Origin of the sequence: Vibrio sp. B172a (genome assembly GCF_030248355.1) — a bacterium.
Lineage (GTDB): Bacteria > Pseudomonadota > Gammaproteobacteria > Enterobacterales > Vibrionaceae > Vibrio > Vibrio owensii.
In genome coordinates, this window is the sequence record NZ_JAHGAC010000035.1 from 115344 (window position 1) to 230686 (window position 115343).

A 115343-nucleotide genomic window follows, 5' to 3' on the forward strand; every position below is an offset into this window, starting at 1 on the left:
ACCAAGCTCCATTGGTCATAAATGGGCAATTGGCCCTATCAACTCACCAACGGTGTTTAACTCGGATTTGAACTTTGTTCAGTTCTGGAATGGACGAGCCAAAGATTTGCAAGAACAAGCAGCTGGTCCTATTGAAAACCCACTCGAAATGGCTTTTAGCCACCAGCTTGCGATCGACACGCTCAAGTCCATTCCTCAATATCGCGAGTGGTTTAAACAAGCCTACGGCAGTGAGACGATCACCATTGATAACGTGACTGATGCAATTGCGACCTTTGAACAAACCTTACGCACACCAAACGCACCGTTCGATCTTTGGTTGAAGGGCGACGATAACGCCTTAACAACAGCGCAGGTCGAAGGCTACAACTTGTTTAAAGCGAAAGGTTGTACAGCGTGTCACAGCGGCCCTCTCGCCGGTGGTCAAATGTACCAAAAGATGGGCTTAGTGAAGCCGTTTGCAACGGATAACCCAGATGTTGGGCGTAAGGCGATCACGGGTAATGATTTCGATAAGTTTGTCTTCAAAGTACCGACACTGCGTAACATCGAACTGACCTACCCGTACTTCCACGACGGTTCGGTTTGGGATCTAGAAGAAGCAGTCGCCATGATGGCAGATCTTCAGCTTGGTCAGAAACTGACGAAAGAAGAATCGGTCAAGATTACTGAGTTCTTACGCTCACTAACGGGTGACCAACCAGAGGTGACGCTACCTCATCTACCGCCATCAACCAACGAGACGGCACGTCCAAATATCTAAGTTGGTAAATGAAATACTTTAAAGGAGCCTTGCTTGGCTCCTTTTGTTCTTCATTTCAAATAACTGAATTCGCGCTATTCAAAACCTTCATCATTCATATGACGTTTTAAGAAATCGATAAATGAACGTACTCGAGCAGAAGCCACGGCATTGGCGTAGTAAACAGCATGGATAGGCTGTCGAATATCTAAGCGAGACTCTGGTAAGACTTCAACCAACCGACCATTACTTCGGTCATCTTGAGTCATAAAGTCAGACAGGCAGACAATGCCGTCTCCTTGTAGTGCCATCACTCGAAGCGTTTCTCCACTTTCCGCCTTTACCACTGGCTTGATACGAAGCAGTTCGCCCGCTTCGGTTTGCAGCGGCCAATCATTTAAGAATTCGAAACGACTAAAGCCTAACAACCGATGCTGTTCTAGTTCTTTGACTGACTTTGGATTGCCATGTTGCGCCAGGTATTCGGGACTTGCTAAAACACGAATGCTACTGGTCACTAGACGCGCGGCACGCATGGTGGAATCTTTAAGTTGTCCAATGCGAATTGCAATGTCGGTTCGCTTACCAAGCAAGTCAATGTTCTCTTCATTACTGGTCAGTTCAAGCTCAATCTCTGGGTATTCTTGTTGATACTGCGCCACCAGTGGAGCCACAACATGAAGCATAAATGGTGAAGCAGCATTAACTCTCAAAAGTCCCGATGGCTTACCTTTGTCGCCGACGAGCATATCTTCTGCCTCGTCCACCGACGCCAGAATTTTACGAACGCGATCAAGGTACAACTGCCCTTCTTCGGTCAATTCAATTCGCCTTGTGGTTCGGTTAAGTAAGGTGGTATTGAGCTTAGATTCTAACCTTGCCAACGCGCGGCTAGTCGCAGAGGTTGTCAAAGAGAGCAACTCGGCCGCAGCACTGACCGAGCCCGTATCAACCACCGACACGAACACATTCATTTCATCTAACGTTGCTTTCATTATTGCGTTTGATTCAAAAGTATTTTCATTTTATGTGACTTTATATCAATTTTAGAATCATGCAAACTGAGTTCATCGAAGCGAATTCAACGACTAAAATAAATCTAAAAACTAGGAGATATGTATGACAGTTCCTGCATTTGGCGTGGGTACCTTCCGCCTTAAGGGTCAGGTTGTAATCGATTCAGTAAAGAACGCACTAGACCTTGGTTACCGCGTGATCGACACGGCTCAAATCTATGACAACGAAACTGAAATCGGTCAAGCGATTGAGGAAAGTGGCGTAGCGAGAAATGAGCTTTATATTACCACCAAGATCTGGGTTGATAAGCTTAACAAACAAGACCTTATCCCGAGCTTGAAAGCAAGCCTAGAGAAACTTAAAACTGACCATGTTGACCTAACACTTGTCCATTGGCCAGGCGAAGGCACTGACGTGAATGAATACATGCCAGAGCTATTAAAAGCAAAAGAACTAGGCCTTACCAAAGCGATTGGGGTTTCTAACTTCAATATCGAGCTACTAGAACAAGCCGAAGATGTGGTTGGCTTCGATAATATCGCTACTAACCAAGTGGAACTAAGCCCATACTTGCAAAACCGCAAGTTAGTCGAGTTCATGAACGATAAAGGCATTACTGTGACATCCTACATGACACTGGCTTATGGCAAAGTTCTTAAAGATGAAGTAATTAATGACATCGCATCAGTGAAAGGGGCAACCGCGGCTCAAGTGGCTCTGGCATGGGCAATGCAGAAAGGTATCGCAGTGATCCCGTCATCAACAAAGCGCGAAAACCTAGCGAGTAACTTGAAAGCGTTAGAGCTTACGCTAACTGATGAAGAAATGGCTCGTATCGATGCGCTCGAATGCAATGGCCGTGAGGTTGACCCAGAAGGTCTAGCACCTAAGTGGGATGCATAACTCTCCTCGAGGTTAATTCATTTTAAAATAGAAAAAGGAGCCCGCTTTGGCTCCTTTGCTTTGTTTGCCTGTATACATAGACACGATGTGAATTAGCTCATTGCTACCATTTCGCTCATCACTTTCACAAATCGTTCTGGTTGCTCTAGCATTGGTGTGTGAGCCGATTCTGCAATGATTTCGAGCTTCATATCTGCCTCTCCAAAATCAATCTGATCCCATGATGAAACTGGCGCAATGCTGAAATCTTTCTCTCCGCTGATCACTAATACCTGTACAGCGGGAAGTTGCTGATAAATCGCCGTATCAAATTCAGCAAACACTTCTCCCCAAAGCTTATCTAACAAAGCAGTATGGGTTGGAAACCCTTCCCACAACGGCAGTTCATTAAACTCCGGATCATACCAACGCATCGCGCCTAACCGATGACACAAGTGAACGAATTTTCGCTCCGGATTTTGCTCAATGTCGCGAGCAAGCAATGGGAAATTACGTTCGAAAACTTGCTTTCTCTCCTCGTCCGCTTCTTGTTCCCAACGTTGAAATTGGAGCGCCTGCATTTGTGGTGACAAATTTGGTGAGATGTTCGCAAGCACTAAACCTTCAACATATTGAGGAAACATCACGGCAAAATGGGTTGCCATTAGTGCATGCCCAGAATGACCAAACATCCACGCTTTTTCGATGCCGAGCTTATCCATGACCACTTTAATGTCTGCACTGATGGCCTCTAACGTTGCGTCAGTTGCATTTGGAATAACGTCGCACTCAGCAAAGCCTCGATGATCGACAAAAACACATTGGAAATGGTCGAACAATGCAGTTGGCGTGACACGCAAATAGTAATCTGCGCTGCCGATAATAATTAAAGGGATACCGCTGCCACGAACGATAGTTTTAAGGTGGTAATGACCTGATTGAATGGTTTGATTCTTATTCATGATGTTTACCTAATTTAATTCGAGTTTGTTCCCTCCGAATATCAGAGTAGAACGTGAAGTTTGAAAAATCAGGCTAGTGTCGTCAGCGAATAAGTTTCATGTGTTAGTTGAGGTAAATACTGAGGAAAGAAAATTCTATCTAGCTAACCCTATATGTTCAAGTGTCTTGATCTTTGTTGACGGACACAAAAAAGGGACGATAAACACGCCCCTTCTTTTCTATTACCAGCTAACCGTTGCCTAATAGTTAACTGCCGTCAATCAACTTCAAGCGACATTCGCCGACTTGTTTGTATCGCTGTCTTGTTCAAAGAACTCTTCATGTAACGCACAAATCGCTTCTTTATACTCGTCGTCACTCACAACAAACTGCACGTTAACGTTTCTCATTGAGGAGTGGAGAGCAATGGGTGTCACGTCGCGATTCATCAGTGCAAAAACGCCTTTAGCTAACGTTTTATTGGTATCGATTTGAGAACCGATTGCAGAGATGAGCGCTACCATGCGTCCATTAATCGAGGCTTGTGGGTAGCGTTTCTCTACTTTGTAGCGCACCTTGTTTAAGCTCTCCGCACTGCCGCCTAGATAATAGGTGATAGAGTTTGCGTTCATCTCCTTCCCTATGAGATTGACGCGAGCATCAGCGATTATCTCCATCAACTCGTAGCTGACGTTGTCTACCTTTCCAACCATGGTTTGATCAAATAGATGAAGCGCAAATACTTTCTGCTTACCGGCAATGATTTCAATGCGGTCGCTTTCTGGGCGGTAATCAGCAGAGATCAGTGTCCCATTATGCTCTGGTTCAAACGTATTTTTGATCTGTAATTCAGTCCCACTTTCGCGCAGTCCTGCCGCTGCATTTGGGTGAATCGCTTCCATACCCAGATTCGCTAACTGATCGGCCACATCATAATTAGTGGTTCCAATTGGATTGACATGCTCAACACCAACAACCCTTGGGTCGGCAGAGCTTAAATGGTACTCCTTATGAATTATTGCCAAGTCAGCTTTGGTTGTTGCAGCAATTCGGCTAAAGGTCATTTCGCTATAGCCTCGATCATAAGTGTGCATTAGCCCTTCTTTGCAATACGCATAACCCGTCACGATTGGCAGCTCTTGAGTCACATCTATTTCTTCAAACGCTTCACGTATCGTCTCATCTAAACTGCGAGGTTGTTGGTTATCCCAACCGGATAGGTCAACAAAGGTCGAGTTAATACCCATGTTCTTTAGCTTTAAGGCGGTGTTATAAGCACTGTGTGCTTCACCAATTGATGAGAGAAACTCACGAATTTGCGGTAAGTACTGGCGTAGAGAAAACTGCCCGTATTGGCAAGTTTCTAGGATATTGGTTACGCATATTTTTGCTTCTGAAATGCGAGAACGAATGAACTTGTCCGCACGCATACGATTCATCGGATCGGCAAAAATATGTTCGTTTGTCAGCAGCATACGGCTTTCAACATACGCTATTGCGTCTTGCCACGTTTCATCTCGTTTAGCGATAAGCTGATAGACACCTGGCTTACTGGTTTTTTTGCATTCCAATAGCGCGTCTGTCATTCCGCCATAAGCAGAAACTACAAAAATACGGTTATATGGGTTTTGTGGACGAAGAAGAATGTTGTCGAGTACAGCATCGAATGCTGTCATAGATGTACCGCCGATTTTTTCTACGGTAAATGTCATGAGGGGGCCTTAATGATTGGTAATTTAAAAGAATGGATAAGAAAAAGGGGTGAAACATCACCCCTCTAAAACATCAGTGGGCTAGTCCACCAGAGGATAAACGCCATTTTCGTCGTGAACTTCCGCACCCGTGATTGGGGGATTGAACACACACGCCATGACCATTTCTTTGTTTTTATAGGCGCGTAAGTAATGTTCGTCATGCTTATCTAGGATGTACAACGTACCCGGTTTGATTGGGTAAGTTTCACCGCCAACGACTTCAATTTCCCCTTCTCCACTCATGCAAAATACAGATTCCAAATGGTTCTGATAATGAATGTGTGTTTCGGTTCCTTCGTATATCGTCGTGATATGGAATGAAAAGCCCATGTTGTCGTCTTTCAATAACATACGGACACTTTCCCAGTTATCAGACACAACTCGTCTTTCGCTATTGCGACACTCATCGAGTGTTCTAACGATCATAATTCTTTCCTTGCTATGATGCTTGTTTGAAAAGTTTGCTTGCGATGGCTTCTACCGAGCCCTCGAAGATATTAAGCCCTTGGGTAAGTTCGGCTTCAGAAATGGTCAATGGGCAAAAGAACTTCACCACCTCATCATTTGGTCCTGCGGTTTCAATCACCATTCCGTTCTCAAAACACGCTTTTGCAATATCACCAGAGATTTCACCGTTCTTACATTCAATACCAATCATCATCCCGCGACCTTTGCGCTGTATAAACATTTCTGGGAATCGTTTTACCGATCGCTGAATGACTTCATCAACCATGTTCGCACAACGTTTGATGTGCGCTTCAAAACGGTCATTGGACCAATATGTTTCGATTGCTTTCGCCGCTGTCACAAACGCATGATTGTTGCCTCGGAATGTTCCGTTATGTTCGCCCGGTTTCCATTTATCCAACTCAGGTTTTAATAGAACGATGGCCATTGGCAGACCATAACCGCCAATCGATTTTGACAGCGTTACCATGTCTGGCTTAATACCCGATGGCTCGAAGCTAAAGAAAGTGCCAGTTCGACCGCAGCCTGCTTGAATATCGTCAACAATCAATAAGATATCGTGTGCTTTGCAAAGCTTGCTAAGACGCTGCAACCATTGGTTAGACGCAACGTTAAGGCCACCTTCGCCTTGTACCGTTTCTAATAAAACTGCGGCCGGTTTATCCATGCCTGCCGAGTTATCTGACAACATGGTTTCAAACAATTTGAGGCCATCAATATCTGCATAACCTTCGAAAGGAATACGAGTAACATTGTTTAAGCTAGAACCCGCTCCTTGGCGATGGTGTTGATTACCGGTTGCTGCAAGTGCGCCTGCCGTACAACCATGGAAACCGTTTGTGAAGGCAACGATACTGTTGCGTCCCTTCACTTTTTTTGCCAACTTGATTGCAGCTTCTACGGCATTGGTTCCGGTTGGGCCTGTGAACTGGACTTTGTAATCCAGCCCTCTTGGTTCAAGAATGTATTGATTCAGTGCTTCAAGAAAAGCGGCTTTGGCTTCTGAATGCATGTCCAAGCCGTGTGTAATGCCATCCATTTCAATGTACTCAAGGAGCGCTTGCTTAAGTACTGGATTGTTATGACCGTAATTTAGAGATCCCGCTCCAGCAAGGAAATCGAGGTAGCGTTCGCCTTGTTCTGTTTCTAACCAGGTACCTTTTGCTTTACGAAAGACGACTGGAAAACTGTTCGAGTATGAACGTACGTTGGATTCCTGCTTTTTGAAAATATCCATGATAAGACCGTTATTTGATTCCTATTTTGTGGGGATTACTTGAGGGGAATACGATACAGATATTCGGTATCGTGCTTGCCTTTGAAATGATCCTTTTCATCCAAGAAAGTCGTCACTTCGCCAGCGTTTCCATGTTGTGCATCGAGCTTTTTAAATAACGCCCAAGATGCATCATTGGATTTAGTGATTGTGGTTTCGATAGTGTTGATGTCTTCAAGCCCTTCTCGCTGTAGTAAGCGTTCAAGCATTTGAGACGCCAAACCGTTTCCTCTGAAACGAGGGGCAACCGCAACTTGCCAAATGAACAGCACGTTGGGCTCATCCGGCTTCTGATAGCCAGAAACAAACCCTGCAATCTCGCCTTTGTGCTCGACCAAAATACAAGTTTTGCTGAAATGGCTAGATTGAAGAAAATTACAATATGAAGAGTTCATATCGAGCGGAGGACAATCTGCGATCAAACCATAAATATCGTCGCCATCAGACACGACAGGTTCACGAAAAATCCATTTTTTGCTTGGGTCTTCTCCAATCTCTGGATACATAACCCAAGGGGCTGAGGTAATCATGTGTAGATACATATCCTTCGTACACTAATTAAATTTCCTTTTTATTATGCACACTGATTGTGCATAGAAATCAAACAAAGCCGCTTAAAAACCCTACTTATTTGATCTATGTCGCACTAAGACCAAATGAGCATGACTTTAAAAATAGTTTGAGCTCTAATGTATTTATAGGGTAAAAAATAAATTGAAGCCAAATGAGCAAAACATAGTCAATTTCGCACTGGGGAATTGTTTCGAGCAGGAAGAAAATGGCAGCCGATTGATGGCTAAAGATGAAGAATTCAGATAAGAAAACGGCACGCCGAAGCATGCCGTTTTTTTGTTGTTATGAAGGAAGCTTAAATTACGCTTTCGCTTTCTTCATTGATTTTGATGTTGGGCGAGGCTCATCCATCAAACCTTTCACTAGAGATACCGTTGCAACCAACAATACGATAGTGAATGGCAGACCGGTTGTTACCGCCATCGCTTGTGCAGCCGCTAGACCACCACCAAGCATTAGTGCGATTGCAACTAAGCCTTCGAACGTACACCAGAACACACGTTGAGGTGTTGGTGCATCTACTTTACCGCCCGCTGCAATCGTATCGATTACAAGAGAGCCAGAGTCCGCTGACGTGATAAAGAACACCACAACCAGAATAATACCTACGATAGACGTGATTTGAGAAAGAGGCATCACATCTAGCATCGCGAACAGTTTAAGTGGAAGCTCTGCGTCAAATACCGCTTGGTAACCATCGTTCACGTATTGGCTGATCGCCGTACCACCGAATGCCGTCATCCATAATACACACACGGTTGATGGGATCAGGATTACACACACGATGAACTCACGAACTGAACGACCACGAGATACACGCGCGATAAACATACCTACGAATGGTGACCATGAAATCCACCAAGCCCAGTAGAACGCAGTCCAGCCTTGAGAGTAGTTCACGTCTTCGCGGCCGAATGGCATTGATAGCGCTGGAACGTTCGCTAGGTAAGACATGATGTTCTCGAAGAAACCAGTCATGATTGCGAGTGTTGGACCTACGACGATCACGAACAAAAGCAATAGCGCCGCTAAACCCATGTTGATTTCAGACAGGCGTTTTACACCGCTATCCAGACCAGCAACTACCGAGATCAAAGCAAGTGCTGTGATGATCACGATAATCACAACTTGCGTCATATCTGTCATTGGTACACCGAACAGGAAGTTTAGACCTGTTGCTGCTTGTGATGCACCGTAGCCAAGAGACGTCGCAAGACCGAATACCGTAGCAACAACCGCCAAGATATCAATGATGTGACCAGTCCAACCCCAAACGCGCTCGCCAAAAAGAGGGTAGAAAATAGAACGCATCGTTAGAGGTAAGCCCTTGTTGAACGAGAAGATCGCCAAACCAAGTGCCAACAGTGCGTAGATTGACCAAGGGTGAAGTGCCCAGTGGTAAATCGTTGCTGCCATACCAAGTGCAGACGCTGCTGATGTATCACCTTCTGCTGCGCCTAGTGGAGCCCAGTCAGTACGAACACCATTCTCAACGTTCACACCGCCAAGAGCAGCACTGAAGTGAGACATAGGCTCAGATACACCGAAGAATACCAGACCGATACCCATACCAGCCGCGAACAGCATCGCTAGCCAACCTGCGTACGTATAGTCCGGAGTTGCTTCTGTACCACCGATACGAACGCGACCAAGTGGCGTTACGATCAGGATCAAACACACTACGACAAACACGTTGCCCGCAGATAGGAAGAACCAATCAAGGTTAGAAACAAGCCAACCACGTAGACCCGCGAAAAACGGCTCAACTTGTTGTCTGAATGTCAGTGTTAACACTACGAACAGGATGATCGACATACCTGAAATAGCGAACACACGGTTGTGAATATCAAGTCCAAAAGGACCTACTTTTAGCGCGACGTTATCCTGACCGATCTGGTAATCAGTATCGATCGGGTTCACTTTACCGTCGGGGCGTTGGATACCGCCATTGTTGTCGGTGCTCACGATTTATCTCCTTAAAATACGTGACCAAATTAAAATCTGTGTAGGACTTTGAGTGATGGCTTTCTTGCGTCACTTACTGCAAAGCTTATTTGCGATCGTTGCGTCGCTTTTAGAAGGGTTGCTCTACTTTGTAATTTTAGCGTTAATCGCCCTGATATCGCATTGCATTTTGTTATCAGGACGACTAATAAAATTTATCGCCAATTCATAAATGATGTGGATGAGTTATTGCCATATCACGGACAGTGGCATGTCACCATCAAAGTGATACTGCAGCTGGGCTTGAAGCAACTCAGCGGTAGCAAGAGCGTCGGTCAGCGCATGGTGTGGCTGATAAGCTGGCAAATGGTAGCGCTCACGCGCGTGGCCGAGTCGTACAGAACCCGGCTTTTTGCCTTTGAGCTTGTTTAACCAACCTTCACACTCACGACGTTGAATCGCGTATTCGATGTCTAACGTATCAACGACTGGAAATTGAATCCCCTCACCCACGCTGTTTAACAACGCATTATTGAAGAATTGACGCTCGATATTTTTGTAGTGCACCACTACAATCTTTCCGGCTAACTCATCAAGAATGGCATCCAGAATTTGTTCAAGTTGCGGCGCATTCTTCACTTCAGAGTCGGTAATGCCGTGAATCACCACCGATTCTTCATTCAGTTCTCGATTTGGATTCACCACCCAATGACGAGAGCCGCTGCACTGCACTCGCCCTAGCGTAAATGGCACCAAACCTATGGTGAGAATGGCGTCTTCCTCGGCATTTAAACCCGTGGTCTCAAAATCGACGGAGACAAACGGTACCTCTTTTAATGGCGTATCACCATTCACAATAGGCGTAGAGTAATAACGTTTTAATCGAGTATCGTTCGCTTGCTCGGCGAGTTGCTCGAAGAAGATTGGCCAATCAGGTGTCTGGCTGGTATCAAGCAAATCGGTGATATCTTGCTTTTGTTTTGAAAACCACATCATTTGCCACTTCTCTGGTAACGGAACTTAATGTAGTTCTGCGCGTTGCTTAGGATTTGGAACGCGGCTTTTAAGTTGCGACGCTCAAACTCCGACATTTCTTCTGGCTCGATATTGTTATCCGGCTCTTCCCCGTTTTCGATATCCAATGCTTGATGTCGGATTCGCACCATGTAGATCAACTCCATCGCATCTTTTAAGTCCATGCCACGGCCTTTGGGTAAGATGCCAGCGTTGTTGATGTCATCCAGACGTTCAAACGAGTTTTGCGAACGGGAGCCAATCGCCAAGGCGTGTACACGAATCAGATCCGCCATTGGCGCAGTGCCTCGACGCTTCAGGTTGATGGAATTGCGGTGACGGCCGTCTTTCTCCATCACAAAGTCTTTGAAGAAACCAAGCGGCGGCGTGCGACGAATCGCGTTGTAAGCCATACAAGCTAAGAATCGATTGTTCTTCTTAGCACGACGCACAATGAAGCCGCTCAATTGCTCTGCCCATTTCACACGCCCATGTACGCCAAGTAGGTCGAAGAAAATACTGCTGTTCAGAAGTCGCTCTGGCGTAGGATCATCAATCCAGTTCGCAAAGCACTCTTCCCATTCGGAACGCGTTTTGCGCCATTCTGGGTTGGTCGCCATGATGTCACCAGTACAGTAGGTGTAACCACATTCGGCTAATCCATCACAAATGAATTTTGCGAGCTGAGCAAAATACTCACCATGCAATGCTGGGTCGTAGCTGTTGTCCAGAATCAGCGCGTTGTCTTGGTCTGTGACAATTAGCTGTTCATCACGCGCCATAGAGCCCATCGCCAATAAGCAATAAGGGATTGGCGCAGGACCTAATTCTTGCTCTGCTAACTCTGCCAGTCTCTGTTTGAAGCTGCTGCCGATCACCGACATTGCTCGCCCGACCATGTGGGCATTCGCGTCTTCACTTACCATTCGCACAAAGCAGTCTTTCACTTGCTTAGAAACCGCTTTGAGGTCTTCGACTGAGTTTTGTTGGAAGATAGAGCTCACAAGCAACAAACTGTTTTGCGATTCATAACGGACGATATCCGTCATGCTGATCACACCAATTGGCTTTTTGTCTTTTAAGATTGGCAGATGATGAACGTTGTAACGCAGCATTGTCAGCATGGCTTCAAACACGTAAGCGCTGTAATCGAGTGACACAACGTCGTAGCTCATCACTTCACTCACAGGAATGTCGCTGTCTCGCCCTTCAGCTAAAACGCGTACGCACAGATCTTTCTCGGTCAAGATACCCAGCAGTTGGTCATCGTCGTCTTCGGTAATGTCTTCTTGCGCGCGGACAATCAAAAGCGCAGTAACACCCTCTTCCGCCATCAAAATTGCAGCCTCACGCACCGTAGCACTGGCTTCTAGTGTCACTGGCTCACGGCTTAAGATCTTGCGCGCTTTTGCCGTGGTGAAATCATTCCCATCTGAGTGGTTTGATACCGCAGTGCGCAGTCTCGCGCTGTCTTCCAACTCCATGAAATCGGCGAAGTTCTCAAACTCGTCACATAGCTCAGTGAAGATCTTCTCTGGAATGCAGTAAACCAAGGTGTCTTCTATCGCTTTGGCTGGCATGCGGACACGGTTGTTCATCAACAACCCCATTTGTCCAAACAAGCCACCAGCGTCGATACGGTTGTACAACTCGCCTTTGCGGCGGAAGATTTCCACCACGCCACTGCGGACCATGTACAAATCGCGAATGTCATCGCCTTTCTTGAGAATGTCCGTCCCTGCGCGGTAATACGCGACTTCAGCATTCATTGCGATGTTTCTTAGATGCTCTTCCGGTAAGTCATCAAAAGGTGGGTATTGGCTAATGAAATTGAGTACTTCTAATTGCTCGGCTTCCATTCTTTATTCCATGCATTGCCTAAACTAAGGCGATAAATATCACCAAGAAAATAATCACACAATAAATAAATCGAGACGTCAGATAAAAAGATTTGTAACCATCGAAAAGCGGAATAATGACTGATTATTATTGAAACGAGTGTGTCAATAATCGCTTGTTTTCATCTAAAAATGAGCAGTAAAAAACACAATGCATTCACCAAACAAATAATACATCTAGAAGTCAAAGCAATCGTTTTCTTGTGATCTAAATTACACATTGAACCTAATAACAAAAATCCGTATATTGCGCGTGCCTACGCGGCACACCCTACAATGCACAACGCCATCCTGCTTCCACTGGTGCATTGATATTGGTGTTTAATTACATCCATGCAAAACAAACCTTCCTCTTTTTCTCGCTTTTTTAAAGAATCGGGCGCTTTGTTACACCTATCGATCCCTATCATTCTGATGCAGCTTGCCACTCAGTCGATGGGCTTTATCGATACCACAATGGCAGGCCAAGTAAGTGCTGCCGACCTAGCTGCGATCGCACTTGGCACCAGTTTATGGCTACCCGTTTCGCTATTGCTTCGCGGCATCATCATGGCATTAACGCCTGTCGTGGCTTACCACCGCGGCGCACAAAGTTTGGATAACGTGCGTATCGCGTTTATTCAGATGCTTTGGTTGTCGGCGTTCGTCAGCGCAATTTTGATTGTTTACTTGCTGCTTGGTGAAAGCATTCTGATCGACTTAGGAGTTGCGCCTGAGATCATTCCCATCGCCAGTGATTACGTGGTTGCATTGGCATTTGGTGTTCCGGGCATTGCGCTTTTCTACACCTTGAATGGATTCTGCGAAGGGATGAACAATACCCGCGCACCCATGCTGATTTCAGTGATTGGCTTGTTGGTAAACATCCCTGTTAACTACATTCTGATTTACGGTAAATTCGGCATGCCGGCATTGGGTGCCGTTGGTTGTGGCTGGGCTACGAGCTTGGTTTACTGGCTGATGTCTGCCCTACTATTTAGCTACATCAAACGCCATCATCACTACAAAAACATTCTGCACTTCGCTGAGCTAAAACCGATATGGCAAGAGATCAAACAACTGTTCAAACTCGGTATGCCGATTGGTTTAAACATCGCGGTTTGTGGCAGCATCTTCGCGGTGATTGCTCTATTGATTGGCCGTATTGGTGCAGAGAACGTAGCCGCGGCGCAAATTGCACTGAACATTTCTAGCATGACGTACATGATCCCAATGAGCCTTTCCTTTGGTATCACGATTCGTGTCGGTCATGCCTTGGGCGAACAAAAGCTTGAGACAGCTTCGCACCGTAGCTTGGTTGGCATTATTACCGCAGCGCTACTGTCGCTGATTTCAGTGGGATTTTTCCTACTGTTCCCAGAGTGGATCATTCGTTTGTACACCACAGATCCGGTGGTTTCAGCAACCGCTGCAACACTGCTGATGTTTACTGCAATGTACCAGTTCAGCGACGCGCTACAGACGTCTGCAAACGGCTCACTGCGTGGTTACAAAGATACTAAGATCCCGATGATTCTGGCGATTCTAGCCTACTGGGGCTTGGCGCTTCCACTGGGTATGTTGCTGGGTATCACGGATGAAATCGTTCCTGCAATGGGCGAAGAAGGCTTCTGGATTGGTATCGTAACCGGCTTAACCACCGCAGCAATTGCAATGCTGATTCGCTTGACGCTGGTGATTAAGAAGTACAATAAAACCGCAGAAGTGAATACGGCTTCGCAGCCTGAGTTAGCGATTCAATAGCGACGAGAGCGTTTATCGTTTCAACTAGAAAGGCTCACTATCGCAGTGAGCCTTTTTGTTTTTCAGCTTGCTAGCCTTGTTTACTTACCGTTGAGCTATCACCAGCATCGTTGATTCTATAACCGAGTTTGGCAACTTTCTGGCGGATTTCGTCAGCTTGTTGGTATTCCTTCTGCTTTTTCATTTGCAAACGCAACTCTACCAATTCCATGATCTCGCGAGGGATTTCCTCTTCTTCTACCTTATCAAGCTCTAAACCAAACACACGGTCAAAGTAGCGTGCCGTTGCCTTTTTATCTGCATCGTTTAATGCACTTCCAAGTAACTCCCACATTAATGCGATCGCTTGCGGCATGGCTAAATCGTTGTTGATGAGTGACACAAAACGCTCAACATACATTTGGTCGACTTTGCCACCTTCTGGTAGTGCCGACACTTTCGCTTTTAGGCGCTTTAGAGCCGTTTGTGCGGCATCCAAGCTCTCCCACGTAAAGCTCAAATGACTGCGATAATGGCTGGTCAGCACCAAGTAACGGTAAGCCAGCGGGTCATAGCCTTTCTCGATTAACGCATCAAGACGAAGTGACGTACCGGACTTGGAGATCTTCTCTTTGTTCAATTGAAGGAAGAAGCCATGCAACCAGTAATTCGCTTGTACGTGGCCATTCTTTGCTTGGCATTGGGCAATTTCGTTAGTGTGGTGAACTGGGATATGGTCTTCCCCACCAACATGAATATCGAACACCTCCCCTAGGTACTTCTCTGCCATCGCAGAACATTCAATGTGCCACCCCGGAAAGCCCACTCCCCAAGGGCTTTCCCATTCCATTTGTCTTGGTGTGTCGCCGCTAAACTTCCAGAGGGCGAAATCGGTTGGACTCTTTTTCTCTGCCATTTCGACACGAATGCCCGCTTCTAACCCCTCGCGATCTAATTTGGCAAGTTTTCCGTAATCTGGAAGCTTGGCCGAATCAAAGTAAACGCCATCGGAGGTTTGATAGGTAAAGCCCTTTTGTTCAAGCTCTTGGACGAATTCAATCTGCTCTTGTATGTGTTCAGTCGCGCGACAAATGATTGAAGGCTTAGTGATGTTGAGGCTAGTAAGATCATCTAAAAACGCGTCTTCAAAATACTTTGCGATCTCCCAAGCAGACTTATTTTGTTTTCTCGCGCCCTTCTCCATTTTATCTTCACCGGTATCGGCATCAGACACCAAATGACCAACATCCGTGATGTTCATGACGTGGTTTACGTCGTAGCCGTTGAGCTCTAGCGTGCGCCTGAGCACATCCACAAAAAGATAGGTTCTTAAGTTGCCTGCATGCGCGTAGTCGTACACCGTCGGACCACAAGCGTATAAGCCGACTTTACCGGATTCGATGGTATTGAACGGCTCAAGGGTGCGCCCCAGTGTATTGAATAGTTGTAATTTTGACTGACTCATATTGTTATTCCTTTAAATGCAAAAAGGCCGCGGATGAAAACATCGGCGGCCTTTAATATGTCTGTATGATCTTTTGCTAACTAATAGCTACGCGAAAGCCGCCGCACGTCTTGGGAGGTGCAACAACAACAGTTGGTTGAGATAGAAATAGCTAAATAGTTCATACCCAACACCCTAAATAAGAAATCTATAGAAATCAACCCTACGATTTTGACGCGTTTCGTGGCGACAAACCGAATTGCGCATGCCGTATGGCATTACTCCCCCTTACAAAGCCGTACTAATCATTACAATTAAATTTATAAATAAGCCTTATATTTCACGTTTGTTTCACGTTTTCTTTGATAAAAGACACGCCATAAAAATCAGTTACATCAGTAAATTAGGGAATATTTATGAAGAAGCCCGCATTTGGGCCTTTGCAGCCTATTGCTGTATTTGCGCTATTTTCGCTTGCTTTTCTTTCCGTTTCGCGGATTTTACTCGCCATTTGGCTCTCTGACCGAATCGAATCTTTTAACGACCTTATCTATATTTTGGGTCAGGGCCTACGCGTAGACTTTGCCACTATCTGCTGGCTGTTCATTCTCCCGGGCTTACTTTCTGCCCTACTGCCTGTTCAAGGTAAGGTCGGCGAATGCTGGAAATGGGTTCTACGTTGTTGGATGGTCGCAGGTTTGTGGATCTTGGTTTACATGGAACTGGCCACGGCTCCGTTTATCCAAGAATACGACCTACGCCCAAACCGCTTGTTTGTTGAATACCTGATTTATCCAAAAGAAGTGTTCAGCATGCTTTGGACTGGTTACAAACTAGAGCTCTTTATCGGTGCTGTAGGCACGGCGATTACCCTTTTCCTTGGTTGGAAATGGAGCAAAAAGCTTACCGATAACGCCCAACAAGTAAGCTGGAAATGGCGTCCTGTTCTTGCCATTTTAGTGGTTCTGATTGGTGTTGCAGGTGCACGCTCTTCTCTGGGCCATCGCCCTTTAAACCCTGCAATGGTGGCATTTTCTAACGACCCACTGATGAATGATTTGGCACTAAACTCCTCTTACTCTCTGTTGTTTGCTGTAAACAATATGAAATCAGAAAAGAGCGCGGAAGAGTTCTACGGAAAAATGGATAACCAGAAGATGCTAGACCTCGTTCGTGCTTCTTCTGCTAAGTCGAATTTTGATCCGTCAGTTCTGCCAACCATGAACAGCAACGAAGCGAGCTATCAAGGCAAGCCAAAGAACTTGGTTATCTTGCTGCAAGAGAGTTTAGGTGCGCAATTCGTGGGTTCACTAGGCGGGCTACCACTTACTCCAAACGTCGACAAGCTAATGGCGGAAGGCTGGAGCTTTACGCAACTATACGCAACCGGTACTCGCTCTGTTCGCGGTATTGAAGCGGTGACAACGGGTTTCCCACCATCGCCATCGCGTGCGGTTGTAAAGCTAAGTAAGAGTCAAACCAACTTCTTTACGATTGCGGATCTTCTGAAAGCCAATGGCTACCACACAGAATTCATTTATGGTGGTGAAGCGAATTTCGACAACATGAAGACCTTCTTCTTTGGTAACGGTTTTGACCAAATCATCGAAGAGAAAGACTACGAAAACCCATCGTTTGTTGGCTCTTGGGGTGTGAGTGATGAAGATCTCTACACCAAGGCGGATCAAGAGTTCGAACGTCTATCAAAAACCGGCAAACCTTTCTTTAGCTTGGTGTTCAGTTCGAGCAACCACAGCCCTTACGAATACCCACAAGGTAAGATTGAGCCTTACGACTCTGAATACATGACGCGTAATAATGCGGTGAAATATTCTGATTACGCGATTGGTACGTTCTTTGATAAAGCGAAGAAATCATCTTACTGGGACGACACGGTCTTCATCATCATTGCTGACCACGATGCCCGTGTGTCTGGTGCTAACTTAGTGCCAGTAAAGCACTTCCACATCCCTGCATTGATTCTTGGTAAAGACATTAAGCCACGTAAAGACGACCGTATTGCCAATAACCTAGATATGCCACCTACGCTACTTTCTTTGATTGGTGTGGATGCGAAAACGCCGATGATTGGCCGTGATCTTACTAAGCCTCTCGCACGCAAAGACGAACGTGCCATGATGCAATACGACAAGAACTTTGGTTACTTAACCCGAGATAACCTCGTTGTGTTTTCGCCGGGCGAAAAGGTATCGACCATGCAGTACAACTTCGATAACCAAACCATGAAACCTATTGAAGTGGATCCAGCAATCGTTGAACGCGCTAAGGCCAACGCTTTGTTTGCCTCTAAGGCTTACCAAAACGACTGGTACAACTCAAAAGCAATACAATAAAAACAACAAAGGAGCGCTCAATGCGCTCCTTTTTGTTGTTCGGCTTATTGTGTTTACAGCTTGTCCCAATAACAAGGTGTGCCGAATTTTTCCGACAAGAAATCAATCACTACCCTCACCTTCGCCGCCAAGTTGTCAGTCTCTAAATACAGCGCACTGATGATCTGCTCTTCTGAAGAGGTCGAGACTTGATGCTCAGTCATGATGGCTTTCAATTTGCCTGATTTGATCTCTTCGCCAATTAACCAACTCGGAAACACAACAATCCCCGAGCCCCCAACCGCTGCCGATACTAACGTTTCAGCATTGTTGCTGTAGAGTGAGCCACTCACATCAAACGCTTCCAACTTCTCCTTCTCATTACCGATAAACCAACGTTGTAAACCTTTAGTGCCTTTGAACACCAAACAGTTGTGTTGCGCTAACTCTTGTGGAGATTGAGGCTCACCATGCACTTTGAGATAGCTCGGGCTGGCCGCCATCAAATAATGTTGATTCCCAAAGCGTTTCATTCTCATGGAAGAATCTTGAGGAACGCCAATACGAATCAGCAAGTCAATCGAATCTGCTGCTGGGTCAACAAAATGATCCGTCTGCTGCATCTCAATTTGGATCAGCGGGTAACGCTCAAGCAGTTCAGAAAGATAAGGCGCAATGTGCTGTCGTCCAAATGCGACCGGCGCGCTGATTTTTACCGTTCCGCGAGGCGTGTCTGCTCTTTGCTCAATGCGTTCAACAACCAACTCGTACTGCTGAATCACTTCCGCACAGTACTTGGCAAACGCAGTGCCTTCATCCGTTAATGAGATAGAGCGAGTGTGACGATGCAGTAGTTTGGTGCCTACCTTCTCTTCTAAATGCGCCATTTTTCGCGATACCGAAGAAGGCGTCATGTCCTGCCTGCGAGCAACCTCAGAAAAATTACCAAACTGAGTGGTCATCAAAAACAGCTTTATCTCAAGTAACGAAACGTCGTAATTCACAGAGTATCTCCATATCAATCGATCTAAGCGTAACGGCCAAAACGAGAAAAAGGCAAGCAATCAAATTACTTACCTTTTTGAATGGCCAAACTAGCTGGCTAATGCCACATGCGAAGTCATGTTTCTAAGCAGTACGTTTTTTACCGTTCACGAATGTAGATCGCGAATATTGGTCGTCACCACAAAGTGTGCGTCTTGAGTGAACTGCTGAAACTGCTCAACCACCGCCTGCATCACGTCTGTTTGGATTTCTTCTGCAAACGCGGATTCTGACTCGATATTGATCACCTCAAAATATTGCCAAGGTGATGCTTGGTTCTGACCAAACAAGGTTTCGGCTTTAAACACTTCAAACGAAGACACACTATTGAGTTGATTTACGGTTGGAAGATCAACAGTCTTTGCCCAATTCAAGTACTCGGCTTCCGATGTAGTCGGCTTAAGATTAAAAAATACGATAAGAGTTTTGTTCGCCACTCTATTGCTCCTGCTTTTTGTTCGATAAATAGATGCAAACCAATGCCCCTGCGATGCTCAGCATTGCCGCGACACGCCAGTAATTTAGCTCGATGGGCGTATTTCCTAGCCACCCTTGAGTATCAATCACTAGGCTCATGATCATTTGCCCTAAAATGGTGGCGACGGTTGCGATCGCTACTCCGATTCTCGGCACTGAAGCGACCATTACCACCATGTAGACAATGCCAAATAACGCCCCTGTTAACTGCCATTTCGGCACGGATAACAAAGTTGTACTTTGTGCTGGTTCGAAAAAGAAAATCAGCAATGCGGTGACAATCGTACCGACACCAAAGGTTAAAAATGAACTTTGAATCACGCCCACTTTTGCGCCTAATTTGCCGTTGATAGCGGCTTGAGCACTCAATGCCATGCCTGAAATAATCGCCAGTAAGATGACCAAAACCATCATTGCGCTCCCATGTACACGCAGCACAGTGCGAGTAAAATAAAGCCAAGACCAAGCATTCTCATCAGGTTTGTCGGCTTTTTCTCCATTCCAAACCAGCCAAAGTAATCGATCGCAAAGCTCTTAACTATTTGACCAAACAACACACAAATCATGGTCATTGCCACCCCCAATAGTGGTGTCGACAACGTGAGTACCACCACATAGATAGGCCCAAGAAAGCCACCGATGAGCTGCCACTTCGGAATTGTGTGCCATTCAACCTGATGGTGAGCAGGAACGAACAAGCGAATCAGCCAAAGCAGAGCAGCACCAACAGCGAAGATGCTCAAAGTTGCCCATAAGTGCCCTACTTGCTCACCCAGTGGGCCAAGAAGACCTGCCTCAAACGACAGGCCCATTCCTGACACCACGACCAAGAAAACAAACAGAATATTCATCGTGGATCAAACAAAGCCACAGAGCTGTTACGTTGGTACGCCTTCCCATTCGGGTAAGACACCAATTCCAGTTGCATCCCCCAAGGCGACATAAAGTAAACCCAGCTTTCACCGGCTGTTGGGCCATCTGTCATCACAGAAGGTTCTCCCAGCACTTTGATGCCTTGCTCTTTCAGATAAGCCACTGCTGCATCCATATCATCAACATAAAATGCAAGGTGGTGGCCACCAATATCGGCATTGTTTGGCGCTTCATAACGACGCTCGATGTTGTCTGCGTATTCGAAGATCTCCAGATTGATGCCTTTCGCACTCATTACGGCAATCTTGGTAATTTGTGCGCGAGCATCAACATTTAAATGCTCCGTCATCCAATCATCATCCGACGCAAATGGACCAAACTCGTAAGCCAGTTCAAACTCAAAATGTTCACGGAAGAACGCAATCGCTTGATTCAAATTCGGTACAGTAAAACCAATGTGGTCTGGTTTTTTTAATCCTGGAATTGCCATTAGATGTCTCCTCGATCGTGACGCACTTTGTTCAGTGCACCCATGGTGGTCGCACCTTTGTTGAAGCCTGTGTATGCCGAAGCAAAGACGATCAGCTCTTCAATTTCTTCGTAAGTTGCGCCTTGCTTCAACGCCATATCAACGTGCGCGCCAAATGGATTACCATCACCCGTTACATTCAATGCCATTTGGTCGATAGCAATCGTGATAAGTGCTTTGGTTTTTTGGTCGATAAGTGGCAGGCCCCAGACTTCACCAGCAACACGAACCGTTAAGTCACCCCACGTTTCGTTGATGGATTTCAAACCTGAGATCAATACTTGGTCATCAAGTACTGCATTTTTGAATTGGTCGCTCATATTGCTTTCCTCATATCATTCGATTCGCCTTAGCGATTGAGGAGCATTATAGGGAGCGCTCGAAACGGAAAAACCACACGCGCGGTACATCACTTATGCAGAATTTGCACAAATCAAAATACGTTCAAAGTCACTGTGCGAGGTTAGGTTGTGCTTCGGTGTTCTTGCGTGAGGAAGGCATCATCATTGCGCTCAGTGATGCAAGCCCCATCCCACCAGCAAGGATGAAATACATCAATACAAACTCTTGTGTATGAGCATAAGTCGCTGCGATAAGCCAATACGCGATAGGTCCAGTACTAAAGCTTAATGTGTACTTAACGGCATAGATTCTTGAGCGCCATTTCGCATCGGAATAACGGCCAATAAGCCAATCGTTCACTGGTATTTGCGCGTATGTACACAGCATCAAACCAACGAACACGAGAACCAATGACCATTCATGAGTAACCGTCGCTAATAGCAGGAAGAACAGTTGCCCACCAGCAATACAGGCGAGCAGCTTCTTGATATCAACGCGATCGAGCAACTCACCCACAACAAGCTGAATAAACGCAGCACAAACAAAAATCGATGTGGTTAATGTGCTTGAAAGGCTCAATGATTGGCTAAATTGTGCATCCATAATTTTAGGTAACGAGGTCGTCGTAGATTGAAAAACCAACCCGCCAAAGAAGACTATCACCGCAGCACAAGCGAACAGCGCTTTGAGTTGTCGCAAAGGCATCGTTACGTCGTCACGTCTACTTTTCGCATGTTCGATATCAGTAACACCTTTCGATGCATACCAGTACACGATGCCAGTTAATAAACACACAAGGCCTGGAACATAAAATGCAGCTTGCCAAGAGAACCATTGGCACAACAAAGCGGTTCCCATTGCAGCGAATGCCAAACCTAAGTTACCTGCTAGTCCATTTACTGCGATAGCCCTGCCGGTTTTGTTTGCAGAACTGAAGATAAGTGCGATACCGACGGGATGATAAATCGCGGCAAACAAGGCTATGACACAAAGCCCCAATCCCATTTGCCATGGCGTTTGCGCGAAAGCGGTAAGTAACGCAGAGGTGCCCATCCCAAAGTAGAACACGAGCATCATGCCTTTTCGGCTCCAACGATCCGCCAGCCAACCTGCAGGTAGGGATATCACACCATAAACCAACATGGCTGCGCTCCCCACTTGCAGCAGCTCCGCGTAACTCATGTCCCATTCTTTATGCAGCGTTAGTACGACAGTAGGAAAAATGAGCAAGAAGTAATGATTAAGCGCATGCCCCACATTGAGGACACCTGCGTGAAAGGAACGGTTCATCTCGACTCCAAACCAAATAAAGGATAGCTAATTAATGACAAGCTCAGTTTATCTGGCTAGCATTTGGCGTATAGGTTCTATCAAGACAGGTTATTGCTCAAATGAGCCAAAACATCAAAGCCATCAGTTTGGACGCCAGCATCAATCGCTTGGAGGCTGTGGTCATTCCCAAGCACTACCCCAATGGACACGTGATTGATTGGCATTCCCATGAGCACAACCAACTGGTGTACGCAAGCAGCGGTGTGATGGCGGTCGAGACAGAATCTAAGCTATGGGTCGTTCCGCCTCAAAGAGCGGTGTGGATCCCAGCGCATGAGAGCCACAAGGTCTACATGTATGGTGATGCGGCAATGAAAAACGTCTACTTATTGCCGAGCATCGACACTGAACTGCCAAACCAGAGTGATGTTCTCAACGTGTCGCCAATGCTGCGTGAGATGATCATTCATCTTTCTGAGCAACCGGCCGATCAAGCAAGCACAGAGCCGTATTGGCGTATTGTTCAAGTTTTGTTGGATCAGTTGAAAGTCGCGCCGCAAGCGTCCATTCAAATCCCTCTTCCCAACAATGCCAAGCTTGGGCAGGTTTGTAACTCACTATTGGATGAGCCTGCGGATAATCATTCATTAAAACAGTGGGCAGAAGAAATTAACGTTAGCAGCCGTACTTTGAGCCGCTTGTTTCGCAATGAAGTTGGCATGTCTTTCATCGAGTATCGTCAACAAGCAAGGTTGTTCCACTCTTTGACGTTGTTGGCGCAAAACCTCCCGGTTACCACCGTTGCACTGGAGTGTGGTTTTACCAGCGTGAGTGCTTTTAATCATCTATTCAAACAAAGCTTTGGGGTGACGCCAGGTCGCTTCTTCATGAATTAATGTTGAATATTGAGAACCGATAACGCCACATTTGATCCACTCAGAGAGCAATCGAACACTCATAGCACCTGACTGACCTATCTTCTGAAGATTCTACTAAACACGCAATTTGCGTACTTAGTCACTAGCAAAGCGTAAATAATCAGAAAAATCGTTTAATAATGTGCTTTTTAGGCATTCCCATTCAGACTTCAATAAATTAGACTCAAGCCAATGCCCAAGAAGTTTGAATTATTGATAAAAAAGGAATGCCAATGAGCTCAAGTATGATCCTTAATGAATCGCTGATTGTAAGTGGCCGAGATATCCCACTAAAAGAATTGTTGTATGCGAAGCGTGTACTTGATAACTACATGGCAGTGGCAAAAGAAAGTAGCCCGTTAGAACTGCTAACCGAAATGAAGTCTGCGGCAAAACAAGTAGAGTACTTCACCACCGATGATAACCCTTGCGAAGCGCGTAACGTTATCAGCAGCATGATTGATGAAATCGACAGTGCAGAGACGTTTGATGCATTTAAAACGCTGGCAGGGAAACCTTCTCAAGCACTTAACGAACTGATTGAGGATCGTGCTCAGCTGATCAAGCACGAGCGTGAATTGCTGTTGGCTTCTGGCTACGACGCGTCTCGCATCTGATCCCTAGCAATTGCCCCAACGACAAACAGTTCTAGCGAAACATCGCGCATAAAAAAGGAGCTCACTGAGCTCCTTTTCTGTTTCTAAATCTTTGAAGATCTTAATCGCTCTATGCTTTGATGCTACAGCCCCATGTCTTCAGTGATTTCTTTAATCTGTTTCAAGTCCATCTTGTGAACTTCGATGAGTTGGTCAACTTGGCTGAGTCGTGAATTCGCTTCATCGTGTTTGTCACAGGCGTCAGATTTCACATCCCAAGACTTACCTTCTAAGAAAACATCACACTCTTTTTTAAGCGTCTCAATTTTCGGTAACAACGCTTGGCGTTCTTTTTCTAGTGACTCAAGCTCTTGTGAAATTTGCAGTTCTTTACGGAACACTTCACGTGAACGTTCAAACATGGTCGCTTGCATGTCTGCTTGACGGTTAAGTTTGTCGTTCTCGCTCTTGGTCGTGTTCAACGTTGCTTTCTGTTCTTTCACTTGAGACTCAAGCGACAAGTTCACTTTCTCCACTTCAGTCAGTTGTTCTTGAAGTGCTTTGAGTTCCGCTTTGTGCGCTTCTTCTTTCTCTGCCAACAGTGTCGCGACTTTAGCGTCGATCTCTTTATCTAAGCCCGCTTCACGTGTTTTTACTTGAGAGACCAAGTTCGTTTTGTCTTGAGCCAGTGCTTGGTACTTTTGTTCCAGCACTTGATAAGTCGACTCCCACTTGCTTGCTGTCATTGCAGAACCAGCCAATCCACCGAACGCTAAACCTAACACGGCCGCAATCGCAATATAAATGTGAGTACGCTTATCGCGCTCCTCAATGACAACTACTTCGTCTTGGTCTTCAATATTATTTTGAGAAGTCACCGTATCTTACTCCAAGGACTCTACTGGTTTGCTAGCGAGTGAGTTCCGCAATCATGATTGACGCGGTATAAATTAAGAATGCGCCGATCAAGGTAATCACGGTCGCCTTTTGGACTTTTTCATTGGTACGATAACGAAATAGCACAAACGCTACTCCAATCAATACCGCTATGGCTAACAATCTGGTCATACCGTCTCCTTGTCCAATAATAAGAACTTATCCGATTCCATAGACAGTTGCGCAAGGAATCATTGTAACCCATTTCTACGTAGCTTACGGTCAACTTAGCGTAGATTTTGAAGCGATTGCTCCCGTTTTGATCAATTTTCTGTTCTAAACTGAACAACTTATCACCAGCCTAGACAACTCTCATCAAATCCTACCATTGGTCTCTCCCCTTCCATACATACCAAGAATGACCAACATAGAGAGTTATTTGTTCAATTAATCAGCAAATCTATGAAACTAAGACAATAAAACCCGCATAATGTGTTGAAAATAAATCTTCATTTGGGTGTTGAAATGGTAACAAAACATGATAGAGTTCACACGTTAATGGTGACCAGCATCATTAACTAACCTTTACTCATTTGATTGAGTAAATGTTCCGATGAAGACTGCAGGAGAGTGGTTATTAACCAAATTTTAACATTTGGTTAGAGTAACTCGCCGAAGAATTAACTATTTCAGGTGCTACCTTGGTAGCGGGGACTGTAGTTGGAGGAACCTCTGGAGAGAACCGTTAAATCGGTCGCCGAAGGAGCAAGTCCTGCACATGTGTGCGGGGTGAAACTCTCAGGCAAAAGGACAGAGGAGTGGAAAGTAACAACCTAACTATTTGGCGTTCCCGCCTTATTTTGAATAGCATGGCTATTCGAGATCTTTGATCTCGTCCTTTCCCTCTTCTCCTTATTAGTTGTTTTATTAAGGGGAAATCATGAACGACCTACAATCTTTACTTCAAACCATTGATAACTTTGTCTGGGGTCCACCACTGCTGCTTTTGCTTGTGGGTACCGGTGTTTACTTCACTTTTAGCCTAGGCTTGATCCAATTTAAGCACCTACCAACTGCGTTAGCGATGGTATTCAGTAAAGATAAGTCATCTGATAAACAGGGTGACGTTTCTAGTTTTGCAGCGCTATGTACTGCGCTGTCTGCAACCATTGGTACAGGTAACATCGTTGGTGTTGCTACCGCAATCAAACTTGGTGGTCCTGGTGCCCTATTCTGGATGTGGCTCGCTGCCCTATTCGGTATGGCAACTAAATACGCTGAGTGTCTTCTTGCGGTGAAATACCGTCGTGTTGACGACAAAGGCCAAATGATTGGTGGTCCTATGTACTATCTGCAATATGGTGTTGGCTCGAAAGCGCTGGCTATCATGTTCGCGGTATTTGCATTGGGCGTTGCCTGTTTTGGTATCGGTACCTTCCCACAAGTGAATGCGATTCTTGATGCAAGCGAGATTTCTCTTGGTGTAAACCGTGAACTATCTGCTTTCATCCTGACACTGCTAGTGGCATTCGTTACATTGGGTGGTATCAAGTCGATTGCGAGCGTAGCAGGTAAAGTGGTTCCAGCAATGGCGCTATTTTATGTGCTAGCGTGTTTGAGTGTGATCATCATGAACGCGGACCAATTACTAAACGCAGTTGAGTTGGTGTTGGTGTCTGCATTCACTTCAACCGCAGCAACTGGTGGTTTCTTGGGTGCAAGCATTATGCTAGCAATCCAATCTGGTATCGCACGTGGTGTATTCTCAAACGAATCAGGTTTGGGTAGTGCACCAATGGCAGCCGCAGCTGCGAAAACGGATTCTTGTGTTAAACAAGGTCTGATTTCAATGACGGGTACCTTCTTCGATACCATCATCATTTGTACCATGACAGGCCTTGCTTTGATCCTTACGGGTGCATGGCAAAGTGACCTAGCAGGTGCGGCGATGACAACACACGCATTTGCCGTTGGTTTGAACGCAGAGACATTAGGCCCAATGCTGGTGTCTATCGGTCTTATGTTCTTCGCGTTTACCACCATTCTTGGCTGGAACTACTACGGTGAGCGTTGCGTTGTGTTCCTATTCGGTACCAAAGCTGTGCTTCCATACAAACTGATTTTCGTTGGTTTGGTAGCATCTGGCGCATTCCTTCACCTTGATATGATTTGGCTACTGGCTGATATCGTAAACGGTCTGATGGCAATTCCTAACCTGATTGGTTTGATTGCTCTGCGCCATGTGGTGTTGGAAGAAACAAAACTGTTCTTCAAGCCGTCATCTCAATCGGATGATTTTGATGCAGTGAAAGCATAATCCAAGCTAGAAACTTTAAGCCCGCTGACTCAGCGGGCTTTTTTATATCCCCCTTTCTTATTATTCCTTTCATTCTATTTGACACTTCACTCTTTATTTTCCACTCGGCTAATAATTCCCACCAAGTTATCAAATAATTAAACTTATAATGACATGTGTGACAATATTAAATTAAATGTCAGCATCACTGTTATTTAGTAACTCCTAAACCATATTATTGCTGTGTGATTATTTTGGTTCTTTCATTGAAGCTATATCACTAAATGAAAGATTAACATGGCACAAAGTTGATGTTTTACTATGATTATGGTTTCTTCTATCAATAGGTAGCTAACTATTAAAACCATCAAAATAAAAGTGACCTAATTTTAATTTTTATTCATATAACAGAGATGAGTGGTTTCTTTCTACTCGTCTCTTTCGCTTTATAATAAAAACAAAAATAATCGTATGATCTTATATAACCCTATTAAAAACACGCTTTCTAACAGCAATAAAACGGTAAAAATTGGGTATCGTGAATCACAAATCCTCACTTTGCTTCTCGAACATTCCCCCGCAGTTGTTGAAAAGCGAGACATTGTGCAATTTGCATGGGGGAACGAATACATTGGTGAAACTTCGTTGGCGAAGAGCATCAGTGTGCTCAGGCAGACCTTTACCAAAGTGGGGATAAAAGAGTCCCCTATCGTTACTGTCCCTAAGGTCGGGTATCGTTTAGTTGAAGGCATCTTGCTCAACGAATGCCTTGTCGCTGCGACTCCACCAGATGAAAAAGTACAACAGAAATCAGTGCAGCAGCCAACACCACCACTGCCGAACAAACATGAAACCAACTATAAAAACTTAGCGTGCTATATCGTTTCTCTGGGCATTCTATTTGCGGCCAGTCTAGTAAGTGCGAGTAAGTTTCATAGCAAATACAGTCACCCTCAACGCAACAAAGCCTTAAATGAACACACTATTGGGACACTAGAGGTATACACCGATCCCAATACGCAGTTATCAACGCACCTTGAACAGTTACTGGCTCAACATCAGTGTAATTGCGTGGTTTACATCGAGGAAAACGAGCAGTTCTCTGAGTTGTCTTGGTTGAATAAGCACACGCGAAAATCCATCAATGTGTTCTATACGGCAGGTCAGTTCGAACAAGCCTCTCAAGCGATCGGTCAGTTTATTGCGGAGGAAAGCCAATGAAGGCGTATATTGCCGTAGCCCTCTCTTGCGTGGTCTTTTTCGGCGCTTGGAAGCTACCTTGCTATCACGATACCGAAGATAAACGCTATCACCACAGTGTGGTCGATATTCTTCCTCATGAGCACACTGTTCGGATTGATGGCTTAACCCGGGTCAATCACCGCGTTATCACTCATATCGCTTCGTTACAAGACGAATCAATGTCGAACCCCATCATCCTTAGCTTTAAGGGCAAGTCACGCCCTTATTCGGATACGAGCTTGTCAGTCTCTGGCAAAATGAATCTGCTATCGGTGCAAGAAATTCGCCCTGCGTTAAATGATTCGTTTCTTTCGCCCTATCTTGTGCTAAACGATGACCCTATCTATTTTGATATCGAAGTACTGCTTCAAACTGAAACCTTCTCTCTTATCCGAGATAAACAAACTGGCCGCACTAAACTGTTGGCTAAGCGATAAACTTTTCGCTTGAAATAACCCTTTTGATATTCGCCTTGTGATGAGTGAGTTTTATTCGCTTAAAAGTCATTCATTACAGGGCTTCGCTCCCTATTACTTCATTTACTTCTAATTAAGTATGAGTAAATTTAATTATTACTAATATTTAATTCTGCATTGTTCAATTGAGAAAAACTTCTTAATTAGGTTTTACTTATATAAATTGAAGTCTAGCTTTCATTAAAATCGTATAAATCAATTTTCAAATTATTCTGACAATATTCGACTTCGTTACTGAGTAAATATTCTACGTTGCCCCTTTATGAATATGCCTTCCAGTTATTGCTCTTATTTTCAAAAGGCAATCGATTTCATTAGTTGAAAATGACAGATGCAATAATACAACCCACTGATTCGTTACAGTAATAATATTTCAACTATTTTCAGTACTATCAATCCTATCAGCATGGAACAGTAAACCTGTCCTCGAGATCGGGGCACATAAAACAAATAAAAATACAGCCATGAGGGAACGTTCATGCGAAACATCAACATTAGTTTATTGTCCGCCGCCATCCTGTCTACATTCGCAAGTGGTGTAAATGCAAAGATATATCCAGACCAAATCGTCTTCGACCAGTTAGGTGAAGATGTCTGCCGAGCAGGTTATCGTCCACTTGACCGATATGAAGCTGAAGAGCAAAAAAGTGCCCTACTTACTCGTATGGGTCAATGGCAGATCACGGGCCTCAAAGGCGATTGGGTGATCATGGGACCGGGTTATCATGGACTAATCAAACGTGATACTCCGAATGGCAAAACCTTCTGTTACCCAGACGAAGCACAATCAGAAATCCCGAACTATCCAGCTCGTGCGATTCCTGAAGGCGATGAAATCGATGTTCAATATGAGTTAGTCACCGATCGCTCTGCCTTTGTTCGCCCATTAAGTTACCTTGCGCATAATCTTGGTTACGCATGGGTTGGCGGCAACAACAGCCAATACGTGGGTGAAGACATGAAGGTTGACCGCGTGGGTGATCGCTGGGTGATTCAAGGTAACAACAGTGGCTCTTGTAGTGGTTACCGCTGTGGTGAAAAAACCAAAATCACTGTCGACAACTTTACCTACACGCTAAACGACAAAAACTTCTGGCATGGTGATGTGGTTGAATCGGATCGCGAGCTTGTTAAAACCATCACGGCTATGGCGAGAAACTACAGTAACACACCGCAGCAAATCGTAGTGGATCTGAAACTGGACGAGTCTACCAACTGGTCGAAAACCAACAGTTACGGTTTCGCTCAACAAGTGAAGACAGAAAACGAATTCAAATGGCCATTGGTTGGTAATACCAAGCTGAGTATTACGCTTGAAGCAAACCAAAGCTTCTCAAACTCAAACGGCGCATCCACCAGCGAGCAAGTGACCTTACAAGCTCGCCCAATGGTACCAGCGAACTCTGAGTTACCAGTGCGTGTTGAGTTGTACCGCTCTACTATCTCTTACCCATACCGATTCAATGCTGACGTTAGCTATGACGTGAACTTCTACGGATTCCTTCGTTGGAGTGGCAACGCATGGCATACACACCCAGACAATCGTCCATACCGAAGCCACACCTTTACCATGGGACGTGGTAGCGACAAATCGGCGGATATTCGTTACCAATGGGATCACCGCTATATTCCGGGTGAAGTGAAATGGTGGGATTGGAGTTGGGCAATCAAAGAAGCAGGATTGAGTAGTATGCAATACGCCACTGGCGCGAGCTTACGACCTTTCTACTCTTACGTATCCGGTGATTTTTATGCAGAGTCTCAATACGCAGGCACCATTGAAATTGGCCAAGCGAGTCCACTTGGAATCAGCACTCGCTCAGCGAACGATTTGCCACAAGGTAACACTCAGCGCGTGGGCGATGTGGAAGTTACCACCAACTTTGATGCTGATGAGCTAAGCGCACTTGGGTTTGAAGGTGCAGAGATGACCGTTCAGGCAGCAGACTAACTCTCAATAATAATTACAACGAATCACCAACAACTTGCCCGCGACTCCCCATCGCGGGCTTTTTTACTCATTTCAGACCACTCTTTGCTTTGAGCACTGACGAAATAAAGGAAAACGAGCTTCAGAATAAGCATTAGCAAGGAATGATTTTATGGGATGCCAACCAATTAAGTTAACAATTTGTACATAATGCCCTGATTTAGTAATTTGGGGAAAACAGTTTGCTGCCGCTTGTAAAACAACGCCAAACCAGTATCGCTTACTCAAAAGCGAAAAAGATCATCGTCTTAAATCTCAAAGGTGGCGTGGGAAAGTCGACGTTCTCTGCCAGTTTGGCTAGCAAACTCATCGGAAATGGACATACGGTAGAATTGATAGATTTCGATAAACAGCAATCTACCAACCGTTGGGCCGAGAGCATCGATGAACTACCGAATCAGAGCTATAACCCTTCCCTTCGCAGTTTGTCTAATATTGCTGTCACGCTTAAGGTCAGTAACGCGACAGATTACGTGGTGATCGACTCTCCGGCCAACTTCTCAGAGAGCGACTTAGTGCGTTACCTTAGATACGTCGATTACATAGTCATACCAATGCAACCGTCACCTATTGATTTGCATGCATCGTTGCCATTCATCAACACGCTGATCGAGAAACACATCTTTAAGTCTCGCCAAATCAAAATTGGTTTTGTCATCAACCGATGTGTTCATCAAGACGAAAGGCTCGATCGCGTTATGCGTCTTTTACGCTTCTTCCGCCAGTTCAAAACACTAGGCATAATGAGCGAGTCCGAAGTGTATCAACAACCTTTCATGAACAAAGAGTTAGTCGATGCAAGGAACGTTGACCCAATCCTGTGGGATAACGTGATTAAGTGGTTGAACTAATTACCTCGATTTCCCCAAAAAGTGCGACAAGGTAATGATAGGATCTGGCTCTTTTGATGCCGAATCACAGTAGGTAAGAAGGTAGCTATAGGTCAACATTACCCTTAGAGCCATCTCTAGACAGGAATGAAGAAGCGCACGTTCAATATCTTCAAATTGGTCATATCAGTGTTGCAAAAGTTCTTCCCACACGAATTAGACAACCCGGTTTCCGTGCCTTCTATTATCATTCCCCCCACGAACCAACGTCCAAGTAAAAATCCACCTGCAAACTAGGCGGATTTTTACTTCATTGGCATGGTTTTACACGGAGTAATAGTGCCATTCCCAGTCTTCTTTTTTGCACTCCCCTAATGGGAAGGTTTCTTGTGGAGTGATTAATTTATCTTGCGCTGCAATAGTTTGTAACTCCCACTCGCCCGATGCATGAGTTTCTTTAACAATACCAAACACCGCCTCATTACAATGCTTAAATGCTTTCACGGCTGACCAACCTTTCATCAAACCACCTGTAAATACCGCGGTAATGAGATCACCAACACCAACATAAGGTTTATATGGTAGAACCTTTGGCGCATGAGTGATATAAAACTTGTCCTCATACGCCAGCATCATAGTAAAACGATCTCTAGACTCGGGCAGTGTATGTAAATGCTTAACTAAAACAACGCTTGGTCCTTTTGTTAGCGCTACTTTACATGCTTCTATGGCATCCGTAAGTGAGTGAATCTCCATATCAACAAACTTACTCAATTCATATTGATTAGGTACAATCACATCAGCCAAAGGCATTAAAGCATGTATAAGCATTTCTTCGATGCCTTTATCGACAACACACCCTTTCTTGGGGTCGCCCATAACAGGGTCACAGATGTACATTGCCATTGGGTTGCGTGAACGAACTCCTTCAACTAGGTCAACGACAACATGACATTGTTCGGTGCTACCTTGATAACCGGAAATTACCGCACTGCAGTTACGTAACGCGTGTACTTTATCTAAGCCAATAATAAGATCGGCTAGATGATCAACGGTGTGCACCTCACCAGTCCATCCTTCTGCATATTGCGTATGATTCGAAAATTGAACAGTGTTGATAGGCCAAACTTCCAGTCCCATTCTTTGCAACGGAAATACCGCGCTACTATTTCCTGCATGACCATAAACAACATGACTTTGAATAGAAATAATCCCTCTCATATTAAAATGCTCCCATGCTCACAAGTAACTGAGAAACGATGATCAAACATCCCATAAACAAGCTAAGCATTAAACCTACTTTCCCACCCTTAACTTGATATTTACCTAACCGATTGTTGTGGTTTTCTCTTGATTTAAAAACCATTCCAACGGGAAGAAAAACGGCAAGTATTACTAAGGCGATAGCGGCATAACCTAATGCAATAATAAAACCTTCTGGATAAAAAAGTGCAAAGGCCAAAGGTGGTAAGTAGGTTAACAAAGCGACATAAAATCGATTACCTTTCAAACGTTTCTTCGTCGTATCAAGTAAGAACTCAAATAAACCTAAGCTAACTCCCAAGAACGATGTAACTAAAGCAAGGTCTGCAAACAATCCCACCACTAATGATAAACGCTCACTATTTAAAGTGGCCGATAAAGAAGCAATTAAATTGCTAAGGCTTGAGTTTTCAGTCAATTCAATTTGACTAACAACACCTAACGTACACAGAAGCCAGAATACGTAGATTACAAGTGGTGCACATGAACCTATATACATCGCAATTCTTAATTTCTCGGTTTCACCCTCAAAGTAGTTTACTATGGCAGGAATACTGCCGTGGAAACCGAATGATGTAAAAATCACCGGTAAAGCCGCAAAAACAAGGCCAGACCCCATAGGACTACTAGCAAGAAACTCACCGCTAATATTGGGCGCGAGTGACACAATAACAAATGCCATTGCAACAAGCATTAAACCAAACAAAACACGATTCACTTTATCTACTAAATGCGTCCCAACGGCTACAATCAGTGCAACTACAATCGCAAAGATAATCGCGCCCATAGTGTGATCTATTTCAATAGATAGGATGTGTGCAACCCTATCGACAAATTGCGAGCCGCCACCAGCGATATACGCCGCAGATAAAGAATAGAATAAAAACAACATAGCGACGCCAGCTATATATTTACCTTTTTCACCTAAAAATTTTTTGGCTAAAGTATGCAATGTTGCATCATGTTCTACATATTGATGAACCTCCAACATTAATAGAGACGTATAGGTCATTAATGCCCATAACATCAAAATTAATGTGAATGATATGCTAAAACCTAAACCCGCAGATACGATTGGCAAAGATAACATCCCTGCCCCGATGGATGTACCCGCAATAATAAGGCCACCACCGATTAACTTGGTAATTTTCATAATATACCTGTCTTCATGTATGGGATTAAACTTATATAATTTTAATTATTTAAATAAAAAGCCCCGTAGAACACGAGGCTTTTGTTTTATTTTTATATGTAATCAAAACGTGCATTAAAGAAACGTAATTGCTTAGGTTCATATACAAACTCTAACCCACGAATTTTGTCGCGATTTTGGTAGAGTTCAATAATTCCATCCGCAACTACATCCATATGAGCGTAGGTATATACACGACGAGGAATAGTCAAACGAACCGTTTCAAGTTTTGGTGTGTGGTTTTTACCAGTTACTACATCTCGACCCGCTGATACAATGCCGCGCTCCATACTTCGAACACCTGTTTCGACATAGATACTTGCAGCTAAGCTTTGAGAAGGTAACTGCTCTTGTGTCAGATGAGGGCAGAACAAGCGTGCATCGAGGAACACAGCGTGTCCTCCTGTAGGTTCAACGATAGGTACTCCCGCTGCGCGTAGCTTGTCACCAAGATAACGAACTTGCTTAATGCGGTGTTCGATATATTCAAATTGCATCGCTTCTCGTAGACCTCGCGCCATAGCTTCCATATCACGACCAGCAAGGCCACCATATGATGGCATACCTTCATAAACCACGACCAGCTCACGCGCTTCTGCGTATAGTTCGTCGCTATTCATACATAGAAAACCACCAATATTTACTAGACAGTCTTTCTTACCACTCATAGTACAACCGTCAGCGTAGCTAAACATTTCAAGTACAATCTCGGTGATTGTCTTATCTGCATAACCCTCTTCTTGCTCTTTGATGTAATAAGCATTTTCTACGCATCGTGTGGCATCATAGAAAACGTCAATACCATACTTATTAGTAAGTTCACGGACGTCTCGCATATTTTTCATTGATACTGGTTGGCCACCCGCTAGATTGACTGTTACTGCTAAACAAACATATGCGATATTTTCGGCACCTTGCTCATCAATTAATGATTGAAGTTTATTTAGATCAATATTACCTTTAAATGGAATATCAATTGTCGCGTCATGCGCCTCGTCAATTACAATATCTACAAACGTTGCACCATTTTTTTCTTGATGATAGCGAGTAGTAGTGAAGTACATATTACCCGCTACATACTGGCCTTCTTTGATAGCCATAATAGATAATAAGTTTTCTGCGCCACGCCCTTGGTGAGTTGGGATTATATGTTTAAAGCCAAACAATTCACGAACTGTTGCTTCTAAGTTGTGAAAGTTATCGCTTCCAGCGTAAGCCTCATCGCCGAGCATCATACCCGCCCACTGATTATCACTCATTGCACTTGTACCACTATCGGTAAGCAAATCAATATATACATCTTTGGAGTTTAGAAGAAACGTATTATATCCCGCCTCTTTCATTTTCTCTAAACGTTCTTCGCGTCCGATCATTGATACTGTTTCAACACTTTTAATACGGAATGGTTCAGCTGGATATCTTTTTGTCATGTGGATTACTCCATTATTAATGTAGAAGTCATTGGATTGATAAAGAAGGAATGATTTAAATGCTTACATCCGTTTCTCAATGCTATTTAAATTCACTTCATACTATTTGTGAATATTTAAAGGTTCGATATTAATGAATATCAATGTAAAAAAAGAGGATATATGAGTAGAAAGCTTGCTATAACTTGATTGGTAGATATGAATAACTTTATCTATTTGGTTTTTGATAGTGAATTTGTAAAAAACTAGGGAAAAATAACCTATATTTCAAAAGACAAAAAAAATATAATAATGATCTTACGCAAAGAAATACTGCGCATAAAGTGACATAGAATCGTATGCAAAAAATATCGTGTTCATTATAAATAATGAGCATATGAATCACACATTTTACTTTTTTAAAACATACCAAGATAAAATCAGAAAAGTCATACTGTAAATAATAAATTACACAATCACCATTCGGAATGCGCTATTTTCATTTTGAATGAACTAACTCTCAGCTATTCGTAGTTATCTTTACCTATTCCTAATCAACTTAACGAAGTAGATATCAGAACCCTAATATTGTCGACGAAAGTCCCAAAATAAAAAGAGACAAGCATCGGCGCTTGTCTCTTTTTGTTTCTATTCAAAGTTTCACCAGAAACTTAATCTCGCAACCATTGGTGCTCTTCACCATCACCTTGCTTGTTAAAAAAAGAAGAGTGTTGTTGCTTGAACTGGTCCGCTTTTATCTCTGAAATCGGCCATTGACTGAAGTCTTCGCGAATGAAGTCATCCTCAATACCAAACTCTAAGCTTCTTAGCTTACTGCCAACAAAGCGGTAAATGTAGCTCTCTCCCGAATCTTCACAAAGCATTGGGACATGAGACATAGGCTGACCATTTACCGAAACAGATACCCACTTGCTGCTCTCAGGCTTACACGCTTCTTGGTTAACCACATCAATCTCGAATTTATTGTCTAGTGTGGTTCCGACAAACACTGCGGTTGACTCTTTTAAGTAAACGCGGCGTAACAACAGCTGTTTAGTATCTTGCGTGCGCGTGGCTTGGATGCCATTGGAAAACGGCTCAAAGTAAGCCCAGTGCCAATCCCACCTCATTCCTTTCTCGGCGAAGTTCAACTGGGGAACCGTCTTCCATGCGACGATCCCGAGCAAGACGACGATAAATAGAACTAAAGCGATGACAATTCGAATAAGAACACGCATTAGGCTGGCTTTTCTACAAGTAGTTTAATACCAAGCGCCACAAGCACGGCACCTGTTGCTCCTTCCATCCACTTCATAAAGCTCGCGTTTTTCAGTAGCGTTTTTGCTGAGTTCAAGGCGCCAGCCAAACCACATTGCCATACCATTGCAATAATGAAGTGGATTGAAGCCATCATCATTGATTGCAACAACGGAGAACCTTCCGGGTTAACAAACTGAGGCAAGAAAGCGAGATAAAACACGGCGGTTTTTGGGTTCAATACATTAGAAAGGAAACCTTCGCGGAATGAGCGTTTGCCACTGTAAGCTTGATGCGCTTGTTCAGAAACCGCAATGCCGCCATTTTTCTTCATCAGTGCACGTAGGCTGCTCAAGCCAAGCCAAATTAAGTAAGCGGCGCCAACCATTTTTACCATTTGGAACAGTTCAGCAGATTGAGCAAGAACGGCAGAAATACCCACAGCAGAAAACAGCGCATGAACAAATAGCCCGAAACAGATCCCCAAGCTGGTTGTACAACCATCTTTAAGACCAGCGCGGCTTGTATTGCGAATCACCAATGCGGTGTCCAATCCTGGCGTGAGCGTCAAAATCGTAATGGCAATAAGAAATGCCTCAAAATTTAAAATATCCATATTCTTTTAATAAGTTGTTGTGTATCACCCATCAATACCGTCAATCCGCTTGATTCGCAAGCAACTTTTGCGGTGTGCTATACAAGTGACTGAATTTGTGCACAATAGACCTGCATTATTTGTTAATAAATAGTAAATTAGACACACTTCTCTATCGGCATTGTCTTGATGCTGCCTTTTTCTCTGCATCGGTGTCGAGAGATATGAACGTACGTTCAAGGACCCCATTTGGGGCGTTTAAGGAAAGAACATAACAAAAGAGTAGTCACATGAGCGCATTTCAAAAACTCGTCGAACATTCAAAAAAAGTCTCTAACTTTGGTCACCTATCTGCAATCGTAGGGTGGGATCAAGCTGCCGTCATGCCAGCAGGCGGTGCGGAAGCTCGCTCTAACGCGATGGCTGAACTAGAGGTGCATATGCACTCTCTTATGACTCAACCTCATTTGGGTGACCTGTTTGCTCAAGCAGAAGAAGAGTCATTATCAACGCAAGATCAAGCGGTATTGCGTGAAATGAAACGCGATTGGCAACAAGCAAACCTGCTGCCTGAATCTTTGGTGCAAGCACAGTCACTAGCAGGCTCTAAATGTGAGCATGCTTGGCGTACCCAACGTGGCAATGACGATTGGGTTGGCTTCGAAAAGAACTGGGCTGAAGTGGTTAAGCTTTCTCAAGAAGAAGCACAAATTCGCGCAGAAGCGGCTGGCACGTCACCTTACGACGCAATGCTAGAACTTTACGAACCAGGCACAACCTCTGCGTCTCTAGACGTGCTATTTGCGGACGTGAAAACCTGGCTACCATCAATGATTGATGAAGCCATCGAAAAGCAAAAAGCCAACAACATCCTGCTTCCGAACGGCCATTACCCTGCTGAAAAGCAAAAAGCACTGGGGTTGGAAGTCATGAAGCTGCTGCAATTCGACTTTGAACATGGCCGCCTTGATGAAAGCGTTCACCCATTCTGCGGCGGTGTTCCGACAGATGTTCGTATTACTACTCGCTACGATGAAAAAGAGTTCGTGCAATCATTAATGGGCATCGTGCATGAAACAGGTCACGCGCGTTATGAGCAAGGTCTTCCAAAATCGTTAGCTGGCACAATGGCTGGCCAAGCTCGTTCAATGGGCATCCACGAATCTCAATCTCTATTCTTCGAGATGCAAGTGGGTCGCAGCCAAGCATTTGTTGAGCACCTTGCTCGTCTGGCTTCTAACCATTTTGAAGGTCCTGAGTTCGCTCAAGACAACTTGTCGAAAATCTACACGCACGTAGAAAAAGGCTTTATCCGCGTTGACGCTGACGAACTGACATACCCTGCTCACGTTATCCTACGTTACGAGATTGAACGCGACCTAATGAACGGCGTGATCAAACACACTGACGTTCCAGAGCTGTGGAACGAGAAGATGAAGGCTTACTTAGGTCTGTCAACAGAAGGTAACTTCAAGAACGGTTGTATGCAGGATATCCACTGGACAGATGGCGCCTTTGGTTACTTCCCATCATACACGCTTGGCGCGATGTACGCGGCGCAGTTTATGGCAGCGATGCAGAAAACCGTGGACGTAGATGGCGCGATTCACTCTGGCGATCTGTCACCAATCTTTAATTGGTTATCAGACAACATCTGGAGCAAAGGCAGCCTGTTCTCGACCGATGATTTGGTGACGCAAGCAACAGGTGAAGTGTTAAACGCGAAGCACTTCAAAGCGCACTTGGAAAATCGTTACTTGAGTAAATAACTTTCGCCAAGTCATCACACGAAAAAAGGCTGGTTTAATACCAGCCTTTTTGTTTGCGCTAGAGTCTACTCAAAGCGCTCAGAAGCTTATAATTAAGCTAGATTACGTTTCACCGTACTCTTCATATTTTGCATGAAGTTTCTGAAGTGTGGCATGAAATCAGCGAATAACGGATGCTTGCGATCTTTCATCATCACAGGACCAAGCAGACGAAGTGCAACACCAACGCGTGTCGCATCTGCAGGTTCTAATCCGCTGCCCTGACCGATCTTATCTACGATATTAAGCATGTCTTCGCGATCTTGAACTTCAAAGCTCAAGCTTTTTGCTTCACGGCCTTCTTCTACGTTCACTTCTTCAATAGTAATGCGGTAGTGGTTGTCTTTTCTCATCTCATTTCTCCAATCAATATTCACTCGCTTTTTAGAAAGCGTTCAATCTTTGGCTTGATGGTCATGGATGTAATGGTCATCAACACCATTGCTACAGGTAACGCAGCGAAAAGTCCTTTTAACCAAGCAGATCCAAATACGGATACGTCCTCAAACCCTATGTTGTTAGCGGCAGTGATAAACGCCATAACGGATTCCATAATCAGCGCCATAAAGACACCAACCACAAGGTTTTTCTGCTTTTCACTGGCGCGGCTGAATAGTTTGCCAACCAGTTTGGTCATTAGCGTCATCATCACCATACCCGTTGGCATAAGGACAACAATCGCCATTAAGAATGAGCGCAACCAATCGCTGAAGAAAGAATCGGAATAGCCTACGTTCATGTAAGTCATTACGCCTGTCAGTGTCCCTCCCATTAGTGTCATCATCCCTAATACAACAGCAATTTTATGAATCAGTGGCGTCTTCGCCGGTTGTGTCAGTTCGTTCGACATGGTCAAGGATTCTGTCATTCAATTCTCGCTCTTGAAGTTACTCTCAATTAAGTTGATAATGTCAACTATAGTTATTTGGTTGATAATGTCAACCACTTTTGTTTGGAGTGTTACATGTCGAATCCAAAATCGCTGGATAATCTGTTCCATCTTGTGCACGTCTTAAAGCGTCAACTGCACGAGCAAATTGAGCAACTAGAACTCCCTATCGCGCCTATGCATGTGCGGGTGATAAAAATCATTAGCAAACAGTCACCATGTACGGCAATGGATGTGGTGAACTTCTTAAACCGAGATAAAGCACAAGTCACACGCTTAATTAAGACATTGATTGAAGAAGGCTTTATTGAGAAGAGACCGAATCCAGAAGATAAACGCAGCCAGTGTTTGTTGACCACCGAGAAAGGCAATGAAGTGTTGTCGAAGATCAAAGCCGTCGATGCTGAGATCTTTCAAAAGATGACGTTAAACGTGTCTGAGGAAGAGCTAGAAGCGTTCCAACTTGTCGCTGGGAAACTGGCAGAAAACCTGTCGAAAAAGCCAAGCTAAAAAACGGTAATCATTTTTGAAATCGGTTCAGCCATTATGGATTACTGGCTGAACTGATGTATAGAAAGTGCTAGCAAACTACTTCTTCTAGCGCGTGATAAACGAGCTTCCCATCAACAGTTTTGCTTTCCATTAAAGCGATAGAATAAATCGGAAGTGGTAAAGGTGATATCTCAACAGCATCAAGTGGTGCTTGTTTATCGACGTGGCGAGCAAGTGTGATGTGAGGAACATAGTCACGTGACTCCGTCACAAAGCCATGCTGTTCTAATGCCTCTATGAGTTCGTTTTGCAGTGTTGTAACCGCTAAATTATCTTTAATCCCCAACCAAGCCAGTTGCCTGCCACTTTGCCGAAATGAACCTAGGTGATCGACCGTAACCTGCTCACAACGGCAGCTAAGTTGATGAAGAATATCAATAAGACGCTGCGTTTGTTCTTCTGTCGATTCACCGATAAAAGCCAACGTAATATGAAAATTATCGACGCAAGTATAGCGCCCTTCTATCTCATGCTGTTGAAGCCTATCTTGGATCTGCTTGAGCTGTGATTTACTGCCTTTATCAAACGTGAGGGCGAAAAATAATCTCATCTAAACGCTCCTACAACCACTCTAAACCTTCATAAGGCTGATGCTTTATGCTCTCTAATCGCGAGTACAAATCACCACTGTGGATTTCTAGTTTGTGCCCATCAGGATCTAGAAGATACAGCGAATCCCCTTCACTCTTGTTCTCTTTCCATTGAGCAATATCGAACTGAATAAGCTTGTGAGAAAAGTCCGTGAAGTCTTGCTGTGAGATAGAAAAAGCGATGTGGGAGTAATCACTCTTCTCGTCTGGCTTATCGACCGATAAACAAAGCCAGAGATCACCCAAAGAAAGATACGCGCCTTGTCTCCACTTCACGTGTCCCTGAAAACCGAGCGCGTTGATATAGAAATCGAGCGAGCGCTCTAAATCACTCACCGCTATCGTAATGTGGTTCAATCCTGTCAGCATGGTTCATCCTTGATCATCAAACGTCGCTATTGTGGCAAACAATCAATCAATCAATCAATCAATCAATCAGAAATGAATCGACAGATAAAATAAAGCCCAGAACAAATGTCTGGGCTCGTAGGTTACATCGCAGGTACAAGTTGGGGTTTATACAAACAACATTCCCCATCCGGACGAGTTTTAAAGCGACGATGCAGCCACATGTACTGCCCGGGGCATGCCATGATCGACTTCTCGACAATCTTGTTTACGAACGCTGCCGCTTGGTCTGGATCGTTTTTTGGAAAGCCTTCAACTGGCGCGCTAATGGTTAAAGTGTATTGCCCATTGCTTTCACGAACCATAGTAAATGGCACAATGGCACAATCCGTAGCATCCACCAGCAAGCTGGTTCCCGTTGTTGTACAGGCACGCTTCACCGCAAACAAAGGCGCAAACGTCGATCGACGTGTGCCATAGTCGTGATCAGGAGCGTACCAAACACGCTGGCCTGTCTTTAGTGCTTCCAGCATGCCCTTTACGTTTTTGCGATCGATCAAAGTACGATTCGAGCGAGAACGTCCTTTGTATTGGAAGTAGTCAAAACATGGGTTGTTGTTTGGGCGATAAACACCAGAGCCTGACTTTTGGATCCCAAATGCTCGCGCACCAAGTTCTAGATTCATGGAATGCACCGCCAACATCAGAACACCTTTACCTTGTTGTTCTAACGCTTCGATATGTTCCATCCCTTCGATGTCTACATGTTTGCTGACACGTTTGTCTGACCAAAACCACGCCATCGCGGTTTCAAACAGTGCGATACCCGCGTTGTCGATGTTTTCTTTTATTATCGCCTCACGCTCTCGGTCGCTCATGTTAGGAAAACACAGCTCTAAATTACGTTTGATCGTGACTTGTCGTTTTTTCATTAATCGCATCGCTATGCGACCAATTCCGCTTCCGAGCGCGAGTTGTACACGAAATGGAAGGAGGCTAAGAAGGTACATGATGCTAATTATGATTAATGTGCCCCAGTAGCGAGGTGCCAAAAATTCTGCCTTGAATTTTGGTGCTTTGTGCTTATTCATGAGTGTGTCATCAGACGAATTCGTCTATAAAAATCCTTAAAAACAACGATAAATACGAAAAGTTATTATCATTGACTGTGCTTATTAAAAACTAAAGCGCGCGGAGTGTAGGGCTCTTTGATATGCTACACAATAAGAACTTTCGGAGATTGCGGGCGACTTTATCAAATCCAAGAAAAATGCCGTGATTTTCGTCGAATTGTCATAAAAACGCGACTTACTGTACTGACGATAAGCGATAGTTCCGCCGCAGCGAGTAATTGCGTTTCGAGATATGAATTTGAAAGAGTGAGCGTCCCGAGAGTGCCCTTCTCGTCTATCGCCCAATAAAAGGAAAAAGGGAGCGAAAAGGTCCCCTTGTTGCGTCAGTTTTTAAGCACGCTTTGTTCTAATAAACCATCTTCAACCAGATCAGTAAGAATGACTTTAGTTCTTTCTCTGAACAGATCACGCAGTAATCTTACGGTTGGCGTAATTGATTGTCTGCTCGGACAAATCAGCCACAGTTCCGTTGGTGTCGGCTTGTATTCACTCATGACATTCACTACGTTGCCTTTGAGCAAATCTTGCGACATATCCAAACACGATTTGATAGCCAAGCCCTTTCCAGAGACACACCAACGTCGGACTAAATCGCCGTCATTGGAAGCTCGATTGCCTTTGAGTTTGACCTTGTGTTCACTACCACCGTCACTGAATCCCCAAACATCGTGCAACGTATCGTGAAGTTGATACAATAAACCATTATGTTCGATTAAGTCTTGTGGATGCTTAGGCGTTCCATGTTCCGCAAGATATTCTGGTGTTGCGCATAATAACCTTGGCACATTGCATATTTTAAACCCGTACATGCTGGAATCTGTCGGGGCACCGTAACGCAGGGCCATATCGACAGAGTCTCGATAGAAGTCCACGTTGCTATCACTGATGTTGCTTCTCAGCGTCACCTGCGGATAACTGTCCATAAACTCATCGAGCCAAGGAGTAACTAAGTTTCGTCCTAAATCGGAAGAAAGTGCGATTCGCACTTCCCCATCAATAATGTCGAGATCTTCACGCATGTTCTGTTTCGCGTGCTCTAACAGTTCGAGTGCTTTTTCACACTGAGGAAGATAACGCTCACCCGCACTGGATAAACGCAAATGGCGCGTGGTTCGCACAAACAACTCAGCCCCTAAAGAAGCCTCTACTCTTTTTACGGCCGCGCTAGCCGTGGCGGTTCTCATATCTAATGCGGTCGCGGCTCCTGTAATGCTACGAAACTCAGCGACTTTGAGCACTACTTGAAGATCTTCAAGCAACATATTATCTATTCCTATTTGATAATCTCTTGATGATTATAAAGCTTTAGAAGAGATAAGGTTGTTTGAAATCTCACATTCAAAAAACGACAAAGGGAGCACTTGGCTCCCCTATCATTAGATTCTTAGGATGTTATTTCTCAATCGCATGCGCAAATTCGTTCGCAAAGTCATTGAAGTTACGTGCTGGTTTTCCAGTCACTCGCTCAACGGTGTCTGTCACTTCTGTGTAAGCTCCTGTCCCAAACCAAGCCATGATTTCAGCCAACGCATTAGCGAACCATTCATCCATTCCTGCTTCTTTCATCGCTGCGGCGGCGTCTTGTTCAGAAACAGCCACATATTCGATTTGCTTGCCTGACGCTTGAGAGATCACTTCGGCTTGCTGTGCAAAAGTCAGTGCTTCAGGGCCAGAAAGTAAATAGGTTTGGCCATCGTGACCTTCTCCGATAAGCGATTCAACAATCACTGCCGCCACATCGCGAATATCCACCACGCTTTGTTTTGCATCACCAAGCGGTAAGAAGAATTTACCCATTGCATTAATGGTCGCTAAGCTACCGTAGAGGTTCTGGAAAAAAGAGTTAGGCTGAATAATGGTCCAAGCTAAGCCCGATGCTTTGACTAAATCATCGGTGACTACATGGGTACGAATGATTTCTGAACCCGCATCACTCTTAGCCCCCATGCCCGATAGCTTAACAACGTGCTCAACATTTGCTGCTTTTGCCGCCGCAATGACGTTCTCCACCCAGAGCTTGTTGTCTTGATGAATCGGCATAGAGACGTAAATACGTTTTACACCCCGCATCGCTTTTTCCATCGCAGCAACGTCGGTAAAGTCACCCTCACGAACTTGTTCTGGCAGAAGATTCATGGTTGCTGTTGAGTTGGCATTTCTTACCATGACACCAAAATCTGCGCCTGTTTGTTGTAGTTGACGAACCACTTCTGAGCCTGTGTTACCTGTTGCGCCTAAAACTAGAATGTCCATGATGTTCTCCTACCGAGATTGAGCGTATGTTCTGTGTTTGCAGCATGCCGCTGCGGTATGGAGTAACTTTAGTTAATCCCGTAAAAATTGACTAGATAGTTAATCTGGGCTTCACTATCCCATATTCGGGATGAAGACAAATAGAGTTAACATGAAAGAGATATCAGCCTTGCCTTTATTTGCGCGCGTCATTGAGCTCAATAGCTTTGCTGAAGCGGCAAGGCAACTCAATGTGCCGACAACAACCGTGAGTAGGAAGATTCAGCAGTTGGAAGCAGAGCTTGGCGGCAAGTTGATCAATCGCTCCACTCGATCACTGTCACTCACTGAACTCGGACAACAAGTCCTGCCCAAAGCTCAGTTAATCTCAGATACGGTCAGCGAGCTTTATCATGAAGCGGAAGATGCCGCGAGCAAGCCGATTGGCACACTCAATATTACTGCGCCTCGTGCACTCAGTCAGAATCTACTCGCCTCCCTATTTGCAGAATTTCAAGCACGCTATCCAACGATTAAGATCAACCTTGCTTCGTCGAATCGATATCAAGATATGACGAAGCAGAGTTTGGACTTCGCCTTTCGTTTAGGCCCATTGAACGACTCTTCTTTGGTGGCAATTTCGCTCTCTCCCGTGAAGTATGTTTTGGCCATTTCAAATGCTCTGGCTAACGCTCTCCCCAAGTTCGAACACCCGCGTCAATTGAATGCAGCGCCGTGCATCCGCAATCACGTGGAAGGATACTTTTTACCTTGGCGATTTAGCCTGAAAGATGAAGTGATAGAAGTGACCGGAGCTGGCAGCGTCACAGCCGATGATTTCTTTGTTAGCAAACAACTTTGCTTAGACGGTGCAGGCGTTTGTTATCTGCCAAAGTCTATGCTCTACCAAGAATTGCAAACCCAACAGCTTACGGTGATTTTGGATGATTGGATCCCTCAAGATAAAACCATGCTCTTGGTATATCAGGACAGAAAACACTTACCGCAGAAGTCGCAATTGTTTATCGATTTTATAAGAGAGAAAAAGTCTTATATCGAAGCGTTTTTATCCGGTCAAAACTGACGATGACGTCGCACTCTAATCGTTTGTTTTTCAACACATGCGGGTGTAAAGTCTCGCCATAATAGCTATGAGACATTCTCTTTAATTGGAACAAGTATGAACTTCGACACCTTGTTGGCGTTTGGCGGCATCGTTTTCTTTCTGGCTGTGATACCCGGCCCTAACGCTTTGCTGATTTTGTTTACAGCCCTGACGCAAAGCCGCCGCTTCGCGATAGCCAATATCCTTGGCGTGGCGCTAGGCTTTCTGATCCATGCGTTTGTATCGGCGAAAGGTTTAAGCCTGCTGCTTTCTCAGTCCGCGTTAGCATTTAATATTTTAAAGTGGATGGGTGTCGCTTACTTGGTATGGCTGGGGATCAATAACTTGAAAAGCGGCCTTAAGTTGGCAGACCAAAAGCTAAAGCTCGACCGCAAGATAGAAGAGCAGACGCTGAAACAAGCCTTTGCGAAAGGATTACTGACCAATCTTCTGAACCCAAAAATCGTGTTGTTTTACCTATCTATCTTCCCTCAGTTTGTGCAACCTGAACACATTCTGGAGCAAAGTATGATGTTGGGTGCGCTACAGGCAAGCATTGTCGCGAGTTGGTTTTTGTTTGTGATCTTCTTTGCTACCAAAGTGAAGGCACTGCTCACGTCTTCCAAAACCAGTAAGTGGCTGAACTACGTGAGTGGTGGGCTGTTTATCTTCTTTGGTATTGGTTTAGCCAACACCCGTTTTTAGCCCCCAATGACAGACACAAAAAACACGCTCTAGGGCGTGTTTTTTAATACTGTTCTGTTAGCCAAAAACTGCGGCCAATACTAAGATCCCGACAAATAGCACCGCCACCAATCCCAGCAGATAAGAGAGTTTTCCGGTGCCACCTTTTGGCGCTTGATTACAACATCCCATGGTTTTCTCCACTTTCTAAATCACTCTAACCGCTCTCAATCTAGACCTTCCCCTAAGGTCAGAGTCAAACTATGGCGTATTTCGACCAAATTTCTAGGATTCTGGTAATAAATAATTCGCTATAAACACATTTCTTAATATGCATTTTTTAACGCAATCTTGCGTTTTTTGACCAGAGCAAACGTTTAAATTGATTACGATTAAACCACTGAGATTTCGGTTCATTTTTGAGTAAATACATACCATTTTTGGCTATATACCGGCAGATTCGTGCAGCCCTACAATACGCCCGTCTTACTTGTAGCACGCGGGTTCTCCGTCCGAGACACGTGGCTCAATCATTAAAGGTATCGAATGAGCAATATCGCCAAATCCGCCGTCAAACTCAGTGTCTTTTCTGTCATCATGATTACGGTTACTTCCGTCGACAGCATAAGGAACATTCCGGGTGCCGCCTTATTTGGTAGTCACGCCATCTCTTTCTTCTTACTGGCAGGTCTTTGCTTCTTCGTCCCTACGGCATTAGTGTGTGCAGAATTGAGTACCACCTACCCGCAACAAGGTGGTGTGTATTTGTGGGGTAAAGAAACGTTAGGTCCAAACTTTGGCTTTGCGACCGTGTGGTATCAGTATGCTGAGAACATCGTGTACTACCCACCTCTCATCTCGTTTATCGTCGCAACCGGTGCGTATCCTTTCTTCCCTGAACTAGCCCAGAACAACATCTTCATGTTGATCATGATTAACGTGATTTTCTGGGCGCTGACTTTGGTGAATATCTTTGGCCTGCGTTTGTCTTCGCTCATTACCAATGTGTTCGGTACGCTTGGGCTTATCTTTCCTATCCTGCTGATCATCGGCCTAGGTGGCTACTGGGCGTACACCAATCCAAGTGAATCGCATATTTCACTTAGTCACGCATCTGACTGGTTGCCTGATTTCTCACAAGATGGCATTGGTGCTGGATTTACCGCGGTTGTGCTTTCTCTAACAGGGCTTGAAATCACCACCTCTTACGCGAGTGAAGTCGATAACCCACAAAAGACTTATCCAAAAGCACTTATTGCTTCAACCGTGTTGATTCTGGTCTCTCTAACCGCGTGTTCGCTTTCGATCTCTTCCGTAGTATCGAGCGATCATTCAAGCCTAAGCGAAGGGGTTATTTTGGCGTTCAAGGCGTTCTTCGATGATTTGAACATGTCATTCATGCTGCCAGTTATCGCGCTTGCGATTGTATTTGGTAGCTTGGCGAGCCTGAATAACTGGATCATTGCACCAACTAAGAGCTTACATGTCGCTGCGAAAGACCATTTCATGCCGTTGACATTATCAAAAGAGAACAAGAACCAAGCACCAGTTCCACTTCTGTTGCTGCAAGGTGCGATTGTAAGTGTGCTTTCTTTGGTGTTCATCTTGGTACCAAACGTGAACCAAGGTATGTGGCTGTTGAATATTCTGATGACTCAACTCTACATGGTGATGTACATCTGTATCTTCGTCAGCTTCTTGGTTTCACGTCGTAAACACGCAGATATTGAACGTCCGTTCCGCGTACCTGGTGGCAAGTTCGGTATGATGTTGGTGGCGACGCTAGGCTTGGTTAGCTGTCTGGTGACCATCTTCGTTTCATTCGATGTGCCAGCGGGTATTAGTGCTCAAACAGGCGCCTCTGCTTTGATTCTTGGCTTTATCGCCTTCAGTTTGCCAGCAATTGGTGCCGTAATGTACCGCAACCGTAAGCGTCGCCGAGAAGGCCAATTGATTGAGGCGATGGCGAATTAATCGCATCCATGTCTCTTTTACATAGCCAGAAAATGTTTCTGCAGATAGCAAAAAACCGCGAACTATTCGCGGCTTTTTGTTGGTAAATCTATGGATTAATGACCGACGGTCTTAGACAGCAAGTTCACAATCATAACGCCAGTAAGAATGAAACCAATACCAACGAGTGCAGCAAGGTCGAGTTTTTGTCCGTATAGGAAGTAACCAACAGCAGCCACAAGTACAATCCCCGCCCCGCTCCAGATCGCATATACAATGCCAACTGGCATGCTTTTTACGGTCACAGACAGTAGGAAGAAAGCGATACCATAGCCGATGATAACCACGGTGCTCGGCATCAATTTAGTAAACTGTTCTGTCTTTGGAATAGAAGAAGTCGCAATCACCTCACACACGATAGCAATAGACAGCGCAACCAGTGGAGGCATAGAAACAAGCATTTTGAACATAAGGCAAACAACGCTCAATTAACCTGAACTCGATGACATATCGAATCTCTGAGCGGCGCATTATAATCAAAATCCGTCAGTACGCTATAAAAAGTGATGCAACTCACATTTACACCAGCGTAATAATCGCAGTTAGAAGTCGGTCTCTTCCAAATTGATCACGCAGGCAGACGCGTCATTTCTGGCTGTGAGTAACGAATCTGGGTCCGCATACACGATGTTGTCCAACCCTAACTTTTGCATATCATCAATGTGATACATCCAAGCTGCATTGCTGGTATCACAACCTGCTTTGTGTAATTTTTCACGTTTGTTCAAGTGTCCAAACATGGTGATCTTTGGATTTACCGCCACCAGCGCAAAAAAGGCTTCTTCGTGCTGACGCCACAAACTTAAGGATTGATGCCATTGTTCGAGTTCTTGTTGATCAAAGCCATCGGTGTCCCATTCATCTTGCATCGCGCCACCAAACCAAAGCACTTCTGAGCCTTTCATAACCAAAGTACTCGGTGCCGCTGTTAAAACATAGTTCGCACAGGCAGAAGCGCACGTTCCATTGACGATTAAATGAACCTGATTGTTGTAAACCCAGCGTCCTAGTTCCATCGCTGGTCGATACTCGCCTGAGTCGCTGTCTATCATCAAGGCAACAACACCATGCGGTTGAACGTTGGCAAGCTCGATGGCTTCTCGCACGCTCTCCGCGGTTATTTCGCCATTAAAGTAAAGTGTTCGCCCTTCCATGTAGATATCATCAGATAAACTGCACGCTGATAACCCAGTGAGCGTGAGTGCACCTAGCCACTTTCGCATATCTCTCTCCATGATCTTCATTCCAAAACTCGACATCCAACTTCAAATGAGTATTGAACAAGTTGAATAAAAACGACGGAGAAAGTGGCACATTTTTGACCAACGTCAAAATATGCACATTGTTACTTATAACCTATTATTTTTTAGCGAATGGCGATTTAAATTGCACTAACGTGGGGGGGATGAAAGATATCAAGAACTTAGCTCGGATGACTCCCAAACCATAATGATAGTCTGGACTCCGTTGTGAGAAGTGTTATGCAGAGGACGGAAACCGTATTTCAGATACAAGGCTTCATTATGCGGCTCGCATTGCAGAAACAATTTTGGAATGCCAAGTTGAAACACGTGATTTTGTGCACGAACGACCAGCGCAGCAGCATAACCTTTACCTCGTGATGAGGCATCGACGTAGACTCCACCTAACCAGTGCTCATACTCAGGGAAATGAATGTTCTCTCGGATCTTGAGTTCAGCGACTGCTACAAGGTCATTGTTTTCGTCATGAACCACAAATGAAAGTGGAAATGCATGGCGGCTATTGGCTTTGAGTAAAACCTTCTCGCGAACTTGAGCGGGCGTCACACCAGGAACAGTGTAAGCCCACTCATCAAAGTACCATTGTGCAATAAGATCAGACTCATGGGGGAAGTCAGCGAGAAAGTGAATTTGGAATGCCCTTTCTGCCACTATTAATAGCCACCATCTGCACTATCGACCACAGTCGCTTCATTGCCAACATCCGCTTTGGCATGGTTAAAATGATGCTGCTGTGAAAGCTCAAAGTAGATGTGCATATCAATCGGTTCTGGTGTGTTGAGAAGCATTTTGCCAACCTCCCGTTGGAAATGGCCGTAATTGCCAAGCTCCTCTGTTAAACCTAACTGCTCATAGCTTGCCAAGCTGGTGAACATACCGTAAGCGTATTGATAACGCGTCATGTCTTCCAACTTGTCGTGCCCAAGTTCGGCCAACGCTTGGTCGACTTCGTCTGGCAGATAAACGTCCTTATCGCCAAACTCCCTAAGCAAGACGTTAGGAACTTGATGTGCAATGCTCTGAATGGTCTCTTTTCTTTTAAACATACCGAACATAATGTCCTCCACTGACGATGATTTTCCATACAACGTATTTAAGTACGTGCTGGCGAGCCAATTAGTGTCTTTATTGGTATTAAGGCTCAAAATTTATACTAACTCGATCTCATAATTCTCTTCAAACGCTACCGTATTCGTTACACAAAAATGTACTCAGAAATCTTGCCGCAATCACAATTGCAGAGCGTCAGTTTGAGTCGACAATTCATACCAATTGAGCAATAACCCCGAATCAATTTGGATTTTCAATGGAATCTAAAAAGTGTTTCGATTCCGCTCTCTCTTATCGAAATGACCAGACTGCATTAAGCTAAATTTCATCGGCTAACGTGCAATCAAGGAGCATACCGTGACTTACTATTCAGTATTAGATGTAACCCCTACAGCCCAAGACTGGGTACCTGCTTATGTCAGCGTCTCGAACGCACTGGTGGAAAAACACGGTGGCAAGTACATCGCACGAACTAACGTGCACGAACGACTAGAAGGCAATGGTGAAGCACCGGCGCTTCGCATCATCATCGAATGGCCTTCTCGCCAAGCAGCACTCGACTTTATGAATGACCCAGAGTATGTACCTCACCTAAACGCTAGAACCGCAGGTTCAATCAGTAATCACTACTTGATCGAAGGTAATGACCAACTGGCATAAGACACATAAAAAAAAGCCCAGCGAACGCTGGGCTTTTTCCGGTTTATATCAACAAGGTGAGTTTTCACTGCATCAACAGAAATAGTTTCAATATCATTATATTATTCCTGCTATCACCTTTTAATAAACCACCTACACTAACTGACGTGTTAATGAATGATGCATAATGTATGAATCTCAATCATCAAAATAGATACAACGTTAAGAATCAAAAGCTTTGTCATTGATATGTTTATATCTCAGAACTAACTTACAAGCCTATATTTTATTTCTAATTTAATCTTATCAATGTTTGTTCGTTTTAAATCACATAATATCTAAGTAGAGTTCTTATCTAAGGCTCATTCTAATTGTGATATAAGAGCATTGAAAACGGTGTCTAACGACGTAAGTAGGTCAACCTGAGTAGCTTGTGATGACAAGACAACCGTTCACCTGCCTCTAGAGACTCACTTGCCTTGGAAGATTCTCTAACCAACACTGATTAGGCTTCGAGAAAACTCGGCACTCTCTAGCTACTCAACTTACTAGTAAGATCATTATTCGGCTTTTTCCTACAATAACTTTTAGGGGGTGTTATTTTCTATAAATTCAAACTTTAAATTATTGTTTCATTAATTTCAATCTTACACAGTCAAATTCCAGTTATTACAAGTTAGTTGTTAGCATATCATTCGATAAAAGACAAAGTAACTTGTCATAACCTTTAACAAGGCATCACATAAAAACAAGAGTTAGAATATAATCCAACTAAATTAAATGAATTAATAATTTTAATTATCTTACATCGGCATAATTTAACCTTCCGGATTATTAGCGCAATCAAGTATTCACTTACTGAAAATAAGTGATTGGAATATTTAAAATTAGAACAGCTCGACTTAGGTTTTTTATTCTAAAGAGTGCCATTTTCATATGTAGAGTCCCTTTGGTGTGTTTGGCTCCTGTGTGAGATGAAAGTAGGAACAAAAGAAATCCCGTTCAAAGTCACATTTCATGTCGACATCCGTCAGTAATTACGTTAGCTTTAGAAGTATAGACGTCTAAAAAGTTAAGCTTAGGGAGAGAAAGCCGTGCCAATTAGAATTCCAGATCAGTTACCCGCTAGCGATGTATTAAGGACAGAGAACATCTTTGTGATGAGCGAAAGTCGAGCGGCGAGTCAGGAAATCCGTCCATTGCGAGTGCTTATTCTCAATTTGATGCCAAAGAAGATTGAGACAGAAACTCAGTTTCTTCGCCTACTTTCTAATAGCCCACTTCAAGTGAACGTGGAACTGTTACGAATCGATAATCGCCCAAGTAAGAACACACCAACGGAGCACCTAGACACATTTTATCGTCAATTTGAAATGGTAAAAGGCAAGAACTTCGATGGCCTTATCATTACTGGTGCTCCATTAGGTTTGGTCCAATTTGAAGATGTGATTTATTGGGATCACTTGAAGACCATTATGGAGTGGGCAAAAGATCACGTCACGTCCACACTTTATGTTTGCTGGGCTGCACAAGCAGGTTTGAAGCTTCTATACAACCTGCCAAAGAAAACACGCAAAGAAAAGCTATCAGGCGTGTACCATCACTCTATCCATCATCAGTACCACCCTCTTCTGCGTGGTTTCGATGATACGTTCTTAGCACCACATTCTCGTTATGCAGATTTCTCGCCGGAGTTTTTAGAAGAACATACGGACCTCGATATTCTCGCAACGTCCGATGTCGCGGGTGTTTATCTAGCAACCACAAAAGACAAGCGTAATGTGTTTGTCACTGGTCACCCAGAATATGACTCTCACACACTCCATAACGAATACATTCGAGATTTGGGCGAAGGGATGGAACCTGCTATTCCAATCAATTACTACCCGAATAACAACCCAGACAATCCACCTTGTGCGAGTTGGCGCAGCCATGGACACTTGCTGTTCTCTAACTGGTTGAACTATTGCGTTTACCAACAAACTCCGTACGATCTGGATCATTTCAGCGAAGACGCCTTCACTAAAGACGACTAACTGCCTGAATTTAGAGTGTGAACTAAGCCGCCAACTGGCGGCTTTTTTGTATCAGTTTGCTAACCTGATCGCATAGTATTTTTTCCCCAATAGGCTTTTGCATCGTAATTCATATCATGCTGTGTGAATCAGGGATGTGGGGCATAGATATGAAGCTTGGAAAACTCGGTGCATTAGTGTTAGCAAGCCAGCTAGGTTTAGTTGGGTGTGTCACCGTCAATGAAGATGGAAACAGTCCAGTTGTGAAAGCCGATCCGGTTTCTATGGCAGAGTCACGAATCGCTCTCGGTCTCGGCTATTTAGAGAGTGGCAGTATGATCCGAGCACACGATAATCTGCAGCAAGCCCTTACCCACGCACCTAGCTACTATCGAGCACAACTTTCGATGGCGCATTACTACGAAACCGTAGGTGAAGATTCAAAAGCAGCACAGATGTACAAACGCTCTCTTCGCCAGCATCCCAAAAATGGTAACGTACTGAACAATTACGGCACCTTCCTGTGTAAACAAGGCGAATACAGCCAAGCAGATAAAATGTTCAATCGTGCGATCGAGCAACCTTACTATTACCTTATCCCTGCTAGTTACGAGAACGCCGGATTTTGTGCACTAAAGTCGAATCAAGCTGAAAAGGCAAAGTATTACTTCGCTCGAGCTATCGACCATGACCCTCACCGTCCTAAATCTATCCTTCAGTTAGCTAAGTTAGAGATCGACAGCGGAAACTACACCGATGCACGTATTCGCTTGATGCGCTTTAACCAAATGTACGGAGTCAAGAAACCCTCTCTCCGCCTAATGGTGGAACTAGAACGCGCTGCCGGCAATGAAGCCTTAGAGCGAAAGTATCAGTACCAACTCGATCAAATTTCTTAACTCTATAAACTCAAAGAGTCGACCACAAAGCGTCGACTCTCGTCATGCTCGGACTGTTTGCCTAGCATTCTTCTGTCGTTTAATGCTTTTCTGAAACCACTTTCAATCGTCTAAAATTACAGAAGTGTCATCGTGAATTTTCGCGTCAAAAATAGCACTAACTTGCTATTTATTAATGAATTTTTAGATTTAACTAAATTAGCAAACTGAATTTTTACTCTAATTTATATGACACCAATCACACTAATTTGCTTAGTGTTTGCACAGCAACGAACAAGATCTATACATTCGAGTGGCTTATAGGCAATTTATTAAAAACAATTCAAATCTATAAATGTCACAGAAATAAGGAAATTTATGTTGAAGTATAAGAACACAGCGTTGGTGGCAACTCTCCCTCTTCTATTGTTACAAGGCTGTGGAGGCGGCGGTGACAATGGAAATAGCTCTAGCACTGCAGTCGGCAATAACATAACCTGGTCAGCAGGAGACTTCTCTACCCCGGCTAGCGAGTTTGCGAATAAATGTAGCATCGCTAGAACAGGTATTGACCCATACACAGGGGATTATTATCCAGACCAAACAGGTTCAGCACTGCAAGAAAAAATGTTCTTACGTGCCTTCAGTAATGATACCTATCTTTGGTATGACGAGATCCCAGATATCAACCCGGACAACTTCCCTACCGTTGCGGCTTATTTTGATTCGCTGGTAACGACAGAAAGAACGGCTTCTGGCCAATACAAGGATCGATTCCACTTCACTCGCTCTTACGACGATTTCATGAAATCACAACAAGCGGGTCTTGTTGCTGGTTTCGGCTTTAACTGGAAATTCGTTCAAAGCTATGAACCGCGAGAAATCATCATTTCTTACACAGAAGATAACTCTCCAGCCTCTTCAAATGGCGTTGCTCGAGGCGACAAGCTATTGAAAATCAATGATGTTGATGTTGTGAACACCTCTTCGAGCTCTGAGATTGATTTCATCAACAATACGCTTTTCTCTCCTACGCTAGGTCAAAACTACACCTTCACGTTCGAAACCGTTGATGGCGCTCCGAAAGTGGTGACTCTGACATCGGCAGATGTCGCAACCAGCCCAGTTCGTAATGTAAAAGTCATCGACAACAACGGAACAAAAGTCGGTTACATGCAATACAACGCTTTTGAAGTGACTGCGCAACAGCCACTTATCGATGCGTTTAATCAGCTGTCAGCGGCAAACGTTGAAGAGATCGTGATGGATTTACGCTACAACGGTGGTGGTTTAGTTTGGCAGTCTGCGCAAGTCGGCTACATGTTGGCTGGCACACATTCTAATGCCACTTTCGCTGAGCTGATTTACAACGACAAGATCATGAACTCTGGCAAGGTAGAAAATAACGTTTATAACTTTGTCGATACTGAAATTGATTGGGGTAAAGGTATCTTGACTGACATTGCCCTACCAACATTAAGTGCGAAACGCGTTTACGTTCTAACGACTGACAACACCGCGTCCTCAAGTGAACTTCTCATCAATGGTCTTCGTGGTATTGATGTCGAAGTGGTTCAAATTGGTACCACGACAACGGGTAAGCCATACGGCTTCTCGCCAGAGCAAAACTGCGGCAACATGTACTACACCATTCAATTTAAGTCTTCGAATGCTAAAGGATTTGGCGACTTTGCCGATGGCTTTACACCTACAGCAAAAAGTCTAGTATCGTCTAATATTGGTATAGATGACAAAGTGGAAGGCTGTGTTGTGGCAGATGACTTAACCAAACCATTGGGTAACAGCTCTGAAGGCATGCTATCTGCAGCGCTAAACTACATGAACACAGGAACTTGTCCTCCTGCGCCTGCCGTGGCGGCAGCTCCAAGAGCGATGCCTATGCTAGGTGGCACTCCACTTGATAAAGGGATTGATCCACTTCGACAAGAGGCTATTCATGTCAAAATTAACTAGAACAAAAGCAATAATTACCGGAGCGGGTATCAGCGTGATGCTAATGGGTTGCTCTTCTTCAGGTCACGGCGATGATGCAGTCAATGCACTAAGCATTAAAACGTCTGCAGACACAGTGACTGAGATCCAACAAGCAATCACGACAATTCAAGGCAACCAAGTGCCGCCAAAAATTGCGTCAAATACCTTCGAAACAAACTCACATTTGTTGATCGTTTCTGGGCAATTGATGGAGAGTTACAACATGCCATTGAACGGCGCAGAAACAGAGTTGCCCGATCAATACACCTTGCAACTTCGTGAAGAGGAATGTGGCGTTTATTACGAGAAAGACGACAAGTTTGTCCCTCTAACCAACATACAATGCCGACCTAATCCGATTCAGGACTAAACAAAAAGCCCGCCGTTACTTTATTCAAAATAACGGCGGGCTTTTCTCATTGTTCGTATTCAAATCAAACAAAACCTTACGATTCGAACGACTCAGTCTAAAGCCATATTATAAGAAGTGGAACGTCACGTTACCTGTGATGCTACTTACTGTATCGCTGTCCCCATCGATATCAACCCCAAACGCTTGATAACTTGCACCGACAGAAATGTTGTCTAACAAGAAGTATTCCGCGCCAACACCGTACATATAAGACACGCCATCATCTTTGTCCAAGCTACTCAGATTACCATTGTATTCGACGTTAAACGCGTTAATACCACCTTTCGCGTAAACGTGCAGAGGACCAAAGTCGATACTTGGCTTTGCGGCTAAGTAGAAAGAAGAGAAATCTACATCACCTCGGTTACCAGCAAGATTTAAATCCACTTGGCCATGGTTGAAATAGCCCACTTCAATACCAATCAGCGGCAAGATCCCCGTACCAACATGAATGCCATAAGTGGTGTCGTTTTCGCTATCGATGTCTGATTGACCAATTTGACCACCAGCATAAAGCCAAGAGTCAGCAAGTGCAGATGTTGAGCATAGCGCCAAAGCCAATAACGAGAGTTTTGTTTTCATAGTTATACCTTTCCTGTTCGATTCCTGAACGGAACATCACGCGAACTGCATCGCGTTCCTTATGTATCTAGGTAAATACTATATTCAAAAAGTGGCATGTTTTAAGAACAAGAAATGAATAATTTCTGTTCAATGTCTATTTGTGTGATTTACAGACAAAAAAACACCGGCGCGTTGCCGGTGTTTATCAAATAAATCTTCGAAATGTTCGACGATTATAGGAAGTGTAGTGTCGCGTTTAGAGAGAACGTACCGATGTCGTCTTTGCCCGCTGTGTAGTTCATGTAGCTTGCGCCAACAGACATAGGGCCGAAAATGAAGTATTCCGCACCTACACCGTACATTAGATCCACATCATCGTCGTCTTTGCCGCCAGAAACTTTCTTATCCCACTGGTGGATACCGCCTTTCGCGTAAACATGCAGAGGACCGAAGTCGATGCTTGGTTTAAGCGCAGCGTAGTAAGAAGTCAGTTTAGTTTCTTGACCAGCGATCTTGAATTCACCGTGTTGAGTAACACCCGCTTCGATACCGATGATTGGCAGAATACCTGTACCTACGTGTACAGAGTAAGACGTGTCTGTTTCGCCTTTGTAGTCAGACTGACCTACAGAAGCACCACCATAAATCCATGAATCTGCCATTGCTGCAGAAGAAGCACTTAGAAGTGCCACTGCCAATAGAGTTTTCTTCATCATCAACCTTTACTCTTTATTATTACCCACTTCTGCATCAAGCAGAGGTGGGTACTGCAAACACAAGGGAGGCGAACCATTGCCTCCCTTGTGACTTAAAATCACTTGTGGGTGAATAACTGCAATTACTGTACCAATCGAGCTTGCCACTGGACAAACCATTGATTACTCAGCAAACCCCACAAGAAAAAAACTGCCGCTATTGTACCGATCGATTAGCAAGCATCAATCGCATTTTTGATACGTTTATCAGAAACTGGGTACGGAGTCCCCAATTGTTGAGCAAAGAAGCTCACTCGAAGCTCTTCGATCATCCAACGGATCTCTTTTACGTTCTCAGGAATCACCATGCCTTTCGGAATTTTGTTGAGCAGCTCTTTGTAGTCGCTCGTCACGGATTCCACTTTCAGCATGTGCAAACGGTCTTTGTTTGGATCGATCGGCAGCTTCTCCATACGACGCTCAATCGCACGCATGTAGCGAAGAATATCTGGCAGGCGTTTCCAGCCACATTCTGTCGCGAAGCCCTTGAAGATCAACCCTTCGACTTGTGCTTTGATGTCCGATAACGCGAACGCCATGGTGAAATCGATCTTACCTTTCAACTTCTTATTGATGTTGAAAGCGGTCGTCAGGATAGTTTCCACTTGCTGTGCAATGTCCACCACCGTATCACCAAGCTCAGCACGAACGTGTTCTTTCAGTGCATCAAACTTCTCTGGCTCCCAAACCAAACCGCCCTGCTCTTCGATAAGCTTATCGACACCACACGCGATACAGTCATCAATCAGATCCAGCACCTTACCGTAAGGGTTAAAGTACAGGCCCAACTTCGACTTGTTCGGTAAGTTAGAGTGCAGGTATTTAATTGGCGACGGCACGTTCAGCAAAATCAGACGACGCTGACCCGCTTGCATTGCCGTGACCTGCTCGTATTCGGTCTCGTACAGTTTGATTTCAACGCTGTCTTTGGCATCCACAATCGCTGGGTACGCTTTAACGTCGTAACCACCGCGTTTTTGTTGGTATACCTTAGGCAGTTCGCCAAAGCTCCACGTATGCAGACCTTCTTGCTCGATGTCGTCATCCGCAACTTTTGAAAGGGTTTCTTGAACTTTGTCTTTCAAGCTCTCTTTCAATTCATGAAGGTCTTTGTTTTCCTTCAACTTGCGATTTCTATGGTCAACCGCGCGGAAAGTCACCTTCAAGTGCTCCGGAATTTGATCCATATTCCAATCTTCGCGCAGAACTTCCACACCCGTCATTCGACGCAGTTCTTTCTCTAATGAGTCCAGTAGCGGCGCTTCCATAGGTGTTGCACGAGCTAAGAAAGCATCAGCGTAGTTTGGCGCTGGAACAAAGTTCTTACGTACTGTCTTCGGCAGCGATTTAATCAAGCTCACTACAAGCTCATGGCGCAGACCTGGGATCTGCCAGTCAAAACCCGCAGGCTCGACTTGGTTCAAGATCGGCAGCGGCAGGTGTACCGTCACACCGTCACTGTCATCACCCGGCTCAAACTGGTAACTCAGCTTAAGTTTCAGGTTGTTTTGATGCCAGAAGTTCGGGTAATCCAAATCGGTAACGTGGCTTGCATCGCCCTTGAACAGCATCTCTTTTTCGAAGTTCAACAGCTCTTTGTTGTCTTTCGATGCTTTCTTCCACCATGTATCGAAGTGTTTACCAGAGACTACTTCAGTGCCAACGCGTTGGTCGTAGAAATCAAACAGTTCATCGTCATCCACCAAGATGTCACGACGACGAGATTTGTGTTCAAGTTCTTCCACTTCTTGAAGAAGCTTACGGTTTTGCTTAAAGAACGCGTGCTTGGTTTCCCACTCACCTTCCACCAGCGCACTACGAATGAACAGCTCACGACTGACGGTTGGATCGATACTGCCGTAGTTCACCAAACGCTTCGGTACAATTGGCACGCCGTAAAGCATCACTTTCTCGTGTGCCATGACTGCTGCACGTTTCTTCGACCAATGCGGCTCGCTGTAGCTGCGCTTAATCAAGTGCTTCGCTAATGGTTCAATCCACTCAGGCTGAATCTTAGCGATGATGCGACCCCAAAGTTTTGAGGTTTCCACCAATTCAGCAGACATGATCCACTTAGGCTGTTTCTTGAATAGACCTGATGCAGGGAAGATATGGAAACGAGCGTTACGCGCGCCTTGGTATTCATTCTTCTCTTGGTCTTTCATACCGATGTGTGACAACAAACCGACTAGGATTGAACTGTGTACGCCATGGTAAGACGCAGGCTCATCGTTCAGTTTGAATTCCATTTCACGCATCGACTGGTGAATTTGGAAGTACACATCTTGCCACTCACGCACGCGCAAGTAGTTCAAGTAATCTTGTTTACATTGCTTGCGGAACTGGTTGCCCGTTAGCGCTTTTTGCTGCTTCTGGATGTAGTTCCACAGGTTCACAAACGTCAGAAAATCTGAGTCTTCATGGAAGAAACGTTTGTGTTTGTCATCTGATGATTGCTGCTTGTCACTTGGACGCTCGCGCGGGTCTTGAATCGACAATGCCGCAGCGATGATCATCACTTCTTTCAATGCGCCTTGCTTTGGTGATTCCAATACCATACGTGCTAAACGTGGGTCGATTGGAAGACGTGCAAGTTGACGACCAATGCTGGTTAGGCGTTTCTTCGATTCTTTCGCATCAGAATTGATTGCACCCAACTCTTCTAGAAGGCGAACACCGTCTTGAATGTTACGTTTGTCAGGCGCTTCTACAAATGGGAAAGCTTGAATATCGCCTAAACCAAGTGCGGTCATCTGCAAGATAACCGACGCTAGGTTGGTGCGCAGGATCTCAGGATCGGTAAACTCCGGACGTGACTCAAAATCTTCCTCTGAGTACAGGCGGATACAGATACCCTCTTCCACACGACCACAACGACCTTTACGCTGGTTCGCACTCGCCTGAGAAACTGGCTCGATTGGAAGACGCTGAACCTTAGTTCGATAACTGTAACGGCTGATACGCGCCGTACCTGGGTCGATAACGTACTTGATGCCCGGAACCGTCAACGACGTTTCCGCTACGTTGGTTGCCAGTACAATGCGGCGACCAGCATGAGGTTGGAAAATCTTGTTCTGCTCACCCGCCGACAAACGCGCGTAAAGCGGCACAATTTCCGTGCTCTTCAGATTACGTTTAGACAGTGCATCAGCGGTATCGCGGATTTCACGCTCACCGTTCATGAAGATCAGGATGTCACCTAAGCCTTCATCGCACAGTTCGTCTACCGCTTCGAAGATACCTTCAAGTTGGTCACGATCATTATCGTCATCACCACTTAGTGGGCGGTAACGCGTTTCTACTGGGTAAGTACGACCTGACACTTCAATGATTGGGGCATTGTTGAAGTGTTTTGAAAAACGCTCAGGGTCGATGGTTGCCGACGTGATGATCACTTTCAGATCAGGACGACGTGGTAGCAACTCTTTTAAGTAACCCAAGATGAAATCGATGTTAAGGCTGCGCTCGTGCGCTTCATCGATAATGATGGTGTCGTATTGGTTCAAGAAGCGGTCATGCTGAATTTCAGCCAGCAAGATACCGTCCGTCATCAATTTGATTTGGGTGTTTTCAGAGATCTGATCGTTGAATCGAACCTTGTAACCGACAAACTCACCAAGCTTGGTTTCCATCTCTTCAGCAATACGGTTTGCAACCGAACGCGCCGCAAGACGACGAGGCTGAGTATGACCAATCAGACCGAATTTACCGCGACCAAGCTCAGCACAGATTTTTGGTAGCTGAGTGGTTTTACCTGAACCGGTCTCACCCGCAACGATAACCACTTGGTTTTCTTCGATCGCTTTCGCAATGTCGTCGCGTTTTTGGCTGACTGGCAGAATTTCAGGGTATTCAATCGTTGGTTTGTAGCTACTACGTTGCTCCACAACCATCATGGATTTGGCGATGTCTAATGCGATTTCATCAAACACAGCGTTACGCGCTGCGTCTTTTTTGATTTTGCTTGCACCAGAGATTCGTTTACTCAAGCGGAAGCGGTCACGCATCATGCACTGGTTAAGCGCCTTGCGCAGTGACGCCGCGTTGTTTACTTGAGCCTGAGGCGCAGCATTCTGAGAAGCTTGTGCTTGAGATGCATTAGCCTGCTTCGCTTTGGCATTTTGCGCACCATTTGACGGTGTCGCTTGCTCTTCAGCGGGATTCTTTTTTTGGGGCTGTGACGAAGTCAAAGCGTTTCCTATTCTTTTCATTACATAAAACTGCGCGGATTGTAGCACATAAGGGCTAGAACAAGATAACGGAAAGCAGCTTCAAGCAATCATTCAATTTTTTCGAACAACTTAAGCGAATCCATCGGGTTTTGAGTCGCTGAGCATTGCCTATAATGCATCACATAGCCGAAAGCACTTATTAAAGGAAATCCATATGTCTCGTGTACTAGCTCTTAAATCAAGCATCCTTGGCGATTACTCTCAATCAAACAAACTGGTTGAAGACTTCATCAAAAATGTAGACCAAGATAAGCTAACTGTTCGTGACTTAGCTGCAAATCCACTGCCAGTTTTAGACTTTTCCGTTGCGACAGCACTACGTGCAACAGAAGATCTTTCACAAGATCAACAAGCGGTGGTTGACCTATCTGACACGCTAATTGAAGAAATCAAAGCAGCAGATACTTTGGTTATCGCAGCACCAATGTACAACTTTACGATTCCAACTCAGCTGAAAAACTGGATTGATTTGATTGCTCGTGCAGGCGTGACATTCAAATACACAGAAAACGGCGTTCAAGGCCTGATTGAAGGTAAGAAGGCAATCGTAGTCACCACTCGTGGCGGTCTTCATAAAGACTCACCAACCGACAGCATGACACCATACTTACGCACAGTATTGGGCTTTGTTGGTATCACGGATGTAGAGTTTGTTTACGCAGAAGCGCTAAACATGGGTGATGACGCAGCAGCGAAAGGCATTTCAGACGCGCAAAGCCAATTGGCAACCTTGGCGTAAGATTGAATAGAATTGAATACAAACAAAAAGGGATTGGTTTTCGCCAATCCCTTTTTTATCGTTTTAAGTCAAAGCTGATCATGCTGTTATAGCAGCTTTGCGCGCATTGTCCGCAACCTTTGCATTTGGCAGCGTCAATTTTAGGTTTGAAATCGTCTTGCCATTGCAAAGCATCATATGGGCAACTGTCCTCGCAACTACCGCAATAACCGTATAAGTTTTCGCAACTGTTCGAGATAGTTGCTACCAAGCCTGTAGACTCTGTTTGGTTTGAAAGCGCTAATGTAGGGCACGCCGACTTACACGCGCCGCATAAATCACATGCCGAGTAACTGATGTCTAACGCGGCAACGCCATCAACCATTTCTATGATTTGGCTCGGACATGCAGAAGCGCACTTTCCGCATCCATCACAAAGCCGAGTGAACATAGACTCTTCCACCGCATACGGCGGTCTCGCTTTAACACGAGGCTCTTGAGCTTGTTCCACTGGCGCGCTACGGAACGAAAACAGACGTCGCTTGCTTAGGTCAACCGATTCAGACTGGCGCATCCGAGTAATCTCTTTTTGCTGGTATAACGACTTGGTATTGCTCACTCAAGGATTGAAGTAATTCTTCCGTAAGGTTCGACAGTTTTGAGTAAGGCGTGAGAGTCACCGCTTTTTTGAAGCGCTTGTTGAAAAAGCCAAACCACGTCATCAAGTGTTCGCGTAGCATTTCAGCCGCCAGTTTTTGCTGTTCAGTTTCAATCAACATGCCTAACACCATCAGCATCAAGCCGATCTGGTCTTCTGGCTCACGTTGGTCAGATTCCAAAGCAAAACCACAACGCTGCAAGAAGTAACGATATTCAATGGTTGATTCACCAAACAACACCGCCTCTTTATCTAGATACGCCGAACCCCAAGGTGGCGCTGGCATCTCGCCAATACCGGCAAACATGCGATCGTGCTCCATTTGCAGTGCCTCTTCGCTCTCGTTTTGAAAGCTGCGCAGCATGTCATTGAGCGCTTCGATTGGCGTATCAGTATTGCTCAGCAACGTATCGAGATTTGCCGCCGGGTAATCTTTTGGCTGGTAGTAAAACAGTGCACCAAACAGCTTAAGAACGATGCTGGTATCTTGTGGTTCAAGTTGAGAAATTTGCATGAAGTACCTTTGATGACTGGTGTTTTTATTCTTCGATTAAGTAAAACGGAAAAGAGGTGGGACGAACACTCGCCCCACTCTGCTAATTGTTATCAGTACAAATAATGGTTATCAGCACAAATAACGGCTATCAGTACAGACCAGATGTAAAGTGCATGCCGTAGAACACATTGCGACCCAGAATCTCTGCGACGAACAATGCAACGAATGCCACGATAACCAGCAAGTTCTTCTGACGACCTTCTGCGGTAAACAACTCAGCGAATACCCAAAGAGCAGCAGCAACCACAAGCAACAACACATGACCAGCAACATAGCCAGATAGCATGGTGATTTGATCCAAGCCACTGTGAATCGCCGTTGAGATACCTGCAAAGTAAATGGTCTGCATTACTGAGAACGCTAGGTTCAGCGCAATCAAGCTCACACCAGCCCACATTAGGCGACGATTGGTTTTCTCAGCCGTCACGTCCAATACGTTGATCAGCGTGTAACCAAACATCAGACCCGAAGTCACGACCGTGAACCAAAACGCAACCGTGGTCATTGGTGAGTACCATGCTGGTACCGTTTCGATTTGGTAAACATTTGCCATCGCGAACATGAAAATCACGCCAACCGCGATAGACACCCAGTTCACGATTTTACGAACGCCTTCGCTACCGATTTTTAGAATCGTCAGCAACCAGTACAAACCCGCTAGAGACAGAAAGCTTGCACCCGTTAAGATCTCGTTAGATAGCGCCGCACTACCAACACGGTTTAATGCGTTGAAGGCACGAAGCGGGCTACCTAAGTGAGTGGTTGAGAACAAGAAACCCAATCCCATTACAACCAAAATAGCGAAACGTGCGATGTTCATACGAGGTTCTGTCACGCGTGGTGGCTTGCCGAACTTCTCGAACGCATTAACCGTTAGGTGTGCGCCAACCGCTGTTTGAGCAAGAACCGTAAAGGCAACTAATGGTGCTTCGTATAACATTATTTCACCTCTCTTGGATTCTGTAGGAAACCAGTGCGGTCATTGGTTGGACGACCATTTGGATTTAGCTTCACGATCAGGTTCGGGCTCGTAATGCGAGAATCTGGCAATGGTGCGACATCCGCGTTTGAACCGTATTTCGCGCGTAGTTCATCAATTGGACCAAACTCAATCGCACGTAGTGGACAGCTATCAACACACACTGGCATTAGACCTTCTGCAACACGTTCGTAACAGCCATCACACTTAGTCATGTGACCTTTTTCTTCGCTGTATTGAGGTGCGCCGTAAGGACATGCCATGTGACAAGATTTACAGCCGATACACACGCTTTCATCGACAACAACAAAGCCGTCTTCTTCACGCTTGTGCATTGCACCTGATGGACAAACCTTGGTACACGCAGGGTTAGTACAGTGGTTACAAGAGATCGATAGGTAGTACGCGAACACGTTTTGACGGAACGCGCCGTTTTCTTCTGTCCAGTTGCCGCCTACGTATTCGTAAACACGACGGAAGTTACGGTCGATACCCAGATCTTTGTTGTCTTTACAAGAGAGCTGACATGTTTTGCAGCCAGTACATTTGCTTGAATCAATGTAAAAGCCATACTGCTTCGCTGTGCTCATTATTTAGCCCCCATTTTCTTAATTAGCGTCACTTCAACGAGGTTGGTATGGCTCGGGTTCGATTTAGCCAACGGGCTTGGACGTTGTGTCGTCAGTACGTTGATTGAACCCGCTTGGTCAACACCTTTACCATTTGGTGAGTACCATGCGCCCTCACCTAAGCCAACGATGTGTGGCATGATGCGTGGGGTTACTTTTACACGAACGTTCATTTCACCGAACTTGCTGCGTACACTAACCAAGTCACCGTTATCGATGTTGCGTGACGCTGCATCAATCGGGTTGATCCAAAGTTCCTGTGGTGCCGCTGCTTTTAGGATGTCGACGTTACCGTACGTAGAGTGCGCACGAGCTTTGTAGTGGAAACCTGTTAACTGAAGTGGGTACTCTTTACGATCAGGAGAATCCCAGCCATTAAACGTCGAAACGTATTCTGGTAATGGCTTGATAGATTCATCTTCGTCCAATTCCCATTCTTCGTTGATCTTCGCTAACGTCTCTGAGTAGATTTCAATCTTGCCTGATGGCGATGGTAATGGGTTCGCTTCTGGGTCACGACGGAAGTCTTCGTACGCCACGTGTGGACGGTCGAACTGCTTCTTGTAGATACCCTGCTTTCTCATCTCATCGTAAGACGGCAAGTTTGGATCGTTGTTTTGTTTAACGGTCTGAGCGTACATCCATTGCAGCCACTCTTCTTGAGTGCGACCTTCAGTAAACTCATCAAACACGCCCATGCGTTTCGCCACACCAGACATGATGTCGTAGATAGGTTTGCATTCGAAACGAGGTTGAATCGCTTGGCTTGCAAAGATGAAGTAAGGCATTGATGCAGCTGCACCATCCATACAGAAATCCGATTGCTCTGACGTTGTACAGTCTGGCAGTACGATATCGGCATACTTCGCAGAAGACGTCATGTGGTTATCGATCACCACAATCATTTCACACGCTTTTTCATCTTGAAGAATTTCGTGTGTGCGGTTGATGTCTGAGTGTTGGTTAATCAGACAGTTACCTGCATAGTTCCAGATGAACTTGATGTTGTTTTGTAGCTTCTGAACGCCTTTAATGCCGTCGGTCAGATCTGTCATTTCCGTACCGCGGTAAATCGCGTCTGTCCAAAGGAACATTGGGATAGAAGCGCTGATTGGGTTTGGCACTTTCGGGAAGCGTTGGAATGGGTATGAGTGGTTACCTTCACGAGCACCAGTACCACCACCTTGCAAGCCAACTTGACCACGTAGCAGTGACAACATCATTACCGCTTTACATGCTTGCTCACCATTTGCTGAGCGTTGTAGACCCCAACCTTGGGTAATGTAGATACGTTTTGCATCGCCGATTTCACGCGCAAGCTTCAAAATCACATCTGCTGGAATGCCCGTGATAGGCTGTGCCCACTCTGGCGTTTTCTCGATACCATCTGGGCCAGTGCCCATAATGTAATCTTTGTAGCTGCCGTTTTCTGGCGCTGATGCAGGAAGCGTTTTACGGTCGTAACCCACACAGTAGCGATCAAGGAAGTCTTGATCGACTTTGTCTTCCGTAATCAATACATGGGCGATGGCTGCAATTAAAGCTGCATCTGTACCGTGCTTGATAGGAATCCATTGGTCTTCACGGCCAGCTGCGGTGTCGGTGTAACGAGGGTCGATACAAATCGTGCGAGTGTGACTGATGTTTTTCGCATCCACATAGTTGTGAACCTGACCACCACCCGACATACGGGTTTCTGCTGGGTTGTTACCAAACATCAGACATAGGTCTGCATTTTGAACATCGTCAATCGAGTTGTTATCAACGAACGAACCGTAGAAGTACTCCGACATACATTCGATGTTTGCTGCAGAGTAGTCACCGTAGTGATTTAGGTAACCACCACAAAGGTTCATCATACGAGCAACCAATGTCGCGCTCGGATCCCAACTCTTAGTCACTGTGCCACCAAGCGTACCTGTACCGTAGTTTAGGTACACCGCATCATTACCGTGGTCTTTAATAATGCGTTTTAGGTTATCACCAATGAGGTCAAAGGCTTCGTCCCAAGTGATGCGTTTGAACTTACCTTCACCACGCTTACCAACACGAAGAAGTGGGTATTTCAAACGGTCTGGCGAGTAAACACGGCGACGCATAGAGCGACCACGCAAACAAGCGCGAACTTGGTGATTGTGGTTGTAAACATCATCACCCGTGTTATCGGTTTCTACCCATTTGATTTCACCGTCGACCACGTGCATACGAAGCGGACAACGAGAACCACAGTTTACGGTACATGCCGACCAGACAATTTTTTCGTTTGGTTTTGCTGGTGTTTCTTTGGCAACCGCTTTAGTTGCAAACGGGAGAGAAAGCGCGTTTCCTGCTAACGCCAAAGCGCCAAGTGCAGAGCCGCCCTTTAAAGCATCACGCCGAGTAATATTAAACTTACCATTTTGACTCATGGTTTTTTCCTAAATTACGTTTTTGAATTTGGTCGTGGCGCTTAATTAATAGCTTTAAGTGGGGAAAGAACACTCGTTAGAAATAAAAGACATAGAGATTGTATTTTCAAAATAGGCATTCATTGAAAATATCTAATTTCGCTTTAATTAATACACAAGGCAAATCAAAGCAACATTTCTACAAAACCATCAATTAAGCTAGATAGCACAAGCCTTGAGCAACTAAGGCATGGCCACCCGCCACTATTAATATCCTTGTAGATTTAAGGGGTGATAATCTTGACCACAGTCAATTATTAAAAAATACAAAATGCAATCTTATATTTCATTTCAACGTTTTATATGAATAAAATATTAATAGGTCAGAGAGGTGTCAATTCAATTAAATATTAGAATAGTTTTTAAATTGAATAGATAATAAATACGAATACAGAAGAATAGAAATAAGAATAATTACCAATTAAATACAAAAATGGCAAGCTTGGTAGCATTGCCATTTTGATTTAAACAACGATGTTATTCTGAACGGTCTAACTCAGCAGTCTTGGTTACTTAAGCTGAACCGTAACTTGGCTAGTCGCTAAGCTATCCCCACCGACATACACACCTAATTCTCCCGTTTCGTACATGAAACTGCCCTGCTGACCATAAAACTTCAGTTCATTTGCAGAGACGGTAATCCTAAGCGTTTTTTTCTCGTGCGCGGCAAGCGAACATTTAACAAATGCCTTTAGCTCTCTTTCAGGTCGAGTTGTCGATGACACTTTACGCGATATGTAACACTGGACTATCTCCTGACCATCGACAGTTGAAGTGTTTTCAACCTCAACATCGACAACCAGATCCTGCCCTTCCCTGATTTCAGGTGTTATGCAGGTGAGATCGTTGTATCTAAACTGCGAGTAACTTAATCCAAATCCAAATGGGTAGAGCGGTGTATCCTTCTCATTTTTGTACGGCATGTACTCTTGATACGCTCTCATTTTACCAATGGTCTTGCGAGCATAATACATCGGGATCTGCCCGGTGCTTCTTGGCACTGTCATGGTCAACTTACCACTTGGGTTTCTATGCCCAAACAGTAAATTACCCAATGCAGCCCCTACCTCAGTGCCACTCTGCCACGCATAAACAAGTGCATTAGCATATTGTTCGGTCTTCGGCGATGGCACCGGTCGACCGGTACACTGCACGACAACAAGTGGCTTCCCAGTTTGCCCAATCGCTTCAATCAATTCTTCTTGACCAGGAGGTAAAACAAGCTCCGCAACATTCCTCGCCTCACCAGTTCTACGATGACTCTCACCAACACACAAAACCACCACATCAGCACGATGCGCGCACTCCACCATATCATCGCTGAATGCCTCAGAATCAGTCAAAATAACGTTTTCCGGTGCTGCAGCTTCAATGCCTTTTACTATCGAAACAACATCATTTGCTTTGCCATCCAAACACCAAGATCCCAAATGCTGTCGCTGCGAATGTGCATGAGGACCAATGACCGCTACCTTTAGCCCTTGAGTTGGGAGAGGCAGTAAGCTGGACTCATTTTTGAGCAACACCATGCTCTCTTCGGCAAGTTGCTGCGCTTTCTGTTTGTGGCTTTGTTTCCCAAGCACCGTTGTATGTTTTTCCGGATCAACATAAGGCTGTTCAAATAGCCCCGCTCGAAACTTAGTCAGTAAGACTCGATACACCGCTTCATCGACCCACTCAGCAGCCTCTGGCTGACGTTGAATGAAGCCTGCAAGCGTGTCTTCATACGCTTCATTCGTCATCGCCATGTCTACACCGGCTCCCAAAGCTTGCAATGCTGCATCGCACGGATCTTTCGCCACACGGAAGTAGGCTAAGTCAGAAATTGAACCCCAATCGCTCACCACCATGCCATCAAAACGCTGCTCTTCTTTAAGCCAGTTTCTGATCAATGGTTGAGAGCCGGTCACCGGAGTGCCACCGAGGTCATTAAACCCTGACATCACGGTTGCTACACCTGCTTTCACAGCCGCAGAAAATGGCGGTAGATGAACGTTGTGCAATGTATTTAGGCTTAACTCAGTTGTATCGTAGTCTCGCCCACCTTCTGATGCACCATAGCCGACGAAGTGCTTCGCGCACGCAACAAGCTTGTCTGGGTGAGCAGGATCATCACCTTGAAAACCATTAATCACCGCTCGAGCAAACTGACTGGTTAAGTACGGGTCTTCACCAGAGCTTTCAATAACCCTGCCCCAACGAGGGTCACGGACAATATCCAGCATGGGAGCAAACGTCCAATTGATGCCTAAAGAGGCGGCTTCCGCGGCAATACATCCATAAGCCTCTTCAACTAAATTGGGGTTCCACGAGCACGACTGAGCAAGCGGTATTGGTAACACCGTCTTTTGCCCGTAAATCACATCACGGGCAAAGATTATAGGAATACCGAGACGGCTCTCTTCAACGGCAACTTTTTGGATTTCATTGAGCTGATGCGGATCGACCGATTCACCCGGCGCATTGCCGGCCCATGCGGTATCGGCAAGAATACGCGAACCATAAGCGCCTTTTGCCACCTTGTTAAGGTAGTCCGATTTGTTTTGTTCATACTCAAGCATTGGAGACTGGCAGAGTTGGCCGATCTTTTCCTCTAATGTCATGTGTGACAACAAATCTTGCGCTCTGTCTTCACATGTTGCTGAGGTGTCTTTGTATAATGTCATCCGCTACTACCTATATCTCTCTTTGTTTGTAACGTGGGAAAGCTTCGCTCAGAAACTCCGTCATCTCTTCGTACAAGGCAATATCACCAGATTGCTTCGCCAAGAACCTCAACTGATCCGCCGCGGTAGGTACATAACGTGAATCGAGCTGAACGTATATCTCGATGAATTCCATCAGTTGTTGCTTGTTTAATTGCTCAATGATCAGCTTGGGCCTTTCCAAAGATTGATAATAAGCATCGGGTCTTGGACCCAAAGTCGAGCTGCGCCAGGTATCGAGTACCTGTTGGTAGCCGCCAAAGTATTCGTCTTCAATTCTCAACTCTAACTTGTTCATCCCTTTTAAAGCAGTGATCAAGTTTCCTTTCGAATACTGTTCCTCTGCGTAAGCGAAGTACTTCTCTGAGAGAGAATACGCCTTCATCCACGCAGAACCGTAAGCGATGAGGATGACAGACACGAGTGCAAGGAATTTCATTCTTGTAGACACTTTCATTACTTCACCCCTACCCCAGTAAATGCCTTAATAAAGTTCTTCTGAAGACAGAAGAAGACAATGACAACAGGCACCGCAATCATGGTCGTCATGGCCCACAGTTGCTCTAGGTTGGTTCCCGGAACTTCTGTTTTGAAGTTGTATAGTGCTAATTGGAGCGTCATTAACGAGTCATCTCGAACGTACAGCAGTGGCCCCATGAAATCGTTCCAAGCACCCATGAAAGTTAATATGCCGACAGTCGCGAGCGCAGGTCGCATCATAGGAAGAATGATCTTGAAGAAAATACGAAGTTCGCTTGCACCATCAATTCGAGCGGCTTCCAAATAAGCGTTATCGATCTGCTTCATAAATTGCACCATCAGGAAGATGTTGTAAGCACTGATCGCCCCCGGAATGATTAACACGCGATACGTATTAATCCAGTTCCACTCGTACATCATCATGTAGGTTGGAATGGTGAACAAAATCGCCGGAATCATCATCGAACCCAGAATCACCTTAAGCCAGAACTCGCGCCCCGGTAGGTTTGTCTTCACAATCGAATAGGCCACCATAGAAGAGAACAGCGTGTTTAAGAAGGTCACCGTTACCGAGATAAAAATCGTATTGAAGAACACTCTTCCTAAGTTGACCGAATCAAACACCTTGATGTAACCCGCGAAAGACCACTCTTTCGGCAAGCTATTTGGACTGTGCATGATTTCTGGCCCAGTTTTAAAAGAGTTGATCACCATGTAAAAGAACGGATACAACACGATAATAGTGGCAACGAAAAGTGTGCCATAAATAAGTAAGTTTCTTTTTCTATCAGCGTTCATGATTAATCTTCCTTACTGGTGATCTTTAACTGCATCATGGTCAGCAGGTAAATAACGCAAGCGAGCATCAAGCCAATGGTTGAGGCTTCACCCATCTTCATTTGCTCGAAGCCAGTTTGGTAAAGGTATAGAACCGGAGTCAGTGCCGATTGATACGGCCCGCCATTCAAATCAAAGTTCATGAAGACTTCGATAAACATCTGTAAACCATTGATAATGTTCATGGTCATAACAAAAATGATTTGTGGCATGATCATCGGTAGCGTGATTTTCTTGGTTTTACGCCACCACGACGCACCATCAATATCTGCCGCTTCAAACAAAGACTTGTCGATACTTGCAATACCACCGAGGAAGATGATCATTTGAACACCAAACCACTTCCATGCACTAAATACAGCGATGATTGGCATTGGTAACCACTCTTCAAACTTCCAGAACACGGGCTCAGACAGCAAACTGCTGCTCACCATGGTGTTTTGGATCGGCCCTGATGGCCCAGAAACAAAGTCGAAGATGATCATTGCAACAGTAATAGACGTCACAACCGGAATAAACATGATGGTTCTGAATAAGCTCGATAGAAATTTGATTTCATTGAGTAACAGTGCGAGCCCCAAGCCAATCACAAAGCTCAATGAGACAAAGATGACTTGGTTAAACACCACGTTAAACAGTGACTTCCAGAACAGGAAATCGGTTACAACGGTAATCCAGTTCGTTAATCCGATGAACTTGGTGTTTTCTGGCATTAAGATATTGACGCTCAAAAAACTACTTTCAAAAGATAGAAAGAATGGATAAATCAAAAAGACGGCGAAATACACTATCCAAGGAGCGAGGAATAGGTAGCCTGTTATGAGGTTATTTTTTTTCATAGTTCCACTTAGACCTATCACGTTATTCATGGATTAACTGTTCGGCTTGCTTGGTCGCAGCTTCTACGGCTTCTTCAGGCGACAAATCTTGCTTAACGACCGCCTTTGAGTATTGCTCTAGAATGATGCTCGCCATATCTGAAGCCAGTGCAAACGGCTCGTTTAGCTTCGCATTTGGCAGTTGTTCAACAAACGGTTTCGCTTCAGGAGTGTTGTAATACGGTCTCTCTTTCAGGGCAGAAAGAGTCGGTAGTTGCCCTAGCGCCATGTTCGCTTTGTGGTTGAACTCCTCTTCCATCATCAGTTGCAAAAACGCCCAAGATAGTTGCTCTTTCTCGACGCTATTTTTGAAGATCATCAACGCACGACCATCTAGAGTGGAGTAAGACGTGGCGCCTTCTTTTAGGGTTGGGATCGGTGCTAAGCCAACATCCTCACCCACCACCATAGGCTTGCCTGCTGCTTCGGTCAGGTTCGCTTTCCAGCCAAAACCGAACTGTGGCCACATGCCAATGGTGCGAGAGAAAAAGTTCTTCTCCATCGTAAGTGGTGCAAACTGCTGAGCTTTCGCCATGGTGTCAAAGAAGAGTGCTAGCTGAGCTTCTTCTTTGTCGAAGACAGGATTGGTGCCAAAACGATTAAGCAAGCCGTACTGACCGTCGTTAAAGTTGTAATACATTTGAGCTAGCATGCTCCAGTACCAACTTCCCCATGACAGCGCTTCATTCCAGAAAACTGTGCCATACACAGGGCTTCCGTCAGCACGCGGTGGAAGTTGGCTGATCTTCTCAGCCGCATGTAAAAACTCGTCCCACGTTTTTGGTGGATTATTTGGGTCTAGCCCCGCTTCAACAAACAACTCTTTGTTGTACAGCATGAGCGTTGTTGTCGCATTCCATGGAATGTAATAGCTTCGACCATAGTTTTTCTCCATAAATACTGGATCAATCCGTTCCGCAAGCTCCTCAAAACCATCGAACTGCTCAAGGTAGGCAAGCTTACCCATTTTGGCGTATTTGGCGGGCTGGTAACCAAAGACCCCAGCATAAAGGTTAGGAACATCCCCCGCGGCCATACGGGTTTCAAGGTTGTCATCGTTGGATACAACGACATCAACATCTGGGTATCGTTCTTTGAACTCAGGAACAAGCTCGGAGCGGACAAAGTCCATGTAGTTCCCGACCGGGGTCATGACTTCAATTCGGGTATTTTCTGCGAGTGCTACTTGCGAACTCAGCGCAAGCACACATCCAATCAACCACTTTTTCATAACTATCCTACAGAGTTTCACGTAAAATTAATGACGTTGGCAAAATCGTTAATGCCTTTAGGCTTTCCGGCTTTTCATCAAGCGCGCTGATCAAGGTTGATGCAGCCAGTTCTCCCATCCCTTCTTTTTCGTGGGTTATCGTGGACAAACTCGGGATCATTAACTCTGCCATTCGTATATCGTCAAAACCGACGAGCTTCATTTCTGAAGGGATGTCTATGTCATATCGTTTTGCCGCGCGAATAATGCCAATCGCCATCTCATCGTTGGCTGCAAATACTGCATCAGGTCTTCTTCCTTGTTCGAACAACTCACTCATTTGCTTATAGGCAGTCTTTTCTGTGAAATCGCTACGAATTAAATGGTGATTGCGAACAGGAATGTTGAAATAGCCCAATGCGGAGATATAACCATCCAGTCGTTTCTGACTGTCATAGGAGTCATCAGGACCAGTAAAAAAGTAAATGTCCTGGCATCCTTTCAGCACCAACTCTTTAGTCGCACTAAACGCACCACCAAAGTTATCAATCAAGATGTTGTAGACATGAGGAGCGGTGAGCTCTCGGTCTAAGACGACCATTGGAAAGTCAGGGCCGGCAACAGAAGCTAGGAAGTCACTATCGAATGAGTTGGTCAGAATAATGGCACCATCCACCACACGATCACGGATGTATTTGTGCGCGGTTGAGTTTTCATTACCGTACATACTACAGGCAACCAAATCGTAGCCTTTTTGATGACATACCTTTTCGATACCTTTCACTAACTCGCTGTAAATAGGACCAAACCAGTAGTTCAAAAACAGCCCTACTGCGTAGCTTCTACGCTGCTTAAGTTGCTTAGCATTCGTATTGGCTACGTAGTTCATTTCATTTGCAATATTAAGGACATGTTGTCGTGTTTTTTCACTGACACGATTACAGCCATTCATAGCGTACGATACCGTCGCAATAGAAACATTGGCTTTTTTAGCGACATCTTTTATGGTCACTTTCATTGACGTCTTTTCCTTTTGAGGCATAGCTCTCTCACATCCAACACTTGGTTTACTTCACGTCGGTTTAATAAGGGCTCCATTATAGAGCCCTATTGGGTTTAGAGCGTGATATACAGAGTGTTGTTTTCACTCTCCAATCGTGTCTCTAGCCATTTGCGCGAGATACGTGCACCACCAGTGCGGTAGCGGTTTTCCGATAATTCAAACGGAACCACCTCACCGTTCAGGATGATCGCTTTCGGTGTATGCGTCGCTTCTTGTAAATCAATCACTAACTTGACCGGTTTGCCATCAAGCTCGAACTGAACATTGGCTTGCCCAACGCGAGGGGAAATAACCGGATCCAGCGTTAAATCGTTCTCAGAGAAACGGACACCAAATACGTTAGTGATCAACTGGTTGACATAGATACCCGGACCGCTTGAATAAATGCGCCAACCGCCCTTCACTGCCACTTCACCCGCTTTAACTTTGCCAAAGTTGTCATAAGCCGTCGGTCGGTCGTTAAACTTCGCGTCCGAGCTTGAGAAGTACGCGTTTGATTGACGTAGTTCTGCATTCGGCACGTGATCTTGGATGCCAACAGGTATGATTTTGTATAGGTTATCGAATACCGCTTCGGCATCACCTAGCTTACATAACGCTTCAATAAATCGAATATGAGCGTGACAATATTGCAGACCAACTTCACGGCCTAGGTTTGCAGCAAGCTCAGCGCGTTTGAAGTAGCTTTGTTTACCCGCTTTGTATTCGGCCATCTTGTCCATCAAACGAACACCATCAGGATGCACAAGGTTTTCCTTAATGATCGCCATGTGCGACTGAGCCATTTCAGGCGTAAATACTTCTGAGATGATTGAGCGGCTTGCTGGCAGTAAGCGATAGTTGATGCCCGTTTTATCGTCTGAAGGGTGCAATAGATGCTCGATCTGCTTAACGCCACCTTTCTCATCACGGTCAAAATGGATAAAGCCCGCGATCACGTCATCTTTGATTAAATAATGGTGGTAGTCGTGCTCCATTTTCTCAGCAAGATCAGTTAGGGTGGCTGAGAAATCTAGATGCTCAGAGCCCTGTAGTGCTTTTGCCATTGCTTGCAATGCTTGAAGGGTCAGAGGAATCGTCCAACCACTTACCATGTTTTCTCGTAAAGATTGATTCGCCGGCTGCAGCGTGTCGTCCCAATCGCCATCGCCGTAACAAGACAACGACGTACCAGGGACAAGGTTATCAAGCATGTGTTGAACCTGGCGCTGAACGTGATGCATAAGTGAGTACATCTGCCCCGTTCTTTCGAACCCTGCCTCTGCGAGTGTATATGGAAGCTCAACATTCAGGATGCTTACATCGCCTGTCGTGTTGATGTAATCAGCCAGTGCTTTTAGCGGCCAAACCACAATATCGCCATGCGCTTCTTCCTGCTGGATCTTGGCGTAGTGATCGAACATAAACCACTGAGGCCAAGTGCCTGTCTCAAGGTATTGGTGACGATAGATCTCCTCCAATACGGCTTTCGCTTTGCCATATTCCTGCATCGACATAAAGAGCTCAAACGGCCCCTGAGATACGTCACGAGTGCCCCATGCCGCGCCTGAGTACTGCTCTAGACCGTGCGGTGTCGAATAGTGCACAAGTGCGTTGTGAGTAAACCAATCTAGACAAGTATTGATGCGCTGGCTGTTGAGTGAATCTTGGCTAAAGTCGACTTTAAAACCTTTTGTCAGAGTTTGAATACCTTGTTGGTATTGTTGCTTCTCGACGTCAAAGTCGATGAACTGCGCTGTTGTGTCTAACTCATCAGTTTGGCCGCCAATCGCAATAGATACTGCGTTGTCTAATGTTGCTTTGAGGACTAAGAACTCAACAGACTCGCTTTCTGAACGGGTAATGACTTCTGCTTCCACATCAGCACCAGATACTGAGATTCCGTAACTTAGTTCTGGCATGAACTGATCAATCAGAGCGTCATTGCCCGTAATCGTGAAGAGCTCGCCTTGACGTTCAATAGTCACCTTTCCCTCACCTTCGTTGTTTCCAAAAACAAGTTGGTGCGAGACTTTGATTTCAAGCGGTGCTTCTATGCCATGCTTTTTGATTTCAAGTTGGATGACTGGGCTTTGAGCGCTCGAAAACGACAAGATTTCAAGGTAACCGCCAAATAGCTTATAAATCCAACGCGAGTAGTTTTGGCCTGTTTCGTACGCTGAAGGCATGCCTAGAGCTTGGAATGCATTATCGACTTTAACCCAGATACGTTGGCCCGCATGCGTAAATTGGTTAAGTGGGTTGCGGCACACACCCAACAACTTGTTAAACGATGTATTTCCTAGAGTCAGTTGCGAGTTGAACACACCTCCAATGTAGTGCGTCGAGCTCATGATCAACTGTTGATAATCTTGGTTATTACCAGAAGCGATAACGTGGCCTGTCATGCGTTCTAGGTGTTTTTCCTTCTCAGGCAACGTCACGTAATGATTGTCACCATAGAAAAACGACAATAGCTCACCATCTTTGGTATCCACAAATGAACGTTCAGCACTGAAGAACTGTTCGATTTCAGTTTCAGAAAGCTTTTCACCCATTACGTACGCAGACTTCGGCGTATGACGGTGGCTCATTAGTTGACGCTGCGTCTCGTCGCTTGTTGGTAGTGCTGCATGTAAACCTGTAACCGCCTCAATAGTTAGCGGCTGTCCTGTATTGGATTCCGGACAGTGTGGCGTGACAACGCCATAGAAAACGACAGATTCCACTTCATTCTGATTCAGAGCAAAAGCCTCGCTTTGAAGCGCAACATAGCCCATTTCATACTGGTACTTTTCGTTCGCTAAAGTGTCTGAACGCAATGCGACAGCTTCGCCCGTCAACTTGTATTCTTTACCAAAGAACTGGAAGCCATCCGTGCTGTAGCCCGTTACTGGAGATAACGAGCCAATTTGAATGCGAGGATTGCCCGTCGATTGAGGCAAGTTTTGGCGACTGCACACCACGTACCCCTGCTCACCTTCAAAGATTTGGTGGTCTAAGTATTGAGAACAGTACAGCTCATTCGTTTTGATTGCGCCTTTCTCTGCCAAGCCAACATCTTGACCATAAATCAAGTCAAAGCTCAGAGCCTCAGAAGAGAGGTTCGTTACGTTGACTTCATAGAAGTATGCGTTTGTTCCCGCCTTTAAAGTGACGGTTGCTTCTAGTTCATCTGTTGTTGTCACCCACTGCAGTGAGCCATCTGCCTGCTTAAACGTTTCAATATTGTTATTAAAAAAAAGCAACGGCGTAACTTTGAATTCACCGTTACTCTTAACGCGAAGAAATACATTCGAGATTGCCATTTCTGATTCTGGCGTATCGAACAAAGACACCATAATACGACCACTGCGAATTGCGCCTAGCACGCCATCTGAGTTGAACGTGATATTGAGGCTTTCGTCGCCAACGTTCATTTGTGGTCCTGGTTGAATGTGGTGCATAAAGCTTTACTCCAAACTTATTTTGAATCTGTGTAGTGGATATTTTCTTGAGAGGCATCGTCGAATACGTGACACTTTTCGACTTGCAGTTGGATGTGGCAATGGCTCCCTACTTCAGGGGTTTTCTCTGTATCAAGCAACTTACAAACCATTGCTTTATCGAAAATGTTTACATGTAAGTAGACTTCAGAACCGAGCTCTTCCTTCGCTTCTACTTTTGCTGGTAGCGTATGTTGATTAGCTTGTTCAGCAACGGAAAGATGCTCTGGACGAATGCCTAGGTGGATACGGTGCCCCACCCACTCAACCGCCTTTTCTTGGTGAGCTTTTGATAGTGCAATGGTGTGTTCATTGAGTTGCGCGCACACCACGCCATTTTGTTCAACGAGAGTGCCTTCCAGCATGTTCATCGCTGGCGACCCAATAAACTCAGCAACAAACTTGTTTTTTGGCTGGTGGTATACGTTCATTGGAGTATCAACTTGCATGATGCGACCTTGATTTAGAATGCAGACTCGATCGCCCATCGTCATCGCTTCGACCTGGTCATGGGTCACATAAATCATGGTGGCAGGTTTGCCCGATTCTTGTAGCTGACTGTGCAATCGAGTAATGCGGCGACGCATTGATACACGCAGTTTCGCATCTAGGTTTGAGAGAGGTTCATCAAAAAGGAAAACATCTGGGTTTCTCACCATCGCGCGGCCTAGCGCGACTCGCTGACGTTGGCCGCCTGACATCTGCTTAGGTTTGCGGTCCAATAACTCTGTAATTTCCAAAAGTTCAGCAGCTTTAGCCACTCGTTGCTCAATCTCTGCTTTTGGTTTCTTTGCGGTTTCTAAGCCAAAAGCCAAGTTTTCATAGGTCGTCATGTGCGGATACAGTGCATAGTTTTGAAACACCATTGCAATACCACGATCTTTCGGAGGCAAGTCATTACACTTGCGGTCCCCGATAATGAGCTGACCATCAGTGATGCTTTCTAAACCCGCAACCATTCGCAACATGGTGGATTTAGCGCAACCTGATGGCCCAACAAGCACCATGAATTCGCCATCTTTAATGTCTAAGCTGACATCGTGAATAGCGTGGAAGCCGTTGTCATAGACCTTATTTACGTTTTCTAGCGTTACTTTCGCCATGATTCTGCATTCCTATTTCTAAATGCGTTCACTATTTGATGCACTCTTTCCCTTAAAGCATGATCAAAAAATAGTGCATATGGGTTGAGAATGGGATATCCACCAACAGTGGGTACCCCGTCATTGATTAAATTGTGCCTCTTAGAATTTCCATACAATGCCAACTTTTGAGAACCAAACCAGCTGATCACCCGTCCAAGGTGCAGGGTTTGCGTGACGATCCTTAACTTGAATATCCGCTAAGAAAGAGAAGTGCTCATTGATGGGTAAATCGGTGTATAGCGCGTAAATATCGTAGTCAAAGTGGTCACGGTTATTTGGATCCGAGCCCATATCTAACGTGCCTCGTTCATAACGCAACTCTAAGTAATTGCCGTTATCAAAGTTGAACTGAATTAAAGGTTTGACGGCGAACTCGGTGTAGTTGAAATCGTTGTGCTCTTCTACATAAATCACTTTCGCACCAATATTGATACCGTTGTCTAAGCGGTACAGGTACAAAGGCTCACTCTCGATAAATGCGCCACGGCTGCCGGCACCTTGACGCTCATCTTTGTAGCCAAGCTCAGCGCTTAGGTGTAAGAAATGTCGACCAAAGCTCAGATCAATCCCAGGTTTCACCATGTATTTATCGTAGTGCCATTCACCGATGGTTTTTTCATACGACAGCATTAAGTTGTATGCTACGTTATCGTTTTGACGCCAGTAGAAGCTTGGGATCAACTCGGAATAGTTACTGAGCCCTGTACTCTCACCGCCACGACTGTGATGTATCTCTTTCAGTACATAGCCCATACTGAAGTTATCCGTAACACGCGTAAAACCATCAGCATAAATATAGTGAAGTAGCTCTTCATCTGGTTGATTTTCATTGTTTACGCGTTCGTATTCGATTCCGGTAAGTGCTCGCGTTCTTGGAGCTGCATTGCTACTTTGAGCGGATTCAGTGGTTAGGATGAGCTCTCTATACTCATGATCACTCCATAAACCAACTTCCACCTCTTCTTTTTGCTCGTCGGCCAAACTAGCTAATGGCACCACTATCATCATCAAAGGAATGATGCTGACTGTTTTCACTGCTTTCTTAAAGTTCACTGCTCTTTCCTATCTAATTATTATTTGGTTCAAATGACTCGTACATATCAACAATCGTTGAGTAATAATTTTTGCTTTCTAGATAGTGCCGCACGTCTTTATTGATGGCAGGAGATAGGAACGCGCCGACGAACATACCTTGGTCTAGCGAGAGAATTTTTGTGGACGTCTCCCCTTTTGCATTAATAGCGTCGTACCATCCGTAAGGCGTCTCCAACTGCGGGTAGTAATCAATCACCGTCTTTAACAAACTCACAGCTTCAAATGGTTTAACCATGTATGAAAGAGCAAGCGCATGAGGCGTGCCTGTATCACCACCAGCAATTTCGTTGTCAAATCGAACTTTGGACTCAGATAATTGCGGAACACCAAACGCGGCGTAACCATCATCAACCGTTGCAGAAGAAGATACGAATGGTATTTGGTTGTGAATAGCGTGGTACTTTTGTACTTCCGTCATATCTTCAATGATGGAAAAGTCAGGCATCAATGTGCGCTCTTCTAACCAAATCATGGACAGCATGCCTTGGAAATAAGCTCCGTCCCAAGTCAACATCGGTGTCAGTTTTTTGCCACCTAAGTAGTAGTCATGGGTATATAACTCCATGTTGTTAAATGCACTGGCGGGAACAGGATTTGTAGTATTTTGAGTGACCAAGTGAGCCCAAACTGGAGCCAATCGGCTTTCGTTCGCCTTGCGGTCTATATGGTAAGTAAGTGGCGCATTATTTTTGGCAGACCAACCTGAGTAAAGCAAGCCTTTGTCTTCATCGTAGAGTTCAGACCAACCTTCTATTTGACTGTTTAGTATTGCTTCGACTTTTGAAACAACAAGCTGTTCTGATTTATCTTTCGAGTCAATATATGCCCCCGCAACACCAGACAATGCAAAAGCAAGGTTGGCATTGTCGACGGCTGGTACAATTCCATCCTTATTTGGCTTGAGTTGGTCGCCTTCAATATCATAAGGCCAGTAGAACAGACCTTTCCACGTTGGTGCATTTGCTAATGCATCAAGGGTTTCATGAATGCGAGCTAAAGCATCGACATTGCCATTCTTCTGGGCTTCAACTAGCACATTTAAATACAAGCCAATTTCGGTAGTATTTACATAGTTAGCATGCTCAATGTTTCCATCTTTATCGACAAAAATAGTGTCGTAAGGAACCTTAGCTTTTTGATCAACTCCGACACCATCTACAAAGAAATCCAAGTTTTTTTGCAGATGCTGCTCAAATCCTACCGGATAGAGTTGCGGATTAACGGTAAGTTCAGTGATTGTGACATCAGCGAACGCAGACATGCTGGCCATTAGGGTAGAGGCAGCAAAAAGGCTTTTTTTTATCATTTCTCGTTCCGACCTTTGCGTATAAACGTTTCACCACGGATATTCCCATTGGGGTAACATTTCTCGCAATGTGGTCATTTATCATTTGTGATAACGAGATTGTTGAATGCATTTTAAATGCTTAAACCTTTAAGCATTTAAGCGAAAACGTGTGAGAAATCTATCAAGTAGGACAATGAGTAAATGATATGCAACAAAGGAAGTTTATAGAGAAATAAAGCCAACTTACGAGTATCAAGTTGGCTTCAAAAGGCGAGTTTGACGAGCTTAAAAATCGTACTGGAAGTAGATCGTATTGTAGTTACTGCCGCCTTTGATACGACCAAACTGTGATGCGTTCTCGAAGATCGCACTGCGGTGATGCAGTGAGTAGCCGACCCACATGTTCTCCCAGTCTTTTTGGTTGAACAGGTCACCGACGTTTACATCCAATGAGAAATCGAGATAGTTGAGCAAGTTGCTTGGTGTGTAGCCCTTCTCTTCCATCTCTGTCCCTTCGATATAGGTAATGTTATCGATGTAAGACATACCTTCTGCAACACCAAAACGCCATTTCGTAGGCCAATTAAAGGTGTAATACGCTTTAATCGCCATCACGTATTCAGTGCTAGAAGATTGCACGTCTGACGACCAATGGTGAACAAGACCTGGAGTTAGATAGATATCTAGAGGTAAGCCAAATAGCTCGTCTGTCAGCGGATGCCCGTAGAAGAACGACGTCAGTTGGTTATTGTATTCGTCTTTCTCAGCATTGAACTTAAAGATGTCACCCATGTTCGAAGGTGTTGCCCAGCCATGTGCAATTCGAAGATACGGACGATTACGCAAATCTGACTTGCGCTCTTTGCCTTTATCATTGAAGAAGCCAAAGCCAACGAACACTTCACCTTGGTAACGATCTTCCACAATTTGGCTGTTGTACGCTTCACTATCCAGACGAGTGATGCTGGTTTCACCCAATAGATACAGGTTAGAAATTACGTGGTAACGTGCTTTGATACCCAAATTCGCATCAATACCCGCACCAATTTTCTCACCTGTTGAATCTTTAAATGAGTAGTACGAACTGTTGAAGTCGGCATCTTTATAACGAATGGTAAAAGAGGGTTCTAACTCCCAATCGCCCAATTCATAATTAGCAGCGATACGGTAGTTAGAGTGAAATTGAAATTCGTCATCCGTCATAACTTCAAATTCAGCGCGCCAGTTTTCGTCGAAGTTATAACGAATTTGGCCACCGAAATCGACACGATCTCCTTCAAACGCATTTTGAATGGATTTAGGAATATCAACAAAACGTAAGCGCATGATGGCACTGGTACGCCAGTTAGAATCGCTCTCATCAAATAAGAACACACCGCCTTCGATACCGTCGATGTACAGGTGTTCGTTTTCAAAGAACATCATTGGCACAAACGTGCTCACCGTTGAGTCATCATTGGCTGTATAAAACGGGATCGATGCCGTTCGGTACATTGCCGCAATGCCCCACTCTTGCTCCGCGTGCTTTGTTTCAGCCGACGCCGAACCGCTCAGCAATAAACCAGAACATACTAACGATGCTCCTACTAGGTGTTTCATAGCTCTCCTATGTCACTGTAATTTGAGAAGGTCTCGATTGAAAAAGAGTATATCTGACTTTGGTCTAAGATCGGGTAAAAATTCCTACAAGACTCCGTCTCCCCTCATATCACAGTACAAACCTTGAGCAATTTATAAATTTATTTTGAATTAACGTCAAATATTCAATTAATTGCACTTAAACATATCACTTAATTATCTTTACTCTGCACTCGCATTCCTTATGCAAATAAATACACATAATAAAAGGTAAACTATGCGAAACGTCACTTTATTAACGCTTGCGCCCTTCGCTTTTGCTTCACATGCAGCACAAATTCTGGACCATTCACAAACGGATCTATCTACAGCACTCAATAACACACAACGAGCGTCCTATTCCGCAGCGAACACGAAGTTGAGTTATCGAGACATCAATCGAGTCGAGATCGGTAACCAAATTTTGGTTCGCAAACAGCAACTCCATTACGGCATACCGGTTTACGGACACTCCGTTGTGGCCGATCTCTCTACTCGAGGATTTGCTCAACCTGTCGATGGTGATGTTGTTGTCGGCATTGAGAGCGATATTGATTCAACCCTACCTATGATCAGTGGCAAGCAAGCCATTGAGATCGCGATAGGCAATCGCCTAGGCTTCGCCGCAAGCAAATCTCCAAGTAATGAAAACTCGCCAAATGATGACGCTCAGGCAGAATTAATGGTCTGGCTAGATGAACAACAAACCGCGCGATTGATTTACAAAGTCGATGCAATCCAGATTAAGAATTTCCGCCCTTCTCGCCCTATCACTTTGGTCGATGCAAAATCAGGTGAGATCGTCGACCAATGGGATGGGATTGCGTTTTTGGAAGCCGAAGGACCGGGAGGCAACCGAAAAAGCGGCCGTTACTACTTTGGTCCCAACACCAAGTTTGGTGGATTCCAAGTTAATCAATACTGCCAAATGGACAGCGAAAACGTCATTACCCTCAACATGAACAACCAACAATGGGGTGGGCAAGTTCATCGTTTTGACTGTAACGTGAATAACTATCGAGAAGTAAATGGCGCCTACGCTCCAATGAATGACGCGCATTACTTTGGTCAACGCGTATTTGATATGTACCAAGATTGGATTGGTGCTCGCCCTATTCGTCAAAAGCTGACAATGCGTGTCCACTACGGTTCGAACTATGGGAATGCTTTTTGGGATGGTCGCCAAATGACCTTTGGTGACGGCAATAACTCAATGTACCCACTGGCAACGTGGGACGTTATTGCTCATGAGGTTAGCCATGGCTTTACCGAGCAAAACTCTGGGTTGGAATACCGTGGCATGTCGGGCGGAATGAATGAGTCCTTTTCCGATGTCGCCGCAGCAGCACTCAGCCAATATGTGCATGGCAGCTTTAATTGGAAGATGGGCGAACACGTGATGAAATACTCGCCCGCTATGCGTTACTTCATCAACCCAAGCCATGACGGTTCTTCGATCGACCATATCAACCAATACTACAATGGCATCGATGTTCACCACAGCTCAGGCATTTTCAACAAAGCCTTCTACCATTTGGCAATGAGCCCAAATTGGAATATCAAGAAAGCATTTATTGCTTATGCGACGGCCAACCAACTTTACTGGCAACCAAACTCGAACTTCCAACAAGGTGCGGAAGGCGTTTGTAAAGCAGCACAAAAACTCGGATACGATGGCTCTGCAGTAACCTCTGCGTTCGCAGAAGTTGGTGTGCAAGTAATGAACTGTGGCGACGCTCAACCAACGCCAACACCGACCCCAGATCCAGAGCAAGGGACGACAGAGTTGGAGATCAATATGCCAACACCTGTTGAAATCACACCGAATGGCGAACAGCAGTTTGTATTGCGTCAGTCTCCGGCTGATGAGGTATGGGTGCAAACTTACAATGGTTACGGCAATGTCGACATGTATGTTGCAATCGACCGTCCAGCAACACTTTCTGACTACGACTGCGTTTCGACTAACCAAGGTAACCACGAGTATTGCGGTTTCAGTGGTATTAAAGGAGCAGATATCTACGTGCTCGCGGCGAACACTCAAGGCTCATCAGACGTTTACGTGGCAGTGAGCGCAGAGTTAGAAGCGCCCCAACCAGAGCCGGTTCCACAAGATCAGTGTGCAGACCTAGAAGAGTGGTCTCCGTACTATTACTACCCTGCGGGCACGGCGGTGAAATACTGGGGCAATCACTTTGTCGCCTCACAAGACAACTGGGGTGCGAATCCATTCGACAACTATTGGCTATGGACTTTTGAAGGCAGCTGCCAATAACCTAGCCTCCCCCCTTTAACAATGAGCTCGGAAACGAGCTCTTTTTCATTGGTTGATTACTCTGCACGCAATCAAACACGAAACGGTCAAAATTCTCTCTTCTCTCAGCAATGAGATTTAGATTTTTGCCAGATTCGCCGATACAATAGAAAACCAATGACCAAAGCCGCAGTTTATCGTGAAAGCATCCGAACTCATCTCCATAATCAACAACTTGCCGGAAGGTAGCGACCCCGATATAGTGATGGGTGAAGAATGGCTACCAGAACGCTTGGAAAGCACCACTCTTGATGGTGACATGCTGTTTATGCATTTCGATAACGCACCAGAAGATGGCCAAGGCGAAGAAGAAGGTCGCGGTTTTGTTGATCATGAAATCGACCTGATCCGTACTCGTCTACAGCAAATTCTCGATGAAGACAGCGACAATGCATCTAAAGCCGATGCTATGTTAGGTTTATTTCTGATGGGACATGAACTTAGTAGCTCGCAAGTTATCGAAATACTCGAAGAAGATTCAGAACACTGATTCATTATATTAAGGAACCGCTTTGCCAACATCGCTCAACACCAACGAACTTTCCTCTCTTCCTCTGATTGTTGCCGGTCCGATTTTAAGAAAAGTCACCGCGACGGAAGTGAACATTTGGTTGGTGACGACGCAACCTCTCGAAGGCTTGGTTGAAATCAGCGATGCAACCACTGGGGCACAGTATTACTCTCAAACAATATCGCCAGAGCATCTATTACAAGTTGGTAAACGCGCTTGGGTTTGCATGCTCACGCTGCAAGGTGAGTTTCCTACCCATCAAGCATTGCACTATCAAATCCATACCCAATCCGGTTTGCTAACCGAGTTGATGCCCCACCTTGACTACGGTGAAGACACAGATTCAGCACGAGGTGTGGAGTTCCTAATCAGTGAAAAAGCCGATTATGTCCTGCATGGTTCATGTCGTAACCCACATCATTTTAGTAAAGACACTTTGGTCCAAGCTGACACAAAAGTAGCTAGCCAACCGATAGAAGACCGCCCTGATATGCTCATCATGAGCGGCGACCAAATCTATGCCGATCATGTAGCAGGTCCAATGCTGGATGCGATTGAGCAATTAGTCGAGTTACTAGGCTTGCCTGATGAAGAGTTCGCTCAAGCACCAATAAAAAACACGCAAGAACTGTATCAAAACCCAGATTGCTTTTATGGCCGAGACAACATTCTGCCTCACTACGTGGACGATGGCAGCTTACTTAGCAAGTTCTTTCCCCATCGTGGCACCCCTATTTTCAGTTCACGTGAATGCGAAAACCATCTCATCAGTTTTGCAGAACTTTTTGCGATGTACCTGCTCGTTTGGTCTCCAGTACCATGGACGTTAGTCAATCGTGAGCGTTTATTGGAAAGAGAGTTTACAACGGGCGGAAAAGCGTTAGAGCCGAAATGGCAGCAACATTGGCGTGATGAGAAAGTCCATATCGATGCGTTTGTCGAAGGCTTGGATAAAGTCCAGCGGTTACTCGCTCACGTTCCTACTTACATGATCTTTGATGACCATGACGTGACCGACGATTGGAACCTAACGGTTGGCTGGGAAAAAGCAGCCAATGAGAACCTCTTCTCGCATCGTATCATCGGTAACAGCCTGATCGCTTACTGGCTATGCCAAGGTTGGGGAAACGCGCCAGAAAAATTCAACGCCCCGTTTATGGAACATGCGCGCCGTTACTTTGAAGAGCTGACTTCAGAATCTCAAGACGAATTCATAAAGTACCTCTATCGTTTTGAAGATTGGCACTACACGATTCACACCTCACCAAAAGTGGTGGTATTGGATACACGTACTCGCCGTTGGCGTTCAGAATCACGCATGAATAAACCGTCGGGCTTGATGGATTGGGAAGCTTTGATTGAATTCCAACAAGAGTTGATGCATCAAGACAAAGTGATAATCGTCTCTGCTGCGCCCATGTTTGGTGTGAAATTTATTGAGACGCTACAACGCATCATGACCAGTTTTGGTCAGCCGCTGTTGATTGACGCGGAAAACTGGATGGCGCATCCGGGCAGTGCGAATACTTTGATCAGTATTTTCACTCACACCAAAACCCCAACTAACTTCGTGATTCTCTCTGGCGATGTACACTACTCTTTCGCCTATGACATCAAGTTGCGTTTTCGCCGTAATAGTCCAAACATCTATCAGATCACTTGTAGTGGGATTAAGAACCAGTTTCCAGCGCAACTTCTGAGCGCATGTGATGCAATGGATCGTCTGCTGTATAGCCCTCGATCACCATTGAACTTGTTTACCAAACGTAAGCGTTTGAAGATTTTTAAACGCGCACCAAGCAACCACAATTTTTATCGACTCGTGAACCAAAGTGCGATTGGCGAGCTGAGATTGGATGAAGACGGAAAGCCAAATAATATCAGTATCTTAACGAGTAAAGGTGATTCAATCGATTTCCCGCCGACAAAGGTTGAGGAATAAATCCGCTTTTTGGCGGTCAAATACTGTATTGAGCAAAAATGTCATCTCAATCGTATGAGATCTTGATCAAATTTCATCAAGACCTTGAGATTTGCTCAAACCATTACCATCTTAAATAAATAGATAACAGCTTGGTGCTCAACATGTTTAATTCGCTTACTTCATTATTTAAACAACTTATAGAAGGCTCGGACCTTAGCCAATCCAACACGCTGTCACCCAATATGGCGATAGCCTGCTTGCTTTGTGAAGTTGCTGGTGCAGACCATCAAATCGATGAAAGAGAGCAAGCAACCAAACGCTCTTTGATCATGAAATTGCTTTCCCTAACGGAAGAAGAGACCGACACCCTATTAAATCAGGCTCAGAACAGATCGAGTGAATCGACTTCCCTTTATGACTTTACGTCTCAACTGCGTGAACTTTCACAAGAAACCCGCTATGAGCTGATTAAGAGTATGTGGGAAGTAGCATACGCTGACGGTGAAATTGATCCACTGGAAGATGCCGTAATTCGCAAAACAGCGGAGCTACTCTACGTCGACCACAGCGACTTTATCCGAGCGAAATTGCAGTCTCAGTAAAGCGCTACCTCAATAAAATACAGTCTCAACAAAAATAAGAACCAATAAAAAACGCGCTTCATGAGCGCGTTTTTTGTATCTCTAGGCTGGATTTGACCGAATCAAACATCGTCATCTCCGCAAGAGTCTAACCAACATTGTTGTTATTTATTAATAACTAATTTAGAGCTGGCTTATGACGAGCAGACTGAAATCCAATGAAATATTTATGAAAACAGAAACTTATAGCATGGTCAGTGCAAGTTTCGCCAAGTTGTATGCATCCACATAACCGGAATGCTGACGACCTTCCCACTCGATACCTTTGGCTTCTTGCGCCGCTCTGTGTCCAATACGTTTTTCTTTAAGACGATTTTGAATGCGGTACAAGGTTGCTAGGTTAATGAACTCGGTAAATGGCGCATCAAGGCCTTTTTGTTGGCACTCTTCAAGCAAGATAAGGTCATCACGTCCCCATGATGCGTAAATCTTATTGCGGCCGCCGAAGTTCTTCAGCATCGATTTAAGTACTTCTTCTAGTGGTCGACCTTGCTTTTCAATCTTGCGCGGTGTGATGCCAGTTAACTCGGCGCAAAACAGAGACACTTCATCGTGTTCTGGTTTCACATAGTATTGCGCGCGCTTTACGATTTCACCTTTCGACAAATCTATTTCAGCCAAACCAACTTCAATGATTTCGCCCGTGCGACCCACGCCGTTTTCATTCCAGCAGCACATTTCTAAATCGAAGCAGACGATACGGTTATGGTTCATAGTTTGTCTTGATTCCTAACGTAAATTTGAAAGCGTGAGATTCTACCGTAACCAATATCAAAACTCGAATTTGCTCGCTGAATTAATCGCCGATCGATACAGAGTTTCGACCATTTTCCTTACTTTGGTAGAGCTGCACGTCCATTTTGTGGAACAAACTCTCAGGATCTTCATCTTTGTGCACCGCAGCACCGATGCTCAGCGAACAAATGATTGGCGTATTTTCGTAGTCAAACGGAGAGCTCGCCACTATCCCACGCAGCTTATCTAAGTAGATGGCCAACTCTTCTTTATCCGTCACTCGCGATAAAATGCAGAACTCATCGCCACCTGCACGGTAAAAGCGGTCGCCATCAAGCAGATTTGCGTTCACCAACTTGGTTACGTGCAATAACGCTTCATCCCCGGCCAAGTGCCCATATTTGTCGTTAATTAGCTTAAAACGGTCAATGTCGAAGCCCACTAAAGAAAACTTCACGTCACTATTAATGTAGTGCAGTAAGTTATCGTTAAATACGCGTCGGTTCAGTAATTGGGTCAACGGATCTAACTCTGCCATGCGTTTTAGCTCCACCGTTTTATTGTCAAGCATCACCGCAAGGCGTTCCTTCTCGCGAGACTGTAGATTAACGATATAGCTAATCAAGAAGGCGATAACCAAACCCGCGATGCCAGTACCATACAGTACTGAACGCTCCCACGCAGATACGGATTCAGAAAGTTTAAACTCGATGACCCAATCTCGGTTTGGCAAATGAATGGTACGGCTGATGATCTTACCGTTTAGAGCGTCCCAGTTTTCACTCTTAAACAACAGAGGGTCGTCGTAAGCATCAAATCCCTTATCTTCAACCTTGACGGACATATCCAATTCCGTTGCCGTCTTTGTGATCAGTTGATCGAAGTAAGCTGTGCTGCGCACTACCCCAACAACGACACCAAGCAATTCTTGTTTGTCGAAGCTGAATACTGGGTGATAAACCAATAAACCGGTTTTCTCTAGTGACTGGTCATAACCATCTTGTAATAGACGAACTTTGTCTGAAATGTTGGCTCTGTCATGAGTGATGATGTCATCTAAGATCAACTCAAAACGCAGACGTGAGGAATAAAAGCCAAGCAAAGACAGGTTGGTGGCGGTTCTTGGATAGATATCGGTCGCCACATAAGCAGGCGCATCATCTTTAAGGATGTATCCGAATGTCTTCTCGCCATCCTTGGGTACAGTAAAGATCTGAAAGTCTGGGAAAGTTTGACGTGTTTTAGCGAGGTAACTTTCTAACTCACTTGGCCCAACACGTTGCATCCATTGTAAAGCAATCAAACTCTCTGAGCTGCCCACTACTTGCTTCGCATAGTAAGGAAATTGCGTCCAGTAAGACTTATCAACGGAGTGAAAAAAGTTCGCACCCGCACCGATGAACTCAAGATCGTTTTCTACGGCAAGTTTTAGAGATTCCGCTTGGCGGTCAGCCAAGGTATCAAAGATGGTCATGGTGTAACGCTGTTGAATTTTGTAAGCAACACCAACCATGCCAGCGGTAACGATAATGACCGTAATAAAGGCTACAATAGAAGCAGAATATCGTTTGAAAATGCTCTGTTGAGCCGTGCTATATGTCATTTCGTGTTCCACGTTTTTTGCGTGCAATGCTTCGATAATGATGGAAATACTGCGCCACATGTGGGTAAACATCAAGCAACAACGTTTGCCGCTCCGTCTAATCGTTGATTTTTCATGCTAATCATGCGGTATATTCACGAATTATTACAGTCTTAAGCCTTGAATATGCTACCATCCACCATCATTTTAATGTCTAAACTTGGTGCAGGTCGCAAAGACGATCCTTTTAGTAAACACATGAGCCAATACTGAGCACCAATAAATCAATAGAAAGAGAAAAAACGTCATGAACATTGATTTGAACCTAATTCCTCAAACGTTCGATATGCTGCATGCTGGTTTGGCAGCTTCGAGTGTTTTACTTCTTCTGATCGCGGTATCGCGCAAATCAAAAGTGGTCGAGAAAGTGGTAGAAAAACCGGTCGAGAAAATCGTCGAGGTTGAGAAGCCAGTTGAGAAGATCGTTGAAGTAGAAAAAGTAGTGGAAGTAGAGAAAGTCGTAGAGCGTGTTGTAGAAGTTGAATCAAAACTTGCAACAGCGTCAACGGACTCTGCAATGCAGCTGCTTTCTATCATGCAACAAGAAGCTCGCCTGATTGACTTCCTAAAAGAAGACCTAACGTCATTCTCTGATGAAGAAGTAGGCGCGGCCGCTCGCGTAATCCACACTGGCGGTCAGAAAGTACTGAACGATTACGTGACGCTAGCGCACGTTCGTAACGAAGACGAAGAAACTCGCATTACGGTTGAAGAAGGCTTCAACCCACAAGAAATCCGCCTAACTGGCAACGTAACAGGCAGCGCGCCATTCAACGGCACGCTAGTTCACAAAGGTTGGAAAGCAACATCAATGACGTTGCCTAAACTGGCTGAGAACTACGATGCATCTGTGATCGCTCCAGCTGAGGTTGAGCTGTAATGGAACACATGAACCAAGAAAACCATTCTCAAGAAGCGTCTGTTGAAACTCAACAGACGCCTAAATTCAGTGTTGGTATCGACTTAGGTACAACACACTGTGTCATGTCTTTTGTTGATACACACAACGAGGACGCTCGCGTTGAAGTGATGCCTATCCCGCAGTTGACTGCGCCGGGCACGGTAGAGACTCGCAGCCAATTAGGATCTTTCCTATACCAGCCGCACGAGCACGAAATGAACCCGCAATCACGCGTTCTTCCGTGGTCGAGCGAGCCAAAAGCTCTGGTTGGTGCAATTGCACGTAACCTAGGTTCGAAAACGCCAATTCGCCTTGTTGCAAGTGCGAAATCTTGGCTTTGCCACGCTGGTGTGAATCGTCGTGATGCCTTCCTACCAGCAGGTAGCCCAGAAGAAGTGGAAAAAGTATCCCCTCTTCGTGCGACAGAGCTTTACCTAGAGCACCTAAAAGATGCTTGGAATCACACGAATCCAAATCACAACCTTGCCGATCAAGACGTGACTATTACGGTTCCTGCTTCTTTTGATCCTGCTGCTCGCGATCTAACAGCAGAAGCAGCACGCAACGTTGGTTTTGTGCACCTAACGCTTCTCGAAGAGCCACAAGCTGCGCTTTACAACTGGATTGATAACAGCGACGACAAATGGCGCGACGAAGTTGAAGTTGGCGACATCGTGCTTGTGGTCGATATCGGTGGTGGTACAACCGACCTTTCTTTGGTTGAAGTAACTGAAGACGATGGCAACCTAACTCTGAACCGCATCGCGGTAGGTGAACACATCCTACTTGGCGGTGACAACATGGATCTTGCACTTGCGTACCGCTTGAAGATGAAGCTAGCGCAAGAAGGCAAAGAGCTACAGCCATGGCAAGTTCAGGCGATGACGCATGCATGTCGTGACGCGAAAGAAGCGCTATTGAACGACAGCGAACTTCAGTCAGTGCCAATCGTAGTACCAAGCCGTGGTTCTAAACTGCTTGGCGCAACGCTGAAAACAGAACTGACTCAAGAAGAAGTACAACAAACACTGGTTGACGGCTTCTTCCCTCAAGTTGCGATTACTGACCACCCTGTTCAACGTAACCGTGGTGCACTAACGCAAATGGGTCTGCCTTACGCACAAGATGCAGGCATCACTCGTCACATTGCTGCATTCTTGTCTAAGCAAGCTAATGCCCTTTCTGCTTCAGGAAATGGCGCAGAAGCAGCAGCTCAAGATTTCAACCCATTCGCTAACATGCCTGGTATGCCAGGTGCGGATGCAGCCCAATCAGCTGACTTCATCAAGCCAACCGCAATCCTATTCAACGGTGGTGTTCTGAAATCGAAACTTCTAGCAACTCGTCTAGAAGACACGATCAACGAATGGCTAATTGAAGCAGATGCAGAAATGGCGAAACGCCTAACAGGTGTGGATCTAGACCTTGCAGTTGCTAGCGGTGCAGCTTACTACGGCTCTGTACGTCGTGGTCAAGGCGTTCGTATCCGTGGTGGTATTGCTTCGGCGTACTACGTGGGTATCGAAAGTGCGATGCCAGCGATTCCGGGCATGGCGCCTCCAATGGAAGCACTTTGTGTTGCACCATTTGGTATGGAAGAAGGCTCAAGCGTTGACGTACCAAGCCAAGAGTTTGGTTTGATCATCGGTCAGCCAGTTAACTTCCAATTCTTCGGCTCAACGGTTCGTCGTGATGACCTAGCAGGTACTCACCTAGACTACTGGGCACCAGAAGAGCTTGAAGAGCTACCAGAAATTCAAGTAACACTGCCTGTATCTGAAGGTCGCCGTGAAGGTGAAGTGGTTCCGGTAACTCTAGCCTCTCGCGTGACAGAGCTTGGTACGCTTTACTTAGAAGCCATTGCCGCTGATAACGGTCAAAAATGGCATGTTGAGTTCGATGTGCGCGAAGACGCGAAAAGCAACTCAAACGAAGAAGAATAAATAGAAATCAAACGGCATCCAATCGGGTGCCGTTTTTAAATACACGAAGGTTTGTATGGCATCTCCTCGTTTTCTTGTTGGTATTGACCTTGGCACCACAAACACTGTGGTGGCGTATTGTGAAATCACCGACAACCTTGAACAATCCGAAGTATCCCTATTCGACATCGACCAATTAATTGGTCCGGGTGAAGTGGTTCGTAAACCATTACTGCCCTCTTTCCGCTATCACCCTGCGGTTGGTCAAATCTCCCCTTCTGACCTAACACTCCCTTGGGAAAACGAACCTGTCTCTGGCGACATTAGTAATGTGATCGTGGGTGAATGGGCTCGTGAATTAGGCGCAAAGGTGGAAGGACGTCAAGTATCCAGTGCTAAAAGCTGGCTATCGCACCAAGCAGTGGATCGTAGTTCAGACATTCTTCCTTGGGCTGGTGCGCAAGACGTAGATAAAGTCTCACCCGTTATTGCCAGCGCAAGCTACCTCAACCACATTCGTCAAGCATGGAACTACCGTCACCCTAGCAATAAGCTAGAAGACCAAGATGTGGTTGTGACCGTTCCAGCGTCGTTCGATGAAACCGCTCGTAAGCTCACGCTTGAAGCGGCTGAGCTGGCAGGGTTAAAGAAAATCGTCTTGCTCGAAGAGCCACAAGCCGTATGTTACGACTGGTACGCACGCCACCAGCAAACCGCAGCTGATGAACTCAAAGAGTTACCGCTGATTCTGGTGTGTGATGTGGGCGGTGGTACTACCGACTTGAGCTTGATTGAAGCCAGTTTCTCTTCTCAAGATGAACTAGCCCTTGACCGTATTGGTGTTGGCGAGCACTTGATGCTGGGCGGTGACAACCTCGACTTAGCATTAGCGCACCTTGCGGAAAGACGCTTCAACCAGAGTAAGAAGCTCACTGCTGCAAGCCTGACTAAGTTGATTCAACAAACGCGTAAAGCGAAAGAAAATCTGCTTTCAGCAAGTGCACCTGAAGAAGTAAAAATCACCATGCTGGGCAGCGGCTCGAAACTTCTTGGCGGAACAAAAAGTATTGGACTGAGCAAACAAGAAGTGCACCAAATCGCTTTGGATGGCTTCTTCCCGCTTTCTGATTTCAGTGAAGTACCAGACAAACGCCGCAGCGCCGTTGTCGAGTTTGGCCTTCCATACGTTGCTGACCCAGCAGTGAGCAAACACGTAGCCGAGTTCTTAACTCAGCACCAACAAGTTGCTCGTGCCGCTCTTGGCATTGAAGACGACAAACAAAATGCAATTCCGGTAGGTTTGCTACTTAACGGTGGTGTGTTCAATAGTGAACTTGTGACTGAGCGAGTCACTACCCTACTGTCCGATTGGCGAGGCGCTCCGGTTACGGTATTAGATAACCCACATCCAGATTGGTCTGTTGCATTAGGTGCTGTTGCATTTGGTAAAGCGCGTCGTGGTGCACAGCTTAAAATTGGTGGTGGCGCAGCGCGTTCTTACTTCTTGCATCTTCAAGAAAAGAACAAGATGGGCAAAGCGCTCTGTTTACTTGCAAAAGGCACAGAAGAAGGACACGAGATCCGCTTAAGTGGTCGTCGTTTCTCGCTTACCCTAGGTGAACCTGTTCGCTTTAACCTGCTGACTTCTACCCACGACACCTTAACCAATAACACTGCCATTCAAAACGGTGTGATGGTGGACGTTGATCCGGACTTGTTTGCGCCTCTGCCGCCTTATATCACCACCCTTGAAGGTGAAGGTGCCGAACTGCAAGCCAACCAGAAAGAGCGCGTAGAAGTGCAACTGGCGTGTCAGTTGACCGAAGTCGGCACGCTTAAGATGGAATGTGTCAGCGCAGAAGATGACAGCAAACGTTGGGAGCTGGAGTTCGAAGTTCGCAACAAGCAAACCGACGACAGCGAGCAAGTTAAGCTTCACCCTAAACTGAATGAATGTAAGGAGCTGATCGCTCGCCTTTACAGCGGTAACAAGAAAAGCGCAGAAAGCAAAGAGATCAAAACCTTAGCCAAAGATCTTGAGAAGAAACTTGGCAAACGTGACGAGTGGGATTTCACTACCCTACGTCAACTTTTTGATACCTTTGCACAAGGTCGTAAGCGTCGCCGCCGCTCTGAACAACACGAGAAAAACTGGCTTCGTTTGGCTGGTTTTGCTATGCGTCCGGGCTTTGGCGATCCAACCGACTCATGGCGCATTGAACAAGTTTGGGGTCTCTACCAGCAAAACATTCAGTTCAAAAACCATCAAGGCTGGACTGACTGGTGGGTATTCTGGCGTCGTATCGCAGGTGGCTTGAGCCAAGAGCAACAAGAGACCATCTTGGCGGACATCGCGAAATACCTACATCCTGGTGCGATGAAAAACCCACAATCCGCTAAAGCGGCACAAGATATGGGTTACGAGTCGATGGTGCGCTTGTCTGCCTCTCTGGAGCATTTAGAAGTCGAAGACAAAGTTCTATTGGCAACGTGGTTCTTGAGCAAAGCCATCAACCATAACCAGTTCGAACAAGCGCACTGGTGGGCAATGGGTCGCTTGGCATCGCGTACGCCTTTGTATGGCAGTCAGCATAACGTCGTTCCTCGTGAACAAGCGGAACAGTGGTTGCCTAAGCTGTTAGAGCAGAACTGGCAGAAAGAGCCAATGATCGCGTTTGCAGCTGTAATGATTTGTCGTAAAACGGGTGACCGCCTATTCGATATCTCAGACGACTACCGTGAACAGGTACTGGCTAAGTTGAAGCAAAGCAAGGTACCTGAATCTTGGGTATCATTGGTTGAAGAAGTCAAAGAGCTATCTGAGAGCGAATCGAAGCGTATCTTCGGTGATGCACTGCCAAGCGGTCTGACGCTGGTAAATAACTAGGCTCTCACGCTTATAAACGCAACAAAGCCCTTCTCTTGAAGGGCTTTGTTTTATCTGATTCTAATAGCTGACGAAAGACGACTCGTTAGTTCATTTCCGTATTGATTACCACATCACGCGTTTCATTATCCATATCACTGATGCCGACAACTGAGATTTCACGGTCAGATAAATTCTCAATCATGCTGTCTTCTAACCCACCGTCCGTCATCCACGCATAGAATTTTTCCGCAATACGATCCGAACCTTCCCCGACAAACGTTAATGTGACCTTCTTCATTTGTGACACTCCATCAATTTACGATTCAGCCACTTAAGCGTAGTATGTTTCGCAAATATCGACATAAACTAGGACTAACTTCTTATATGAGTATCGAAAAATTTGACGCGATTTATCAGCGCGCTGCTGAGCGTAAAGGTGGTGAAGATCAACTTGAAGCACTTTTGTCTCATCCACTAAGCAAAGAGGAACTGGCTGCGATTCCAGATGACCGTTGGCTGGCCGCTTTTTCGATGAAGGTATTCCAAAGTGGGATTTCGTGGAGCGTGGTTCGCAACAAATGGCCGAACTTCGAAGAAGTGTTCTTCGGATTTAAGATTGAGCCGCTGTTGATGCTGTCAGACGAGCAATGGGAAACCAAAGCAACCGACAAACGCATCATTCGCCACCTCACTAAAGTCATGTCGATTCCTGCCAACGCTCGTATGATCCACGAAGCAAAAATCGAATACGGTTCGTTTGGCAAAATGGTTGCCGATTGGCCGCAAGAGAAAATCACCGACCTATGGGCGTATTTGAAGAAACGCGGTAATCGCCTAGGCGGAAATACAGGCCCTTACACACTGCGTCAAATGGGCGTTGATACCTTCATCTTGTCTAGCGACGTTGAAGCTTACCTGCGTAATTGCAAGATCATTGAAGGTGGCAAAGATACGAAAAAGTCGCTCGACGCCACCAACAAAGCGTTTGTGCAATGGCAACAAGAAAGTGGTAGAAGCCTGTCTGAGATCAGCCAAATCATTGCGTTCAGCACCGGCGACAACCGTATTTAATCCAGACTGGACACAAAATAATAACGGCGCACTAATCAATGTATTTAGTGCGCCGTTTCTATTTTCATTAGTCTATTTCACTTAAGTGCAGACTTACTTTGAAGCCAGTGATTCCCACTCAGTCAGTAGCTGCATAATACGGTGAGAGTCTTCCCATGTTGCACAAGGGGTCTCTAACGATGTACGCCCTCCTTCAACCGCTTGGCGAATATTGCGCACTTGATAGAAGAAAGCATCCCCTGCCGCCGGAACAAACACTTCACGCTTCGACGTCTCGTAAATTTCCACACGAAACTGGTTTTCTTGCGCTGGTAGCCATGGGTTTGAATCTAACGTAATACAGCCTTTGCTACCAAGAATGGTGAATTGGTGTTTCAATCCGTGATCTTCAGCGGTGTGTACGCTCGCGGTTTGTTGCTCACCGAATTGCATCATCAAACTCGATTCACAGATATTCCCATCGTTACCTTGTCGACCAATCGCTGTCATTGAACGGTTCTCAAAGGTTTGTTCACCCAACATGGTTTTCACCACCAAATGCACCAATGACATTGGGTAACAACCTAAATTATACAAAGCACCTTTACTGTCTGGATTAACAAACTGCGCAATCGACGCAATATAAGACGTATGGATAGAACGAAGTTCACCAACCTCTCCCGATTTAAGCACCGAAACCAACTCGCTGATCAACGGGTGATGCAAGTACATCAAACCTTCAGCAAAGAATACCTTGTGCGTTTCGACTGCTTTTAGTGCCAACTCGGTTTTTTCCATATCTACCGAGAGTGACTTTTCACACAGGATCGCTTTCCCCTGCTCTGCCGCTTTAACGATAAAGTCATGATGAAGGTGATTTGGCAATGCGATGTAAATAATGTCGACTTGCTCATCGGCAATCAACGCATCGTAATCGTTGAACGTATTCTCGATGCCATATTGCTCAGCGAATGTCTTTAAGTTCTGCTCCGAACGCCCAGCAACAGCGTACAGTTCACTCTTGTCATCGCCTTGGATTGCCTCAGCCATGACACCTGAGATAAAGCTTGTGCCTAAAATGCCCCATTTCATGTTCACGTCTCCTATTGAGCTTGGGTTTCGAATGCTTGGACTAACTCCGCCATTTCAGCTGCAATGAACGCTTGTGTATGCGGCATAGCAAAATGCGCTTCAATCGCGGTGCGGTTTTCATATCGCTCCCAAAGAATCACACGTTGTGGATCTTTAGAATCGTAGGTCGCATTCGCTTGCAAGCACCCCGCTTCGCTTTGCATATCAAGGCAAAATTGTTCAATGGCTTCAACCACTTGTTGTCTTGGCTTATCGGCATTCATTTTCAGTTCGGCGGTAACAAAAATCGTCTCGCTCATGATGGATCTCTTTCTCCATTCTTAATCATACGCCCACTGTAATTAACCTCATTTGATTGATAAACTCTGCTTTAGTTATTTCTTTATCAACTCTGGGTGTGTAATGGATAAATTAACAAGCATGAAAGTTTTCGCTTACGTGGTCGAACATGGTAGCTTTCGTAATGCTGCACACCACTTTGATATTTCACCGACCATGGTTGGCAAGCACGTGAGCTTTCTTGAGCAAAGCTTAGGTACACAGCTGATTCATCGCACCACGCGCAAACAGTCCCTGACCGAAGCCGGTAGACTCTACTTCCAAGAGTGCCACCGCATTATTGAAGACATCACCAACGCAGAGAACCTGATCCAGACGCTGATCAACCGTCCAACCGGAACAGTAAAAGTTAACTGCCCTGTCACGTATGGCAAAAAGGTCATTGCTCCTATCGTGGCTGACTTCTTAGCAGAATTTCCCGATTTGAACGTTGAGCTGATGTTGGATAACAATTTGATTGACCCATATCGAAGCGAAGCAGACGTGATTATTCGAATCGGAGAGTTAGTCGATTCGTCGTTAGTCGCGAGAAAATTGGGTGAATACCACATGACTTACTGCGCCTCCCCCTCTTACCTTGAGCAACATGCCCCTATCCAATCGCTTGATGACCTTGAACATCATCATTGTTTGGGGTTTCAGTATCACCAAGGAGAAAGCCAACAAGTGGTGAACATGCCATCTAATACCTTTGGAAACAGCAACACCCGATTAACGTCTAACAATGGCGATGTACTTAAGTTTGCCGCGTTAAAAGGCTCTGGTGTTCTTCTGCAACCAAAGATCTTAGTTGAGCAGGAAATCCAATCTGGTGCCTTGGTAGAAATTCTCCAGCAACATGCTCCCAAGCCAAAACCGATCCACCTGCTTTACCGTTCAAAACAGCTTTCCCTTAAAAACCGCACCTTGGTTGATTTTGTTCTTTCGCATGTGAATCCGTAACGCCACCTCATAAAGCGGCGACAATTTAGCCATTCAATCAACTTTTATTGTCGATATGATAAATATTATTTTTCGTTAATTGTCTTTATTTTTCATGCTGTTAGTAAAGAGCGCTCATTTAGTGAACACCATTTGTTGATTCCCATCAATTGCATTGCTCTGACAAAGTGACTAGGATTGCCGCCTTTCCTGAGTGAACTATCAAAATAACATCGAGAAGTTTAATCTAATTTCTCTTCAAGTTCGTGCGCAATCACGACATTTGCACTCATTTCAAACTGCATAAGCACATGCCTTTGCTTATGAAAACGACATTGATTTCTCAACACTTTTGGTCACGTATGTGACTTTTTTCGTTGGGAGTGATTTTTCAATCAAGGTTGGTCACAAGGACGCTACCCCTTGACTGCATTTACTGGAGGATAAGATGCCTAAAGGTCTAATGCTGACTGACTTAGCCATTGCTGGCTTACTATTGATTTTGGCAAAAGTCATTCGCGTTCACACGCCACTACTACAACGTATGTACATTCCATCGGCGGTTCTCGCGGGATTATTCGGTCTGATTTTTGGACCAGCCCTGCTAAACGTACTGCCTTGGACCGATACCTTTACCGCTAACGCAAGCCTGTTAACTGCTGCACTTTTTTCTGCGTTAGGTTTAGCAACGGATGTTCCATCACCGAAAACCGTCGCACAGCGCGCTGGCTCATTGTGGGCATTCAACCAAATCGCTTCTGTTTCACAGTGGTTATTTGCAGCAATGTTTGGTCTCGCGATCACTACCTTCTTCTGGCCAGAGATTAATCCCGGCTTTGGTGTGACAATGTCTGCAGGCTTTATGGGCGGTCACGGCTCTGCCTCTGTTGTTGGTGAAATCTTCACGAGACTCGGCTGGGAAGATGGCTTCACACTAGGCTTAACCTTCGCAACCGTGGGTATCTTCATCTCGATTTCTGTCGGCATGCTCATGTTGCAATTCGCATTGAAGATGGGTTGGATTCGTAGCTTTACGACATTCGATAGCATGGATGAACATGAGCGCAAAGGCCTTGTTAAACCTGATGATCAAGAACCGGTAATGAAAGACACCATGTCTTCCCTGTCTGTTGATTCTTTCGCGATTCACGCTGCGTTAGTGGTTGTCGTAACCGCTTTCTCTTATGTCGCAGCCAACTATTTGTCTTCTTTCCACGATAAGGTGCAGATCCCGACGTTTGTAACTGGCTTCCTTGGCGGCATGCTTGTGCGAATCATCGCGAAACAAACCAAAGCTTCACGCTATCTTTGTGACGGTGCATTCAAACACGCTGCGGGCATCAGTACCGATTATTTGATTATCTTTGGTATCTCAGCCATTAAGATTACCGTCTTAGCCCAGTACTTAATGCCTATGGTAGTACTAGCAATTGGCGGTGTAAGTTTCACACTTTGGTTAATCTTTTGGGTAGCACCACGAATCATGGGTGAAGATTGGTTTGAGAAAGGCATCTTCTCTTGGGGTTGGTTAACCGGCACGGTAGCTATGGGTATTGCTCTACTTCGTATTGTTGATCCAAAGATGCGTAGCAAGGTACTTGATGATTACGCCATCGCTTATGTCCCAGGCTCAATCACTGATATCTTCATCATCTCTTTGATGCCAATCGCGATGTATAACGGCATGCACTGGCAAGCGCTTGGCGTTGGTCTAGCTTACATAGCCGTGGTTCTCTTCATTTGGCGTTTTGTTTTCAAACAAGGCTCACACGCAGCCACAAGCACCTCATAAAGCGATGATTTAAAGCCCCATACCTTCAAAGGATTGGGGCTTTTTCTTATTGAGATTACACTTACTTTTTGTGTGAGATTGAATAAATTCCGAATGCAATTTTAAGCAACTTGTTTTATATATTAGAACCGAATCATTCATCGCATAACTTCATTCTTTTTCAATACCTTTCCAGCCATAATTTTGCTCCAGAATAGCAGACTATAAAAATACATATTCGGAGGTTGGCTGTGCGTAATACCAAAGGTTTTACACTGATAGAATTGGTGGTTTGTATCGTCATTCTTGTGGTGGTAAGTGTCGTTGCGCTCCCAAAATTTCTTGGTATCCAGAAGGATGCCCGCATTGCTGTCTTGTATGGTGCTCGTGAGGCGCTGATGACAGCCAACAATCAAGTCTACGCAAAAGCCGTGCTCCAATCGCAAGAGAACGTCGACGCTGGTGAACTGATGAACATTGATTTGAATAACGATGGCGTCAACGATCTGATTGGCTACTACGGATATATCAAGAATGTGATTCCAGCAAAAGAGCTCGCCGGGTTTGACCCAAAACTGACTATCAATCGTTGGTACGGAGTGGACGATGAAGATGAACCCTATTTCTTAATTGGCTTTGCTAATAAGCCTGTCGACATCTTCAACCTTTGCTACGTAGAAGTCTATTATCCGAAAACAGCAGGTGGTCAAATAAAGTACGGAATTCAAACCAGAGACTGCTAAAACCGGTAAAAACAAGCTTCAAGAGTGATACTTTTGAAGCTTTCCTTTCTGTTTGAGACGGAACCCCTCAAAACTGCAATTAACATTAATTTCACAATATCTTGTTACATCCTCCCCTTTCAGCAATACATAAGGCGGCTATTCATCGAGCCTCTATAAAATCGACACATTGTGTTGTTTTTCATTTCGCTCAAAAATTATGCTTGTAAACTCATCAATTCGCTCAATAATGGTTCCATAACAAATTCAATAATTTAAGCAGGAGGCGAAATGAGAATATTCTGGCAGCTGCGTTGGTATTTCCAACTTAAGTGGAAACAATATGTGGGGTCCATTCTGCTATTTGCCGTCATTTCCGCCCTTCAGCTTGTTCCTCCCAAAGCGGTCGGTATTATTGTCGATGGTGTGGTCGATAATACCCTCGAAACCAGTACCTTAGTGATGTGGTTATTGGGCCTTATTGTGCTGTTTTTTGCGATATATGGCTGTCGAATACTGTGGCGGATCTGGTTATTTGGCGCGAGTTGGGAACTAGGCACCATTTTGCGTAATCGCCTTTATCGTCATGTCTCTACTCAGCCCCCTCGATTCTTTGAACGCTACAAAACTGGCGACCTGATGGCGCGTGGTACGAACGATGTTCGCAACATTGTTATGACCGCAGGTGAAGGCGTGTTAACTGCGGCCGATTCTCTGATCACTGGCATCGCGGTACTGATCATCATGGTGACGCAAATCAGTTGGAAGCTGACTGCAATGGCATTATTGCCGATGCCGTTTCTTGCCATCATTATCTTCTTTATCGTTCGTATTCTGCATAAACGATTCAAAATCGCACAAGAAGCCTTTTCTACGATGTCAGACATGACTCAAGAGTCACTAAATGGCGTACGTATGCTGCGTGCTTTCGGGTTAGAAAACCAAGAGCAGCAACGTTTTGAAGAGGTTGTGGATGATACAGGCGAGAAGAACATTGCCGTTGCCCGTGTCGATGCGCGCTTTGATCCAGCCATTCAGCTGACTATTGGTATGTCTTTCTTTTTGAGCGTGGCGTCTGGTGCCTACTTAGTTGACCAAGGTGATATCACTCTCGGGGACTTGACCGCATTTACTATGTATTTGGGTCTAATGATCTGGCCTATGCTGGCATTCGCATTCCTATTTAACATCTTGGAAAGAGGCTCTGCTGCGTGGAACCGTCTGCAAGAAATCTTCGATGAAAAGCCAGAGATCGTCAGTGGTGAAACGCCATTAGGCACTCAACCTTTGCCTTTGCAGATCAAGATTGACGAATTCCACTGGTCTAAAGATCTGCCACCAGCACTAACTGATGTTCACATCACCCTTGAGCCAGGAAAAATGCTCGGCATTGCAGGCCCAGTCGGCAGTGGTAAATCAACCTTACTCACCTTGCTGCTTCGTCAACATGACATGGATAACGGTACGATTCAGTTTGGTGATATCAAAATCAAGGACGCTGTCCTGCCAGAGTGGCGAGATCGTTTTGCTGTTGTTAATCAAAGCCCGTTTTTGTTCTCTAAATCTATCTTCGACAATATCGCTCTGGGCAACCCTAGCGCATCAAAAGAAGACGTTTATCGAGCGGCGAAACTGGCTTGTATCCACGACGATATTGAGAAGTTTCCTGAAGGCTACCAAACAGAAGTGGGCGAAAAAGGCATCACCCTCTCTGGTGGTCAGAAACAACGTATCGCCATTGCTCGCGCTATGCTGCTCAATGCCCAAGTGTTGGTATTGGACGATGCCCTATCCGCAGTTGACGGACGTACCGAGCACCAGATTCTGAAGAATTTAGAGACTTACTATCGTGAGCAATCATTGATTGTTATTGCCCACCGCCTCACTGCTCTAGAAGCCGCAGAAGAGATTGTGGTGTTGAATCACGGGCACATAGCAGAACGTGGCCAGCATGGGGCACTTCTGGAACGTCAGGGGTGGTATGCGGAAATGTACCAGTACCAGAAACTAGAACAGGCAATGGAGGACTAATCATGAAGCAATCGACAACGTTTAAACGGTTAATGTCTTACCCATTGTCGCAGCCAAAACCCATGCTAAAAGGCTTGGCGCTACTGTTTATCGCGGCGTTAGCCAGTGCTAGCGGACCTTGGCTGATTCAGTATTTTATTGATGAACACATCGCGAAAGGTGATTACTCGCGTGACATTTTGATCTCACTTGCCGCAGGTTACATTGCCTTGCAGCTTATTTCAGCGGTGTTTCAATACTTCCAATCATTGCAATTTAGTATTGTGGCAACCAACACGATCAAAACGATTCGTAAACAGGTTTTCTCTGGCGTGATCAAGCAGCCTTTATCGGCATTTGATTACACTCCTGCGGGTAAGTTGGTTTCTCGTATCACCAACGATACGGAATCGCTGCAACAGTTTTATGAGTTATTGATCGCCACTGTGGTGAAAAACGCAGTAATGATCTTGGTAATGTTGGGCGTCATGTTTTACATGAGTTGGAAGCTAACCATCGTCGTGTTGGTATTGCTGCCAATCGTGATTGGCTTTATGTACTTGTTCAAAAAGCTCAGTACAGAAAGCTATCGAAACATGCGTGACCTACTGACAGACATTAATGCCAACTTAAGCGAATCCATTCAGGGTATGAGTGTGGTGCAGTTAATGCTGCAAGAAGAACGTTTCAACAAACAGTTTAACGGCCTCACTGACGACCATCTGGTTGCCTCGAAGAAAGTGATTCGCTTGAATGGCTACCTATTGCGCCCTCTGATGGATTTGCTCGCAGGCCTTGCTCTACTCTCTCTTGTCGCTATCTTTGGCTTCAATGGTGTCGAGCTGATTGGCGTGGGTGTTCTGTACGCTTTCATCAGTTACCTAGCGCGCGTGACCGAGCCTTTGATTGAGATGACACAGCAATTGGCATTGCTTCAGCAAGCATTGGTATCGAGTGAGCGTGTATTCGAGTTGATCGATGCACAAGAGCAAACTTACGGCGATGACCATAAGCCACTGCAAACAGGTGCGATTGAGCTTAACAACCTGACTTTCAGCTACGATGGCAAACAAGACGTATTAAAGGACATTTCACTGAAAGCGTCGCATCAAGATTTTATTGCGCTTGTTGGCCACACCGGTAGCGGTAAAAGCACACTCGCTTCTTTGCTCATGGGGTTCTATCCAACCGAAATCGGTGAACTGCGGATTGACGGGCGTCCATTAAAATCTTTAGGCAAAGACGTGCTACGTAAAGACGTTGCGATGGTACAGCAAGACCCACATATTCTCCCAGCCAGCGTCCGTGAGAACATCTCTTTGGGCAGAAAGGTAGAAGATGAGCAGATTTGGGACGCGCTAGAAAAAGTCGGCCTTGTTGAACAGATTCGTCGTTACCCGAATGGGTTAGATACACAACTTGGTCAAGGTGAAACGAACCTTTCGGCAGGTCAAAAACAATTGCTTGCGCTCGCACGTGTACTTGTCGCTAAGCCTAAGATTCTGATTTTGGATGAGGCAACGGCAAACATCGACTCAGGTACAGAAGCGTTGATTCAAAAAAGCCTTGAAGTGCTTCGTCAAGATATGACGCTTGTTGTAATAGCTCACCGCCTATCGACGATTTTGGATGCAGACCAAATCATCGTTCTTCATCACGGAGATTTAGTTGAGAGTGGCACACACAGAGCGCTGTTAAAACAAAATGGTCGATATGCACAGATGTATCAACTTCAGCAAGCCAATCGCCATATTCAGCAAATCGAAGAGGAAGACGACAAGCAATTCGAGGAAGCTGTTTAAACAGTCTGCATAATGCACTACCACTGACTTGAAGCCCGTTAGTTATGCTGCGGGCTTTTCTTATACGAAAGTTCCATTCATAATCTAAACAATTTCTTTATTTCTTACCTATTATTGACATAACCCCTCGCTATTATCCGCGAGGTCGTTGTAAAATCGCGTTAATTATCGACACGAGCTATCCCCGCTAAAGTGTTTTTCGTTTCGCTCAAAGCTCATGTCGGACTGTTTTCTATTGCATATTAATTTCATGACTGAAGTCCATGGACCAAGATAAGTTTACTAACATCTATCGCTTGCCAGGTTCGTTACAAATTCGAATCGCTAAGTGGCAAAAGACTTTCCGCGGCACATCTGATTTAGTTCTTCATCAGGTGCTGATGGAGCGTAATAAGCAATTTAAGAAACCAAGCTTTTTGCCAAAGAGCTGGTGCATCACGCCTATTGATGAGAATGACATCACCATTACTCATCACGGTAAGTACATTCAAACCGTCATGCGTACCATGCTGGATAGAAAAGTGTCGTACAAGCGTCTTTTCTTGTCTCGTATGGATGCAGAGAAAGGTGAAAAAGTTCTGCGTGAGTACAAACTTGAATGGGTAAGAAAGCACAATCAAATTGCTAAGAAGTACAACCAAATCAAGAAAAAGCAGTACATGAACTTTGCAAGAGAAGAGGAAGAAACCCTCTACCCTTCGATTCCTAAAGGCGAGTTTGATAAAGCGTTGTGGAATAAATTGGTGGTGTCTACTTTTGGTCCCGAGAAAAAGTACAAAAACCCCCATTACGTACGCAAAGCAGATTTCTAAAAAATCCCCCGACTGTTCGGGGGATTTTTTTATGCTTTCGATACGTTAATAGTGACATTGTCACGAAGAGATTAAATCAGGATTGTTATTAACGCAGCGAGCGTTGCAATTGTACAGCGCTCGCTGACGGACGAGCTGCGACGGTGAGAAAAGTAGGATGAGAGTCGCAGCATTGTTGAACCAGTTAATGACGAGCGTCAGCGCCAAACTCTACTTCTTTATAGATATCGGCCAGTGACTTCTTACCTTGTTTGTCCTTGGCTGAACGCTTTCTTGGTTGGTAATGATACTCTTGGTCTTGCAAAGCTTCTTCATGTTCCTTTGCAGACTCTACGAATTCAGCATTCGCAAGTGCTTGTTGGCGTAAGCGGTTTACTCTTTCTAGGGTTTCCCACAACATACTTCACCTCCAAACGAGTTGCTGTATACATATACAGTATTATTTATTCTGACCTCCTAGTCAATATTTTGATTCCCTTCACGGTTTGCTCCTCTACTCTCACATTAAACCCATACCAGCGTAGTGCTCTGGGTACTTATGAATGATCTGTTTTAGATAGCCTTGATGTTCGCGCAAGGCATTCACGCACTCTCGGGATAACAAGCCTTGATAAACACGTTTCTCTAGTTCTAACAAGGCATACGGAATTGACCACGCTTGACGATATGGATGATGGGTGGTCATGACATCAAACACATTGGCGACGGCTGCTATTTGCGCAGCGATTGGAATACCTGAATGCTCAAGCCCATGCGGATAACCAGAGCCATCTAGGTTTTCATGTTGGTAAGAAATGATTTGTTGGAACAAAGTGACACTCGGATGAACCGGATTGCCGATTCTTGCCACAATGTTATCGGCTGATTCCACACATTGCTCAATGTGCTCCGTTAACAACGCTTCTTGTTCTGCGTTCACACAGCGACGATTACACACGATATCTGCCGGAAGCTTAATGTCGCTTAGAGCATGATAACGAGTGAACATGCCGATTTGCTCCACAACCTCGTCACTGAATTGGTATGTATCTGCAAGTTGGGTGGCAATCAATTGAGCGTACATGCCCATTCGTTTGCTGTGCGAGTAAACCTCTGGTGAATAACCTGGCATCAAGCACTGCATTCTTTCCGCTAACAGCTCTATAGCGTTAACGACATGGTCTTCCGACTCCACCGCGAACTGAACCATTTCAAAGTAAGGCTTTAACCCATTCAAAGCTTCTGCACTGAACGCATTCGGTTGAATCGAATTGAGAAAGACGAAGCCAGTAAAGGTTTGACGATCGTAACAAGGGATCGCAACAGATGAGTGATAACCTTCTTTCAATAAGGTTTGAATGCGCGGACAGTGGTTGATGTCGTAGAGATCGTTAACAAGACGAGGAATGGCATTGTCAGCAGCAATGCTTAAATTATGAAGTTTACGAAGTGGCGCTTCATGATGAGCCAAACACCAAGTGTCGAACTCACTCTCAGCAAAGGATTTTAGCATGCCTTGTTTTGGGTGGTATTTTGCAAAAGACACCCTATCGACACACGGTAAATGTGCCTGCATCCTATTCTTCAGTGTTTGCATTTGCTCATTGAGCGGTTTTGCAAACGGGTAAAAACTCCGGTGCGCCATACTTCACCTCCACACCAAGTAGAGAAACCAGAAGAAAAGGCTCATGAAAGTCAGCGTATTTGATGTGATTAGAGCGGCTTTTCTCCACCTAAATTATCGACATACCACAACTTAAGTGTACGAAATAAAAACAGATTTTCGCCAATCTTTTCACCGAATATTCTACGGTAATTTAATCCAGATCAAAAAAACCAGCGCACTTTCGTACACTGGCTTTTCAATACATGATGAGTTGTTCGTTATCTATCAGCTTGGTGATTAACCTAGCGCAGGAAGCACGCCCAGAGTAATGAGTAGCTGCGCCATCACAATTCCCGTACCTGCAATGCCCGTTACTAATAGTGCTCCCTGACCACCTGCCACGCGGTATTCTCCCGTAAACTCATCAGAGCGGCGCACTTTCACCACCATCACCAATGGCAAGAAGATAGCAAGAATAGCCAAAGCAATCGCTGCGTAACCCAGAGCCATGATGAAACCTTGTGGGTAGAACAATGCAAAACCTAATGGCGGTGTAAAAGTAATTACAGCAGCAACCAGACGGTTTGGTTTTTCACTGTCGCCTTTGATGGTGTCGCCCAAGAATTCAAACAGACCCAAGCTCACACCAAGGAAAGACGTCAAAAGAGCAAGGTCAGCAAATACACCCACGACGCTACCAAGGTTTGACTGGTGAACCGTTTGAGACAATTGACCGATAAGCGCACTTAAGCCACCGTTTTCAATCAGCGTATCCTGGCTCACAACACCAAGCGTCACGATTTGCCAGAAGATGTAAATAACCAAAGGAATCGTAGAACCAACGATGATGGCTTTACGTAGAGACGAGGTGTCGCCATCTAGGTAGTTCACAATCGCAGGAATACTGCCGTGAAAACCAAAAGAGGTGAAGATGACTGGAATTGCTGCAACGATAAGGCCTTGTTCAATTGGCATGCTCAGTAAGTAAGATTCGGTCACGTTTGGCGCAAGGAATGACAGCACAGCGATCATCGTCACCATCTTTAGGCCAAAAAGCACGCGGTTAACCTTGTCTACCGTTCCTGTACCAACCGTCACAACCATAGTGACAATAAGAGTAAAGATGATGGTAGAAGTCGAGCCTGAAATATCCAACCCAAACCACTCTGTTAGACGGTCACCAAACTGAGCACCGCCACCAGCAATGTAAGCGGCACACAATGAGTAGAACAAGAACAGCATCGCAAAGCTCGCCACCCACTTGCCCTTCTGACCAAGGATTTGCTTCGCCAAAGTATGAAGGGTTGCGCTGCTGTCCGCATATTGGTGAAGCTCAAGCATCAATAGCGCTGTAAACGCCATTAATGCCCACAATCCCAACATGATAATAAGAGAGGTTGAGAAACCAATACCTGCAGACGCAAGAGGAAGCGCCAGCATACCAGCACCAATCGTAGTCCCTGCAATAATCAGGGTGCTACCAAACACTTTAGATCGACTCATTGTATATTTATCTTTACAGCTTAATAAGATTTATCAGCATCAGATCGGGCTACAGCACACCAAACCTAACACCATATTTGGAATGATGACGATTCTGTAGGATCTTTCTAATAAGATCAAGCAAAGTGTAAGGATAAAAATCCATATGTGTAAAATAATTTATACATCAGTGATTAAACTCTGATTTCCGCAAGCAATTGGGCGCACTCTTCTTCATTCATGAACTTAGGCACTGGATAATTCCAATGCGCTTCTTTAAGTATCAAAGTCACCAACTCGTCAGTGTCAGAGGTTTTCAACAATGACGACGTTTGTTCGATGCCAATCTCGTTGTACAGCCCTTCCAATCTCTCGAGGAACGCTTGTGCATTTGGCATAGTTTCACTTTGCGCATCGATTAACGCTTCGCTTAGTGCAGTCAGTTGTGGCTCAATCTCAGAGAATGAGAACCGGAGCACTGGTAGCAAAGCAAGGCCATTTGCCATTCCATGAGGTAAACCGTACTTGGCACCTAGGTTATGCGCGAACGCGTGTACATAGCCAAGACTCGCTTTGGTAAAGGCAAGGCCTGCATAGTAAGACGCCATCGCCATTTTTTGCCTAGCTTGAATATCGCTGCCCTTTTCTACTGCACGAGGGAGATATTGGAATATGAGTTTAATAGCGGCAACTGAATACGCTTTGGTTTCCGTCGTCGCGTTGCGGGATATGTAGGCTTCAATCGCATGAGTCAGAGCATCTATACCGGTGTCAGCCGTTATCTTTGCAGGCAAACCGACGAGTAGGTTGGCATCTAGCGCTGCCATTAAAGGGACTAACTTCGGATCCATTAGAGGGGTTTTATGGTGAGTATCAGGCTCAGAAACGACCGCCGCGACGGTAACTTCAGAACCGGTACCTGACGTTGTGGGAATCACAAATAATGGCGCTGGTGTTCTCCATACGCGAAACAAGCCGGCCAATCTCTTGATGGATTTCTTGTTGGTCACTCTGGCTGCAATCACTTTGGCACAATCCATTGCAGAACCACCGCCAAGCGCCAAAATCGCATCACAACCGGATTCTAGGTAGACATTTAATCCACGTTCAACTTGATCATAAGTAGGGTCAGGTTTTACCTCTGCATAAAGTGCGACGTCTAAACCTCTCGTTCTGGCACTTTCTGCTACTTGCTCTGCCATTCCTATTTTTACTAGCCCTTCGTCGGTAACGAGCAGTAACTTTTTGAATCCGAGATCGGCGATAGCTTCCGTGAGCTCATGAACGCTACCGGGGCCTGAAAATAACGTTGGTTTCGGCAGAGGAAGAACGTAAGCGGCCACCTTCAGTCCATTGGTGTAACCGCGATAAAGCAGATGTTTCAACATACAAAGTCCTTTTGTTTTTGAGTATTCATTCTAGATGCTTTTTTCTTCAATTCGAGATAGTGGGTTCACAGAATTCCGTATTCATCCATCTACGCGCCTAAGCCGACCAAACCAATATTTATCTACTATTCTATAACTTAAGTACTAATGGTTGAGGACGAGCCATGGGATACAAGCCATTTGCTTTGTTGGTCTTTTCGGGATCCGTTTTTGCGGGCTCATTGGCGAGCTTCCCAGAAAACCTCGACAAACTTGTGCTTGTTAAACAAAGTGTTATCCCTGGGCGAGACGTGGTATTGCCGCCAGATACACCCACGTTTGTTCAAGAGACCGTCAAGATGTACAACTGGACGAATCAAGGTAAAGGCACCAACCTGAGTATTTATGTTCCGAAACACAAAGTAGATGCTTATAAAAAGCACGGCCCCTATTCCGATGGCTTAACGGCAGTTGCAGTTTACGAAGAAGAAAACATTATTTTTGTCACCGAGCATCTTGCTGGTGAAGTGCTTTACGGGAGTTATGATCGGCAGGGAAACGACATATCAGATCGTCATCCGTCATTGAGGATTGAAACGTGCTACCGCTGTCATAACGGATATAAGGACATTTGCATCAATGGGACATGTGCCGTACCCATCATTGATGTGTTTAACGAGTAGTTCATTACGTGGGAACATCAATAAGAATAAAGATCTTCCTCTCGCACTTTGTTCTCGTCATTCTCATGATAGGTGGTTTGGGTTATTACAATTTTCATAACTCAATGGATACCATCATCAAAACGACGATCGTGTCTCGCGAGCAAAGCGCAAGCGCACTGGTTCATCATGTCAGTGATGCGGTGCATGGCGGTAACTACGCCAATCTCATGCTGCCCAGCTTTAAAGATGAGCTAGAGATGCACACCGACTTGCGTTATTTGTACGTTAACGGTTATTCCTCCGTGACGAATTCTCCCGTGTCTGTTACTTACAATCGTGACGCAAAAGAAATCTGGCGCTCTGACTATCCTCCGACCTTCGAACAAGATCTAGACCAGCGCATCGCTAGACTCACCTCGGTCAAGAAAACCGGTTCCCAAGCCAATGTGAAAGTGAAGTATTTATTGGCTCGTCTCAATGACGCACGTGAGCAGTATTATATGAGCAAGGAACTCGAAGAAGATTTCACTCTCGATCTCTATCCTTGTCGGGTAATCGGTAAAAGTCATCTGAGCTTTGAGAAAGACATTCTCTACATCACTTTGCCATTAACTGGTGACATTCAAGGCAACATAGAACTGCTGTACGACATCGAATTGGTGCGTGAGATTCGTGATGAGTTTGTGGTGGATTCAATTCGCGAGATCGTCCTCGGCATGGCGATCTCATACCCATTATTACTTTTACTGTCTTACCACATCTCATCGCCAATCAATAATCTGTCGACCTTTATGCGCCAGAACTTTGAAACCATTAGCCTGTTTCAAGTCCCTAACACCAAAAGGAAAGATGAAATCGGGGATTTAGCACGCGCCTTTAGCCATCTTGTCGACAAAGTGGTCCGCAAGAACAGAGAGCTGGATGACATGGTGAAGCACGATCCTTTAACTGGTCTGTATAACCGTCGTTCGCTTGAAGCCTCCTTCCGCTCGCTGTGCTATCAATCCAACAAGATGTTCATCGCCTGCTTCTTTATTGATATCGACCATTTTAAAGAGTTCAACGATCACCGAGGGCATTTACAAGGAGACAAAGCGCTACAAAAAGTCGCCAAAACCTTAGAATCATTCGCGGTGCAAACGCATGGCTACGCTTTGCGATTAGGCGGGGAAGAGTTTGTAGTTCTCGCTCCTGTGCATGATGCGAGAGAAGCGTTAGCGCGAGGCAACCAACTCCGCGGGCGGGTTAAACAATTGGAAATCATTCATCATGATGAACCAACCATCAAGTATCTAACCATCTCCATTGGTATTAGCCTTTCAGAGCGCGCACAAGCCGACATCATAGACCCAAACCGCCTGTTAGATGAATCAGACGAAGCCTTGTATGCCGCAAAAGATCTAGGGCGTGACCAAGTCGTACTCTATTCAAACGAAAGCAGGGACAGCGCCTAAGTTCTGCCCCTGCGGATTATTCAGTTTATCGTGTGAGCTTAGTAAGACAACTCTGGATCGATACAATGGAAGATCTCGCCGCTTCCTTGACCATTTTCCAGCATCTCAAACAGTAAACGAGCCACTTCTTGACGGTATACCAAACCATGTACTTCTTTAGGTTCCACCAACACACCATTGCCTGTCACTACGCCATCTTTCAAGCCACCAGGACGAATGATGGTGTAATCCAAGTCGCTGGTTTGTAGCCATGCTTCCGCCAATGACTTCTCTCGCACAACACCGCCAAAACCCGCTTTAGAACGGTCAGAAAGGTATTTCCAGCTATCACCGCAACCAAGTGACGTCACCAAAACAAAACGCTTGAGTGATGCTTTACTGGCAGCATCGATAAGGTGACGA

At 45.1% G+C, this 115343-nt stretch carries 102 protein-coding genes and 1 riboswitch (2 of these 103 cut by a window edge); of the genes, 38 read left to right on the forward strand and 64 right to left on the reverse strand.

What is annotated here, in order from left to right:
* Positions 1–763: the 3' portion of a cytochrome-c peroxidase gene (locus KIT90_RS24755; RefSeq protein WP_020197616.1), read on the forward strand. It extends 224 nt beyond the left edge of the window; 763 of the gene's 987 nt are visible here — the last part of the coding sequence; its start codon lies off the left edge, out of view; the stop codon is at positions 761–763.
* 74 nt (positions 764–837) lie between these two features.
* Here the strand turns inward: KIT90_RS24755 and KIT90_RS24760 are convergent, their stop codons facing one another.
* Positions 838–1737, reverse strand: a complete 900-nt coding sequence (locus tag KIT90_RS24760) for a LysR family transcriptional regulator (RefSeq protein ID WP_285379202.1) — start codon at positions 1735–1737, stop codon at positions 838–840.
* Positions 1738–1861: 124 nt separating this feature from the next.
* On the opposite strand from KIT90_RS24760, the gene dkgB reads away from it, so the two are divergent.
* A complete protein-coding gene (dkgB, locus tag KIT90_RS24765; protein WP_285379204.1) occupies positions 1862–2662 on the forward strand; it encodes a 2,5-didehydrogluconate reductase DkgB in 801 nt (266 codons plus the stop codon).
* Between the two features lie 92 nt (positions 2663–2754).
* Here dkgB and KIT90_RS24770 read toward each other — a convergent pair whose 3' ends face one another.
* From KIT90_RS24770 to KIT90_RS24805, 8 genes are all read right to left on the reverse strand, one after another.
* Positions 2755–3603 (reverse strand): alpha/beta fold hydrolase, encoded by an 849-nt coding sequence (locus KIT90_RS24770; RefSeq protein ID WP_285379205.1) that lies wholly within the window; start codon positions 3601–3603, stop codon positions 2755–2757.
* Positions 3604–3870: 267 nt separating this feature from the next.
* Positions 3871–5295 (reverse strand): aspartate kinase, encoded by a 1425-nt coding sequence (locus KIT90_RS24775; protein WP_285379206.1) that lies wholly within the window; start codon positions 5293–5295, stop codon positions 3871–3873.
* Between the two features lie 81 nt (positions 5296–5376).
* A complete protein-coding gene (locus tag KIT90_RS24780) occupies positions 5377–5763 on the reverse strand; it encodes an ectoine synthase (RefSeq protein ID WP_005393369.1) in 387 nt (128 codons plus the stop codon).
* A 13-nt stretch (positions 5764–5776) separates the two neighbouring features.
* A complete protein-coding gene (gene ectB, locus KIT90_RS24785) occupies positions 5777–7042 on the reverse strand; it encodes a diaminobutyrate--2-oxoglutarate transaminase (protein ID WP_285379207.1) in 1266 nt (421 codons plus the stop codon).
* 35 nt (positions 7043–7077) lie between these two features.
* A complete protein-coding gene (gene ectA / locus KIT90_RS24790; protein ID WP_373417711.1) occupies positions 7078–7611 on the reverse strand; it encodes a diaminobutyrate acetyltransferase in 534 nt (177 codons plus the stop codon).
* Positions 7612–7954: 343 nt separating this feature from the next.
* Positions 7955–9619: a BCCT family transporter gene (locus KIT90_RS24795; protein ID WP_009704320.1), complete on the reverse strand. Its 1665-nt coding sequence runs from the start codon at positions 9617–9619 to the stop codon at positions 7955–7957.
* A gap of 225 nt (positions 9620–9844) precedes the next feature.
* Positions 9845–10594 (reverse strand): 3'-5' exonuclease, encoded by a 750-nt coding sequence (locus tag KIT90_RS24800; protein WP_020197622.1) that lies wholly within the window; start codon positions 10592–10594, stop codon positions 9845–9847.
* Complete coding sequence (locus KIT90_RS24805; RefSeq protein ID WP_285379208.1) at positions 10591–12471, reverse strand: DUF294 nucleotidyltransferase-like domain-containing protein; 1881 nt, start codon at positions 12469–12471, stop codon at positions 10591–10593. Before KIT90_RS24805 ends, KIT90_RS24800 begins: the two co-directional genes overlap by 4 nt.
* Positions 12472–12843: 372 nt before the next feature.
* On the opposite strand from KIT90_RS24805, the gene KIT90_RS24810 reads away from it, so the two are divergent.
* Positions 12844–14253, forward strand: coding sequence for an MATE family efflux transporter (locus tag KIT90_RS24810; RefSeq protein ID WP_285379209.1), 1410 nt, complete (start codon positions 12844–12846; stop codon positions 14251–14253).
* A 70-nt stretch (positions 14254–14323) separates the two neighbouring features.
* Here the strand turns inward: KIT90_RS24810 and cysS are convergent, their stop codons facing one another.
* Positions 14324–15697 carry a cysteine--tRNA ligase gene (gene cysS, locus KIT90_RS24815; RefSeq protein ID WP_285379210.1) on the reverse strand — a complete coding sequence of 458 codons (1374 nt, stop codon included), beginning with the start codon at positions 15695–15697 and terminating at the stop codon, positions 14324–14326.
* 395 nt (positions 15698–16092) lie between these two features.
* Between cysS and KIT90_RS24820 the strand changes: the two genes are divergently transcribed.
* Positions 16093–18030: an LTA synthase family protein gene (locus KIT90_RS24820; RefSeq protein WP_285379211.1), complete on the forward strand. Its 1938-nt coding sequence runs from the start codon at positions 16093–16095 to the stop codon at positions 18028–18030.
* Between the two features lie 53 nt (positions 18031–18083).
* Here the strand turns inward: KIT90_RS24820 and KIT90_RS24825 are convergent, their stop codons facing one another.
* The 7 genes from KIT90_RS24825 to KIT90_RS24855 form a co-directional block, all read right to left on the reverse strand.
* Positions 18084–19013 carry a LysR family transcriptional regulator gene (locus KIT90_RS24825; protein WP_285379213.1) on the reverse strand — a complete coding sequence of 310 codons (930 nt, stop codon included), beginning with the start codon at positions 19011–19013 and terminating at the stop codon, positions 18084–18086.
* Between the two features lie 147 nt (positions 19014–19160).
* Entirely contained in the window at positions 19161–19490 is a 330-nt protein-coding gene (locus KIT90_RS24830) for a hypothetical protein (protein WP_285379214.1), read from the reverse strand.
* 1 nt (position 19491) lies between these two features.
* Positions 19492–19944, reverse strand: a complete 453-nt coding sequence (locus tag KIT90_RS24835) for a DMT family transporter (protein ID WP_240998125.1) — start codon at positions 19942–19944, stop codon at positions 19492–19494.
* On the reverse strand, positions 19941–20381 hold the full coding sequence (locus KIT90_RS24840; RefSeq protein WP_285379215.1) for a DMT family transporter: 441 nt from the start codon (positions 20379–20381) through the stop codon (positions 19941–19943). Before KIT90_RS24840 ends, KIT90_RS24835 begins: the two co-directional genes overlap by 4 nt.
* Complete coding sequence (locus tag KIT90_RS24845; RefSeq protein ID WP_285379216.1) at positions 20378–20893, reverse strand: VOC family protein; 516 nt, start codon at positions 20891–20893, stop codon at positions 20378–20380. Before KIT90_RS24845 ends, KIT90_RS24840 begins: the two co-directional genes overlap by 4 nt.
* Complete coding sequence (locus tag KIT90_RS24850) at positions 20893–21252, reverse strand: carboxymuconolactone decarboxylase family protein (protein WP_285379217.1); 360 nt, start codon at positions 21250–21252, stop codon at positions 20893–20895. The genes KIT90_RS24845 and KIT90_RS24850 overlap by 1 nt, the downstream gene beginning before the upstream one ends.
* Before the next feature lie 130 nt (positions 21253–21382).
* Positions 21383–22564 carry an MFS transporter gene (locus KIT90_RS24855; RefSeq protein ID WP_285379218.1) on the reverse strand — a complete coding sequence of 394 codons (1182 nt, stop codon included), beginning with the start codon at positions 22562–22564 and terminating at the stop codon, positions 21383–21385.
* A 101-nt stretch (positions 22565–22665) separates the two neighbouring features.
* Here KIT90_RS24855 and KIT90_RS24860 point away from each other — a divergent pair, with 101 nt between their 5' ends.
* Both KIT90_RS24860 and KIT90_RS24865 read left to right on the forward strand, forming a co-directional pair.
* A complete protein-coding gene (locus KIT90_RS24860; RefSeq protein WP_285379221.1) occupies positions 22666–23442 on the forward strand; it encodes a helix-turn-helix transcriptional regulator in 777 nt (258 codons plus the stop codon).
* Positions 23443–23696: 254 nt separating this feature from the next.
* On the forward strand, positions 23697–24080 hold the full coding sequence (locus KIT90_RS24865; protein WP_009704311.1) for a hypothetical protein: 384 nt from the start codon (positions 23697–23699) through the stop codon (positions 24078–24080).
* Between the two features lie 122 nt (positions 24081–24202).
* Here KIT90_RS24865 and KIT90_RS24870 read toward each other — a convergent pair whose 3' ends face one another.
* Together KIT90_RS24870 and KIT90_RS24875 are read right to left on the reverse strand one after the other, a co-directional pair.
* The gene (locus tag KIT90_RS24870; protein WP_285379223.1) at positions 24203–24937 is read right to left on the reverse strand and encodes a chromosome partitioning protein ParA; all 735 of its coding nucleotides are present in this window, start codon (positions 24935–24937) and stop codon (positions 24203–24205) included.
* 31 nt (positions 24938–24968) lie between these two features.
* Positions 24969–25127, reverse strand: a complete 159-nt coding sequence (locus tag KIT90_RS24875) for a hypothetical protein (protein ID WP_005434065.1) — start codon at positions 25125–25127, stop codon at positions 24969–24971.
* A 530-nt stretch (positions 25128–25657) separates the two neighbouring features.
* Positions 25658–25759: riboswitch (glycine riboswitch) on the forward strand.
* Between the two features lie 116 nt (positions 25760–25875).
* Between KIT90_RS24875 and KIT90_RS24880 the strand changes: the two genes are divergently transcribed.
* The 5 genes from KIT90_RS24880 to KIT90_RS24900 all read left to right on the forward strand — a co-directional run bounded on the left by KIT90_RS24880 (position 25876) and on the right by KIT90_RS24900 (position 31790).
* On the forward strand, positions 25876–27252 hold the full coding sequence (locus KIT90_RS24880; RefSeq protein ID WP_005446084.1) for a sodium:alanine symporter family protein: 1377 nt from the start codon (positions 25876–25878) through the stop codon (positions 27250–27252).
* A gap of 450 nt (positions 27253–27702) precedes the next feature.
* Positions 27703–28452 (forward strand): winged helix-turn-helix domain-containing protein, encoded by a 750-nt coding sequence (locus tag KIT90_RS24885; protein ID WP_285379226.1) that lies wholly within the window; start codon positions 27703–27705, stop codon positions 28450–28452.
* On the forward strand, positions 28449–28910 hold the full coding sequence (locus KIT90_RS24890; protein ID WP_005443522.1) for a hypothetical protein: 462 nt from the start codon (positions 28449–28451) through the stop codon (positions 28908–28910). Before KIT90_RS24885 ends, KIT90_RS24890 begins: the two co-directional genes overlap by 4 nt.
* Positions 28911–29427: 517 nt before the next feature.
* The gene (locus KIT90_RS24895) at positions 29428–30900 is read left to right on the forward strand and encodes an aerolysin family beta-barrel pore-forming toxin (protein WP_285379228.1); all 1473 of its coding nucleotides are present in this window, start codon (positions 29428–29430) and stop codon (positions 30898–30900) included.
* Positions 30901–31121: 221 nt separating this feature from the next.
* On the forward strand, positions 31122–31790 hold the full coding sequence (locus tag KIT90_RS24900; RefSeq protein WP_285379230.1) for a ParA family protein: 669 nt from the start codon (positions 31122–31124) through the stop codon (positions 31788–31790).
* A gap of 303 nt (positions 31791–32093) precedes the next feature.
* Here the strand turns inward: KIT90_RS24900 and pdxY are convergent, their stop codons facing one another.
* The 5 genes from pdxY to KIT90_RS24925 form a co-directional block, all read right to left on the reverse strand.
* The gene (gene pdxY / locus KIT90_RS24905; RefSeq protein WP_285379232.1) at positions 32094–32990 is read right to left on the reverse strand and encodes a pyridoxal kinase PdxY; all 897 of its coding nucleotides are present in this window, start codon (positions 32988–32990) and stop codon (positions 32094–32096) included.
* Between the two features lies 1 nt (position 32991).
* A complete protein-coding gene (locus tag KIT90_RS24910) occupies positions 32992–34185 on the reverse strand; it encodes an aromatic amino acid transport family protein (protein ID WP_285379235.1) in 1194 nt (397 codons plus the stop codon).
* Between the two features lie 92 nt (positions 34186–34277).
* Entirely contained in the window at positions 34278–35654 is a 1377-nt protein-coding gene (locus KIT90_RS24915) for a tyrosine phenol-lyase (protein WP_285379237.1), read from the reverse strand.
* Positions 35655–36304: 650 nt separating this feature from the next.
* Positions 36305–36871 (reverse strand): hypothetical protein, encoded by a 567-nt coding sequence (locus KIT90_RS24920; protein ID WP_038894035.1) that lies wholly within the window; start codon positions 36869–36871, stop codon positions 36305–36307.
* Positions 36871–37506, reverse strand: coding sequence for a LysE family translocator (locus KIT90_RS24925; protein WP_285379238.1), 636 nt, complete (start codon positions 37504–37506; stop codon positions 36871–36873). Before KIT90_RS24925 ends, KIT90_RS24920 begins: the two co-directional genes overlap by 1 nt.
* 269 nt (positions 37507–37775) lie before the next feature.
* On the opposite strand from KIT90_RS24925, the gene KIT90_RS24930 reads away from it, so the two are divergent.
* Positions 37776–39254, forward strand: coding sequence for a carboxypeptidase M32 (locus tag KIT90_RS24930; RefSeq protein WP_285379239.1), 1479 nt, complete (start codon positions 37776–37778; stop codon positions 39252–39254).
* A gap of 92 nt (positions 39255–39346) precedes the next feature.
* Here the strand turns inward: KIT90_RS24930 and KIT90_RS24935 are convergent, their stop codons facing one another.
* Positions 39347–39646: a DUF3861 domain-containing protein gene (locus KIT90_RS24935; protein ID WP_020197642.1), complete on the reverse strand. Its 300-nt coding sequence runs from the start codon at positions 39644–39646 to the stop codon at positions 39347–39349.
* 20 nt (positions 39647–39666) lie between these two features.
* Positions 39667–40161 carry a DUF2798 domain-containing protein gene (locus KIT90_RS24940; protein ID WP_020197643.1) on the reverse strand — a complete coding sequence of 165 codons (495 nt, stop codon included), beginning with the start codon at positions 40159–40161 and terminating at the stop codon, positions 39667–39669.
* Positions 40162–40257: 96 nt separating this feature from the next.
* Between KIT90_RS24940 and KIT90_RS24945 the strand changes: the two genes are divergently transcribed.
* Positions 40258–40692, forward strand: coding sequence for a MarR family winged helix-turn-helix transcriptional regulator (locus KIT90_RS24945; RefSeq protein WP_038872355.1), 435 nt, complete (start codon positions 40258–40260; stop codon positions 40690–40692).
* Between the two features lie 70 nt (positions 40693–40762).
* Here the strand turns inward: KIT90_RS24945 and thpR are convergent, their stop codons facing one another.
* From thpR to KIT90_RS24970, 5 genes are all read right to left on the reverse strand, one after another.
* Positions 40763–41284 (reverse strand): RNA 2',3'-cyclic phosphodiesterase, encoded by a 522-nt coding sequence (thpR, locus tag KIT90_RS24950; protein ID WP_285379243.1) that lies wholly within the window; start codon positions 41282–41284, stop codon positions 40763–40765.
* Between the two features lie 10 nt (positions 41285–41294).
* On the reverse strand, positions 41295–41693 hold the full coding sequence (gene fos / locus KIT90_RS24955) for a fosfomycin resistance glutathione transferase (RefSeq protein ID WP_132698978.1): 399 nt from the start codon (positions 41691–41693) through the stop codon (positions 41295–41297).
* Between the two features lie 122 nt (positions 41694–41815).
* Positions 41816–42763, reverse strand: a complete 948-nt coding sequence (locus KIT90_RS24960) for an LpxL/LpxP family Kdo(2)-lipid IV(A) lauroyl/palmitoleoyl acyltransferase (protein WP_285379246.1) — start codon at positions 42761–42763, stop codon at positions 41816–41818.
* A 365-nt stretch (positions 42764–43128) separates the two neighbouring features.
* Entirely contained in the window at positions 43129–44067 is a 939-nt protein-coding gene (locus KIT90_RS24965) for a LysR family transcriptional regulator (protein ID WP_285379248.1), read from the reverse strand.
* A 130-nt stretch (positions 44068–44197) separates the two neighbouring features.
* Positions 44198–45058: an SDR family oxidoreductase gene (locus tag KIT90_RS24970; protein WP_285379249.1), complete on the reverse strand. Its 861-nt coding sequence runs from the start codon at positions 45056–45058 to the stop codon at positions 44198–44200.
* Between the two features lie 151 nt (positions 45059–45209).
* On the opposite strand from KIT90_RS24970, the gene KIT90_RS24975 reads away from it, so the two are divergent.
* The 3 genes from KIT90_RS24975 to KIT90_RS24985 all read left to right on the forward strand — a co-directional run bounded on the left by KIT90_RS24975 (position 45210) and on the right by KIT90_RS24985 (position 48800).
* A complete protein-coding gene (locus KIT90_RS24975) occupies positions 45210–46121 on the forward strand; it encodes a LysR family transcriptional regulator (protein WP_285379251.1) in 912 nt (303 codons plus the stop codon).
* 96 nt (positions 46122–46217) lie between these two features.
* A complete protein-coding gene (locus tag KIT90_RS24980) occupies positions 46218–46847 on the forward strand; it encodes a LysE family translocator (RefSeq protein ID WP_020197651.1) in 630 nt (209 codons plus the stop codon).
* A 525-nt stretch (positions 46848–47372) separates the two neighbouring features.
* Positions 47373–48800 (forward strand): APC family permease, encoded by a 1428-nt coding sequence (locus KIT90_RS24985; RefSeq protein ID WP_199438112.1) that lies wholly within the window; start codon positions 47373–47375, stop codon positions 48798–48800.
* A 95-nt stretch (positions 48801–48895) separates the two neighbouring features.
* On the opposite strand, the gene KIT90_RS24990 is transcribed toward KIT90_RS24985, so the two are convergent.
* The 4 genes from KIT90_RS24990 to KIT90_RS25005 form a co-directional block, all read right to left on the reverse strand.
* Positions 48896–49228: a multidrug efflux SMR transporter gene (locus KIT90_RS24990; RefSeq protein WP_005442747.1), complete on the reverse strand. Its 333-nt coding sequence runs from the start codon at positions 49226–49228 to the stop codon at positions 48896–48898.
* Positions 49229–49381: 153 nt separating this feature from the next.
* Positions 49382–50062, reverse strand: coding sequence for a hypothetical protein (locus tag KIT90_RS24995; protein ID WP_080642196.1), 681 nt, complete (start codon positions 50060–50062; stop codon positions 49382–49384).
* A 192-nt stretch (positions 50063–50254) separates the two neighbouring features.
* The gene (locus tag KIT90_RS25000) at positions 50255–50752 is read right to left on the reverse strand and encodes a GNAT family N-acetyltransferase (RefSeq protein ID WP_270051640.1); all 498 of its coding nucleotides are present in this window, start codon (positions 50750–50752) and stop codon (positions 50255–50257) included.
* 2 nt (positions 50753–50754) lie between these two features.
* Complete coding sequence (locus tag KIT90_RS25005; protein ID WP_009704283.1) at positions 50755–51156, reverse strand: hypothetical protein; 402 nt, start codon at positions 51154–51156, stop codon at positions 50755–50757.
* 352 nt (positions 51157–51508) lie between these two features.
* On the opposite strand from KIT90_RS25005, the gene KIT90_RS25010 reads away from it, so the two are divergent.
* The 5 genes from KIT90_RS25010 (at position 51509) to KIT90_RS25030 (ending at position 57048) form a co-directional block, all read left to right on the forward strand.
* A complete protein-coding gene (locus KIT90_RS25010) occupies positions 51509–51811 on the forward strand; it encodes a DUF1330 domain-containing protein (RefSeq protein WP_005442737.1) in 303 nt (100 codons plus the stop codon).
* 1073 nt (positions 51812–52884) lie between these two features.
* Positions 52885–53826 (forward strand): homoserine O-succinyltransferase, encoded by a 942-nt coding sequence (gene metA, locus KIT90_RS25015; protein ID WP_005442735.1) that lies wholly within the window; start codon positions 52885–52887, stop codon positions 53824–53826.
* A 149-nt stretch (positions 53827–53975) separates the two neighbouring features.
* Positions 53976–54704, forward strand: coding sequence for a type IV pilus biogenesis/stability protein PilW (pilW, locus tag KIT90_RS25020; RefSeq protein ID WP_032801970.1), 729 nt, complete (start codon positions 53976–53978; stop codon positions 54702–54704).
* Positions 54705–55061: 357 nt separating this feature from the next.
* Positions 55062–56657, forward strand: coding sequence for a S41 family peptidase (locus KIT90_RS25025; RefSeq protein ID WP_285379258.1), 1596 nt, complete (start codon positions 55062–55064; stop codon positions 56655–56657).
* The gene (locus KIT90_RS25030; protein WP_041059854.1) at positions 56641–57048 is read left to right on the forward strand and encodes a hypothetical protein; all 408 of its coding nucleotides are present in this window, start codon (positions 56641–56643) and stop codon (positions 57046–57048) included. Before KIT90_RS25025 ends, KIT90_RS25030 begins: the two co-directional genes overlap by 17 nt.
* A gap of 108 nt (positions 57049–57156) precedes the next feature.
* Here the strand turns inward: KIT90_RS25030 and KIT90_RS25035 are convergent, their stop codons facing one another.
* From KIT90_RS25035 to hrpA, 3 genes are all read right to left on the reverse strand, one after another.
* Positions 57157–57672, reverse strand: a complete 516-nt coding sequence (locus KIT90_RS25035; protein ID WP_009704277.1) for an outer membrane beta-barrel protein — start codon at positions 57670–57672, stop codon at positions 57157–57159.
* A gap of 215 nt (positions 57673–57887) precedes the next feature.
* Positions 57888–58367, reverse strand: a complete 480-nt coding sequence (locus KIT90_RS25040; RefSeq protein WP_009704276.1) for an outer membrane beta-barrel protein — start codon at positions 58365–58367, stop codon at positions 57888–57890.
* Positions 58368–58582: 215 nt separating this feature from the next.
* Positions 58583–62620 (reverse strand): ATP-dependent RNA helicase HrpA, encoded by a 4038-nt coding sequence (hrpA, locus tag KIT90_RS25045; protein ID WP_270051636.1) that lies wholly within the window; start codon positions 62618–62620, stop codon positions 58583–58585.
* Positions 62621–62795: 175 nt separating this feature from the next.
* Between hrpA and KIT90_RS25050 the strand changes: the two genes are divergently transcribed.
* Positions 62796–63380 (forward strand): FMN-dependent NADH-azoreductase, encoded by a 585-nt coding sequence (locus KIT90_RS25050; RefSeq protein ID WP_285379262.1) that lies wholly within the window; start codon positions 62796–62798, stop codon positions 63378–63380.
* 55 nt (positions 63381–63435) lie between these two features.
* Here KIT90_RS25050 and KIT90_RS25055 read toward each other — a convergent pair whose 3' ends face one another.
* The 16 genes from KIT90_RS25055 to KIT90_RS25130 form a co-directional block, all read right to left on the reverse strand.
* The gene (locus KIT90_RS25055; RefSeq protein ID WP_285379264.1) at positions 63436–63933 is read right to left on the reverse strand and encodes a 4Fe-4S binding protein; all 498 of its coding nucleotides are present in this window, start codon (positions 63931–63933) and stop codon (positions 63436–63438) included.
* Positions 63920–64531, reverse strand: a complete 612-nt coding sequence (locus KIT90_RS25060; RefSeq protein WP_285379266.1) for a molecular chaperone — start codon at positions 64529–64531, stop codon at positions 63920–63922. Before KIT90_RS25060 ends, KIT90_RS25055 begins: the two co-directional genes overlap by 14 nt.
* 130 nt (positions 64532–64661) lie before the next feature.
* Positions 64662–65513, reverse strand: a complete 852-nt coding sequence (locus KIT90_RS25065; RefSeq protein WP_285379268.1) for a DmsC/YnfH family molybdoenzyme membrane anchor subunit — start codon at positions 65511–65513, stop codon at positions 64662–64664.
* Positions 65513–66142, reverse strand: a complete 630-nt coding sequence (locus KIT90_RS25070; RefSeq protein ID WP_005433785.1) for a DMSO/selenate family reductase complex B subunit — start codon at positions 66140–66142, stop codon at positions 65513–65515. Before KIT90_RS25070 ends, KIT90_RS25065 begins: the two co-directional genes overlap by 1 nt.
* A complete protein-coding gene (locus KIT90_RS25075) occupies positions 66142–68589 on the reverse strand; it encodes a DmsA/YnfE/YnfF family dimethyl sulfoxide reductase (protein WP_285379269.1) in 2448 nt (815 codons plus the stop codon). Before KIT90_RS25075 ends, KIT90_RS25070 begins: the two co-directional genes overlap by 1 nt.
* A gap of 548 nt (positions 68590–69137) precedes the next feature.
* On the reverse strand, positions 69138–71294 hold the full coding sequence (locus tag KIT90_RS25080; RefSeq protein WP_285379271.1) for a glycoside hydrolase family 3 N-terminal domain-containing protein: 2157 nt from the start codon (positions 71292–71294) through the stop codon (positions 69138–69140).
* Between the two features lie 10 nt (positions 71295–71304).
* Positions 71305–71790: a hypothetical protein gene (locus KIT90_RS25085; protein ID WP_285379273.1), complete on the reverse strand. Its 486-nt coding sequence runs from the start codon at positions 71788–71790 to the stop codon at positions 71305–71307.
* Entirely contained in the window at positions 71790–72611 is an 822-nt protein-coding gene (locus KIT90_RS25090) for a carbohydrate ABC transporter permease (protein ID WP_005433890.1), read from the reverse strand. Before KIT90_RS25090 ends, KIT90_RS25085 begins: the two co-directional genes overlap by 1 nt.
* Positions 72612–72613: 2 nt before the next feature.
* Positions 72614–73381: a carbohydrate ABC transporter permease gene (locus KIT90_RS25095; RefSeq protein WP_230624531.1), complete on the reverse strand. Its 768-nt coding sequence runs from the start codon at positions 73379–73381 to the stop codon at positions 72614–72616.
* A gap of 130 nt (positions 73382–73511) precedes the next feature.
* Positions 73512–74759 carry an extracellular solute-binding protein gene (locus KIT90_RS25100; protein ID WP_285379276.1) on the reverse strand — a complete coding sequence of 416 codons (1248 nt, stop codon included), beginning with the start codon at positions 74757–74759 and terminating at the stop codon, positions 73512–73514.
* 7 nt (positions 74760–74766) lie between these two features.
* Positions 74767–75756: a LacI family DNA-binding transcriptional regulator gene (locus tag KIT90_RS25105; RefSeq protein ID WP_285379278.1), complete on the reverse strand. Its 990-nt coding sequence runs from the start codon at positions 75754–75756 to the stop codon at positions 74767–74769.
* Between the two features lie 98 nt (positions 75757–75854).
* Positions 75855–79226, reverse strand: a complete 3372-nt coding sequence (locus KIT90_RS25110; RefSeq protein ID WP_285379280.1) for a GH36-type glycosyl hydrolase domain-containing protein — start codon at positions 79224–79226, stop codon at positions 75855–75857.
* A gap of 17 nt (positions 79227–79243) precedes the next feature.
* The gene (locus KIT90_RS25115; RefSeq protein ID WP_005433806.1) at positions 79244–80368 is read right to left on the reverse strand and encodes an ABC transporter ATP-binding protein; all 1125 of its coding nucleotides are present in this window, start codon (positions 80366–80368) and stop codon (positions 79244–79246) included.
* 141 nt (positions 80369–80509) lie between these two features.
* Positions 80510–81463 (reverse strand): hypothetical protein, encoded by a 954-nt coding sequence (locus KIT90_RS25120; RefSeq protein ID WP_285379283.1) that lies wholly within the window; start codon positions 81461–81463, stop codon positions 80510–80512.
* Positions 81464–81476: 13 nt separating this feature from the next.
* Positions 81477–82811 (reverse strand): glucoamylase family protein, encoded by a 1335-nt coding sequence (locus KIT90_RS25125; RefSeq protein ID WP_180825183.1) that lies wholly within the window; start codon positions 82809–82811, stop codon positions 81477–81479.
* A 267-nt stretch (positions 82812–83078) separates the two neighbouring features.
* On the reverse strand, positions 83079–84392 hold the full coding sequence (locus tag KIT90_RS25130; protein WP_285379284.1) for a MipA/OmpV family protein: 1314 nt from the start codon (positions 84390–84392) through the stop codon (positions 83079–83081).
* A 256-nt stretch (positions 84393–84648) separates the two neighbouring features.
* Between KIT90_RS25130 and KIT90_RS25135 the strand changes: the two genes are divergently transcribed.
* From KIT90_RS25135 to KIT90_RS25150, 4 genes are all read left to right on the forward strand, one after another.
* Entirely contained in the window at positions 84649–86685 is a 2037-nt protein-coding gene (locus KIT90_RS25135) for a M4 family metallopeptidase (RefSeq protein ID WP_285379285.1), read from the forward strand.
* A 178-nt stretch (positions 86686–86863) separates the two neighbouring features.
* Positions 86864–87214 (forward strand): hypothetical protein, encoded by a 351-nt coding sequence (locus KIT90_RS25140; RefSeq protein WP_032801968.1) that lies wholly within the window; start codon positions 86864–86866, stop codon positions 87212–87214.
* 22 nt (positions 87215–87236) lie between these two features.
* A complete protein-coding gene (locus KIT90_RS25145) occupies positions 87237–89177 on the forward strand; it encodes an alkaline phosphatase D family protein (protein ID WP_285379286.1) in 1941 nt (646 codons plus the stop codon).
* A gap of 143 nt (positions 89178–89320) precedes the next feature.
* A complete protein-coding gene (locus KIT90_RS25150) occupies positions 89321–89761 on the forward strand; it encodes a TerB family tellurite resistance protein (protein WP_005451837.1) in 441 nt (146 codons plus the stop codon).
* Between the two features lie 222 nt (positions 89762–89983).
* On the opposite strand, the gene KIT90_RS25155 is transcribed toward KIT90_RS25150, so the two are convergent.
* Positions 89984–90514: a 3'-5' exonuclease gene (locus KIT90_RS25155; RefSeq protein WP_285379287.1), complete on the reverse strand. Its 531-nt coding sequence runs from the start codon at positions 90512–90514 to the stop codon at positions 89984–89986.
* Positions 90515–90596: 82 nt separating this feature from the next.
* Positions 90597–92138 carry a sensor domain-containing diguanylate cyclase gene (locus tag KIT90_RS25160; protein ID WP_285379290.1) on the reverse strand — a complete coding sequence of 514 codons (1542 nt, stop codon included), beginning with the start codon at positions 92136–92138 and terminating at the stop codon, positions 90597–90599.
* A gap of 286 nt (positions 92139–92424) precedes the next feature.
* Between KIT90_RS25160 and KIT90_RS25165 the strand changes: the two genes are divergently transcribed.
* The 3 genes from KIT90_RS25165 to KIT90_RS25175 are packed head-to-tail and all read left to right on the forward strand — an operon-like array spanning position 92425 to position 97887.
* The gene (locus KIT90_RS25165) at positions 92425–93057 is read left to right on the forward strand and encodes a DUF2760 domain-containing protein (RefSeq protein ID WP_005442696.1); all 633 of its coding nucleotides are present in this window, start codon (positions 92425–92427) and stop codon (positions 93055–93057) included.
* Positions 93057–95021, forward strand: coding sequence for an Hsp70 family protein (locus KIT90_RS25170; protein ID WP_025766687.1), 1965 nt, complete (start codon positions 93057–93059; stop codon positions 95019–95021). Before KIT90_RS25165 ends, KIT90_RS25170 begins: the two co-directional genes overlap by 1 nt.
* A gap of 55 nt (positions 95022–95076) precedes the next feature.
* The gene (locus tag KIT90_RS25175; protein WP_285379292.1) at positions 95077–97887 is read left to right on the forward strand and encodes an Hsp70 family protein; all 2811 of its coding nucleotides are present in this window, start codon (positions 95077–95079) and stop codon (positions 97885–97887) included.
* Positions 97888–97972: 85 nt separating this feature from the next.
* On the opposite strand, the gene KIT90_RS25180 is transcribed toward KIT90_RS25175, so the two are convergent.
* Positions 97973–98167 carry a hypothetical protein gene (locus KIT90_RS25180; RefSeq protein WP_005377692.1) on the reverse strand — a complete coding sequence of 65 codons (195 nt, stop codon included), beginning with the start codon at positions 98165–98167 and terminating at the stop codon, positions 97973–97975.
* A gap of 86 nt (positions 98168–98253) precedes the next feature.
* Here KIT90_RS25180 and KIT90_RS25185 point away from each other — a divergent pair, with 86 nt between their 5' ends.
* Positions 98254–98940, forward strand: coding sequence for a DNA-3-methyladenine glycosylase I (locus KIT90_RS25185; protein WP_005377694.1), 687 nt, complete (start codon positions 98254–98256; stop codon positions 98938–98940).
* Positions 98941–99033: 93 nt separating this feature from the next.
* Here KIT90_RS25185 and KIT90_RS25190 read toward each other — a convergent pair whose 3' ends face one another.
* Positions 99034–100011, reverse strand: coding sequence for a Gfo/Idh/MocA family protein (locus KIT90_RS25190; protein ID WP_285379294.1), 978 nt, complete (start codon positions 100009–100011; stop codon positions 99034–99036).
* 11 nt (positions 100012–100022) lie between these two features.
* Positions 100023–100310 (reverse strand): putative quinol monooxygenase, encoded by a 288-nt coding sequence (locus tag KIT90_RS25195; protein WP_039842932.1) that lies wholly within the window; start codon positions 100308–100310, stop codon positions 100023–100025.
* A 103-nt stretch (positions 100311–100413) separates the two neighbouring features.
* On the opposite strand from KIT90_RS25195, the gene KIT90_RS25200 reads away from it, so the two are divergent.
* The 6 genes from KIT90_RS25200 to KIT90_RS25225 all read left to right on the forward strand — a co-directional run bounded on the left by KIT90_RS25200 (position 100414) and on the right by KIT90_RS25225 (position 108388).
* Positions 100414–101292: a LysR family transcriptional regulator gene (locus KIT90_RS25200; protein WP_285379297.1), complete on the forward strand. Its 879-nt coding sequence runs from the start codon at positions 100414–100416 to the stop codon at positions 101290–101292.
* Between the two features lie 427 nt (positions 101293–101719).
* Entirely contained in the window at positions 101720–103063 is a 1344-nt protein-coding gene (locus KIT90_RS25205; RefSeq protein ID WP_285379299.1) for a sodium/glutamate symporter, read from the forward strand.
* A gap of 230 nt (positions 103064–103293) precedes the next feature.
* Positions 103294–103785, forward strand: a complete 492-nt coding sequence (locus tag KIT90_RS25210) for a prepilin-type N-terminal cleavage/methylation domain-containing protein (protein WP_285379301.1) — start codon at positions 103294–103296, stop codon at positions 103783–103785.
* 270 nt (positions 103786–104055) lie between these two features.
* Complete coding sequence (locus KIT90_RS25215; protein ID WP_038896490.1) at positions 104056–105795, forward strand: ABC transporter transmembrane domain-containing protein; 1740 nt, start codon at positions 104056–104058, stop codon at positions 105793–105795.
* 2 nt (positions 105796–105797) lie between these two features.
* A complete protein-coding gene (locus KIT90_RS25220) occupies positions 105798–107576 on the forward strand; it encodes an ABC transporter transmembrane domain-containing protein (RefSeq protein ID WP_285379304.1) in 1779 nt (592 codons plus the stop codon).
* A gap of 263 nt (positions 107577–107839) precedes the next feature.
* On the forward strand, positions 107840–108388 hold the full coding sequence (locus KIT90_RS25225; protein ID WP_020195938.1) for a hypothetical protein: 549 nt from the start codon (positions 107840–107842) through the stop codon (positions 108386–108388).
* 184 nt (positions 108389–108572) lie between these two features.
* On the opposite strand, the gene KIT90_RS25230 is transcribed toward KIT90_RS25225, so the two are convergent.
* The 4 genes from KIT90_RS25230 to KIT90_RS25245 form a co-directional block, all read right to left on the reverse strand.
* Positions 108573–108788, reverse strand: a complete 216-nt coding sequence (locus KIT90_RS25230) for a hypothetical protein (protein ID WP_005442113.1) — start codon at positions 108786–108788, stop codon at positions 108573–108575.
* Between the two features lie 99 nt (positions 108789–108887).
* The gene (locus KIT90_RS25235) at positions 108888–110012 is read right to left on the reverse strand and encodes an HD-GYP domain-containing protein (protein WP_038896487.1); all 1125 of its coding nucleotides are present in this window, start codon (positions 110010–110012) and stop codon (positions 108888–108890) included.
* Positions 110013–110270: 258 nt separating this feature from the next.
* Complete coding sequence (locus KIT90_RS25240) at positions 110271–111476, reverse strand: aromatic amino acid transport family protein (RefSeq protein WP_009704250.1); 1206 nt, start codon at positions 111474–111476, stop codon at positions 110271–110273.
* Positions 111477–111649: 173 nt separating this feature from the next.
* Positions 111650–112843 (reverse strand): iron-containing alcohol dehydrogenase, encoded by a 1194-nt coding sequence (locus tag KIT90_RS25245; RefSeq protein WP_285379307.1) that lies wholly within the window; start codon positions 112841–112843, stop codon positions 111650–111652.
* Between the two features lie 164 nt (positions 112844–113007).
* On the opposite strand from KIT90_RS25245, the gene KIT90_RS25250 reads away from it, so the two are divergent.
* Together KIT90_RS25250 and KIT90_RS25255 are read left to right on the forward strand one after the other, a co-directional pair.
* A complete protein-coding gene (locus KIT90_RS25250; protein ID WP_005442105.1) occupies positions 113008–113505 on the forward strand; it encodes a hypothetical protein in 498 nt (165 codons plus the stop codon).
* Between the two features lie 104 nt (positions 113506–113609).
* Complete coding sequence (locus tag KIT90_RS25255) at positions 113610–114941, forward strand: GGDEF domain-containing protein (RefSeq protein WP_020195942.1); 1332 nt, start codon at positions 113610–113612, stop codon at positions 114939–114941.
* Between the two features lie 38 nt (positions 114942–114979).
* Here the strand turns inward: KIT90_RS25255 and KIT90_RS25260 are convergent, their stop codons facing one another.
* Positions 114980–115343, reverse strand: the 3' portion of a protein-coding gene (locus tag KIT90_RS25260; protein ID WP_285379310.1) for an SDR family oxidoreductase. 269 nt of this gene lie beyond the right edge of the window; the window shows 364 of its 633 coding nt (coding positions 270–633); its start codon lies off the right edge, out of view — the gene reads right to left on this strand; the stop codon is at positions 114980–114982.

Bases quoted from the DNA above. Each gene is read 5' to 3' on its own strand.
- KIT90_RS24760 (WP_285379202.1), bottom strand. From the start codon at position 1,737: ATGAAAGCAACGTTAGATGAAATGAATGTGTTCGTGTCGGTGGTTGAT.
- dkgB (WP_285379204.1), top strand. From the start codon at position 1,862: ATGACAGTTCCTGCATTTGGCGTGGGTACCTTCCGCCTTAAGGGTCAG.
- KIT90_RS24770 (WP_285379205.1), bottom strand. From the start codon at position 3,603: ATGAATAAGAATCAAACCATTCAATCAGGTCATTACCACCTTAAAACT.
- KIT90_RS24775 (WP_285379206.1), bottom strand. From the start codon at position 5,295: ATGACATTTACCGTAGAAAAAATCGGCGGTACATCTATGACAGCATTC.
- KIT90_RS24780 (WP_005393369.1), bottom strand. From the start codon at position 5,763: ATGATCGTTAGAACACTCGATGAGTGTCGCAATAGCGAAAGACGAGTT.
- ectB (WP_285379207.1), bottom strand. From the start codon at position 7,042: ATGGATATTTTCAAAAAGCAGGAATCCAACGTACGTTCATACTCGAAC.
- ectA (WP_373417711.1), bottom strand. From the start codon at position 7,611: ATGATTACCTCAGCCCCTTGGGTTATGTATCCAGAGATTGGAGAAGAC.
- KIT90_RS24800 (WP_020197622.1), bottom strand. From the start codon at position 10,594: ATGATGTGGTTTTCAAAACAAAAGCAAGATATCACCGATTTGCTTGAT.
- KIT90_RS24805 (WP_285379208.1), bottom strand. From the start codon at position 12,471: ATGGAAGCCGAGCAATTAGAAGTACTCAATTTCATTAGCCAATACCCA.
- KIT90_RS24810 (WP_285379209.1), top strand. From the start codon at position 12,844: ATGCAAAACAAACCTTCCTCTTTTTCTCGCTTTTTTAAAGAATCGGGC.
- cysS (WP_285379210.1), bottom strand. From the start codon at position 15,697: ATGAGTCAGTCAAAATTACAACTATTCAATACACTGGGGCGCACCCTT.
- KIT90_RS24820 (WP_285379211.1), top strand. From the start codon at position 16,093: ATGAAGAAGCCCGCATTTGGGCCTTTGCAGCCTATTGCTGTATTTGCG.
- KIT90_RS24835 (WP_240998125.1), bottom strand. From the start codon at position 19,944: ATGATGGTTTTGGTCATCTTACTGGCGATTATTTCAGGCATGGCATTG.
- KIT90_RS24840 (WP_285379215.1), bottom strand. From the start codon at position 20,381: ATGAATATTCTGTTTGTTTTCTTGGTCGTGGTGTCAGGAATGGGCCTG.
- KIT90_RS24845 (WP_285379216.1), bottom strand. From the start codon at position 20,893: ATGGCAATTCCAGGATTAAAAAAACCAGACCACATTGGTTTTACTGTA.
- KIT90_RS24850 (WP_285379217.1), bottom strand. From the start codon at position 21,252: ATGAGCGACCAATTCAAAAATGCAGTACTTGATGACCAAGTATTGATC.
- KIT90_RS24855 (WP_285379218.1), bottom strand. From the start codon at position 22,564: ATGAACCGTTCCTTTCACGCAGGTGTCCTCAATGTGGGGCATGCGCTT.
- KIT90_RS24860 (WP_285379221.1), top strand. From the start codon at position 22,666: ATGAGCCAAAACATCAAAGCCATCAGTTTGGACGCCAGCATCAATCGC.
- KIT90_RS24865 (WP_009704311.1), top strand. From the start codon at position 23,697: ATGAGCTCAAGTATGATCCTTAATGAATCGCTGATTGTAAGTGGCCGA.
- KIT90_RS24875 (WP_005434065.1), bottom strand. From the start codon at position 25,127: ATGACCAGATTGTTAGCCATAGCGGTATTGATTGGAGTAGCGTTTGTG.
- KIT90_RS24880 (WP_005446084.1), top strand. From the start codon at position 25,876: ATGAACGACCTACAATCTTTACTTCAAACCATTGATAACTTTGTCTGG.
- KIT90_RS24885 (WP_285379226.1), top strand. From the start codon at position 27,703: ATGATCTTATATAACCCTATTAAAAACACGCTTTCTAACAGCAATAAA.
- KIT90_RS24890 (WP_005443522.1), top strand. From the start codon at position 28,449: ATGAAGGCGTATATTGCCGTAGCCCTCTCTTGCGTGGTCTTTTTCGGC.
- KIT90_RS24895 (WP_285379228.1), top strand. From the start codon at position 29,428: ATGCGAAACATCAACATTAGTTTATTGTCCGCCGCCATCCTGTCTACA.
- pdxY (WP_285379232.1), bottom strand. From the start codon at position 32,990: ATGAGAGGGATTATTTCTATTCAAAGTCATGTTGTTTATGGTCATGCA.
- KIT90_RS24910 (WP_285379235.1), bottom strand. From the start codon at position 34,185: ATGAAAATTACCAAGTTAATCGGTGGTGGCCTTATTATTGCGGGTACA.
- KIT90_RS24915 (WP_285379237.1), bottom strand. From the start codon at position 35,654: ATGACAAAAAGATATCCAGCTGAACCATTCCGTATTAAAAGTGTTGAA.
- KIT90_RS24920 (WP_038894035.1), bottom strand. From the start codon at position 36,871: ATGCGTGTTCTTATTCGAATTGTCATCGCTTTAGTTCTATTTATCGTC.
- KIT90_RS24925 (WP_285379238.1), bottom strand. From the start codon at position 37,506: ATGGATATTTTAAATTTTGAGGCATTTCTTATTGCCATTACGATTTTG.
- KIT90_RS24930 (WP_285379239.1), top strand. From the start codon at position 37,776: ATGAGCGCATTTCAAAAACTCGTCGAACATTCAAAAAAAGTCTCTAAC.
- KIT90_RS24935 (WP_020197642.1), bottom strand. From the start codon at position 39,646: ATGAGAAAAGACAACCACTACCGCATTACTATTGAAGAAGTGAACGTA.
- KIT90_RS24940 (WP_020197643.1), bottom strand. From the start codon at position 40,161: ATGACAGAATCCTTGACCATGTCGAACGAACTGACACAACCGGCGAAG.
- KIT90_RS24945 (WP_038872355.1), top strand. From the start codon at position 40,258: ATGTCGAATCCAAAATCGCTGGATAATCTGTTCCATCTTGTGCACGTC.
- thpR (WP_285379243.1), bottom strand. From the start codon at position 41,284: ATGAGATTATTTTTCGCCCTCACGTTTGATAAAGGCAGTAAATCACAG.
- fos (WP_132698978.1), bottom strand. From the start codon at position 41,693: ATGCTGACAGGATTGAACCACATTACGATAGCGGTGAGTGATTTAGAG.
- KIT90_RS24960 (WP_285379246.1), bottom strand. From the start codon at position 42,763: ATGAATAAGCACAAAGCACCAAAATTCAAGGCAGAATTTTTGGCACCT.
- KIT90_RS24965 (WP_285379248.1), bottom strand. From the start codon at position 44,067: ATGTTGCTTGAAGATCTTCAAGTAGTGCTCAAAGTCGCTGAGTTTCGT.
- KIT90_RS24970 (WP_285379249.1), bottom strand. From the start codon at position 45,058: ATGGACATTCTAGTTTTAGGCGCAACAGGTAACACAGGCTCAGAAGTG.
- KIT90_RS24975 (WP_285379251.1), top strand. From the start codon at position 45,210: ATGAAAGAGATATCAGCCTTGCCTTTATTTGCGCGCGTCATTGAGCTC.
- KIT90_RS24980 (WP_020197651.1), top strand. From the start codon at position 46,218: ATGAACTTCGACACCTTGTTGGCGTTTGGCGGCATCGTTTTCTTTCTG.
- KIT90_RS24985 (WP_199438112.1), top strand. From the start codon at position 47,373: ATGAGCAATATCGCCAAATCCGCCGTCAAACTCAGTGTCTTTTCTGTC.
- KIT90_RS24990 (WP_005442747.1), bottom strand. From the start codon at position 49,228: ATGCCTCCACTGGTTGCGCTGTCTATTGCTATCGTGTGTGAGGTGATT.
- KIT90_RS24995 (WP_080642196.1), bottom strand. From the start codon at position 50,062: ATGCGAAAGTGGCTAGGTGCACTCACGCTCACTGGGTTATCAGCGTGC.
- KIT90_RS25005 (WP_009704283.1), bottom strand. From the start codon at position 51,156: ATGTTCGGTATGTTTAAAAGAAAAGAGACCATTCAGAGCATTGCACAT.
- pilW (WP_032801970.1), top strand. From the start codon at position 53,976: ATGAAGCTTGGAAAACTCGGTGCATTAGTGTTAGCAAGCCAGCTAGGT.
- KIT90_RS25025 (WP_285379258.1), top strand. From the start codon at position 55,062: ATGTTGAAGTATAAGAACACAGCGTTGGTGGCAACTCTCCCTCTTCTA.
- KIT90_RS25030 (WP_041059854.1), top strand. From the start codon at position 56,641: ATGTCAAAATTAACTAGAACAAAAGCAATAATTACCGGAGCGGGTATC.
- KIT90_RS25035 (WP_009704277.1), bottom strand. From the start codon at position 57,672: ATGAAAACAAAACTCTCGTTATTGGCTTTGGCGCTATGCTCAACATCT.
- KIT90_RS25040 (WP_009704276.1), bottom strand. From the start codon at position 58,367: ATGAAGAAAACTCTATTGGCAGTGGCACTTCTAAGTGCTTCTTCTGCA.
- hrpA (WP_270051636.1), bottom strand. From the start codon at position 62,620: ATGAAAAGAATAGGAAACGCTTTGACTTCGTCACAGCCCCAAAAAAAG.
- KIT90_RS25050 (WP_285379262.1), top strand. From the start codon at position 62,796: ATGTCTCGTGTACTAGCTCTTAAATCAAGCATCCTTGGCGATTACTCT.
- KIT90_RS25055 (WP_285379264.1), bottom strand. From the start codon at position 63,933: ATGCGCCAGTCTGAATCGGTTGACCTAAGCAAGCGACGTCTGTTTTCG.
- KIT90_RS25060 (WP_285379266.1), bottom strand. From the start codon at position 64,531: ATGCAAATTTCTCAACTTGAACCACAAGATACCAGCATCGTTCTTAAG.
- KIT90_RS25065 (WP_285379268.1), bottom strand. From the start codon at position 65,513: ATGTTATACGAAGCACCATTAGTTGCCTTTACGGTTCTTGCTCAAACA.
- KIT90_RS25070 (WP_005433785.1), bottom strand. From the start codon at position 66,142: ATGAGCACAGCGAAGCAGTATGGCTTTTACATTGATTCAAGCAAATGT.
- KIT90_RS25075 (WP_285379269.1), bottom strand. From the start codon at position 68,589: ATGAGTCAAAATGGTAAGTTTAATATTACTCGGCGTGATGCTTTAAAG.
- KIT90_RS25080 (WP_285379271.1), bottom strand. From the start codon at position 71,294: ATGACATTATACAAAGACACCTCAGCAACATGTGAAGACAGAGCGCAA.
- KIT90_RS25085 (WP_285379273.1), bottom strand. From the start codon at position 71,790: ATGAAAGTGTCTACAAGAATGAAATTCCTTGCACTCGTGTCTGTCATC.
- KIT90_RS25090 (WP_005433890.1), bottom strand. From the start codon at position 72,611: ATGAACGCTGATAGAAAAAGAAACTTACTTATTTATGGCACACTTTTC.
- KIT90_RS25100 (WP_285379276.1), bottom strand. From the start codon at position 74,759: ATGAAAAAGTGGTTGATTGGATGTGTGCTTGCGCTGAGTTCGCAAGTA.
- KIT90_RS25105 (WP_285379278.1), bottom strand. From the start codon at position 75,756: ATGAAAGTGACCATAAAAGATGTCGCTAAAAAAGCCAATGTTTCTATT.
- KIT90_RS25110 (WP_285379280.1), bottom strand. From the start codon at position 79,226: ATGCACCACATTCAACCAGGACCACAAATGAACGTTGGCGACGAAAGC.
- KIT90_RS25115 (WP_005433806.1), bottom strand. From the start codon at position 80,368: ATGGCGAAAGTAACGCTAGAAAACGTAAATAAGGTCTATGACAACGGC.
- KIT90_RS25125 (WP_180825183.1), bottom strand. From the start codon at position 82,811: ATGATAAAAAAAAGCCTTTTTGCTGCCTCTACCCTAATGGCCAGCATG.
- KIT90_RS25130 (WP_285379284.1), bottom strand. From the start codon at position 84,392: ATGAAACACCTAGTAGGAGCATCGTTAGTATGTTCTGGTTTATTGCTG.
- KIT90_RS25135 (WP_285379285.1), top strand. From the start codon at position 84,649: ATGCGAAACGTCACTTTATTAACGCTTGCGCCCTTCGCTTTTGCTTCA.
- KIT90_RS25150 (WP_005451837.1), top strand. From the start codon at position 89,321: ATGTTTAATTCGCTTACTTCATTATTTAAACAACTTATAGAAGGCTCG.
- KIT90_RS25155 (WP_285379287.1), bottom strand. From the start codon at position 90,514: ATGAACCATAACCGTATCGTCTGCTTCGATTTAGAAATGTGCTGCTGG.
- KIT90_RS25160 (WP_285379290.1), bottom strand. From the start codon at position 92,138: ATGACATATAGCACGGCTCAACAGAGCATTTTCAAACGATATTCTGCT.
- KIT90_RS25165 (WP_005442696.1), top strand. From the start codon at position 92,425: ATGAACATTGATTTGAACCTAATTCCTCAAACGTTCGATATGCTGCAT.
- KIT90_RS25170 (WP_025766687.1), top strand. From the start codon at position 93,057: ATGGAACACATGAACCAAGAAAACCATTCTCAAGAAGCGTCTGTTGAA.
- KIT90_RS25175 (WP_285379292.1), top strand. From the start codon at position 95,077: ATGGCATCTCCTCGTTTTCTTGTTGGTATTGACCTTGGCACCACAAAC.
- KIT90_RS25180 (WP_005377692.1), bottom strand. From the start codon at position 98,167: ATGAAGAAGGTCACATTAACGTTTGTCGGGGAAGGTTCGGATCGTATT.
- KIT90_RS25185 (WP_005377694.1), top strand. From the start codon at position 98,254: ATGAGTATCGAAAAATTTGACGCGATTTATCAGCGCGCTGCTGAGCGT.
- KIT90_RS25190 (WP_285379294.1), bottom strand. From the start codon at position 100,011: ATGAAATGGGGCATTTTAGGCACAAGCTTTATCTCAGGTGTCATGGCT.
- KIT90_RS25195 (WP_039842932.1), bottom strand. From the start codon at position 100,310: ATGAGCGAGACGATTTTTGTTACCGCCGAACTGAAAATGAATGCCGAT.
- KIT90_RS25200 (WP_285379297.1), top strand. From the start codon at position 100,414: ATGGATAAATTAACAAGCATGAAAGTTTTCGCTTACGTGGTCGAACAT.
- KIT90_RS25205 (WP_285379299.1), top strand. From the start codon at position 101,720: ATGCCTAAAGGTCTAATGCTGACTGACTTAGCCATTGCTGGCTTACTA.
- KIT90_RS25215 (WP_038896490.1), top strand. From the start codon at position 104,056: ATGAGAATATTCTGGCAGCTGCGTTGGTATTTCCAACTTAAGTGGAAA.
- KIT90_RS25220 (WP_285379304.1), top strand. From the start codon at position 105,798: ATGAAGCAATCGACAACGTTTAAACGGTTAATGTCTTACCCATTGTCG.
- KIT90_RS25225 (WP_020195938.1), top strand. From the start codon at position 107,840: ATGGACCAAGATAAGTTTACTAACATCTATCGCTTGCCAGGTTCGTTA.
- KIT90_RS25230 (WP_005442113.1), bottom strand. From the start codon at position 108,788: ATGTTGTGGGAAACCCTAGAAAGAGTAAACCGCTTACGCCAACAAGCA.
- KIT90_RS25235 (WP_038896487.1), bottom strand. From the start codon at position 110,012: ATGGCGCACCGGAGTTTTTACCCGTTTGCAAAACCGCTCAATGAGCAA.
- KIT90_RS25240 (WP_009704250.1), bottom strand. From the start codon at position 111,476: ATGAGTCGATCTAAAGTGTTTGGTAGCACCCTGATTATTGCAGGGACT.
- KIT90_RS25245 (WP_285379307.1), bottom strand. From the start codon at position 112,843: ATGTTGAAACATCTGCTTTATCGCGGTTACACCAATGGACTGAAGGTG.
- KIT90_RS25250 (WP_005442105.1), top strand. From the start codon at position 113,008: ATGGGATACAAGCCATTTGCTTTGTTGGTCTTTTCGGGATCCGTTTTT.
- KIT90_RS25255 (WP_020195942.1), top strand. From the start codon at position 113,610: ATGGATACCATCATCAAAACGACGATCGTGTCTCGCGAGCAAAGCGCA.